The sequence below is a fragment of the Xanthomarina sp. F1114 genome, from assembly GCF_026410255.1.
Lineage (GTDB): Bacteria > Bacteroidota > Bacteroidia > Flavobacteriales > Flavobacteriaceae > Xanthomarina.
The window spans coordinates 115,344-208,304 of sequence record NZ_JAPMLL010000006.1; the positions used below are offsets into that span (position 1 = coordinate 115,344).

Consider the following 92,961-nt stretch of genomic DNA (forward strand, 5'->3'; position numbering starts at 1 on the left):
CAAACCATTGTATTTATTTAATCTTATTTTTACTTACCACACAAGTTAGTTTAGCTCAAATTACAGACAAGGTTTTACCGGATAAGGAAAAAAGAGAACTTGTTGAAAAGAAAGGTAAAATAACAGAAATAAACAAAGATACTCGTGAAGTTACCATTATGGGTTCTACAGGAGAATTACATACTGTTACTGCTGGAGAAGAGGTTAAACGGTTTAACGATATTGAAGTTGGAGACGATGTTACTTTTAGTTTTTACAAATACATAAAAGCTGAATTTCGTGATCCAACTGAGGAAGAATTAAAGAACCCTCTGGTAGTTGTAACTGAAAAGGATAAAGCCGATCTAGAAAGGAAACCCGGGGCAGTTTTAGGCGCTATTGTTCAAGCCGTAGTTACTATTCAAGTAATTAATTTACCATTTATGTATGTAAATATTGAAGGCCCAAACGGGAATTTCACTTCCATACAAATGGAAGATAAAGAATTAATTAAGAAACTGCATGTAGGTCAGGTTGTAGTTTTAACTTATGCAGAAGCTATGGCTCTAAGTTTAGAAAAAGTTGATTAATTTAAATCTAAAAATAGTAGCAACGCCAATTTCTTTATTTAGGAAATTGGCGTTTTATATTTCTTATTAATTCTTCTAGTCCGTTTAGTTTAAGTTCGTAAACAGTTTCTAGCATGTCTCCTAATTTTCCATTTGGAAAACCTTTATTGTGATACCAAACCACATAATATTCGGGTAAATCTATGAGATAACGATCTTTATATTTACCAAATGGCATTTTGGTATGTGCCAATTTTATAAGAAATTCTTTATCTGGTTGCAATAAGCTCATAGCTTAATTTACTTCAATAATCTTTAAATCTTGATATTTAACCAGGTACACGGTATCGTTATAATATCCGCCTAAAAACTTATTTTTATAAGCAAACTTATTTTCAACGTATTCTGTTAAAGGTGCTTCATTTACCGATGAGATTAAATCTTCCGAAGTTACTAAACGCAAAACTACATCCATGGTTAAATCGAAACCCCGAACAGCAATCTTATTTGGTGTTATTCCATAAAGTTTCTCATAAGCTTTTACGAAAGAGTTATTATCGTCTTCGTTATATGATTTTGCTATGGTAGGAAAATGAAATTCAAGATTAGACAAGTGATAATTTGAAACCTCATCGTTTTCAAAAGCAGCATTCATATTAGTTGTAATCAAGATAATGTTCTTCTCCTTACTTTTCATAGAATTTAATTTACTAGTAACATTAGAAATAAACCCAGGATTATCCGATTCTAAAAACACCACATTATTTCCAGTCTGTAATTTACTGGTAATATCAGCATCCAAAACATAAAAAGCATCTTCACCCTTTTTATTTTTTCTTGAAAATATTTGAGGAGCAGAAGGAAATTTACTTTTTAAATTATTATTTACTTTGGTGTGCTTTTCATCAGAAATAATAATTACATTGTTTTTTGTACTATCCTTCTTAACATAATTTACCGCTTTATCATAAAGCAAAGATTCTGACGGTCTAGATTGGAATACATTTTCTGAAAGCACCACTTTTTTAGTAATTGGCGATACTACAGGAACGTTAAATGGTTTTAATTGCGTAGCAACCTTTTCAATATTGTTAGAAACTAATGGTCCAATTACAGCATCTACATCATTAAAAGTATTAGTCTTTAGAATATCCATGACTTCACTTAAAGAGTTTCTAGTATCGTACACATCAACCTTTAAGGAAACACCTAATTTTTTAAGTGAATCTAATGCCATTAAAGATCCAGAATAAAAATCTAAGGACATCCCTAAATAAGGATTGGTAACCACTTCTTTTTTAGCATCTTGAATGGAATCTGCATTAACCTTATTAAGCTGGAAAGGCAACATAAATACCAGATGCTTGGTGTTGTAGTTATTTATATGTTTTGTTAAATCTGTACCTTTTAATTCTGTATTAGAATTCTCTTCAAGTGTAGCATTGTGCGGTACTTTTAAAATCATCCCTACTTTTAATCCTGATTCTTTAAGTTCTGGATTTAAAGCTTCCAATTGTTCTTGCTCAAGACCCAATTTTACTTTTAATCTATAAAACCCTTCTTTTGGTAAAACTGTATAATAAGAATAGGCGTCGTCAATTGGTTTTTCTTCTTTTATTCCAATATTTGGCACCTTAATTATATCTCCCACATTTAAAACCTCTTCCATATCAGGATTTAGTTCTTCTAATTGCTCTACAGTAATACCGTATTTATAGGCTATTCGCCATTTCCCTTCTTTTGGTAATACCGCATAGCTTTTGGTTGCAGTTTCTGGTTCTGTTACTTGTAAAACCTTTTTATAAACTGGAATTTTTAACATATCTCCTTTTCTTAGGTTATTAGCATAAAGAAAAGTGTTGTGCTTTTTTAATTCGTCTTGAGTAACATCAAATTCTTTAGAAAGGCTGTAAAGGGTTTCTTTACGTTTAACTTTATGTTCTTTAAAACCAATTAACTCTTTTTCAATACTAGCTTGTGGCGCTGGATTATAGCCTTTGGATTTGGGAATTATAATCACTGAATTAGGTTTAATTCCTTTTTTGGCATCTGGGTTTAAACTGTAAATATCGCTTGAAGAGACATGGTACAATTTTGCAATACTTTCAACAGATTCTCCTTTTTTTACTTTATGTGTTTTAAAGCCTTGTGCTTGCGTTGAACCACAACCAAACATTAAAACTAAAGATAAAATGTATATTATTTTTTTCATATTCACTTCCCGTGAAAACGGAAATCTTTTTAATTAAACTTTTGAGTTTCTTTGAAACTGCCAATAAGTATACCCAAAAAAAAACAAACATATTAACTCTTAATCATGAGACCCCTTTTTTCAAAGGGATTTGTTTATTCCCATTCGATAGTTGCTGGCGGTTTTGAGCTTATATCATACACTACTCTATTAACGCCTTTTACTTTATTTATTATATCGTTTGATGTTTTTTGTAAAAATTCGTAAGGTAAATTTACCCAATCGGCTGTCATTCCATCTGTACTTTCTACGGCTCTAAGTGCTACACATTTTTCGTATGTACGTTCATCTCCCATAACTCCAACGCTATTAACTGGTAAGAGTATAGCTCCTGCTTGCCAAACTTTATCGTACAAATTCCATTCCTTTAAACCGTTTATAAAAACAGCATCAACTTCTTGCAAAATACGAACTTTTTCGGGAGTAATATCTCCCAAAATACGAATAGCTAATCCTGGTCCTGGAAATGGATGACGGCCTAAAAGGTTTTTATCCATATCCATAGAAGCTCCAACACGACGAACCTCATCTTTAAATAAAGCTTTAAGAGGTTCTACAATTTTGAGTTTCATAAAATCCGGTAAACCACCTACATTATGGTGACTTTTAATGGTTGCACTTGGACCACCAGTGGCTGAAACACTTTCTATAATATCTGGATAGATAGTTCCTTGAGCTAACCACTTTACATCTGTAATTTCATGAGCTTCATCATCAAAAACTTCAATAAACACACGACCAATAGCTTTACGTTTTTCTTCCGGATCACTTAAGCCTGCAAGTGCCTCTAAAAAGCGACTTGAAGCATCAACACCCTTTACATTAAGCCCCATATCTTTATATTGTTCCAGAACATCTGTAAATTCATTTTTTCGTAATAAACCATTATTCACAAAAATACAATACAGGTTTTTGCCAATTGCTTTGTGTAATAACATGGCAGCTACAGAAGAATCAACTCCTCCAGAAAGTCCAAGCACGACTCTATCGTTTCCTATTTTATTTTGTAAATCTTCTACAGTTTCTTCTACAAAAGATTGTGGTGTCCAATCTTGCTCAACTTTGGCAATATTTACTAAAAAGTTCTCTAGTAATTGTTTCCCATCTGTTGAATGATATACTTCTGGATGAAACTGAATAGCGTAAGTATCTTCGCCTTCAATTTTGTATGCAGCATTATGTACATCGTGCGTACTTGCCAATAAAACACCGTTTGTTGGTAGACTTTTGATAGTATCACTATGACTCATCCATACTTGACTTCCTACTTGTAAGTTTTCAAAGAAAGCTTCGTCAGGTTTTATATAAGACAGCTTAGCACGGCCATATTCTCTGGTATTTGAAGGAGCTACTTCGCCTCCAGAAAAATGAGCCAGATATTGAGCTCCATAACAAACAGCCAATAAAGGTTTTTTAGCTCTAATTTGAGATAGATCTGGATGAAGTACATTTTCTGCTCTTACAGAATTTGGACTTCCCGATAGAATAACTGCTTTGTATTCATCAACCTCTTTAGGGATTTTGTTGTATGGATAAATCTCACAATAAATGTTGAGTTCTCTCACGCGACGTGCAATAAGTTGTGTGTATTGCGAGCCGAAATCTAAAATAAGTACTTTGTTGTGTTGCATGCGCAAAAATAACAATTGATTTTTGATTAACTATTTATGAGTTAGACTTTTTTGTCTTGAACTCCTAAATGCCTTTTAAACACAGAAAAATATGCATTATTTTTTTTCTAATAAGTTTAAAAAACACTTTTAATTCATAGACTCTAAAATCTTTTGAATATCATTTTCTGTGGTATCTGGGTTGATAAAGCAGAAACGAGAAACCGTTTCAAAAGTATCACCATTTTTCCATTTAGTTGGGGTTACTAAAGCAAAACCTTTTTCATGATTTTCGTAAGTCCAATGCGTATAATCTTCCGGTTTCCATCCAATTCTTCTATATAAAACACATGATAAACTTGGCTCTCTTACTAGTTCTACATTCGGATTCTCTTCAATTAATCTACCAGCAATCTGTGCTAATTCAATACCTCTTTCTACAGATTTTTTGTATTGATCTGTACCATGGGTTGCCAATGAAAACCATAATGGTAAACCTCGAACACGACGTGTTAACTGGAGTTGATAATCGGTTGGATTAAATCCGTGAGCACCTTCGTCTTTAAATATATCTAAATAAGAACCTTGTTGAGAATGGGCATTTTTAGCCAATTCCGGATCTTTATAAATAACGGCTCCACAATCGTATGGAGAGAACATCCATTTATGCGGATCTATAGTAATACTGTCTGCTCTTTCAATACCATTAAACAAATGTCTTACAGAGTCGGCTGCTAAAGCTCCTCCTCCGTAGGCTGCATCTACATGAAACCAAATATTTTCTTTCTCACAAACTTCAGCAATTCCTTCTAAATCGTCAATAATACCTGCATTGGTTGTTCCACCAGTGGCAACAACTGCAAATAGACGTTTACGTTGGTGAAAATTTAATTTATCGATTGTTTTTCTAAGGTCTTCTCCCGTTAATTCTTCTTCAGAGTCTACTAATAAAATATCCACATCCGCCACTTTTGCCATAGCTTTAATAGAAGAATGTGCTCCAATTGAAGTAATAATTAAACCTTTTTCTCTTTTATAAGTGTCGTCTTCTCTCCAGTGTTCTCTTGCAGTAACAATGGCAGATAAATTAGCTGCTGTTCCTCCACTGGTAAACACTCCAAAAGCTCCTGCCGGCATACCTGTTAAAGATACAATCCACGACATGGCTTCGTTTTCGCAGAAAATTCCACCAGCACCTTCCATCCAATATGCGCCATGAATACTAGAAGCAGAAGTAACCAAATCGAACATTACAGCAGCACGGGTTGGAGCAGCTGGCACAAAGGCCAAATTTCTAGGATGATCTACTGGAACATTAGCTTTTGACAAATGATCCTTCCATAAGTTGAAGGCATATTCTCCTCCTATCCCATTTTCGGTAACGGTTTCGCCAACAAGGGCTTTAAGTTCTTCGTATTTTTTTGGTTTTCCTATAGGATGCTCGGTAGCTGAAATTCTACCAATAGCGAATTTCATGACATCTAAGGTCATTTCTATTAGGTCAATATCTATTTTATGCATGGATTTACTCTAAATTTAATATTAAAAACTCTTGGTTTAGAGGTTGCAAATTTAACATTAACTGTTGAATAAATTGGTCTCCATATTCTAAATAAAACTCAGAAAAATTTGCCTGTCTTTCCTGAAGGCTTTTATTTGGGAATAATTCGTTTTGAAGTGAGGTTACACGACCTAAAACCTCTTTTAGTTTTCTCTTTTGAGCTTTTAGCAATCTCTTTTCAAGATTTTCAAGACCTTTAATCTGTTTTCTTTCTTGTGCTGACACGGCTCCAAGAAAAGATTTATCCGTTTTTTTTGCCAATTCGTACAAGTCTTCAAACTGTTTTTCCAAGAAGGATTTCTGATTTGAAAAATCGATTTCAATTTCTGAACGTTCTCTACTTACTTTTTCGAGTAAAGCGTCTTGTTTTAAAAATAAATCAGTTATCGGCAATTCTAACTTTTTAAGTTTACTCTGTTGTTTTTTAGAAACTAACACGGCTGAATTCCGAAGTAATAACACAGGAAAAGCTACGTTTTGCGTTTCAAAATTAGATTTTAGTTGAAACCAATAAGCTAGTTCGCCTCCTCCACCGATATAACAAAGGTTTGGAAGAATAACTTCTTGATATAAAGGTCTTAAAATAACATTGGGACTAAAGCGTTCCGGCGCTTCATTTAAGTGTTTTATTAACTCATTCTTGTTCCAGGTTATATTAGTATTTAAAACCTTGTATAAATCATCTTCAAAAACTATTCGTTCTCTCAAGTTTTCTTTTAAATAGAATAAGTTTATCTCTCGCGGATTAACTTGTATTTTATAGTTTGTAGATAAGTTGTTTAACTTTTCGGAAGTTTCAGTAACCTTTTTAAAGGATGTTTGATTGAGTAATTCATCCTTAGCATAAGGAAGAAATAGACGTTTTAGATCTTTGTCATTTCCGTCAAGAATAACCAAGCCTGTATCGGCAAAAAGTTCATTCACCAAAAACCTAGTCGCTTCTGTTAAGTTATTGTGATTGGTATAAGCCTTTTCAAAAAGTTTTTTTAAAGTTGCTGCATTTTTACCTGTATTTAACTGCGAAGCAAATAAATCTGACACTTGTTGTAAACCAGCCAAATCTAATTCTCCAACCGCTCCAGAAGCTTTTTTATTCCATCGGATTTTTTTGCCCTCAAAATTGAAAAAATTAATTTCCTCAAAATCATGGTCCTCTGTCGCCATCCAATAAATAGGCACAAAATCTTCCTTAGGATATGTTTTTTTAAGCTCTTTACAGAGATTAATGGTCGAAATAATTTTATAGAAAAAATACAAAGGTCCAGTAAACAAATTTAATTGATGCCCCGTTGTTATTGTAAAGGTATTGCCCTTCAAAAGTCCATTTATATTAGCTTCTGTTTTACTGGAAGTTTCAACATGTTTGTATTGTGTTTTTAAACTGTTGACTAAAACCCTTCTGGAATTTTCTGAAAACTGAGATTTTTTTTCGGCTATTTGGGTTTGAAAATTTTTAAGGTTTGGAAACTTATTATAAAAAGGTTTTAAAGTATCTTTTTCTTCTAAATAATCACAGATTAGACTAGAAAAATAGTTGGTGTCTTTAAAGGAAATACAGTCTGTTGGCATAGTAAAGCTTTGCAGTTTTAAAACGTAAAGATACGGCTTCTAGTCTTAAAATTAACTTAAAATATAGACTGTAAAACCTTGAAAACCAATAATACATTTCTTCAAAACTGAAGAAATGTATTGAATAACTAATTAAAAAAACTATATTTAATAAACTTTATTCCGGAACCATGAGTATTATATTTTTAATTTATTTCTTAGCTTTTCTGAGTGTCATAAAAAAAAGTCAAAAACTAGCCTATTTGCTTTTTGGAATAGCTACTATTTCAAGTATTCTTATGTTTTTATATCATAGTGATTCAACATTAAATCTAAGTTTTTAATATGATGAAAACATTAAAATATGCCAATAGTTTATCCATTTTAATTGTTTGTAGTATTCTAATTGGTGCTTTATACTTTTAATTTGGATTACATGAAGATCCTTGCCCTTTATGCTTACTTCAACGTTTAGCAATGTTTGGGGTTATTTTCGGCTTGTCGCTTAACATCTATTTTGGCTTTAAACCTCAACATTTTGCTGTTGTAATTATAGCTGCTATCATAGGGTGTATGTTTTCCATGAGACAGGTTTTACTCCATATATGTCCGGATCCGGGTAATCTTGGATACGGCACACCAATATTCGGTTTTCATTTATATACATGGGGTGTTTTTATTTTTGGAGCAAGTATCTTAGGATCTGCTATATTTTTATTTTTTAGCAATTCGTTTAAAAAGATGAAAAATGTGATTCTTCCATTCGAAAAATACACCTTTTATTTAGCTACAGCCATCTTATTGATTAACGTTGTAGCAACTTTTTTTGAATGTCAACTAGGACCTTGTTGTGAAAACGGACCCTGTGTTTAAAGAAAATCCAATTTTTGTAAATAACTAGACCTATTAGGTCGTTTATTTACAGTTTTCACTCTTAAAACTACTTATAAATTTTGAGCAAGAAAGATTGCTTATCTTTACTAAAAAATATATTTTCATGTTAGGATTAAAATTAGCTACAGACCCACGTTGGGTTAATATTGCAGAAGCGAATTTAGAAGAAATACTTACAGATCATGCCTGGTGCGAACAGAAAGCAGCAACCAATGCTATAACCATAATTACACTTAATTCTGAATATCCGGATTTGGTAACCGAATTATTAGCTCTAGCAAAAGAAGAGTTAGAACATTTTGAGATGGTACATGATATTATAAAACAAAGAGGGTATACCCTTGGAAGAGAACGCAAAGACAGCTACGTAAATGAGCTTTATAAATTTATGAATAAAGGTGGAAGCCGGGTTCAAGCTATGGTAGACAGGCTCTTATTTTCTGCCATGATTGAAGCTAGAAGCTGCGAACGTTTTAAACTTTTATCTCAAAACATTAAAGATCCTGAATTAGCTAAGTTTTATCATGAATTAATGATTAGCGAGGCTGGACATTATACACTCTTTATTGGTTTTGCCAGAAAGTACGGAAAAGAAGTAGATGTAGATAAACGTTGGAAAGAACTTATTGACTTTGAAGCTGAAGTGATTCAACGATATGGAAAACAAGAAACCATACATGGGTAATAAATAATAGATGCTTTTGAGGGGCAAAAAACCTCAAAAGCATCTACTTTTTTTAAGCTGTTTTTTCCCGAAGATTTAATTATTCTATAGACAACACTAAAAAACGTTTATGTCAGTAATCAAAACAGATTTTCTTGAACTTGTTAAAAACAGAAAATGGCGTGCTTTAAAGCGTTCCTTGAATAATTTAGATGCCTTAGATACTGCACATCTAATTGAAATTGTATCTAAAAATGATAAAATAATATTTTTTAGATTATTATCTAGAAGTCAAACTAAGGCTGTTTTTAAACTGCTTCCTCACTCCGAGCAAGAGGCCATTATCGATGGGTTAACAGAGAATTTTCAAAAACTATCTCGGGTACTTAACGATATTAACCCAGATGATAGAACGGCATTTTTTGAAGAATTGCCAGGAGATATTGCACAACGTCTTATTGAAAGGTTATCTCCCGAAGAACAAAAAATTACCGTTCAGCTTTTAAGTTATCCTAAAGATAGTATTGGACGACTAATGACTCCAGAATTTGTTGCAATAAAAGAAGGGTTTACAGTAGCTCAAGCTTTTGAGCATATTAGAAAACACGGAAAAGATTCTGAAACATTAAATGTTATATATATTATAGATAATGATTGGAAATTAATTGACGATATATCTATAAAAGAATTAATCTTAGCATCTCCAGATCAACTTATAGAAGAGTTAATTGATCATAAATTCACCTTTTTAAATGCCATGGACGACCAAGAAATGGCGATTCCAGTTTTTAAGGATTACGATCGCGTAGCATTACCGGTTTTAAGCCAAGAAGGTGTGCTTTTAGGGATTGTCACTTTCGACGATATTATGGATGTTGTTGAAGAAGAATCTACAGAAGACTTTCATAAATTTGGTTCTATTCAAAATGCGGGTATTAATCCTCTAAAAGAACGTATTTTCAATTTATACAAAAACCGAATCATGTGGTTAGTGCTTTTGGTTTTTATGAATATTTTCTCGGGAGCTGCCCTGTCTAATTTTGAAGATGTTATTCAATCTACGGTCTCTCTAGTATTCTTTTTACCCTTATTAATTGATAGTGGTGGTAACGCAGGTTCTCAATCGGCAACCCTTATGATTAGATATCTAGCTTTAGGCAAAGTGCAAATAAGCGATTGGTATAAATTAATTGGAAGAGAAGTTTTGGTTTCCTTTCTATTAGGAGTTACTATGGCTGCCAGTATTGCTGCTGTTGCAAGTTTTAGAGCCCCAGACATTATAGCTGTAGTTTCTATTGCAATGGTTTTAAATGTCATGTTAGGAAGTTTAATTGGACTATTATTACCTTTTATCTTTACAAAATTAAAAGTTGACCCAGCTACAGCTAGTGCGCCTTTAGTAACCTCTCTTTCGGATATTTGTGGTGTACTGATTTATTTTTCTATTGCCTCAAAGTATTTTGGGTTTTAATAAAAAACAAACATGAGTAATAAATCAAATACAATTAACTGATATGAATGAGATAATTATGAAGTTACAACCTCAGCATACAAATCAAAATCGGCTGCCTCTGTGACTTTTACTGTTGCAAACTCACCCGTTTTTAAATACGTTTTAGTAGCATCAATAAGCACCTCGTTATCTACATCTGGAGAATCAAATTCTGTACGTCCAATAAAATACTCGCCTTCTTTTCTATCGATAACCACTTTAAAGGTTTGTCCAATTTTAGCTTGATTGAGTTCCCAGGAAATCTGAGATTGAATTTCCATAATCTGGTTGGCTCGATCTTGTTTAACATCTTCTGGTACATCGTCTTCCAAATTATATGCATGTGTGTTTTCTTCATGGCTATAAGTAAAACAACCCAAACGCTCAAAACGCATGTCTGAAACCCATTGCTTCAATTCTTCAAAGTCTGCTTCTGTTTCTCCTGGATACCCAACAATTAACGTGGTTCTTATAGTCATTTCTGGAACTACTTGTCTAAACTCCTTCAGCAACTTGGTAGTTTTTTCCTTGGTGGTTCCACGACGCATACTTTTTAAAATATGATCTGAAATATGTTGTAAAGGAATATCTAAATAGTTACAAACTTTAGGTTCACGATTCATTACATCCAAAACATCCATTGGGAATCCTGTAGGGAAGGCATAGTGCAAACGAATCCACTCTACACCGTCTACTTTTACTAAAGCTTCAAGTAATTCAGCGAGGTTTCGTTTTTTGTATAAATCAAGTCCGTAATAGGTTAAATCCTGGGCAATAAGAATTAATTCCTTTACTCCGTTAGCGGCTAGTTTTTCAGCTTCAATTACAATCTCTTCAATTGGTGTCGATCTGTGTTTACCACGCATAATTGGAATGGCACAGAAACTACAAGGTCTGTCGCAACCTTCAGCAATTTTTAAATACGCATAGTTTTTAGGCGTTGTTGTTAAACGTTCGCCTATTAATTCATGTTTATAATCTGCACCAAGAGCTTTTAATAAACCTGGCAATTCTGTAGTACCAAAGTATTGATCTACATTCGGGATTTCTTTCTGTAAATCTGGTTTGTAACGCTCGCTTAAACAGCCAGTAACAAAAACTTTATCGACATCACCATCTTCCTTTTTCTGCATAAAATTAAGAATGGTATTAATACTCTCTTCCTTGGCGTTATTAATAAAACCACAAGTATTAATTACAACAATATTTCCTTCCTCTTCATGTACAACCTCTTTCCCACTGGCTTTTAGCTGTCCCATTAACACCTCACTATCGTAAACATTTTTACTACAGCCTAGTGTTACTACATTGATTTTGTTCTTTTTAAGCGACTTCGTTCTCATCTTATTATTTTGGACTGCAAATATAAGCTTCTTTTTAGAGTTAAAGAGTTAATAACACATTTTAAAAATTGAAGTTTAATCTTCCATTATTAGCGAGTAATTTCTATATTAGCTAGCCTTAATTCTAATTAAACCTACTTTGAAACATACACTCTTTTTCCTTTCCATATTTTTATTTGTATTTAGCTGTTCTAAAGATAGTACAGACGATTCTAACGATTCAATTACATGTCATTTTCCAATAAATATTTCAGTCGGTACAATTACTACAAATTCAGCTATAATAAATTGGATAGGAAATAACTCTAATTCTTATGAAATTGAATATGGAATTTCAGGTTTTACTCGAGGACAAGGAACAACCATTTCTACTTCAGGATTAGGTTACGAATTTACTGATCTTTCACAAGCCACATCATATGATGTTTATCTGACAACAAAATGTAGTGACACAAATTTTAGCGATGTTATAGGTCCTGTCGTATTTGTTACAGAAACAGCATGCCAGAAACCAACTTCCCTTAATCTGGATACAATTGATTTATGTAGTATTTCTTTATATTGGGATTCAAATGGAGAATCGGATTTCAAAGTTGAATATGGAGTAACAGGTTTTAACTTGGGGACTGGTAGAGTAATAAATACAACAGATAATTTTACAACCATTGACACATATCTTCAAGCAGGAACTACCTATGATATATATGTTAGAGCTAATTGTGGATCAGATGGTTTTAGTGCGTATTCTGACCCTTTAGTTGTAACTACAGTTTCTCAAGATTTAACTGGGTCTTATCATGTTATAGTCACAAGAGATAATGGAATTGTGACTGATCAAGGTATTGAAACCATTACATTAATTTCTCCTAATTATTACAAGACCCAAACAACTGGACATTGGCCCATTGGATACTATAACACCGACCAAGGTTTTAATTTTGAAAATTCATGTGGAGAAATTATAATTCCTGATCAACAATTATTTCAAGGTGCTTCTACAGATACGGTTTATAGCTTATATGGGTATGTTATGGCAAATGGCGATTTTGTGGTAGAGTATGAAATAGACACCTACGACTACTTAGTATATTCTGCATATTATGAAAAGCAGTAATTTATTACTTAAAGAAAGAATCTACAAATTCATATTTATTAAATACCTGAAGATCTTCAATACCTTCTCCTACTCCAATATATTTTACAGGAATTTGAAACTGATCTGAAATACCAATTACTACACCTCCTTTAGCAGTTCCGTCTAATTTAGTTACAGCAAGTGAGGTTACTTCGGTTGCAGCCGTAAATTGTTTTGCTTGTTCAAATGCATTTTGTCCGGTAGAACCATCCAAAACTAATAGTACATCGTGAGGCGCATTTGGAATTACTTTTTGCATAACGCGTTTTACCTTTGTTAGCTCGTTCATTAGGTTCACCTTATTGTGTAAACGTCCAGCTGTATCGATAATAATAACATCTGCATTTTGCTTAACACCAGATTGAACAGCATCGAAAGCTACAGAGGCTGGATCGCTTCCCATAGCTTGTTTTATCATAGGAACTTCAACACGATCTGCCCAAACTTGAAGTTGATCGATTGCTGCTGCTCTAAAAGTATCTGCAGCTCCAAGAACCACATTTAAGCCTTGTTTTTTAAACTGATAAGCCAACTTTCCAATAGTAGTTGTTTTTCCCACTCCATTGACTCCAACCACCATTAAAACGTAAGGTGTTTTGTTACCTTCGGCATTAGTTGGCATTTCTGGAATAGTATATTCGGTAGCTTCTCCAGAATTGGTTTCGCTTAATAAACCAGCAATTTCTTCGCGAAGAATTTTATTTAATTCGTCTGTACCCAGATATTTGTCTTCTTGTACACGAGCTTCAATACGTTTAATGACTTTTAAGGTAGTATTTACACCAACATCACTAGTAACTAGGATTTCTTCAAGATTATCTAAAACCTCATCATCGACTTTAGACTTTCCAGCAACTGCTTTACTTAACTTATTAAAGAAATTGGTTTTAGATTTTTCTAAACCTTTATCTAGCGTTTCCTTTTTTTCGGAAGAAAATATTTTTTTAAAAAAACTCATTTTATTTCAGTTCAATAATATTAGATGAAACAAAAGCCTTGCCTAACTAGTTTAGCTGAACATTTGTCATTTTTATAGCTGTAAATATAAAACAAAAGCTGCTCTCTAAAATAGAAAGCAGCTTAAATATTGTACAACAAGTTTGAGTTAGTGTTTAGATAACCACTCGTTTACTTGTTCTGGTGCCATAATTGATTCAACAAACATGTAAGCTCCTGTTTTAGGAGATTTCACCATTTTAATAGCTTTTGTTAATCTTTTAGACCCTGTTTGTAACGATGCAACTGATTTCTTTGCCATGTTTAATGCTTTTTAAAACTTATAAATAAGTTTTTAATTTATACTATTTGACGTTTTTAATTTTAAAAACCTCTAATTTGAACGATTTGAGTTTTACTAGCGTAAATCTCTAATTTGAATGATTTGAGTTTTACTAGCGTAAATCTCTAATTTGAACGATTTGAGTTTTACTAGCGTAAATCTCTAATTATTTAATTTCTTTATGAACAGTCATTTTCTTCAAGATAGGATTGAATTTTTTAATTTCCATTCTATCCGGAGTGTTCTTTTTATTCTTAGTAGTAATGTATCTAGAAGTTCCTGGTTGTCCAGATTCTTTATGCTCTGTGCACTCTAAAATTACTTGTATTCTGTTACCTTTCTTTGCCATTGTAAAAATATATTAATTTTTAATCTCCTCGAAGGAAGAGATCTCAACCTTATAGGCTATTATTTATAAAACCCTTTAGATTTAGCTTCTTTAAGTGCAGCTGCGATACCAATTTTATTGATAGTCTTTAACGCTGAAGTAGAAACTTTTAAAGTTACCCATTTATCTTCTTCTGGAAGATAAAAACGTTTTTTAATAAGATTTGCATCAAATTTACGCTTTGTTTTATTCATTGCGTGAGACACGTTGTTTCCAACCATCGCTTTCTTTCCAGTAAGTTCACAAACTCTTGACATTTCTTCTAACTTTAAATATTGTTATTTTATTCTGTTTACAAAAAAATCATTAATTGATTATTTTAAACAGGCTGCAAATTTAGTAAAACTTTATAATATCAACAAACTAAAATTGTTACTTTTTTAAAATTTCTTTTTCAAGCATTTCAAAAGCTTTGTTTACCGCTTTCCTAATTACTTTAGTTCGATGGTTTCCTAAATTAAATTCTTCCGAAAAAACTCTATCCTTTGTAGCAATAGCAATGAATACAGTTCCAACCTCAGCATCTGAATCTCCTTTATCCGGTCCCGCATTCCCCGTAGTTGCAATGGCATAATCCGTTTGAAAAATTTCTAAAACATTTTTAGCCATAGCTTCTGCAACGGGAGCACTTATCACAGAATGCTCATTAATAAGTTCTTCTGAAACTTTTAAAACATTAATTTTAGATTGTGTAGCATAACTTACAATACTTCCTTTAAAATAATTAGAAGCTCCAGGAATTTTTGTGAGCGATTCTGCAATTTTCCCTCCAGTGCAACTTTCGGCTGTAGCAACAGTTAATCCTAAACGAGTTAATTGATTACTAATAACAGCTTCGATAGAATCTTCTGATTCAAAACTTACAAAGATATCCTCTAATTGAGGTAATAACTTATTTATTTGGTTTTGCATTTCGGTTTCTACCAAATTTCTGTCAGTATTCTTAGCCGATAAACGCAAACGCACTCTTCCCAATCCAGGTAAATATGCTAATTTTATAAAACTTGGCAAGTTATCTTCCCAAGTTTCAATTCTTTCGGCTAAAGAACTTTCGCCTAAACCATAAGTTAAAATAGTAGTATGCTTAATATATGGGAATTTATAGGTTTCCCTTAATTTAGGAATTACCAGGTTTTCCATTAAAGCTTTCATTTCGAAAGGAACTCCTGGTAATGAAATAAATATTTTGCCGTTTTGTTCCAACCACATACCTGGAGCGCTACCATTAACATTCATTAAAACCTGAGCCTTAGAAGGCACCAAAGCCTGATCTATGTTTACTTGAGACAAGGGTTGTTTGATGTGGTTTTCCCAAAGATATTGGATGTTTTTTAAAACAGCATCGCTCTGTACTAAAGTATCCTGAAAGTACTCGGCAATGGTTTTTTTAGTAATATCATCCTTTGTAGGCCCTAATCCTCCAGTAATAATAATTATTTCAGCATTATTCTCAGCCTCTTTTAAAGCTTTTAGAATATGTGCTCTATCGTCTTGAATGGATTCAATTTGATATACTGAAACTCCAATATTATTAAGGGCTTTACTAATAAAAGCTGAATTGGTATCTACAATCTGACCGATTAGGATTTCGTCTCCTATAGTAATTATTTCTGCTTGCATTACAGATTAAAGTCTGCTTTTAATTCTTGAGAGGCATTATCTACAGCTGTTAATACTATGTTTAACTTTTCTGAAATATCTAAGCCTGTTTTTTCAAATTTTCCCCAATCCTGAACTTCTATTAAGTCTTGAAGCACTCCAAGCTCGAATAAATCTACAGTTGGTTTCATTTTATGTGCTGCTTGATAAGCTGTGTAATAGTCTTTGTTTGCAACCGCATTTTTTAAGTTTTCCGCATCTTCTGGAACTTCTCCTAAAAATGCTTCGGCCAATGCTTTTACAAAATCTTCATCCCCATCGGCTAATTCGCGTACACGGTATAATTTATAATGTATTTCCATTTATTTTACTGTTATTGAAAACATTTGTTTGTTTTCTATAAATCCCCCCAATTTATCATCAGTATTTACTCTTCCAACTCCTGCTGGCGTTCCCGTAAAGATAATGTCTCCAATCTTTAAAGTGAAATATTTTGACACATATTCTATCAACTCATCTATTTTCCAGAGCATGTGACTTGTATTTCCTGTTTGAACAACTTTTCCATTTTTTTCTAATGAAAAATTAATATCATCTAGATTTCCTAACTCAGATTTTGGCAACCAATCTCCAATTACAGCAGCTCCATCAAAAGCTTTGGCCTTTTCCCAAGGCAATCCTTTTTCTTTCAGCTTTGCTTGCAAATCTCTTGCTGTAAAATCTATTCCTAGGCCTATTTCGTCGTAATATTTATGGGCAAATTTTTTATCGATATACTTCCCTACTTTTGTGATTTTTACCAAAATCTCGACTTCATGATGAACATCTTTAGAAAAATCTGGTATAAAAAAAGGTTGTTTCTTTAACAGGATGGCCGTATCTGGTTTTAAAAATACCACGGGATCTGTTGGTTTTTCGTTTTCCAACTCCTTTATATGATCCGTATAATTTCTACCTATACAAATAAGCTTCATTCTAATCTAGTTTATTATTGAAAGATCTTAGCTTAATAGATGTCAGCACTTTTTTTGTATACAAAGGAAAGTCGGCATTTAACAACCATCCAAAATAGCCTGGCTCTGTTTCTAAAACATCTACTACACGTTTCCCTTTATGCTTTCCGAAAGAAAAACATTCTTCTCCTTCTTTATTATAAACAAGGAAGCCCGCAAAATCGGCAAACTTTTTACGAGAACTAAATTCTGCTAAAAACTTTGTGTCGTTTTCTAAATCGTCATATTTAGCTATTTGAGCTTTCAATACTTCATAAGTAGCAAAGGTATCGGCTTCTGCACTATGGGCATCATCCAGATTTTTATCGCAATAAAATTTATAAGCAGCCACAAGCGTTCTTTGTTCCATTTTATGAAAAATAGTCTGAACATCTACAGACATCCTGTTTTTCATATCAAAATCAATATCAGCACGAAGCATTTCTTCTGCCAATACAGGAATATCAAATCTATTTGAATTAAATCCACCCAAATCTGAATCTTTAATCATATTATAGATCTCTTTGGCCAAATCTTTAAACGTGGGTTTATCTGCCACATCTGCATCTGTAATTCCGTGAATTTTTGTAACCTCTGCAGGAATAGGAATTGTAGGGTTTACTATACGAGTATAGCGTTCTTCTTTGCCATCTGGATATACTTTTAGAATGGATATTTCTACAATTCGGTCTTTAGAAATATTAATTCCAGTAGTTTCCAAATCGAAAAAACAGATGGGTTTTGTAAGATTAAGTTGCATGTAAATTAATTTTGGACAAAGGTAGTTAGAAATACTAAAACTATAAACCTATTCTTAAAATTTGAATTGTTGTTGGAATATCCGAAATTTACATAACAAAAATTGCTAAGTTTTATGAAAAAAAAGCCTTCAGATTCTATCGAATTTTCCTGTGGAATAAAAATGAAAAACCGGTTTATGCTGGCACCACTTACCAATCAGCAAAGTCATGAAAACGGTCAGTTATCTGATGATGAATATAATTGGCTCACTATGCGCGCTCAAGGTGGTTTTGGTTTAGTTATGACCTGCGCTTCGCATGTTCAAGAAATTGGAAAAGGCTTTCCTGGACAGTTAGGCATCTTCGCTGATGACTTAATAGACGGGCATAAAAAACTAGTTTCAAAAATAAAATCTCAAAATAGTGTAGCTGTGATACAGTTGCACCATGCGGGTATGCGCTCGCCTTTTGAGGTGATTAAACAAAAAGCGGTGTGTGCATCTGATAACGAAAAGCATCATGCCAGGGCTTTAACATTAGAAGAAGTGAAACAACTTAAAGAGGATTTTATCCAAGCCGCTATTCGCGCTCAAAAATGTGGATATGATGGTGTTGAAGTTCATGGTGCCCATGGTTATATTTTAACTCAGTTTTTAAGTAGCGATATCAATAAACGTACCGATGAATATGGTGGTTCTTTGAAAAACCGATCACGTTTACTTTTTGAAATTGTTGAAGGCATTAGTAAGGCTTGTGGCAAAACATTCTTACTTGGAGTACGCCTTTCTCCAGAACGCTTTGGAATGAAGCTCTCGGAAATAAAAACAGTTAGTCAACAACTGATTGATGAGAACCATATTGATTTTTTAGATCTATCTCTTTGGGATTGTTTTAAACCGGCTGAAGATTATTCGGATAGTAAAAAAACATTATTAGAACAGGTAACCGATTTAAATTTTAAAAACGTAAAACTTACTGTTGCAGGAAAAATTAGAACTGGAGAAGATGTACAAAAAGTATTAGACGCTGGAGTTGACTTTGTATCTATTGGACGCTCCGGAATTTTACATCACGACTTTCCGAAACGTGTAATTGATAACCCAAACTTTATACCTATTGAGAACCCTGTTTCCGTTGCTTATCTAAAAAATGAAGGTTTAAGTGATATTTTTATTGATTATATGCGACGCTGGGAAGGCTTTGTAGCTGATAATTAAAATATAATTGACAGGCATTAAGATTCTTTCCTCTCTCAAAATAAAAAAAGCACAATCCTAAAATTGTGCTTTTGCTTTATATTAATGAGATTAGCTACGCTAAGTCTTCTAGATCTCTTTTTTAAAAAGTATTTGTTTAGATTTCTCTATTCGAATCCCAAGCCTCTAGATAATCTTTCACGGCTTTTACAAATTGTCCACCTAAAGCACCGTTTACAACACGGTGATCGTAAGAATGTGATAGGAACATTTTATAACGGATGCCAATAAAATCGCCTTCAGGAGTTTCAACAACAGCAGGAACTTTTCTAATAGCTCCAAGTGCTAAAATACCTACTTGTGGTTGATTTATAATTGGGGTTCCCATAATACTGCCAAAAGTTCCCACGTTGGTAACTGTATAAGTACCTCCTTGAATATCGTCTGGTTTTAATTGGTTTAATCTGGCTCTGTTAGCTAAATCGTTAACCTTTTTGGTCATTCCAACTAAATTAAGTTGGTCGGCATCTTTAATTACAGGAACAATTAAGTTTCCATCTCCTAAAGCTGCAGCCATACCTAAGTTGATATGTTTTTTCTTTACAATAGTATCTCCTTGAAGGGAAATATTCATCATTGGGAAGTCGCGTAAGGCTTTTGCAATGGCTTCCATAAAGATTGGCGTAAAGGTTAAGTTTTCTCCTTCACGTTTTGCAAAGCCATCTTTAACTTTCTTTCTCCAATTCCAGATTTTTGTTACATCTGCTTCAATAAAACTCTGTACGTGTGCTGAAGTTTGAACAGATTCTACCATGTGATGTGCAATAATTTTGCCCATTCTGGTCATTTCTATAATTTCGTCTTCTCCACTAGCCACAACAGGTGTTGCTGCAGGTTTTTCAGGAGCAGCTTTTGGTGCTTCTGTCGCTTTCGAAGGCTGTTGCTTTGCAGCAGATCCTCTAGACTCTAAATGAGCCAGAATATCGTTTTTAGTAACACGACCATCTTTTCCTGAACCAGAAAGAGTATCTAATTCTTCTTGAGAAATACCTTCTTTCTTAGCTATATTTTTAACTAAAGGCGAATAGAATCTATCTTCTGTAGAGCTAACAGCTGCCACCGTTTCTTTTGCAGTTTCTACTGTTTGTGCTACTTGAGATACAGCTTCTGGTTTAGCCGCTTCTTCTTTTGGAGCAGCAGTAACATCACCAGATTCTTGACCTTCGGTTTCGATAATTGCAATAACTTGTCCTACTTGGACCACGTCGTCTACATCGAATAATTTTTCAACTAAAACGCCATCGACCTCACTAGGTACTTCGCTATCAACTTTATCTGTTGCAATTTCAAGAACTGCTTCGTCTGCTTCAATCGTATCTCCTACTTCCTTTAACCAAGAAGTAATGGTTGCTTCTGCAACGCTTTCGCCCATTTTTGGGAGTTTCAATTCAAATTTTGCCATATCTGTAATGGAAAGGTGTTTTTTTAAATTATGACTGCAAAATTAATGAAAATTCATCTAATCTATTACAGTTTCTTTAATTAATTATTTATCGCTAGTTGTTTAAGAGTAATTGCTTTTGACAACATGGGATTACAAAAGGCATCAAGATTTTTTCTTTCTCTTTTATAATTAAATACCTTTTCTAAGGTAAAAAGTGATTGTTTTGAAAATAACATCGTTTTAGAGAGACTCTACAACGACTTCTTACTCTCTATTATTCTTTAAAGTGAATAACCTCTCCTCTACTTTTAGAGCTATTACTTCCTAGAATAACTTGAGATGTATTTAATAGAAATTTAAAGGAGCTAGGATGTTTTATTTCATTTTTAGACACAAGGCTAATAGCCTTCTTAAAGCCCAAATAATCTGTGTCTAAAATATACTCAACATTAGGAGTATAGCTTGATATAACAGGCTGCAACTCCATGTTTCTTTTTAATGTAGCTTGAAGTTGTGGATTATTTTTATTAGAAATTAAAACATAATCCTTAACTGTAAAAGAAGATTCCTCTCCTTTAGGATAAAAAACAGATACCACTTTAATACCAATCCATATTAAAATATTAAAGAGCCAATTAGGTTTAAAGTGCTTTTTAAAGAACAATTGCATAGCGCCATTAAATCTTTTGGCATAGGTTTTATCTTTTAGAGTACTTTCACCTTTAAAATGAATAACCGAAGTTTCTGGATTATAATAGTTTTCGTAACCCGCTTTTAACACTTTATAAGATAAATCGATGTCTTCACCATACATAAAATAGTTTTCATCTAATCCTCCTACTTCGTTGTAAATATCTTTTTTAATAATCATAAAAGCACCGACTAACATGGGTACTTTTCCCGTTTGATTAGGACTTAAATGATGAGCGTAATAGGGCTTTGAATAACCCAATAATTTCTTAATAGAGACCATAGGGGTTGGTAAGTTTCTTTTACTCTCTGGCAAAAACTCTCCTTTGCCATCAATTAATTTACAACCTAAAATTCCTAAATCTGGAGTAACATCAGCAAATTTTAGAAGAATCTCAAAGGTGTCTTCTGCAACAACCGTATCTGGATTTAAAATACATAGGTATTCTCCTTGAGCTTCTTTTATTCCCAAATTATTTCCTGTAGAAAACCCATCGTTAGAATTGTTTTCAATAAGTTTTATTTTCGGGAATAACTGTTTTACCATTTGACAACTATCATCAGGAGAGTCGTTATCAATCACTATAATTTCAGCATCAATATTTGTTATTGCCGCTTCCACACTTCTTAGACAAAGTTCCAAAAAATTGCGCACATTATAGTTTAATATGATAACTGAAAGCTTCAAAAGTAAGTAATCAAGATTTTAATGACGCCTCAAAAGGAATGCGGTTAATAATGCTTCGTCCAAGGGTAATTTCATCTGTATATTCTAATTCGTTTCCAACCGATATCCCTCGAGCAATGGTTGAAGTAGTTATATTATAATCTTGAATTTGTTTATAAATATAGAAGTTTGTAGTATCTCCTTCCATAGTGGAACCTAATGCGAAAATAAGTTCATTAACTATTCCTTGTTTTACTTTTTCTACCAAAGGCTGAATGTTCAAGTCGTTAGGACCAATGCCGTCCATAGGCGAAATCTTCCCTCCTAAAACGTGATATAATCCCTTAAAAGAACTGGTGTTTTCTATGGCCATAACATCGCGGATATCTTCTACCACACATATAACCTCGTTAGTTCTATGTGGATTGGCGCAAATTTCACAAATCTCGTTATCACTTATATTATTGCAGCTTTTACAGAACTTTATATCTACTCTCATAGATTCCAAGGCTTTAGCCAACTGAAGTGTTTGATCTTCAGGTTGTCTTAGCAAATGCAATACTAAACGCAAAGCTGTACGCTTACCTATTCCGGGTAGCTGCGACATCTCATTGACTGCCTTTTCTAAAAGTTTTGATGAAAATTCCATGGCTGCGAATTTACTACTTAGAGTCAAATTACACTAATTTTACATGATTCTTTTTAAAACAAAAAGCTTCTTAAATAAAAAATTGGAATTTGGCGCATAATACGCGTAATTTGACCCCTTGAAACAGATATTCTTATGACTCCAACTCAAATAATCCTACTCATCATTTCTTATTTTGGTGTATTGGTTTTAATCTCCTATTTCACAGGAAAAAAATCTGGAAATGATGCTTTTTTTAAAGGGAATAAGCAATCGCCATGGTATTTAGTAGCTTTTGGGATGATTGGCGCATCGCTTTCTGGGGTAACTTTTATTTCTGTTCCTGGATGGGTTGAAGCCTCCCAGTTTAGTTATATGCAAGTGGTTCTAGGATACGTTGTTGGATATTTGGTTATAGGAACTATCCTACTTCCTTTATACTACAAACTAAACTTAACTTCAATTTACACCTATCTAGAAGAACGCTTTGGAGACTACTCTTATAAAACCGGAGCTTTATTTTTTATAATTTCAAGAGTTGTTGGAGCTAGCTTTAGATTGTTTTTGGTTGCAAATGTTTTACAAGTTATCCTTTTTGATGAAATTGGTATTGCTTTTTGGCAAACAGTTATTATTACTGTTTTACTTATTTGGCTATACACCTTTAAATCTGGAATAAAAACCATTGTTTGGACAGATACACTACAAACACTCTTTATGCTTATTGCTGTTGGAGTTACCATCTATTTTGTAAGTGATGAATTAGGTCTAACAAGTGGAAATGTCTTAAGTTATGTGTTGGATAGCGATTTATCGAAAACCTTCTTTTTCGACGATTTTAAATCTAGTGATTACTTTTGGAAACAGTTTATTTCTGGTGCTTTTATTGCTATTGTTATGACAGGTTTAGACCAAGATATGATGCAAAAAAACTTAACCTGTAAAACCTTAAAAGATGCTCAAAAAAACATGTTTTGGTTTACTATAGTTCTAACAATTGTAAATTTTATCTTTTTAAGTTTAGGCTTATTACTAACAGTTTATGCAGAGCAAAACGGTATAGATGCTCATAAAGACGAATTATTTCCATTATTAGCTAAAAACTATTTAGGAACCGGGGTTTTTATATTTTTCTTGCTGGGGTTAATAGCTGCTGCATATAGTAGCGCCGATAGTGCTTTAACTGCACTAACAACATCTTTTAGCATAGATATTTTAAATATTGAAAAGAAACTAGACGAAAAAGCACAAGTTGCCAAAAGAAAACAAATTCACGTGCTTTTCTCCATTATTTTAATTCTCGTGATTGTTTCGTTTAAGTATGTTATTAAAGACGAAAGTGTTATTGCAAAACTCTTTGTTTTTGCAGGCTATACTTATGGTCCTTTATTAGGTTTATATGCTTTTGGACTATTTACTAAATGGCAAGTTAAGGATAAAATTGTTCCTATAATTGCAATCCTTTCACCTATACTATCTTATGTGATAAGCGTATTAAGTGCAAAATACCTTAATTTTGAATTTGGATTCTTTATCTTAATCTTAAACGGGTTATTGACTTTCTTAGGATTATTAATGATTAAGAAAAAAGCTTAAGTATTAGGTTGCCTATTACCCAACCAATAAAAGGAGCTCAAAGAGCTATCCCTTGTACTTCTTAAACTTCAGCTTATATTTAATACTGGTTTGTAGACAGTAAGACTAAGGTGCAAGCTACTTCAAAATCAATATTATTCATTTTTAAAATATTATAGAATTCTGAATTTTCTGTTCCCGGATTAAAAATAACACGTTTAGGCTTTAAGGACAAAATATAATCATAATAAGTCACTTGGTTTTTAGGGTTTAAATAAAGCGTAACTGTATGTATATTTTTATATGGCATTAAGTCTGTATCAATTGCTACGCCCTCAATAGATCCTTGTTTTAAGCCAATAGCAACAACCTGATAACCGGATTGCTTTAATCTGCTAACTGCTATATTGGAATATCTCTCTGCTTTTAAAGAAGCTCCAAGCACTAATGTTTTCTTATTCATCTGTTAAACTGTGTTAAGTACTGTTAAAAAAAGTAACAATACTCAAAAATAGACGTCTATTAGGTAAATACAAAATTTGAATTCTTAAAATCATCTTTTTATATATTTAATAGCCTACATAATAGTTGATGGTTAGTGTTAAGTTTGGCTATTAAATTAAGAAAACCCAAAGTTTAAAACTTTGGGTTTTTGACTTTTGATCTGTTAAATGATAGTTAAATACAGGTTTAAATAAAATAAAACCAACTTTTCTACGTCTTTAATATAAGTGATAAGTAACTATAAACATTTTTATAGTTAGTGTTAGTTAAAATTGGTTAGTTAAAAAGCCCGAAACAAATTTGTTTCGGGCTTTTTTGTTTTTATTAGTTATCTTAGGTACAGTTCTTATTCTCTAATTAAACAAGTAATTTGGTAAACAGAACAAAATTTAAAACAATTACTTAAAACACTTATTATAAATATTTTAATTTTTACGCGTTATAACTTTATTCAATTATTTAAATTCCTAATGTTATTAAGCCCTTTACTTTATGATAAGTCAAAGAAGCTTTGATACATTCTTTTAATTCTGCTTCTGGAAGTTTTTGGTTTAATTGAAAAATAATTGCTCGTTTTCCTTCATATTGAAATTTGTGATTAAAAACCAATCTAAAGGTATCTACTAATTTACTTGAGCAGTGAAAATACATAGCATATTGGTCTGGCGTTTTTTCTTTCCAATCTATTCGAAAGGTGCTACCATTTTTAGTAACAAAACTTGGTTCTCCCCATTTTAAGGTTTCTTCCAGTTTGGTAATTCCTTCAGTTTCTTCTGCTGTTTCAATAATAAATTCTCGTAGAAACTGCATTTTATCTCGAACATTGTCGGGATAATTTGAAAAAACTTCTTCTACTCTAGAGTCTGTTATTACTTCAAACTTTTTTAGCTGCATCTTATTTCTGAATCAATCTTTAATAACAACAGGTTTATCAAAGTTTCAGTTCCTATTACCCTATTTATTAATTCCTTTTAAATAGGATTTTTTTTACCATTTTATTATTACAGACCCCCAAGTAAACCCACTACCAAAAGCAGCAAGTACTACTGTATCGCCTTCTTTTATTTTGCCTTCTTCCCAAGCTTCTGTTAAAGCAATTGGAATGGAAGCAGCAGTTGTATTTCCGTATTTTTGAATATTATTAAACACTTGATCGTTTGTCAATTTAAATTTACTTTGAATAAATTGAGCAATTCGTAAATTGGCTTGATGGGGAATCAACATGTCAATATCCTCAACTTTAAGTTCGTTTTTCTTTAAACCTTCATTAATAACTTCACTAAAACGAACGACCGCATTTTTAAACACAAACTGTCCATTCATATAAGGGAAGTAACTTTCGTCTTCCGGATTATTATCAGCAATAATATCTGTTACCCAGCGCGTTCCCATTCCTGGCGCTTTTACTACCAATTCTTCGGCATATTCACCTTGAGAATGTAAATGAGTAGATAGAATTCCCTTAGAATTATCTTCTTCTCTGGTTAAAATTGCCGCTCCTGCTCCATCTCCAAATATAACCGAAACACCTCTACCTCTATCTGTTTTATCCAATCCATGGGAATGCAATTCACTACCAATAACAAGTATCGTTTTATACATTCCTGTTTTTATAAAATTATCGGCTACAGATAAAGCATATACAAACCCAGAGCACTGATTACGAACATCGAGAGCTCCAACCGTTTTTATATCTAATTCTTTTTGGATAAAAACACCTGGACCAGGAAAGTAATAATCTGGACTTAAAGTGGCAAAAACAATAAAATCAATTTCATCTTTATCTATTCCCGCACGTTCTATAGCAACTTTGGCTGCTTTTAAACCCATAACAGACGTTGTATCTTCCGATCCTGGTTTTACCCAACGTCTTTCTTTTATCCCAGTACGTTCCTGAATCCAAGCATCGTTAGTATCCATCATTTTAGACAAGTCGTCGTTGGTTACCACATTATCAGGAACATATTTTCCTAAACCAATAATTTTAGAATTATACATAAATCAGTATTTTTAGTCGTTTAATCAGACTCGCAATTTAATCATTAAAAATAGCATTCTAATAATTTTTATTTCTTTAAATATGAATTTGCTTTGGTGTAATCATATTTTTCAGCAAGGTCTCAATAAATTTAGCTTAAGATTTAACTGGTATTTTACTCATAGCGTATTCTGAAATAGCAGTTATAGATAAAGATGGATTAACTCCGGGATTAGCCGAAATCATCGAGCCATCGCAGACCAACATGTTTTTATAACCAAACACCTTACCGTTTTTATCAATTACTCCTTTTGAATCATCTTCAGCCATAACGGCTCCACCCAAAATATGAGCTGTTGTGGGTGTTCCTAATAAAGCATCGGTAAAATTAGCATACGGAATCCCATTCACTTTTTTTGCTACTTTTTTCCCTAATTCCATAGCTTCAGGAATAAAAGCGCTTGGTTTTGGCCCAGATTCTTTTACAGTTTTCATTTTGGTAAACTTGCCTAATTTAATTTGTAGCGTACTATCCAAAGTTTGCATAAACAAAAGAATGGTTGTTCTCTGCGCATATTTTCTTGAAAAAATGGTTTTAAAAAATCGTATTGGCTGTTTAAAAAAGAGACCAATAATTCCAAATAGTCTAAAGATCGCGAATTTATTATGAATTGTTGGCATGGTTAAAGCTTTAGAAAAACTCGAACCTTCACCATATCTAACGGGTTCCAAATGACTGTTTTTATCTGTATGTAAAATAGAACCAATGGCAATCCCTTTGGAGTAATCTTTCGGGTTTTTATCTGTAGAAGTTACCAATAACAAGGATTCATTATTGGTACGGATGTTTTTTCCAACAGCAGCAGACAAGTTAGGCAAAGTAGTTTCTTTTAACTTCAATAATAAAGGGACCGTTCCCATTACGCCTCCAGAAAAAATAATACCTTTGGTTGTAATACTTGTTTTATTCTTTTTACCAATACTGGATTTATAATCTATTTTATAACCTTCTGAACCATCTTTACTTTTTAAAACAGAGACATTAAAAACTTCTTTTTCGGCAATTATTTCAGCACCTAATTGTTGTGCTAAATACAAATAGTTCTTGTCTAAGGTATTTTTAGCATTATATTTACACCCCGTCATACAAGCACCACAAAATACGCAGCCTGTTCTATCCGGACCTTTTCCATTAAAATAAGGATCTGCCACTTTCTTACCAGCTTCTCCAAAATATACGGCCACTTTAGTTGCTTCAAAATGAGCTTCTTTTCCAATATCTTTAGCTAAATCTTTTATCAGTAAATCAGATTCATATAATTTCGGATTTGTGGCTGCTCCCAGCATTTTATATGCCGTATTGTAAAAAGGCTTTAATTCGTTTTCCCAATCATTTAGATTAGCCCAACTTCCAGTGTTAAAAAAATCCTTTTTAGGAACTGGCAAAGTATTGGCATAAGTCAAAGAGCCTCCTCCAACACCAACACCAGAGAGTACCGTAACGTGATTTAAAAAGGTCATTTTAAAAAACCCATGTAGATGTACTTTTGGCTCCCAAAGCCATTTTTTCAGGTTCCAATTTGTTTTCGGAAAATCTTTGTCTTGAAACCATTTTCCCTTTTCAATAACTAGGACTTTATAACCTTTTTCAGAAAGTCTTAAAGCAGATACAGACCCTCCAAAACCACTTCCTATAATAACATAATCGTAATCTAATTTCACATTGGAATATTTTAAAAACTAAATATACAATAATACCTCTACCTCTTTTAGATGTGAGAATAAGAAATCGAAAAATTAACAATCTAAAATTGCCAATCGTTAATCATCGTGTCAGTTTGTCACTTTTTAACACTTGGCATTTTTGTTGACTTAGTAAAATCATTAGAAATAAACATATTATTAATAAGATTCCTTTCTTGGAAGGAATGATAAATAAATTAAATTATGACAAAAGGAAATATTAATGTTTCGGTAGAAAATATCTTCCCATTAATTAAAAAATTCCTGTATAGCGATCACGAAATCTTTTTACGTGAGTTAATTAGTAACGCTACAGATGCCACTTTAAAGCTGAAACATTTAACAAGTATTGGCGAAGCTTCGGTTGAATATGGTAATCCGAAAATTGAAATTAAAATCGATAAAGAAGGTAAAAAACTTCATATAATCGATCAAGGTTTAGGAATGACAGCTGATGAAGTTGAAAAATACATCAACCAGATTGCATTTTCTGGCGCAGAAGAATTTCTAGACAAATATAAAGATTCTGGAAAAGACTCTGGAATTATCGGTCATTTTGGTCTTGGTTTTTACTCAGCTTTTATGGTTGCAGAAAAAGTAGAAATTATAACCAAATCTTTTAAAGATGAACCGGCAGCGCATTGGACATGCGACGGAAGTCCTGAGTTTACTTTAGAAGCTCATGATAAAACGGATAGAGGAACAGAAATAATTCTTCATATAGCTGAAGATTCTACAGAGTTTTTAGAAGAAGCAAGAATTAACGAATTGCTTATTAAGTATAACAAATTTATGCCTATTCCAATTAAATTTGGAACTAAAGAAGTAAACGATCCAGATTTTACACCTAAAACAACTAAAGACAAAGACGGCAAGGAAACTACAGAGCCGCATAAACAAATAATGGTTGATAATATTATTAATAATCCAAATCCAGCTTGGACCAAACAGCCAACAGAATTAAAAGAGGAGGATTATAATGGTTTCTATAGAGAATTGTACCCAATGCAATTTGAAGAACCTTTATTTCATATTCATTTAAATGTTGATTATCCGTTTAATTTAACAGGAATCTTGTATTTCCCGAAGATGACAAACGATTTGAATCTTCAGAAGGACAAAATTCAGTTATACCAAAATCAGGTTTATGTAACCGATAATGTAGAAGGTATTGTTCCAGAATTTTTAACCATGTTACGTGGTGTTATTGATTCGCCAGACATTCCACTAAACGTATCTCGTTCTTATTTACAAGCTGATGGTGCTGTTAAAAAGATTTCATCTTATATCACCAGAAAAGTTGCAGATAAATTAAAATCTTTATTCAATGAAAACAGAGAAGATTTTGAAGCAAAATGGAACGATATTAAAATAGTAATTGAGTATGGAATGCTTTCAGAAGATAAATTCTTTGAAAAAGCAGATGCTTTTGCTTTATATCCAACAGTTGATGGAACCTATTATACCTATGAGGAGCTTTTTAATAAAATAAAAGCTAATCAGACAGATAAAGACGGAAAATTAGTAATTCTTTATGCTTCAAATGAAGATTCTCAACACAGTTATATAGAAGCTGCTAAAGCTAAAGGTTACGAGGTTTTATTATTAGACTCTCCAATTATAAGCCATTTAATGCAGAAATTAGAGTCTACTAAAGAGAATATTACGTTTGCCAGAGTTGATGCAGATCATGTAGATAATTTAATTAAGAAAGAAGACACTAAGATTTCTAAATTAACTGAAGAACAACAAACAGAATTGGAAACACTTTTAAAAGAAGTAATTCCTGCTGAAAAGTTCTCTGTACAATTAGAAACTATGGATAGTTCTTCTACTCCGTTTATGATTACCCAACCAGAGTTTATGCGTAGAATGAAAGAAATGCAACAAACTGGTGGTGGAGGTATGTTTGGAATGGGTAATATGCCAGACATGTATAACTTGGTCGTAAATACAAATTCAGATTTAGTTAGTGAAATTTTAGCTACTAAAACCAAGAAAAAACAAGAACGTTTAATTACGCAGAGTTTAGATTTAGCCAGATTGTCTCAAGGACTTCTAAAAGGTGAAGAACTAACTAATTTTATTAAACGTAGTTACGAAATGATAAAGTAAAAACCACCTCTATTTCTTTTTAAAGAAAAAATAGAGATTATTACTAGTCTATACCATAAAAACCACTTCTTAATTGAAGTGGTTTTTTTATTACTATTAAGAAGCTATTTTTCTAAAACTCTAATATCATTATTCATTAAAATACAAAAAAACAGCTGTCGCAGAAAAAGCCATTGCTCTACAAACGAAAACAATGACTTTTGTAACTAATAGAAACTAGTTTAAATCGCTATTAGATTCTAAAACAGAAATAGTAGCCTTTGGATCTATTCGATAAATCATTTCACGTACAGTTTCTAATTTCTTAGTGTTTTTTGTTAATAATATTAGCTTACCATTAGTATCATAATGTATTAGTTTTAAAACATGGTCCGTGCATTTTTTATTTTCTAAAATAGACTCTTGAATTAATAAACTTTTAGACGAAAACACTAATAGTGTCATATTTTTCATTGCTTTATTAATAAAGTATTCTATGGTTTTACTAATAGCCACAATGGCAATTACACTATAAGCTGCCATAGTAAAATCTTCAAAAACAAAAACTCCCAAAAAGATAACAATTCCATCTATAACTAATATTAACTGGCTATAAGGTAATTTTATTTTTGTTGCCAAAATTCTAACTAAAATATCATTCCCTCCTGTGGTAGCACCAGCTTTCATAACAATAAAAACCGACAAGCCAATAATTACTCCCCCAAATACGGAGGACACAAGAACATCTTCAATAAAAATCTTATTTCGTAATAAAGTTGAAAACACATCAATATAAAAAGACACCAAAATCATAGAAAATGCTGTTTTTAAACCTGTTTTCACCCCTAAAACTTTAGTTCCCCATAAAAGCAAAGGAATATTTATCATTAGTGCTAAAAGACCAATAGATAGTCCTGTCAATTTATTAAGAACAATACTTAAACCAAGAATTCCTCCAGGCACAATATTATGTGGAATAATAAAAATAACATATGTAATAGCTAATAAAGCAGAGCCTGCAAAAACCCAGGTATAGCTTTTAAGTTCTTTAAGTAGGATGTCTTTTTTTAATATGATGGTGAATCTGTTTTTCATGATATAAGGCAAAAAAAATCCCTTTGATTAAATAGGAATCAAAGGGATTTAAAATTATAATATAAACTTATTTTACTCTCTTTGATATATAGGATTCCACTTACACATATGTTTATGCGTTAAGTTTAAAATATTACGGACATTCATTATCTTAAATAGATTCATTCTTTAATGTATTAAATAAAAAAAGCGTTCTAACTTTATAGTAGAACGCTTTTAAATTTTGTTTAAATATATGGTACGTTCTAGCCTTTGGAAAATTTCCAATTCATCTTACAAATACTATGTACGCGGTTTTTTCTCATATTGAAGGTACAAAACTATAATTATTTTTTAAGCTGCATCACAAATCTGTCATTTTTTTTAAAATTCTTTTTGAAGTACTTTTTTTAATAAACATATATTTTTAAACTGAAAATAATCTTTCGAGAAATTAATTCATTTAAAATTCGTCTATCTTTGTTGGAAATATATCAGCATGTCATTTAAAGACTTACAACTAATCGATCCTCTATTAAAAGCTATTGAAGAGCAAGGTTATAATACGCCTACTCAAGTTCAGCAAAAAACCATACCTTTTGTATTAGCAAAAAAAGATGTTATTACCTCAGCTCAAACTGGAACTGGAAAAACAGCTGCTTTTGCTTTGCCAATTTTGCAAATGCTTTCTAAAAACCAAGATTCCGTAAAACGAGGAAAAACTATAAAAGCATTAGTAGTAAGTCCTACCAGAGAATTAGCCTTGCAAATAGGAAATAACTTTAAAGCTTATGGACGACATACTAATTTACGTACAACGGTTGTTTTTGGAGGAGCTCCTGTAGAACCGCAAATAGACGTTTTAACCAAAGGTGTAGATATTTTAGTTGCTACTCCTGGGCGTTTAATCGATTTACAAAAACAAGAAGTTATTAATCTTGATCAGGTAGAAATATTGGTTTTAGACGAAGCAGATTTAATGCTAGACATGGGGTTTATAGACAATGTTAAACATATAGTTAGCTTATGTCCTGAAAAAAAACAAATTTTATTGTTTTCTGCCACCATGCCTTTTAAGGTAGAACAATTGGCTAATACTATATTAAAAAGTCCAGAACGCATAGAAGTTTCTGCAGCTTTATCTGATTCTAATAACATAGGGCAAGTTTTATATTATGTACCAAAACGCAATAAAATTGAACTGTGTTTACATCTATTAAGAAACGAAATAAAAGGGAGTATTCTAATTTTTAGACGCACTAAATTTGGAGTTGATAAATTAGAAAAAACTTTAATAAAGAATGGTTATCAGGTGGAAACGCTTCATGGCGACAAATCTCAAACCGATAGACAAACTGCTTTAAAAAAGTTTAAAAGCGGACAAGTAAATATTCTTATTGCTACAGACGTTGCTGCTCGAGGCATTGATATTAACGAATTAGATGCTGTAATTAATTTCGATTTACCAAACATTCCGGAAACCTATGTTCATAGAATTGGTAGAACTGGGCGTGCTGGAAATTCAGGGATGTCTTACTCTTTTTGTAGCGCAGATGAGAAAGCCTATGTGCAAAGCATTCAACAGTTGCTACAAATTCAGATTCCTGTAGAAGAAAACCACCCATATCCTTTAGATCCTGCAGCAAAAGCAATTATTCATAAATCTAAACAAACAGGAAGCAAACATAAAAAAGGAAGGAAGAGTGCAGCTTCCAAAAAGAAGAAAAAACGTTGGTATTAATTTATACCAAACTATCAAGTCATTTTATTTAGAACCATTTATTTCAATAAGAAATAAATCTCTTAACACAGACATTCAATTTTAGAGTATTTTAATCTTTTAAACAATTCATTTTGTGTTAGAATCTGTATCTTTAAAGTATAATTTATACCACCACTTTAATTTATGTGTAGACAAGCTGTCTTACTTTTATTTTTATTTTCGTCGGTTATAGGTTTTTCTCAAACCAGAATCATCGATTCTCAAACCAAATATCCTGTTTCTTACGCTACAATTTCATTTGGTAATGGTCAAGGTTTTTTTGCAGACGATGAAGGTGTCTTTGTCTTCACCAAAAAAATATACCCAGATATAGACTCCTTATTTATATCTGCTTTAGGCTTTAAAGATTTAAATATTTCTTCTAAAAACTTACCAAAAACGCTTGAATTAACTCCTTTTATAGACGAGTTGGATGAAGTAGTTGTACGTGCTAAATTAGATAGAAAATATAAAGAAGAAAGTATCGAACCTTATTTGGATGACGATTATTATAAGTGTTGGCTTCCAACTATAGAATCTGAAATAGCTGTATATTTTAAAAATTCAGATCCAAAATTGAAAAAACTTTCTGAAATTCATTTTCCCATTGCATTAGAATCTGTAGATTGGAAGAAAAGGCATAAATCGAATGCTGATAAGAAACCTTTTTCAACATTATTTAAAGTGAATATCTATCAAAATGAAAATGGCTTTCCGGGAAAACCTTTACTCTACCAAAACATTGTATTTAATGCTACAGAAAAAGATGGAGACGAATATACTCTAGATGTATCTGCTTATGATATTTTAATTCCAAAGTCTGGCTTATTTGTGTCACTTCAAGTCTTAGGTTATGCAGATGACGCAGGAAAATTATTGCCAAATAAAAAGTACAAAGAGATTAAAAGCAGAGGACAAACAGTAAAGATTCCAACCAATTTTAGACCTTTACTTCCTTTTACTGACGAAATATCAGAAAGTAAAACTTTTATTAAACGTGTGTTTTTACACAGAAACCAATGGATTCAATTTAAAAAAGGCAATATTAACGATTCTAGTTTATTAAAAGCTGGATTAAACAATTACGGAATGGGAATAACATTTAAAGTATATAAAGATGAATAATCCGTGGCATTTATACCTCATGGCAGCCATTTATATATTCGCTGGAATCATGCATTTTATTAAACCTAAAATGTATATGCGTATCATGCCAAAATATTTACCAAACCATAAGTTATTGGTTTTGTTGAGTGGAGTTGCTGAAATTGTTTTAGGTTTCGGATTACTTTTTAATCAAACTAGAAATCTTGCTATTTATGGAATTATAGCCATGTTAATTGTGTTCTTATTAGTTCATTTTTATATGCTTTCAAGTAAAAAAGCAGGTGCTGGTATTCCTAAATGGGTTTTACTTATGCGACTTCCTCTTCAATTTGTACTTATGGCTTGGGCCTATTATTATTTGTAGTTTGTTTTTAATTCTAAAAAAAACGAACTTCGTAAACATCAAAAAACAACACATACTCATGAAAACTTCTTTTAAATATTTACTCACTTTTCTTTTTCTTTTAAGCGCATCAATTTCTTTTTCGCAGGAAAAAGCCATTCCTGTTTTCGAGAATGGTGAAGCTCAAATAGTACCAGAATTTAGCGAACCTAAAGCGTGGATAAGACACGATTTATGGGTTGAAACAGAATTCGATACAGATGGAGATAATAAGTTAGACCGGATGCATGTTTCAGTAACCAGACCTCCACAAACAGATTCTGAAAATTTAAAACTTCCTGTTATTTATGTAACCAGTCCTTATTTTGCTGGCGTAGCTGAAAATGTAGACGGTTTATTTTGGGATGTCAAGCATGAGCTTGGAGAAGCGGCTAAAGAGCGTACTCATGTTGAAGTTAAACGTAGAGGAGTAAGACCTGTCATTTCAAATTCACACATTTTAAAATGGGTGCCCCGAGGCTATATCGTGGTTCACTCCTCATCTCCAGGAACAGGACTTTCAGATGGTTCACCTACGGTTGGAGGCGATAACGAGTCTCTAGCCCCTAAAGCTGTAGTCGACTGGTTATGCGGTCGAGCAAAAGGTTATACTGAAAGAGAGGGTAACGAAGAAGTAAAAGCCTATTGGTCTACTGGAAAAGTAGGAATGACAGGAACTTCATACAACGGAACACTACCCCTTGCTGCTGCTACAACAGGAGTTGAAGGTTTGGAAGCCATTATTCCTATTGCTCCAAACACCTCTTATTATCATTATTATAGATCGAATGGTTTAGTTAGATCGCCAGGAGGATATTTAGGTGAAGATATTGATGTATTATACGATTTTATCCATAGTGGAGACGAATCCAAACGCGCATACAGCAATCGTGTTGTAAGAGATACTGAAATGAAAAATAGTTTGGATAGAATTACTGGAGATTATAACGATTTCTGGGCTGGCCGGGATTATTTAAATGATATGGAACCAATGAAAGCCGCACTATTAATGGCTCATGGTTTTAACGATTGGAATGTAATGCCCGAACACAGTTATAGAATTTACGAAGCTGCCAAAAAACAAGGTATTCCGTCGCAAATTTATTATCATCAAAACGGACATGGTGGTCCACCTCCAATAACTATGATGAATAGATGGTTTACGCATTATTTGCATGGTATTGATAATGGTGTAGAGAATGATGCTAAGGCTTGGATTGTAAGAGAAAATGATAGTCCACAAGAACCTACAGCGTATAAAGAATATCCAAATCCGGACGCCTCACCAGTTACTTTCCATCTTCAAAAAGAGGGTTTAAAAACCGGAGTACTAATTAATGAGAAATCTAAAAAACAAGGCAAAGAAACTTTGGTGGACGACCATAATATTTCTGGAGAGGGTTTAGCTCAAGCCGAAAGCTCTAAAAACCGTTTGCTGTATGTAACACCAACTCTATCTGAAGATGTTCATATTTCTGGATTGGCAAATATAACAGTAAATATTGCAAGTAGTAAACCGGCAGCAAACTTATCGGTTTGGTTGGTGTCTTTACCATGGAATGGGGAAAAAGATGCAAAAATTACAGATAATATTATTACACGTGGTTGGGCAGATCCTCAAAACTATAAATCCTTGACTGAAAGCGAACCTTTAAAACCAGGAAAATTCTATAGTATGACTTTCGATTTACAACCAGACGATCAAATAATCCCTAAAGGACAACAAATAGGTTTGATGATTTTTTCCAGTGACAATCAATACACGATACTTCCAAAACCAGGAACAGAGTTAACCATAGACTTAGATAAAACATCTTTAAGTTTACCGATTGTTGGTGGCGAGAAAGCTATAGAAAAGGCCTTTAAATAGAATTAAAAAAACTCACGATATTGCATCACTCTAAAATCCAAGGTATTAAACTTTGGATTTTTTTGTTTGAGTTGTTTGTATAAAGGCATACTTCCAACCGCTCTGTTGGCAGCACCCGAAGGGGCAGTTAGGGATACGGTTTTTATGATTCTTTTGTCATCCCGACATGAGTTTTGCGATTGAGGATTCTCATCATTACAATTACTTGTCTTAGATTCTTCTCTTTGCCTGTCTTGAGCTAAGTCGAAAGGCTCAGAATAATACAACTCAAATTGATGAATTCTTGGAACCTCATTAGAAACCAATTCCAATTTTAAATGATATTCTTTGAGATGTCTTCTGAAAAAATATTCAGGTCCATTTTTACTATTTCCACCTGTAAACAATAAGGTATCTATATTTGTAAATTCTTTTAAGTACCCAATTAAATCTCTATAAACAACATTCTGCATTCCTAAATCTGAAGCATCCATTTTCTCACGTTCAGCACTTTCAACCATATCGCAAATGCCAATACCTCTCTCAATTAGGAATTGTTTTCGTTGTTGAATAGCTTCCTCTGTGGTTTCATACTTTAAATTCAGATCAAACAATTCATCTAGAATTTTCCATAATTGTCCGTCGCTACTTCCATAACAAAAATCGACATCTACAGGTTTTAAATTGCCTGTAGTGAATCTTGGAGGTGGTAACGTACCAACAATTAATTTTGTAGCATGCTCAGGAATAAAGGGTTTGTATGGATGGTAATGTTTGAACATATATCTATTGATTTATAAGCTTAATTTTTGTATTTTAATCCAACATAAAAATTAAGTTTAATTTATAAAAAAACCACTTTCCTGTCTACCGACAGGCAGGCGTGGGAAGTAAAACATGGGAAAAGGAGATAAAAAAACCAAAAAAGGAAAAATTCAAAGAGGTTCTTATGGGGTTAGACGTCCACGAATAAAAAAACGACCACGTCTTGAGGATAAATTAGATCCTAATAAAAAAGTGAAACCTAAATCTTAAATTCTCTAGCCATTTTTCTACCAAAGGCATAAGCGCCAACAACAGCTAAAACTACAATACAAATATTTGCAAAAACATAGAGGGTGTACAAAAAGACATCCTCTTTAGAATTGATACAAAATGTATCTGTAATACAGGTTTCTAAAGGGTCTTGATACATTTGAAGCAATAAAAAACTCACCACAAATAGCACTAAAATTGACACCAAAATATACTGAGGTGTTTTATTTCTTGGCTTTTTACCTGTTGGTTTAAAAGCATTTCTTTGGTCTTCTGTACGTTTATTATCTTGTAAAGACCAAAGTGTTTTCTTTGGAGAGTTGTCCATGAAATCTATAATTTTCTAAATTAAAACCTTTAATATCGTCTAATGTTTTGGCATTGGTATCAATAATATAACGAGTCATTAATCCTCTTGCCAATTTAGCGTAAATACCAATGGTTTTATATTCGCCATTTTTAAGCTCTTTAAAATCGATGTCAATAACTGGAACTTTTAAAGTTTTAGTATCTATGGCTTTAAAATATTCGTTACTAGCTAAGTTTAAAAAAAACTCGTTGTCTTCCAATTCGTCGTTTAAGGCTTTGGTAACTTTCTTTTTCCAGAATTCATAAAGGTTTTTATTTTTCCCAACAGGAAGTTTTGTTCCCATTTCTAATCTGTAAGCTTGCATTAAATCTAAGGGCTTTAAAACACCATAAAGTCCTGAAAGAATTCTAACTGTATCTTGAAGTTTATCTAATTTCTTAACATCTAAAGAGTAGACATCTAAGCCTCTGTAAACATCTCCATTAAAAGTGTAAATGGCTGGCCGGGCATTCTCTTTTGTAAAAGGTAGTTGCCAATCTTGATTGCGTTCGTAATTTAAATGGGCTAAATTATCTGAAATATTCATGAGTTTCGATAAACTCTTGGCCGATTTCTTTTTTAGCACTTTTTGGATGCGTTCAGAATCTGATAAAAACTGAGATTCAGAAGATTTTGTGGTTGGCAATTTAGATTCAAAATCGAGGGATTTTGCAGGTGATAAAACAAGCTTCATAGGCATTTCCTGCAAAAGCAGGAATCTCTTTAAAGATTAATAAATAACTTCAATTAAGGAAATAAAAATTAGCTTTTTAGTCCTTTAATACAGATTCAAAGTTACGGATAAAACCATAAAATAACGAATTCAAAATGTTATAATGAAGCTAAAAATATATGGTTTATCAATAGTAAAAGAAACTATTTATTCAAGCACTAAATTAGTATCTCCAGAGACTAAAGCTACATGACAACAATCTGCTGTCACTTTATAATCACTACTTATAACTTCAATGTCATTAATAAACCCTTTAAACTGAATGTCTATCACTTGATTTAATTGTACTTGTCCATCAGAAATCATAGGATACTGACCTGACTCTTGATGATACACAAAGGCATCTGGGTGAATTTGCATGGTTAAATCCTCTCCATTTTCAATGTTAGTAACTTCAAAAGAATCTAAAGCAACTGGTTCCTGATTTTGATCTTTTATTCTTACATCTATGGATACAATATTATGTGTGCAAATTGCTTCTTCGCATTCATCGGCTGGGTTATCATCATCACTTTTACATGAAATAAAGAACATGGTTAAAATTGAAAGCGCAATGAATGCAAATGATTTGTTGGGAAATTTCATAAGATTTGGTTTTTAAAAAATGTAGATAATAAAATTTAGTTTTAATATTGATCATAAATCCATTCACCATTTTCATCGTATGCCAAATTCCAAGTTTGATAAGCTTCTTCTTGAGTAGGTTCTAAAATTGGGGTTGCATAATAATCATCATTTGGATAATCGTATCTATTAGAAGTTTTTCTATATTCTGTAAAGTTGTTTTTAGATAGAGATCTATTGAATGTTTCCTCAAACATTTGAAGTTTTCTAAATGGGTTTTCAGCAGTATCGTAACCACTGAAATATTGCGTTTCTTTCTTTGAAAAAATTGTATATGTATCTAAAGTACCTTTTCCAGAATAAATGGTTACAATACTATCTAAATTATCATTGGTATAATACAGAGTTGATTCTTTAAAATAACGAACTGACCAATCTCCAATAGTTGAGACTCTATTTGAGGTTTTAACAAACGACATTAATTTCCCATTACTATACGTGTAGTTTGTGGTGTCTCTTTCAGGATAATCATATTCTTGAAACCTAATATTCCTGACCATTCTATTATTTGCATCAAACTCAATAATTCTTTCGTTTTCTCGAACTGAAAGTCCATTAAAGGGGACAGCTTTTTTTTCAAGATGTACTTTATTATTAGTATAGGTTAAATCTGTATAAAGAGAATCGTGCAAATAGCCACCACCTCCACTGCCAGAGCCAAGATATAGTATATCGCCATTTCGTTTAGTAATTCTGTTAGAATCATCATACTCAAATGAAATTATATTACTATAATTCAAAAATGTAGACAAATGGGTGTTATATTGTGCATAAAATCCGTGATAACTCTCTATATAAAAATTATCATCAGGTTGTTCAATAACCTGTTCGCCTGAGTCATCATCATGACTACAACTAAAATTTGTTATTAAGGAGATGCATATAGCTAAGTAGAAAAGGGTGTTTTTCATTATATTGTAGGTTTAAGTTATTGCAATATATATATAACAAAATTATTCAGATTTTTTTTATCTTTTTGTTGAAAGAAATATTATCCATCCCTACGTAAAATAACTGTTTTTTTCATTTTCCCTAAAACAAATTCTGTATTATTTTATAGAACTTCCTCAAAATTTTCTAATTCTTTCCCTAACTGGCTTCCAACAATTTAATCTATTCTGAATACTCTTTCAATAAAGCTCTATAATTCTTCAAAATTTCAGAACGGCTTACAAACCCTACAAAATGACCTTCTTTATCTATAACAGGAAGTTGCCATACATCTGCTTCATCAAACATTTTTATAACCTTCATTACAGAATCTGTAGGAAAGACAGTAAATGCTGGACTTATTGCTAATTGACCTATATTAATTCCTTCTGTAGGTTTTTTATTTAATAAAAACGGTCTTAGCTGGGCTCTGTTAATAATACCCCAGAATTTATTTTCTTGATCTAGAACAGCCATACTGTTCTTATCGCTTTGTTTAAACTTATATAAAATTTCGTCTAAATTATCTGCGGTTTTAATAATAGATGAATTTCTTTCCAGACAATCAAAAAGAGAAATATGAGATAATATGTTTTGATCTTGTCTAGTTGTAAAAATTTCACCCTTATTGGCCAAAGTGCTAAATGCAGGATTAATTGGAGAGAAAAATTTATTGATAATAAAAGAGATAACAGAAACAATCATTAAAGGTATAAATAGATCGTATCCACTACTACATTCTGCAATTAAAAAAATGGCTGTTAACGGTGCGTACATAGAACCAGACATTACCCCAGCCATACCAACTAACATTAAATTAGTTACCGGAACATTATCCATACCCATTAAAGTTAAAACGTAGCCAAACAAATACCCTAATAAACCACCGGCTACTAGAGATGGCGCAAAATTACCTCCTGTTCCTCCAGAATTTAAAGTAATACTTGTAGCAAATGCTTTTAACAAAACAGCTAGTGTTAAAAACGCAAGAACTATCCACTGAGACTGACCAAAATAAGAAAATAAGCTATTTTGAAATAGACTATTTATTCCTCCCTGATCTAAAATTTTAATATTAAAATATCCTTCTCCAAAAAGTGGAGGAAAAATAACGCATAAAATAGATAATAATGTTCCTCCAACAATAGCTTTTAGTAAATATCTATTTTTAAATTTACTAAAAAACTGATGTGTTTTTTGACCAACTAAAATAAAATACCGAGCATATAATCCAGTTATTATTCCTAAAACAATATAAAATAAAACATTAAAGTGATCAAAAACCTCTCTTGCCGGTAAGTTAAATAAAACGTGTTCATTTAAAATTATTTTTGACAATAAGCTTCCGCATATTGCCGCAATAACCAAGGGAATAAAGTCTGTAAAAACTAACCCAGCAAGTATAATCTCAAATGCAAACATCACGGCTGCAATAGGTGCATTAAAAGCTGCTGCAATTCCTCCTGCTGCTCCTGCTGCCAATAGAAGTGTTCTTTCTTTAAAACCTAACCGATACCGTTGTGCGTAATTTGACCCTATGGCAGAACCTGTTACTGCTATGGGGGTTTCTAAGCCTGCAGAACCTCCAAATCCTACTGTAACGGCACTTTGAAGTACTAAAGAGTACATTTTACTAGGCTTAATTTTACTCTCGTTTTTAGAAATTGTCTTTAACACAAAAGACATTTCCTTCTCTTCATCAGATTTAAAAAAGAATTTCACTATTAAGGCGGTAAACACAATTCCTAATAACGGAAAAATAGCATAAATAACTAGTCGCTGATTAAAAGGAAGATCATGACTTATAAAACTTTGAATGTGGTGTACGCTTACTTTAAGAATAACTCCCGCCATTCCAGCACTTAAGCCAACTAAAATCCCTGAGAGAATAAGAAACTGAGATCTGCTTACTCTACTGCTTACCCACAACAGAAGAATTTCTATATAATTAAATTTCCTGAATGGATAATTAATAAAATCTTTATTGAAGCGTAAAAAGTTACTGTAAAGCTTATTAATCTTATTGATTAATTCTGTAATCCCTTTTTTCAAAACTGAATAGATTTATTGATAGTTTTCATGCATCAATTAGTCTTAATTTAATAATAAAACCAATAATAGATTTTAATATGAAATATAATCTTTTAAAAAAACAAACATTCTATTGTCCTCAAAACATATTCCTAAAAAGTATTTAGAAAGACACCTAGAAAAGCGGTTCTCATTATTTTAGCAGTCAATTAGCTCAAGTCTTGATGTTTCACATAATGCTGCCATTTCTCAATACATAACTGCATATCTTCTGGGATTTCAGAATCGAAACTCATAAATTCTCCGGTTCTTGGATGTGTAAACCCTAAAGTTTTTGCATGAAGCGCTTGTCTAGGTAAAACTTTAAAGCAATTATCTACAAACTGTTTGTATTTAGTAAAGGTAGTTCCCTTTAATATTCTTTCGCCTCCATAACGTTCGTCGTTAAACAAAGTATGACCAATATGTTTCATATGAACACGTATTTGGTGTGTACGTCCAGTTTCTAATTTACAAGACACTAAAGTAACATACCCCAGGCGCTCAAGCACTTTATAATGCGTTACTGCTGGCTTACCTTTATCCTCGTCATCACCAAAAAAGACCGTATTTTGTAATCTGTTTTTTGGATGACGACCTATATTTCCTTCTATTGTTCCTTCTTCTTCCTCCATGTTTCCCCAAACAATTGCCACATACTCACGCTTGCTCGTTTTATCGAAAAACTGTTTAGCTAAATGTGTCATGGCTTCCTCGTTTTTAGCAACTACTAAAAGACCACTCGTGTCTTTATCTATTCTGTGCACTAATCCTGGGCGGTTACTGGAGTTGTTTGGCAGATTATCAAAATGATAAATTAGAGCATTAATTAAGGTTCCTGAGTAATTTCCATGTCCTGGATGCACAACCATACCTGGTTCTTTATTAACAACTAATAAGTCGTCATCCTCATAGACAATATTTAAAGGAATATTCTCTGGAGTTAATAAATTTTCGTAAGGTGGGTGTTCGAAAAGCACGCGAATCACATCAAAAGGTTTTACCTTATAATTAGATTTTACAGGCTCATCATTCACATGAATATTACCACTTTTTGCAGCTGCCTGAATTTTATTTCGTGTAGCATTTACAATAAAATTCATTAAATATTTGTCTATTCTAAGAGGCTGCTGACCTTTATCTGCAGTAAAGCTATAATGCTCATATAATTCATCGTCACTTTCCTGCTCTGGCGTATAATCTGTCATTTTATTCTGAAGTTGGTCTAGTACCATTACCTAAAACCAAATCGATTTTAGACGTTTTTGGAAGCATATCTCCCGGTTGGATTTTTTCTCCCTGAAAGCTCATGTCTAAAACCATGTCTTTGGCAATATTGTCTTTATAGGTCAGTTTACCTACTTTAAAACCTAAGGCTTCCAAGGTTGGCTTTGCTTGTCTATACGTGCGTTCTTTTAAATCTGGAACTAATACATTTCTATATCCGGAAGGATTAAGTGTTAAATATATTTTTCGATTTTCCTTGACTTTTTCGCCAGCAATTGGATCTTGTTCAATAACCGAATACTTTGGATAATCTGGATTATAATTAGAAGAATCTAAAATTTCCATTACTAAACGATTTTCATTTAGTTGCATTTCAGCTACTTCTATCGATTTCCCTTTTAATTCGGGAACCGTTTCAAATTCACCATGATTAGTAGACACCTTTAACCATTTTAACATTATAAACGTCAAAATGAAAATGGCTACAAAAGCCAAAACAATTTGCTTTAAAAATGTTTTACTTTTAAGAAATTTTATAAGACTCATTTAAATTTATTTAAACAACAAAGATATAAAAACAGAACTGTTTTTTCTTTTGCTTTTATTGTGATATTTTAGCTTAACTAATAATCCTCTGGTTTTATTGTAAATTTAGTTAATAATTAAAGAGATTCCCATTTTCATGGGAAATACATATGAAAAAAAATATCGCCATTATTATGGGAGGTTTCTCTAGCGAATATGAAATCTCCATAAAAAGCGGAAACGTTGTTTACCAAACACTTAACAAAGACAAATATGCCATTTATCGCATTCATATTTTTGAAAAAAAGTGGGTTTATGTAGATAACCAAGACAAAGAATTTCCTGTAGATAAAAACGATTTTTCTATATCTGCAAATAATAAAAAAATTAATTTTCATTGCGTTTTTAATGCCATTCACGGTACTCCGGGAGAAGATGGTTTTATGCAAGCTTACTTTAAGCTTTTAAATATTCCTCATACAAGTTGCGATATGTATCAAGCAGCACTCACTTTTAATAAACGCGATTGTTTAAGTGTTTTAAAACCCTTTGGAATAAAAACTGCCGAAAGCTTTTATGTTAATTTAGGAGACGAAATAAACTCGCAAGCTATAGTTAAAAAGGTTGGGTTACCCTGTTTTGTTAAAGCAAATAAAGCTGGAAGTAGTTTCGGGATTACCAAAGTATATAAAATTGAAGAGATGCAAGATGCCATTGAGGTGGCATTTAAAGAAGATGATGAAATAATTATTGAATCTTATTTAGACGGCACAGAAGTTTCTGTGGGCGTAATAAAATATAAAGGTGAAACCAAAGTCTTACCAATAACAGAAATTGTTAGTGACAACGATTTTTTTGATTATAAAGCGAAGTATTTAGGCGAGTCTAAAGAAATTACCCCAGCAAGAATTAGTGATGACATGGCTCATAAAGTAAGTGAAATTGCGAAACAGGTTTATGATATTTTAAAAATGACAGGCTTTAGCCGAAGTGAATTTATTTTCAAAGATGGAGAACCTCATTTATTAGAAATGAATACAGTTCCTGGATTAACTAAAGCAAGCATTTTACCTCAACAGGCTGCTGCTGCTGGAATTAGCTTGGAAGAGTTGTTTGAGAATGCTATTGAAGAAAGTCTAAAATAATAATTGATTATATTTACTGTTAATTAAAAAAGACTCACACTTTCCTGTTTGCCGACACAGACAGGCTTAGAAAACAAATATGAAAAGAGCACTATTTCCAGGATCTTTCGATCCATTAACTCTAGGCCATTTCGACATTATTAGTCGTGGCGTACCACTTTTTGACGAAGTTGTAGTTGCCATTGGTATTAATGCCGATAAAAATTACATGTTTACATTAGAAGAACGTAAAAAATTTATTGAAGAAGCTTTTAAAAACGAGCCAAAAGTAAAAGTAGTTACCTATAAGGGAATGACTATAGACTTTTGTAAGGAAATAAAGGCCGACTTTATATTGCGAGGTTTAAGAAACCCCGCAGATTTCGAGTTTGAAAAAGCCATTGCTCACACCAATAGAAGACTATCTAAAATTGAAACCGTATTCTTGTTAACTGCTGCAAAAACTTCTTATATAAGCTCTAGTATTGTTCGCGATGTTATTAGAAACAAAGGAGATTATAAAGTTTTAGTTCCTGATAGCGTACGTATAAAATAACAAACTTAATTTCTCGTGAATACGATTAGATAGTTTATTATTTTTTTAGGGTTGACCAGAATTATTATCTAAAAATAGATTATAATTCCTCTCACTGTAAAACTAATTACAATTTATATTCAGAAAGTGGTTTCGGAAAATCTTCAGGATTTGCAGCTAAATGGTATCTTGGATCGTCAATATCTTCTACAATAACCTCTTTAAACTTAGGACTAGCTTTATACATCAAGATTTTACAATCTTCACTTAAGTGTTTAAGTTTTATGGTTTTTCCTTCAGCCTCATACTTTTCAACTATATTAAAAATAGCTTCTAAAGCAGAATGATCACTAACTCGTGATTCTACAAAATCTATAACTACGTGATCAGGATCGTTTTTAGGATCAAATTTTTCATTAAAAGCCGTAATACTTCCAAAGAATAAAGGTCCCCATATTTCATAAACTTTGGTACCATCTTCTTTTATACGTTTTCTAGCACGAATGCGTTTGGCGTTTTCCCAAGCAAATGCTAAAGCTGAAATAATTACACCAACAAAAACCGCAATTGCTAAATCGAAAATAACTGTTACTGCCGAAACTATTATTAAAACAACAGCATCCGATTTAGGGATTTTTTTAATAATTCTAAAACTAGACCATGCAAAAGTTTCAATTACCATCATAAACATAACCCCCACTAGTGCTGCAATTGGCACTTGTTCTATTAGTTTATCTGTAAAAAGTATAAAGGTTAATAAAGTTAATGCCATAACTATTCCAGACAAACGACCACGCCCTCCTGCATTTATATTAATTACCGTTTGCCCAATCATACCACAACCTCCTGTTCCTCCAAAAAGTCCAGACATAATGTTTCCAGCTCCCTGCGCAATACATTCACGGTCCCCATCTCCTCTAGTTTCTGTTAATTCATCCACTAAATTCATGGTCATTAGAGATTCTATTAATCCTACAGAAGCAGCTAAAAATGCATAAGGCAAAATAAATTTAAGAGTATCTAAATTAATAGGAAGATTTTGCCACAGCTCTAAATTAGGTGTAGGAAGTTCTCCTTTTAAGCCTGTTCCTCCTCCTTCAATAATATAAGATCCAACGGTAGAAACGTCCAAGTTAAACCAAATTGCAATAAATGTTGTTACTAAAATAGCTGTTAAGGCAGCAGGAATTTTTTTAGTCAATTTTGGTAAAACAGTCATAATTGCCATAGTTAGAAACACCAATCCAAGCATCATAAAAAGTTCTGAGCCCTGCATGAATGTGCTTACATATTCTTTTACCCCATCGCTTGAAACGACTAAAGATTTATGTGAAAACATTTTTACCTGTGCCCAAAAAATCACAATAGCTAGACCGTTAACAAAACCAAGCATAACTGGATGAGGAATTAAGCGTACAAAGCGTCCCAGCTTAAAAACACCAGCTAAAACTTGAATAAGCCCCATTAAAATAACGCAGGCCATCAAGTAAAAGAACCCCATATTGTCAACTGGTTGATCAAATAACATCCCTTTGGTATGTCCATCTGCAATCATGGTAACAAAAATAACGGCTACTGCTCCAGCTGCTCCAGAAATTAATCCAGGTCTTCCCCCAAAAATTGCAGCAATCAGTCCAACAATAAAAGCTCCAGAAAGTGCCATTAGTGGATCTATTTGCGCAACAAAAGCAAATGCAACCACTTCTGGAATCATTGCTAACGATACGGTAATACCACTTAAAATATCATTTTTAGGATTGTTAGTGAATTTCTGAAAAAATTGAGTCATCGTTCTTTTTTTAAGGCTGCAAAAATAGACTTAATATAGATAAACACAAGGCTATATTATTTTTAATTGATTAGTTTTATACTTTAAACCTTTTATTATGAATAAAACAACTGCTTTTTTCCTTATTTATTTGTCTTTCAATTTTTTAGTATCTCAGACTTCTCAAGAGTTTGTTACAAATTTTGAAAAAAGTGGAGGAACTGAAACTGAAACCTATCAAGAAGTAATAAGTTATTTTGAAAATTTAAGTCATGTTTATCCTCAAATATCAATTCAAGAAATGGGAAAAACAGATTCTGGGAAACCTTTACATATAGTAACCTACAATCCGGATAAACAATTTGACTTTTCAGAAATAAGAAAAAATAAACGCATTTTATTAATCAACAATGGTATTCATCCAGGTGAAACAGATGGTATTGATGCCACTATGCTACTTTACAGAGATTTAGTTCAAGGAAAAGTTAAAGCTCCTAAAAATACGGTTTTAGTTACAATTCCTATTTATAATGTTGGCGGTAGCTTAAACAGAAATACGGGATCCAGAGCCAATCAAAATGGTCCAAAAGAATATGGATTTAGAGGAAATGCCAGGAATTACGATTTAAACAGAGATTTTATAAAATGCGACACCAAAAATGCTAAGAGTTTTACTGAAATTTTTCATTTGGTACAACCCGATGTGTTTATTGATAATCATGTTAGCAATGGGGCAGATTACCAATATACATTAACCCATCTATTTACGCAACACAATAAGCTAAACGGCAATTTAGGCTTGTTTTTAAACCAAGAAATGATGCCAGCTTTAGAAAATAAATTAGCTCAAAAAGATTGGGATATCACACCTTATGTCAATGTGTTTAATCAGGTGCCCGAGATTGGTTTTAGTCAGTTTATGGATTATCCAAGATACTCAACAGGTTACACGGCTTTATGGAGTGTGTTGGGTATGATGGTAGAAACTCACATGTTAAAACCATATAAGCAACGTGTAGAAGGCACCTACGAACTTATGATAAGTATGATTGAAGTTATAGAAGATAATTACAACAGGATTGCTTTATTAAGAGAGGACTCCGCTTCTAATTTTAAAGTAGGCACAAAGTATCCTTTAGATTGGGTTATTGACGAATCGAAATCTACTACATTAAACTTTAAAGGTTTTGAAGGTGAAATGATAACCAGTGATGTTACTGGCTCTCAACGTTTAAAATACAATAGAAATAAGCCCTTTACCAAAGAAGTTGAATATGAAAACTACTTTAAACCTAGTGTTGAAGTAACAGTTCCAAAAGCTTATATAATTCCCCAAGGTTGGCACGATGTCATTGATTTACTTAAACTAAATAAAGTAGAAATGACTCGTTTTGAAAAAGATACAAGTGTTACTGTTTCTGCTTATAAAATAGCTACTTTTGAAACCAGAAAAAATCCTTACGAAGGTCATTACCAACATTATAGTACAAGCATTACATCTTCAACAGAAGCTGTCCGTTTTAGAAAAGGGGATTATTTTGTAACAACAAATCAACCTGCTAAACGCTATTTATTAGAAACCTTAGAACCTCAAGCTCCAGACTCCTTTTTTAACTGGAATTTTTTCGACATGATTTTACAACAAAAAGAAGGTTTTTCTCCTTATGTTTTCGAAGATACAGCTAAAAATATGTTGGACAGTAATGCTGAATTAAAGGCTGAATTTTTAAAGAAAAAAGAAAGCGATAAAGATTTTAATACCAATTGGTATGCTCAATTAAACTGGCTTTACCAACGTTCTAATCACGCTGAAAAAGCTTATATGCAATACCCTATTTATCGATTAAATTAATTAGAAAAAAAATAATTTTTCAATTATAAATTCGATTACATTTACACAAAAATTATTCATATTGTATGAAACCACAAGACATTGAAAATATTGAATTACAATATCTTACTTTAGACGATTATCAAGAATTAAAAGGCGCCATGCAACAAGCATACACGTCTATGCCTGATTTATTTTGGAGAGAAGATCAAATAAAAACTCTGATTGATAAATTTCCAGAAGGACAGGTAGTTATTAAAATTAATAACCAAATTGCTGGTTGTGCACTTTCAATAATTGTGGATTACGATAGTATTGATGATATTCATACCTATGATGATATTACTGGAAATTACACCTTCAACACACATGATGCAGATAAAGGCGACGCCCTTTACGGAATAGATGTTTTTATAAAACCTGAATTTCGTGGTCTGCGCTTAGGAAGACGTTTATATGATTATAGAAAAGAAGTTTGCGAAAAACTAAACTTAAGAGGCATTGCTTTTGGAGGAAGAATACCAAATTTCCATAAGTATTCTAAAGAAATGACTCCCAAAGAGTATATCGATAAGGTTAAAAGAAAAGAAATTCACGATCCTGTTTTAAATTTTCAGATTTCTAACGATTTTCATCCTGTGCGTATTTTAAAAGGATATTTAGAAGGTGATAATGCTTCGGGAGAATACGCGGTTCTATTGGAATGGGATAATATATATTATGAAAAACCTTCAAAAAAAGCAGCTACTAAAAAGAAAGTTGTTCGTTTAGGTCTTATCCAATGGCAAATGCGTTTGTATAAAGATTTGGAAGAGTTGATGCAACAAGCAGAGTATTTTATTGATTCTGTTTCTGCGTATAGATCGGACTTTGCCTTATTTCCAGAGTTTTTCAATGCGCCGTTAATGGCCGAAAACAATCATTTATCAGAATCTGAAGCTATTAGAGAATTAGCCAAACACACAGAATCTATTGTTCAAAAATTTTCTGAATTGGCCATTTCGTACAACATCAATATTATTACTGGAAGTATGCCGGAAGTAAAAAATGATTTGCTGTATAACACCGGTTATTTATGTAAACGTGATGGTACTGTAGAGCGATATGAGAAACTTCACATAACTCCAGATGAAGCCAAAGTTTGGGGAATGCAAGGTGGTTCAGAATTAAAGACATTTGATACAGATTGTGGTAAAATTGGAGTTTTAATTTGTTACGATTCTGAATTTCCAGAATTAAGCCGGCTTTTAGCCGATGAAGGCATGGATATTTTATTTGTTCCTTTTTTAACAGACACTCAAAACGGTTACTCTAGAGTGAGACATTGTGCGCAAGCCAGAGCTATAGAAAACGAATGTTATGTTGCCATTGCCGGAAGTGTTGGTAATTTACCTAAAGTGAATAATATGGACATTCAATATGCGCAATCTATGGTTTTTACTCCTTGCGATTTTTCGTTTCCTGCAAACGGAATTAAAGCCGAGGCCACTCCAAATACAGAAATGATTTTAATTGCAGATGTAGATATAGATCTACTTAGAGAGCTAAACCAACATGGAAGCGTTAAAAACTTAAGAGATAGACGAACAGACCTTTTTGAATTGCGTAAAAAATAATTTCACCACTTGTAAAAGCTATTAAAAAATAATCTAAATTTGTTTAAAATATATATCGCGATTTCGCAGTAAATGAATAAATACATTGTTGTCAATCAACCTGAAAAATGGCATTTTTCGATTGAGAATATTACAGTAATTTCTTCCCAAGAATATCTTACTAACCCACAATTTTCCTTATTAAAAAACGCACGTATTTTTAATCTTTGCAAAGATTACTCGTACCAATCTAAAGGTTATTATGTGTCGCTTTTAGCTGAAGCCAGAGGACATTTAGCCATCCCAACTGTAAAAAATATTGTAGATTTAAAGGCTTTAAAACTAGTTCGCATTGTTTCTGATGAGTTTGATGATGTCATCCAACAGAGCTTAAAAAACATCAAATCTCAAGAGTTTACTTTGAGTATTTATTTTGGACAAAATGTGGCTCATAAATACAAGGAATTAAGCGCACTGTTTTACAGACATTTTCAAGTGCCTTTTTTAAGAGTCAAATTCAACCATACAACCAAATGGAATGTACAAAACATTCGAGCTATTTCTGAGTCTGAAATCCCAATAGAACACATGGAGAGTGTGCATGAATTTGCCAATCAGTACTTTTCAAAAAAACGTTATGATACACCTAAATTGACCAAATCGGATTTTGATTTAGCTATTTTAGTAAACCCTAACGACCCTGCTCCTCCAAGTAACCCAAAGGCTCTAAAAAAGTTTGTGGACATGGCTGAAAAAATGAATATTTATGCTGAAATAATTGAGCCGAAAGACTTGTCTCGTCTGTCTTCGTTTGATGCCTTATTTATTCGTCAGAGTACCGAGGTTAACAACGAAGCCTATGCCTTCGCAAGAAAAGCACAACAAGACGGCATTGCAATTATAGATTATCCGGATGCCATTTTAAAATGCTGTAATAAGGTTTATATGGCCGAAGCTCTTAATAATGCCAATATTGCAACCCCAAAAACGGTTATCGTTCATAAAAACAATAAAAATGATGTTCTAGAGCAAATTGGTTTACCATGTGTTTTAAAAGCTCCAGATTCTACCTTTTCTTTTGGTGTGAAAAAAGCCAAAAATAAAGAAGAATACCAAAGTTTGGTTTCTGGTATGTTAAAAGAATCTGATTTAATTATTGCACAGGAATTTTGCCCTTCAGATTACGATTGGCGTATTGGAATTATAGACGACAAACCATTCTTTGCCTGTAAGTATTATATGGCAAAAGGTCATTGGCAAATATATAATTGGAACGCCAAGAAAAAAGACGATCAAGACGGAAATGCAGATTGCTTAGCTATAGAAGAGGTGCCAAAACCAATACTAGATATGGCCTTAAAATCTGCTAAATTAATGGGAAAAGGACTTTATGGTATAGACATAAAAGTAGTGAACAACAAACCCTTGGTAATTGAGATTAACGATAACCCAAATATTGACTTTGGTGTAGAAGATGCCTATTATGGAGATTTTGTCTATACCGAAATTCTAACAGCTCTAAAAAACAGACTGACGTAACATGAGTAAAAAATATCATTTATTTGAAGTTTATGGCATTGAGTTGGAATATATGCTGGTTTTTAAGAAAAACTTTAAAGCAGCTCCAATAGTTGACAAATTATTAAGCAAAAAGGCTGGAAAACTAACTTCTGATGTTGAAAATGGAGACATTGCTTGGAGCAACGAATTGGTGGCTCATGTGGTAGAATTAAAAACCAATGGTCCAACTAATAATCTAGACTATTTATCGGAACAGTTTCATAAAAACATTCTTGAAATAAATTCACTTTTAAACCCTTTAGAATCGTATTTATTACCAACTGCAGCGCATCCTTTATTAAATCCGTTAAAAGACACCGAACTTTGGAAACACAGTTATAGTGATGTTTACGAGTTATATAATCGTATTTTTGATTGTCGTGGACATGGTTGGAGCAACGTACAAAGTACACATATCAATCTGCCGTTTTTCGACGATAGAGAATTTGAAAAACTCCATGCGGCTATTAGAATTATTTTACCACTAATACCAGGATTATGTGCAGGCTCTCCCATTCTGGAAGGAAAAAACACAGGCTTTAAAGATGCTCGTTTAGAATATTATAAAACAAATCAAAAAGAAATTCCTGAACTTACTGGCCTAGTAATTCCTGAGCGTGTTTTTAGTAAAGTTGATTATTATGCAACCATTTTCGAACCCATTAAAAAGGCCATTAGCCCTTTCGACACTAAAAATATATTAGATCATCATTTTTTAAATTCTAGGGGAGCCATTGCACGTTTTGACAGAAATGCTATTGAAATAAGATTGGTAGACATCCAAGAATGTCCAAAAGCAGATATAGCTATTTGCGTGCTTATTATAGAGGTCTTAAAGCTTTTAGTTTATAAAAAACTAGCGACACTTCCAGAACAAAAAAAATGGCCAAAAGAGGAACTTTACGAGATTTTTAATCCCATTATTAAAGAGGCAGAAAATTATACTATTTCTAACGTGGAATATTTAAACTTGTTTCAAGTAGAAGAACCAATCTCTGTTAAAAACCTTTGGAAACATCTCTATGCCTTGACTAAAGAAAATATTCATGAATCGCATCAAGAAACTCTTGAATCTATTTTAAACCAAGGCACTTTGTCTACAAGAATTTTAAAAGCCGTTGCAGAAAACTATTATGAAACTAACATTAAAAACATTTATAATCATTTAGCCGATTGTTTGCAGGAAAACAAGCTATTCTTGCCATGAAACTTGTTCTAACTTGTGAACATGCTGGAAATAAAATCCCTAAAAATTATGTTTCGTATTTTAAAAATCAACAAGTCATTTTAGAAACTCACAGAGGTTTGGATTTGGGAGCTTTAGACATTTTTGAATCTCTAAAATCACTTTCAGATTATTCTCATTACAGCAAAACCAGTCGCTTATTAATAGAACTTAACAGATCGTTACATCACAAAAACTTGTTTTCAGAATTTTCCAAAGAAATTTCAATAGAAGAAAAAGAAAAACTTATTCATACCTATTATTCTACTTATAGAACTAAGGTTGAAAATAAAATCAAGGAATTCATTAATGCTGGAGAAACAGTTTTACATATTTCTATACATTCCTTTACTCCTCTATTAAATGGTGAAATTAGGAATTGTGATATGGGTTTACTTTTTGATTCCAGGAGAATTTCAGAAAAACATTTCAGTAAAAATTATAAAAAACTAATGTTGAAGATAAATCCAAATTATAACATTCGATATAATTACCCATATCTTGGAAAGGCTGATGGTTTTACCACTTATTTAAGAAAGCAATTCCTTGAAAATTATATTGGAATCGAATTAGAGATTAATCAGAAGTTTTCGGAAAATAATCTGATGGACTCCCAATTAAAACAAGATGTCTTTACAGTTTTGGAATCTTATTCTACTGGAAAACTGAAATAAGTTTTTGGAAAAGGTTCATTCCTTAAAGTAAAATGCCACCATTCTTTTGGGTAATTTCTAAATCCATGTTTGGCCATGATACGTTGTAAAAGTTGTCTGTTAGCTTTTTGTTCTTCGTTCAGGTTTTGATATGCAACCCAGGAAGATTCTCCAAAAAAATCGTACGGACTTCCCATATCCAAAGGGTCGTGAGTGTCGGCATCTATAATAGTTAAATCTACCGTACTTCCTCTACTATGACCCGATTTTGAAGCAATATAACCTTCTTTAAATAAATGTCTTTTTTTAACATCCGGATAAAATTGCTGTTTCATTAAAGTGTCGTCTAGTTTCCTGGCCCATTTAATAAAATGGTTTACAGCTTCTTGCGGTCTGTAAGCATCATAAACTTTTAAACAGAGATTTTGAAGCAATAATTCTTCTTGAACCTTCTTTAAACCTTCAGCTGTTGCTTTGGTAACAATTAATTTATTACTGTGATACCCAGCAATGGTATCTCCCACAAAATTATTTGTAGAATAATAGCGTAATTCTACTTCTAGATCAGGAATTAGAGTTTGCGCATAGACAAACCCATCAGGCAAGCTTTTTTTATCTTGTTTAAATGAAACGAGTATAAAAAAAAGAGAAACGAATATAGTAGTTTTTATTTTCATAGACTTTGGCTAATTTAGAGAAAAAATAAATGATGGATTTGTTTTCTTCAGAAAAAAGCCATTTTAGGTTTCCCCAAGCAGAACTTATTTACTTTCCGCAGTTTTATAAACACAGGCATGCTAATGTATTATTTGAAAACTTATTAAAGCAAATTACCTGGCAACAAGATAGTATTAGCATTTTTGGAAAAACACATAAACAACCTAGACTTACAGCTCTATATGGCGAAACTGACACCCCTTACTCCTACTCTGGCATAAAAATGAATCCACACCCATTTAATAATTTACTTTTAAATATAAAACAAGAGGTTGAACTAATTTCAAAACACAGTTTTAATTCTGTACTAGTAAATTTATATAGAAATGGCAATGATAGTAACGGATGGCATGCAGATAATGAAAAAGAATTGGGTTTAAATCCTGTCATTGCATCGGTTAGTCTAGGAGCTACACGTAAATTTAAATTTAAACACAGAACGTTAAAAAGCGAAAAACATCAACTAGAATTAGAACATGGGAGCTTATTAATAATGACAGGTGAAATGCAACATTATTGGCTGCATCAAGTTCCAAAAACTAAGAAAGATATTGGAAAACGAATTAACTTAACTTTTCGATTTATTTCATAAAAAAAACCGAGGTCCCTCAACCTCGGTTTAATTTTATTTGCATCTTTATTATGTAGTTAGATTTAGGGTCGCTAGTATCAACAACATAATGCAAACATTAATTAATTAATCCATCGAACTAAAAAGTAATATTTTAGTACACTCAAATGTAAAATTATAATTGAATATCAACGTTTAAAAGTCAATAATTTCGATGAAATACATATAATTTTAACATTTACAGACAAAATACCACATTAATCCGACGAAATACGTATGTTTTCTTACATTTTCATTTCTAAAAATTATGAGTTTATCAAGTAATTTTAAACTAATTTTACGTTATAGTAGTTTATATCTTTACAAATTGATTTTAACAAACAATAAGTATTCATGAAATTGAAGTGTCTTTCTATTTTACTATTTTTTAGTTCTAATGTTATTATTTCTCAAGAAACTAATTTTATTTCAGAAGAGATATCTATTAATCAATATGTAGATGGCATCTTACTTAGCCCTAAGGAAAATAATGATAAATCTCTAATCATAATTATTGGAGATTCTGGTCCTACAGATCGAAACGGAAATCAGAATTTTCAAAAAAATAATGTTTTAAAAAAATTAGCCGAAAATCTTTCAAATAAGGGTATTGCCACTTATAGATACGATAAACGAATAGTAAAACAAATTAGAAAAGGACGTATCAGCAAAACTATCAGTTTCGACGATTTTATTAGCGATGCTGTTTCAGTTGTAGATTATTTTATTGAAAAAAACAGCTTCAAAAACATCTATATTCTTGGTCATGGTCAGGGAAGTCTAGTTGGTATCTTAGCTTCTAAAGAGCATGTTACCGGATTTATTTCTATTGGAGGCTCGGCAAAACCTATAGATGAAGTTATTCTAGACCAAGTGAAGCAAACCGTTCCTGGACTTTTGGACGAATCTCAAGTTGCATTTCAAAAGCTTAAAGAAGGTAAAACAACCACAGCCTATCCTTCTGCCCTAGAGTCTATATTCAATGTTGATAATCAGTCATTTATGCGTAGCTGGATGCAATACAATCCGCAAGAGCAGATTGCTAAACTACCAATACCTACACTTATAATAAATGGTACTAAAGATTTACAAGTATCTACAGAAGAGGCTCAACTTTTAAAAGAAGCAACAAAACATGGCAGCTTATTAATAATAAAAAACATGAATCATGTTATGTTTCCTATTCTTGGAGACGATCTAGAAAATTCTAAATCTTATAACGAATCTTTTAGAACCATAAGCCCTAAGTTAATCCCTGCCATTATAGAGTTTGTAAAATAGATAATTTCCAAAATGAATAAAAAAAAGAAAAGCACCCTAGAGCGGATGCTTTTCTTAACTAACCAACCAAAAATATGAAATACTACCTTTTTTAAAAGTAACCACACTCTCTAAAAAGTTTATGTGTAGTATCAATTTACAATAGTTAGTTCAATCTCCGTGCCAAACTCTATTTTGTGGTTAAATTATTTATACATATCTTTATAATATCATTTTGATATCATTTTGATATCATTTTGAATTAATATAACTAAATTTATCCACATGAAAGAAGAAAAAATTATCATCCCAGCAAATGGTTACCTCATGCTCTTTGTATTTTTACTATTATTTTTTGGAGGCATTACGGCAATAGTAATAACAAAGAATCCTTGGTTTACCTTTGCCATAGTAGCAGCCTTATTTATTTCCTTGGGCTTTATAATGGTGCAACCTAACAATTCCAGAGTTCTCTTGCTTTTTGGAAAATACGTAGGAAGCATAAAAAAGAACGGTTTGTATTGGACCAACCCCTTGTATACAAAAAAGAAAATCTCACTTCGTGCCAGTAATTTTGACAGCGAACGTTTAAAAGTAAACGACAAACTTGGAAACCCGGTTATGATTAGTACCATCTTAGTCTGGAGAGTTCAAAACACCTACAAAGCTGCTTTTGATGTAGATAACTATGAGAATTTTGTACGTGTACAAACAGATGCTGCCGTAAGAAAGCTTGCTAGTATGTATCCATACGACAATTTTGCAGACGAAGGTCTTGCCGAAGACATTACACTTCGTTCCAGTGTAAATGAGGTAAGCGAAGCTTTAGAAAAAGAAATTGATGAGAGACTATCCATTGCTGGTATTGAAGTTTTAGAAGCAAGAATTGGCTATTTAGCTTATGCTCAAGAAATTGCTAATGCCATGCTGAAAAGACAGCAAGCTACTGCCATTGTTGCAGCTAGACATAAAATTGTGGAAGGTGCTGTAAGTATGGTAGAAATGGCCCTTAGCGAACTAAGTAAAAAACAAATTATCGATTTGGACGACGAACGTAAAGCTGCTATGGTTAGTAATCTAATGGTTATATTGTGTGGCGATAAAGATGCTTCGCCAATAGTTAATGCCGGAACTTTAAATCATTAAATAACTCTAAAATGAAAGAATATAAAGTTATTTCCTGGAAAATGGGATTAAGCAAAAACGACGAACGCTTAGAAGATACACTCAATCAACACGCCATGTCTGGCTGGAAAGTGATTCATATAGCAGAAAACTCTGCAAGAATAGTATTTGAACGAGATAAAAACAGATAATTAAATTATAGATTATGAAACAAATTTTAATATTTCTAGCTCTATTTTTTGGTATGTTGGTAGTAGCACAAGATAACATTAGATCAGAAGAAGTTCTAATAATGAATGACAGTGTTAAGCTTCCAGGAACTTTATCTTATAACAAAAATTTAAAAAGTCAACCTTTAGTAATCTTTGTCCATGGATCAGGAAATGTTGATAGAAATGGAAATCAAACTGGAGTAAACATCAATGGGAATTATATTAAACAATTATCTGATAGTTTAAACAGCAAAGAAATCGCCTTTTACAGATACGATAAACGAACCTCTACCGAAGAAAACATGAAATTTGTAATGACAGATTTAAATTTTGATCGTTTTGTAGATGATGCCAAACTTGCAGTTGAAAAGTTTAAAGATGATGACCGTTTTAGTAGCATAACATTAATTGGTCATAGTCAAGGTTCTTTAGTGGCTATGTTAGCCGCACAAAAAAATGTAGACAAATATGTCTCCCTTGCAGGAATTAGTGAAGATATGGGTGAATTTATTATAAACAGCTATAAATTGTATAGCGAAGAAATGGGCAATATGGCTAAAGAACAAATAAACGAACTTAAAGAAACTGGAACCATAGAAACAGTAAACCCTGCTCTAGCACATTTGTTTAGCAAACCGAATCAGCCTTTTTTTATAACATGGATGGCCTATAATCCATCAGAAGAAATTAAAAAACTAGATATTCCAATTCTTATTATTAATGGTACTAAAGATATTCAAGTGAAAGTTGACGAAGCCAAAAAGCTTCATAAAGCCAAGCCTGATTCAGAATTAGTTATTATTGATAATATGAATCATGTTTTAAAAGACATAGACATAGATGAAAATAACATGAAATCCTACTATTCTCCAGACTACCCATTATCTAAAGAATTAATAAATACACTTGAAGTTTTTATAAAAAAATAATATGTCGAAAAAGAAAGCCTTTGCATTACGAATTAATGAAGAGATGCTCAAAGCCATTGAAAAGTGGGCTTCAGACGAATTTAGGAGTACCAATGGACAAATTGAATGGATTTTAGCCCAGCAACTCAAAGAACACAAAAGAGAACCAAAAAAAAAGGATAAAAAGTGACTTTAAGAAGGTCACTTTTTTTTACCCATTAATTTTGGTATTTTGCAACCACAAAAAACCAAACCTTAATGGAAAACCAACCCATATTTACCAACGATGCTATTGTTTTTGGCTTACTTATGCTAGCCTTGGGTTTTGTATTTTATACAGAATCTAAAAAAACCGGATTTTGGTCTGTATTCTATAAATACATTCCAGGCTTACTAATGTGCTATTTAATACCAGCCATTTTTAATTCTCTCAATCTCATATCTGCAGATGTTTCTCAAACTTATTTTATTGCAAGCCGATATCTATTACCTGCATCTTTAGTGCTATTAACCATAAGTATTGATTTAAAAGCTATTTTTAATTTAGGTTGGAAAGCTTTGGTCATGTTTTTTACAGGAACTATTGGAATTGTAATTGGAGGACCAATAGCTATTCTAATTATTTCTAGCTTTTCACCCGAAACCGTTGGAGGTGCTGGATTCGATGCCACTTGGCGTGGACTTGCAACATTAGCAGGAAGCTGGATTGGTGGCGGAGCCAACCAAGCAGCTATGCTAGAAATTTACGAATTTAACCAAGAACTATATGGAGGTATGGTTTTAGTAGATATTGTAGTAGCAAATATTTGGATGGCTGTAATATTATTAGGAATTGGAAAACGTAAGAAAATTGATGCTTGGTTAAAAGCTGATAATACAGCCATAGACGAATTACAACAAAAAGTACAGAATTTTAGCGATAAAATTACACGTATTCCTTCCTTAACCGACTATATGATTATTTTAATGTTTGCTTTTACTGCAGTAGGAATAGCTCATTTTGGGTCGGAAATAATTTCAACATATTTAACCGAAAACTTTGACGCAGTTAGCAACCCAAAAAGTGCTTTATCTTCCTTTGGGAGTAGTTTTTTCTGGTTAATTTCTATAGCTACACTTATTGGTATTTTATTATCTTTTACAAAAGCCAAAAATTACGAAGGGGCTGGCGCGAGTAAAATTGGAAGCGTCTTTATTTACATTTTAGTTGCAACCATAGGAATGAAAATGGATTTAGGTAAAATTTTCGAAAACCCTGGTCTTATTTTAATTGGTTTAGTTTGGATGGCAATCCATGCTGGCTTACTAATTCTTGTAGCTAAACTAATAAAAGCACCTTACTTTTTCCTTGCCGTTGGAAGTCAAGCCAATGTAGGTGGTGCTGCTTCAGCTCCCGTTGTAGCTGCTGCTTTTCACCCATCCCTTGCTACCGTAGGAGCTCTTTTAGCTGTCTTTGGTTATGTGGTTGGAACCTATGGCGCCATACTTTGTGCAGAGCTGATGAAAATAGCTGCTGGAGGTTAGTATTTAAAAAATAATTATATGATATTTGCGCTCCAAAACTATAAAACCCCTATGAAAAAATTATTTGTTTTATCTGCTTTACTATTTATCGTTTCTTGTGCAAAAGACCCTGATTTAATAGTTAAAGGTCAGGTAAAAGGCTTGAAAAAAGGAACTGTATATCTTGAAAAAGAAAGAGATTCTGCTTTAGTAATTGTCGATTCTATGCAGTTAAATAACTCTTCGGATTTTGAGTTAAAAAGTGAATTGGAGTCTCCTGAAGCTTTTTATTTACGTTTAGACAAAAATAACAGTAATGACACAGACACAAGAATTATGTTTTTTGCGGATAAAGGCGTTACTCAAGTAAACACCACATTAAAACACTTTGTTTCCGATGCTGTAATTACTGGTTCTGAACAACAAAAACTTTACGAAGAATTCCTAAAAGTAAAAAACAGATATAATAATAAAAAGTTAGATTTAATTAAAGAGAGTCTTGAAGCTAAAATGGAAAAAGACTCCGCAAAAATTATCTCTACAGACAAAGCCTTTGTAAGTTTAGTTAAAAGCAGATATTTATATACTGTTAATTTTGCTGTTACAAATAAAGACAGTGAGATTGCTCCATACCTAGCTTTAACAGAAATCTCGGATGCTCAAACTAAATGGTTAGACACTATAAACAACTCTTTAACTCCAAAAGTTAAAGCTTCTAAATACGGAAAAGACTTAGATGTTTATCTTAAAGAAAGAAAATCATATTAGAACTTATCGAATTTTAATATAAAAAACGGAATTAAATAAAAGTTAATTCCGTTTTTTTTATACGCTTCACTTCAGTAATTCGTTATTTTGTAAAGCTATATTTTGTATAAATGATTTTAAAAAACCTCATCTTAAAAAAGTGGGCAAAGAGATTTGCCTATAGTCTTTTAATAATTATCGGTCTCTTGCTAGGCTTTTATGCCAGTATTTATTTTGGACTTTGGGGAGAAGTTCCTTCAGCTAAAAAATTAGCAAACCTTAAGCAAAGTCAAGCTACACAAGTATTAGACACTAATAAAGACCTGATAGGAAAATTTTATATTTACGACAGACAGTCCATAACTTATACAGATTTTCCGCAACATTTAATTGATGCCTTAGTTGCCACAGAAGACACAAGGTTTTACGAACATAATGGCATAGACAACACAAGTTTATTAAGAGTTTTTTTTAAAACCATTTTATTATCCGATGCCTCTTCTGGTGGAGGAAGTACCATCACTTTACAATTAGCCAAAAATTTATACGGGAGAAAAGATTATGGCTTCTTGAGCATTGTTGTAAATAAATTGAGAGAAAGCATAGTTGCACGACGTATTGAAGATGTTTACTCAAAAAAAGAAATACTGACATTATATTTAAATACGGTTCCATTTCCTGATAACACTTACGGTATTGAAAGTGCTTCGTTAAAATTCTTTAACACAAAAACCAGGCTTTTAAATCTATCGCAATCTGCAACACTTGTTGGTTCACTAAAAGCTAATACCGGTTATAATCCAAGACTTTATCCTGAAAGATCTCAGCAACGTAGAGATCTTGTTATAAGTTTAATGAAAAACCAAGGAGTCATTTCAGAACAAGAAGCTGAAGAAGTCATAAACAAAGATATTGAATTAGATTATCAACATTACGATCCAAATCAAGGTTTAGCTCCATATTTTAGAGCTAGAATAAAAATACAGTTGGATTCCATTCTTCAAGAAAAGAAATACAAAAACCCTGATGGCGATAGCTATAACGTATATCATGATGGGCTGAAAGTATATACCACTTTAGACAACACCATACAACGCTATGCCGAAGAAGCTATGCAAAAACATATGGCTAGCTTGCAACAACAGTTTGAAAAAGCCTATGGACAAAATGCGCCTTGGTTAAAAAATAAACCAGCATTTATTGCAGCTAAAAAAAGATTGAAAAAATACAGAGATTTAAAAAAGCAAGGACTATCTGAGCAAGCAATTGAAGACAGCCTAAAAAAAACACAGGAAACAAAATTATTCTCATGGGAAGAGTCTAATATAGAACAAATTTCAACTTTAGATAGTTTAGAGTATTATTCAAAATTTCTTAATGCGGGCTTGTTAGCTTTAGACCCAACTAATGGCGGGATAAAGGCTTATGTTGGAGGTATTGATTACAGGTATTTTCAATACGATCATGTATCTCAAAGCAAACGCCAGGTTGGCTCTACCTTTAAACCTATTGTGTATACAACTGCTTTGGAAAATGGAATGGACCCCTGCTCCTACTTTTCTATAAAAGAAGTTACTTATACAGATGTAGATAACTGGACACCTAAAAATTCATCAGAAGTTGAAGATAAAGAATTAAATTATTCTTTGGAATATGCCTTAAGTCGATCCGTAAATACCATCTCAGTTAAAATTATACAAGAAGCAGGAGTAGCTAAAGTAATTGAACTAGCTAAAGCTATGGGAATTAAGAGTGAAATTGAAAAAGTACCTTCTATTGCTTTAGGAACTTCCAACTTAACTTTAATAGAATTAACAACAGCTTACACGTCTTATATTAATAATAGCATACCCTCAAAACCTGTATTCATAACTAAAATTGAAGACAAAAACGGAAATACAATTGCCTCTTATGAAGATTTAAATCCGAAGAACCCAAAACAAAAGGCCGCTTTTAGTGATGACACGAGACAAATTATGCTAGAACTTCTAAAAGAAACTGTTAATAACGGAACGGCTAGCAGATTGCGCTCTACCTATAACTTAAAAAATGAAATAGCAGGAAAAACAGGAACTACACAGGATAATAAAGATGGATGGTTTGTTGGTATTATGCCAAACCTTGTAACCGTTACCTGGGTTGGAAACGATAATCAGCAAATAGGTTTTAGCAATACCAGAATTGGCCAAGGTGCTAATTCTGCATTACCTATGTTTGCTAAATTTTTACAGAAACTCAATAAGGATTCGTCTTATAATAACATAACTCAAGCCACCTTTGAAAAACCTTCAGATCAAGTATTAAACGCTCTAGATTGTGATCTTACCAAAAAAGACGGTTTCTTCAAGCAACTCTTTGGAAAAGATAAAACTGAAGAAAAATTTAAAAAGAAGAAAAAGAAAGGCTTTTTCTCATGGTTAAAAAAAGATAAGGATTCGATTTAAATAAGTTCTACGCTGTACGGACAGATTCCAAGAAAATGGTATTTATTATTGTACAGAAAATATTTATTATTGTGCGGACAGGTCGAGACCTGTCCCTAACCCAAATTAACATCTTTAAAACAAAAAAGTCCAGTATATCTACTGAACTTTTTTTGAGCCGATGGAGGGACTCGAACCCACGACCTGCTGATTACAAATCAGCTGCTCTAGCCAGCTGAGCTACATCGGCGAAACAGGATGCAAATATAATCGGGAAAATATAATTTGCAAATGTTTTTTAATGTTTTTATCCTAGTTTATTAATTTTTTCAACTAAAGTTCTTCCTTTGTCTTCAAGTTCCTTGTTAATAGCTTTGAAATGTGCTTTTTTATCTTCCACACCTCTAGCATTTACCTTAGCTATTAATTCGTCAAAAGTAACAATAGCTTCATCAATAATAGCCTCACTCTTTTTATTGTCTTTACTTTTGTTTGCGTATTCCCAAACGTAAACCGCTTCAATAATATCTCCTAAAACGTAATTGATATCTTTTTTTAAATCCCTTTTATTAGCCATGATCTTGTTTTTAAAAATTTTGACAAAAGTAGTTAATTTAATTGTAATCTCTACACTTCATACTCATCTTAGTTAGAAAGAAAATTATACATAAACCTCCAAGGCTTTGGTATTTTTAGAAGAAATTTCAAATTGTTCAATACTTGCCGGTATCAGCAAGGTTTCTCCTTGAACAATTACTTCGGTTATAGATTCTGTTTTAATACATAATTCTCCTTCTAAACACATATATATAATAAAGGAATCGTAGTTATTTTCTTTTTTAAGAGTCTGATTAAGTTCTATATAATTAGTAGTAAAATAAGGACAACTAACCACTCTATTAGATGCGTTAGGTGTTTTATTATAATCAATCCTAAAATCATTAGGTAGATTAAAATCGAAAGCATCCATAGCTAAATCAATATGTAATCCCCGTTTGTTTCCGTTAGAGTCTACACGATCCCAGTCGTAAACACGATAAGTTATATCGCTTGTTTGTTGAATTTCAGCTAGCAAAACTCCAGCACCAATAGAATGTATTAGTCCACCTTCAATAAAGTAAGCATCTCCTGTTTTTACTTTATCAAAATTTAAAATCTCTGTTAGTGTATTGCTATTAAGATGCTTTAAGTACTTTTCTGAAGTCATTTTTTGATTAAACCCTACCATCAAATTTGCTCCTGAATCAGCTTGCATCACATACCACATCTCAGTTTTTCCAAAAGAATTATGTCGTTTCGCAGCAATATCATCATTTGGATGCAATTGGATAGATAAATCTTCTTTGGCGTCTATAAACTTAATAAGTAAAGGAAAAGTGTTTCCAAACTTCTTAAAATTTTTCTTACCAATTAAGTCTTCCTTATAAGTACTTAATAATTGCTTTAAAGATTTTCCTTCTAAGTTTCCATTGGCAACAATAGACGTATCCCCTTCTACATCACTAATTTCCCAGCTTTCACCCATATTTGGTAAATTACTGTTTTTATTAAGCACGGTTTTTAGTTTTTCTCCACCCCAGATTTTCTCTTTTAAGATGGGATGAAATTTAATAGGATACAAATTGATTTTCATATATTTTTTAAACAAACCCACAAGCTTAAACCAAACTTGGGGGTTGATGATTTGTTTATTTTAATCTCCAGAATAACTTACAAAGTTACGAGGTGTCTCGTAAAGTGTAATTTCTAATTCTAAATCTGATTTTAGACGTGGTTTTATTTTTTTATAAATAACCACAACAATATTTTCGGCTGTTGGATTAAGGTCTTTAAATTCTTCAACCTCAAGATTCAAGTTTTTATGATCGAAAGCATCTTCCACCTCTTCTTTTATTAGGTCTTTTAAAACTTTCATATCTATAACAAAACCTGTTTCTTTATCTATTTTGCCAGTAACACTAACTATAATTTCATAATTGTGGCCATGAAAATTAGGATTGTTACATTTTCCGAAAACAGCATGGTTCTTCTCGTCGCTCCAGTCTTTTCTATACAATCTATGAGCAGCGTTAAAGTGTCCTTTCCTATTAACAGTTACCTTCATTTTTTAGTTATATTAATATGGTCGTAAAATTTATCGAATATAATTTTAAACCATTCTGTGTAAATTTCCGGTTGGACTTTCATGTCTTTTTTAACATCCTCTAAAGGCATCCATTTCCAGTTTGAAACTTCGTCTGGATTAATATTTGGACTATCATTATAATATCCAATCATTATATGGTCGAATTCGTGTTCTGTCAAACCATTATCAAAAGGAGCTTTATATATAAACGAGATGGATTCTTCTAAAGAGGTTACAAAGCCCATTTCTTCTTGTAATCTACGTTTTCCTGCCTGAATATTAGATTCTCCGTCTCTTTGATGACTGCAACAAGTGTTGGCCCATAAGTCTGGAGAATGGTATTTATGTGAAGCTCTTTGCTGTAACATCAATTCATTTTTGTCGTTAAAAACAAAAACCGAAAAAGCACGATGTAGCAAACCTTTTTCATGAGCTTCTAATTTTGGCATAAGCCCAATTGGCTTATCCTTTTCATTTACTAAAATTACTTGTTCTTCAATCATATTGTAAAAATAACATTCAAAAGTTTAAAAATACGCCAAACTTTTCACAAAATTAAAAACCCGCGTAAACTATCATTTATTTTGCGTTTAATAATAGTATCTTTGCAACCCATTTGCAAGAAATATATGAGTTTTATAACAGAGATTAACAGACGAAGAACTTTTGGAATTATTGCCCATCCCGATGCCGGTAAAACCACACTTACAGAAAAATTATTATTGTTTGGTGGCGCCATCCAAGAAGCTGGGGCTGTAAAAAGCAATAAAATAAAGAAAGGAGCTACTAGTGATTTTATGGAAATTGAGCGTCAACGTGGAATTTCGGTAGCTACTTCGGTATTAGCTTTCGAGTATGAAGGAATAAAAATAAATATTCTGGATACACCTGGGCACAAGGATTTTGCCGAAGACACTTTTAGAACGCTAACTGCTGTAGATAGTGTAATTGTTGTTGTAGACGTTGCAAAAGGGGTTGAGGAGCAAACGGAAAAGTTAGTTGAAGTTTGTAGAATGCGAAATATTCCTATGATTGTGTTTATTAATAAACTGGATCGTGAAGGAAAGGATGCTTTTGATTTACTGGATGAAGTAGAACAAAAACTTGGATTAAGTGTAGTACCCATGAGTTTCCCTATAGGAATGGGTTACGATTTTAAAGGTATTTATAATCTTTGGGAAAAAAACATCAACCTTTTTAGCGGAAGTAGTAGAAAGAATATAGAAGAAACTATAGAGATTTCAAATTTAGAATCTGAAGAAATAGATAATCTAATTGGAAAAGAAGCAGCAGAAACTCTCCGTGAAGAAGTAGAACTTGTAGAAGGTATATATCCTAAATTTGACAGAGACGATTATTTGAATGGAAAACAACAGCCAGTCTTTTTTGGGTCTGCTTTAAATAATTTTGGGGTTAGAGAACTATTGGATTGCTTTATAGAAATAGCACCAAAACCAAGACCTAAACAAAGTGAAGAAAGGTTAGTAAAACCAGAAGAAAAAGACTTCACTGGATTTGTTTTTAAAATTCATGCTAATATGGATCCAAATCATCGCGACCGTTTAGCATTTATTAAAATTGTTTCAGGATTGTTTGAACGCAATAAACCTTATTTACACGTTAGAAATAATAAAAAAATGAAGTTTTCTAGTCCCAATGCTTTCTTTGCTGAAAAGAAAGAAATTGTGGATATCTCTTATCCAGGAGATATTGTTGGAATACATGATACCGGAAACTTTAAAATTGGAGATACCTTAACACAAGGCGAAATTATAAATTATAAAGGGGTTCCAAGCTTTAGTCCAGAACACTTTAGATATATTAACAACGCAGATCCATTAAAATCTAAACAACTTTATAAAGGAATTGATCAATTAATGGACGAAGGAGTTGCACAGCTATTTACTTTAGAACTAAATGGAAGAAAAGTAATTGGAACTGTTGGCGCTTTACAATATGAGGTTATCCAATACAGATTGGAACACGAGTATGGCGCAAAATGTACTTACGAGAACTTAAATGTCCATAAAGCTTGTTGGGTTGAGGCAAAAGATCCAAAAAGTGATGAGTACATCGAATTTTTAAGAGTAAAACAACGCTATTTGGCAAAAGACAAGCAAGATCAGTTAGTGTTTTTAGCAGATTCACCTTTTTCATTACAAATGACACAGCAGAAATATCCTAATATTATATTTCATTTTACTTCAGAATTCTAAAATTTATACCATAAATAGAATTTTTGTTGCTGTTTTACTAATAATGTTAATAACCTTTTAATAATTAGGCTTTAAGATCTCTTTCTTAATTTAATTATTAGATATTTTTATAGTTTCAATATAAACATGTCTTTTTTAAAGTTGCTATATTTAAATGAAGCACATTTGTAAAATATTTATTTTTTATTTTTTAGGAATTTTTTTGGGTTTTTCTCAAGACAACTTCAACTCCCATGTTGTAGTAAAAGGTGATAATGTATATAGAATTTCTCTCAAGTACAATGTAAGCATGAATGCTATTTACGAGCATAACCCAGGGTCAGAAAATGTTATTACAATTGGTCAAACTTTAAAAATTCCAACTTCAACAACGTCCTCTCAAAACTCACAAATTAACAATAAAGATGAATATTTAGTAGTTAAAGGGGATACAAAATATGGTTTATCTAAGCGTTATAATATAACTATTAGGCAGTTAGAAACAGAAAACCCTCAAATTATTAATGGTCTTCAAGCTGGTCATAGATTAAAGCTTCCACAACTAAGCGATAAACAACAATCCAATACTTATTTAGTAAAAAAAGGAGACACAAAGTGGAGTTTATCTAAAAGGTTTGGAATGTCTATTGCAGAATTTGAAGAAATTAACCCTAATACTGTTCCTGTTTTAAAATCTGGAGATCTTATAAGTACTTCCAATAATAACTCTGCAACAGTTATTAATCAATCTGTAGCTACTACGGATAGTAAAAACCCAGAAGAGCCGCAAAGTATTCCACCTAGCAGCAATGCAGAAAGTACAAGCGAGTTTATTGATTATACTATAAAACCAAAAGAAACCCTTTATGGTTTGTCAAAAAAAGCAGGGATGTCAATTAATGAATTTCTTAAATTAAACCCCCAACTTGAAGAATCTGTTTTAGTAGGTACTATTATTAAAATGCCTAATATTGATGGCATTAGCAGTCTTCCAAGTGAGAAAAAACCTAAACTAGTTACCTCTTCTCCCAAACGAAATATTTCTACCCAAATAATTTGGAAAGATAACACAGACATAGCTAATAATAATTTCTCTTCTGTTGAGAGCTACAAAATAGGTATGCAAATGGCTATTGATTCAATTAAAAAGCTAATTCCAAATATCAAACTTGATTTAACCGATTATTCTAACTCTTATACTTCTAACCAGTCTAGTAGCTCCAGTTTAAATTCGCATTTTATTATAACTCCTTTTAGTTTGAAAACAGAAGATAAAGAACAACTAGATTATTTAAGTATTTCAACATTTAATAATGGAGAAGAAAAAACCATCAATTACAAAGGCTTAGTAGACGAGTCTGAAATGCAAAAGAGTATCATTAAATATTTAAATAAAGAAGAAGCTAATACCATTCTTATTTACGATAAAGACAAGGACGACACAAAAGAATTTGTAGAAAGCCAAATTGCAAATTTAAAAACAACACGTGTCAATAGAAAAGGTGTATTTAAAAGTCAAGAATTAATAGACCATTTAAATTCCAACATCAAAAACTATGTTATTATTGAAAGCTCTAGAGATGGAGTTTTCTTAAGCGCTACAAATATTTTACTAAAACAGTTAGCAAATTATAATATTGAACTTGTCGTATTAAATCCAAAATATATTCCTGAAGAAAATAAGGTTTCAAGTAAAAGATTCCGTATTCTTAAACTAATATATCCTTCTTGTTTTTCATCAGAATTTTACAGAGACAAGAAAAGTTTATTAAATAATTATTTTGAAAATACCAGTCAAAATGTTAGTAACGATATTGCTTTCGGGTTTGGCATGATGTATAATGCACTGTTTCAAATTTATTATAGTGAAGATGATAGTTTTAGAAAAAACTCTTCAAATGTCTTTGGGATTCCCCTTCATTTCGACGAGAAAAACGAACAATTTAGTAATAAAACCGTTTTTATTTATCGTTATGACGAAAAATCTGACACTTATCTACTTGAAACTTACTGATAATTAACAATTTAGTAGTTAAACCTACAAATAGTAGATTTTTTTTACCGTTTGTCTATAAAATTTAACTTTTTATCGTAAATTTAGTTTTTATATTATCAATCAAAAATTGAATCATATCGTGAATATGCAAACATATCATGATGTTATACTCCGAAACCAATGACCAACCCCAAAATATTTTTTGTTGTTTTCGTATATGCTCTTTTAGGAAATATTTTATTTTCCTATGCTCAATGTCCAACTATTTCTGATTCTACCCAATCCTTTTGTGATTTAGATTCAATTTTAGTTTCAGATTTACAAGCCATCGATAATGGAGGTGGCATAGTTTGGTATGATACAGCTACTTCTGTTACTCCACTTAGTGGATCTACTTCTCTTATTAATAATGAAGATTATTTTGCAGACGATAACTCCGGCAGCTGTGGTTCTAGGGAACGTGTTGTAGTTAATATTGTGGGACCACCAGCAGGTTTAAATTTTCAAGGTGTTTGTGTAGAGGATCCAAGCGACGCAACTATTTCAGATCTTATAGTTTTTGGTCATGATGTGCAGTGGTATTTAACACCAACAGGTGGAACTGTTTTAAACCCTTCTTCAATTCTAATAGACAATACAATTTATTATGCAGATCAATCTATTCTTGGATCAGGCTGTAGAACATCAAGGTTATCTGTTTATGTTAATGTGGGAATTGTTCCTTCTCCTACGGGGAACGCTTTGCAACGTTTTTGTGTCATCACAGGCTCCATTCCTCCTACCGTAGCAGATTTGGATCCTAATGGAAATACTATTCATTGGTATTCTTCTGCTTCATCGGCTACTCCATTAGATCCTGATATTCCTTTAATAAATGGACAAAGTTATTTTGCAACAACATTAGATCCGCCCTGTGAAAGTTCTAGTAGATTGGAGGTAACTGTTGAGCTGGTAAATCAAAGTTCCCCAGGTAGCGATTCTACACTTGACCTCTGTGAGGGAGACACCAACAGCTATAATCTATTTAATAGTTTAGGTGGAACTCCTGAAGCTGGAGGTTTTTGGTCTCCAGCACTTAATAGTGGAACCGGAGTTTTCGACCCAACAGTCGACTCGCCAGGAACATATACTTATACAATTCCAAGTCCTGACCCTATATGTAGCGATGCTTCGGCTTCGGTAACAGTATCGTTTTTCGTTTCTCCCGACGCTGGTACCAATGGCAGTCTTGAAATTTGTGAAGGTGATACAAATACATACGAACTTTTTAACAGTCTTGGTGGTACTCCTGAAACTGGTGGTTCTTGGTCGCCTGCTCTTAATAGTGGTACCGACCTTTTTGATCCAGCCATTGATCCACCAGGAATATATACATATACAATCCCAAGCTCTAATCCTGCTTGTAACGATGCGTCTGCCTCTGTAACAGTTTCTTTTATTCTTCTTCCTGATGCTGGTACTGATGGCAGTCTTGAAATTTGTGAAGATGATATAAATACCTTCGATCTTTTTAATAGTCTAGGAGGAACCCCGGAAACTGGTGGCTCCTGGTCGCCCGCTCTTAATAGTGGAACCGGAGTTTTCGATCCAACTATCGACTCGCCAGGAACATATACATATACAGTTTCTAGTCCAAATCCTGCTTGTAACGATGCCTCGGCTACGGTTACAGTTTCGTTAATTGTACCTCCAGATGCAGGAATTAATGGTAATCTAGAGATTTGTGAAGACGATACAAATACCTATGACTTGTTTGATAGTCTAGGTGGAACTCCTGAAGCAGGTGGCTCCTGGTCGCCCGCTCTTAATAGTGGTACAGGAGTTTTCGATCCAGCAATCGATTCTCCTGGAACTTATACGTATACAATTTCAAGCTCTAATCCTGCTTGTAACGATGCATCTGCCTCTGTAATAGTCGATTTCATTCCAACTCCTGACGCAGGTACTAATGGTAATTTAGACATTTGCGAAAATGATACAAGTACTTACGACCTGTTTAATATTTTAGGAGGAACTCCGGAAACTGGAGGCTCTTGGTCTCCTACTCTTAATAGCGGAACCGGAGTTTTTGATCCAACAGTAGATTCAGCTGGGACCTACACCTATACAATTCCAAGTATTGATCCGGCTTGTAATGATGCTTCAGCAACAGTAATTGTTTCCTTTATTATACCTCCCGATGCTGGTGCCAATGGAAATCTTGAGATTTGTGATAATGATACAAACATCTTCGACTTGTTTGATAGTTTAGGAGGAACTCCTGAAACCGGTGGTTCCTGGACGCCTACACTTAATAGCGGAACAGGAATTTTCGATCCAACAATCGATTCACCTGGAACATATACGTATACAATTACGAGCTCTAATCCTGCTTGTAACGACGCTTCGGCCTCAGTAATAGTCGATTTCATTCCAACTCCTGATGCAGGAACTAATGGTAATTTAGAAATTTGTGAAGCCGATGTAAATAGCTACGACTTGTTTAATATGCTAGGAGGAACACCAGAAACTGGAGGTTCTTGGTCTCCAGCACTTGATAGTGGTACAGGAGTTTTTAATCCAACAGTAGATTCAGCCGGAACTTATACCTATACAATTGTTAGCAGCAACCCAATCTGTAGCGATTCTTCTGCGTCTGTAACGGTATCTTTTATTTTACCTCCTGACGCTGGTACAAATGGCATTCTTGAAATTTGTGAAAATGATACAAACACTTACAACCTATTAAACAGTCTAGGAGGAACTCCAGACTCTAATGGTACATGGTCTCCGGTACTTAATAGTGGCTCAGGAATTTTTAATCCCAATATAGATTTACCAGGAATCTACACTTATACGGTTAATCAACCTGAATGTGGTTTAACAGATTCTTCTCAAGTAACTATATCTATTTCAGAGTTACCCGACCTAACAAGTTTAGAGTTAACCCTTAATAATATCTGTGAAGGTGAAGAACTATTAGTGAGTATTATTAATGCAAGTTCTCTAATTGATGGTAATTATTTAATTACTTATAATGTTTCTGGAGTTGACAACTTTGTTAATTCAGTATTGGTAGAAATTATAGATGGAGAAGGCAATTTTATAATTTCAGCAATTGCATTAACTATTCCCGGAGAGTATAATTTAACAATTACTGGTTTTATTTCTGAATCTACTAACTGCGGTGGAGATACTTCTCTAGTTATTCCATTGGAATTCGAAGTCTATGAAAGTATAACACCTGTTTTAATAGATGAAGGAAATATATTTTGTGAAACCGATGAGCCAACTATTGAAGATTTATCAGACAATATTAGTAATAGTAATAATATTACCTGGTATGACACTAATGGAAATATAATTACATCCAGCACATCGTTAATTGATGGAACAACTTATTATGGGTCTATTATGTCCATCCAAAATTGTCCAACTTTAAATGAATTAGCTGTTACTGTACAGTTAATAGTTTGTGAAGAAGATATGATAATACCTGATGGATTCTCTCCAAACGGAGATACAATAAACGATACATTTCATATTAACGGATTAAACGAATTATATCCAAACTTTAAATTGACTATTTATAACCGATATGGTAACAAACTTTACCGTGGGGATATAAACACACCGGAATGGGATGGAACATCAAATACTGACTCAAGTTTTGGAAACTCAACTGTTCCTGTTGGTGTATATTTCTATATTCTAGAATTTAATGATGGTAATCGAGAACCAATTCAAGGTCGTCTATACTTAAACATGTAATGCAAATGCTAGGTAAAAGTAACATATTAATCATTTTGGTATTTCTAATAGGAAGTGTCTTTACTAGCTACGGTCAGCAGGACCCTAATTATACACAGTATATGTATAACATGAGTATTATTAACCCAGGATATGCTACTAATAACAACGAGCAAATAAATTTTGGTTTACTATATAGATCTCAATGGGTTGGAGCCGTTGGTGCGCCCTCCACAGGTACGTTCTTCGCTCATTCAACCATAACTGACAGGTTAGAAGGTGGTATCTCAGTTTTTCACGATCAGATTGGCGATGTTGTTAAAGACACCAACCTATTTGTTGATATTGCCTACGTAATTCCTGTAAGTCCTAATTCAAACTTATCTTTTGGACTTAAAGCCGGAGTTTCATTTTATTCTACAAATTTTAATGATTTCGTCTATTCAGACGCCATACCAGATCCAACATTTGCAGAAAATATTAATCGAACTTTTCCAAATATAGGACTTGGAGCATTCTATTTTTCAAATAATTATTACCTAGGGTTCTCAATACCTAGTCTTTTAAAATCTAAATATATTGATGATAGTAATGGTATATATACAAGTGGTAGCGAAGAATTACATATGTACCTAACTGGAGGGTATGTTTTCAATTTAAATGAAAACCTAAAACTAAAACCTGCTTTTATGGCTATTGGTGTAAATGGAGCTCCTGTATCCTTTGATCTAACAGCAAATATGTTAATTAATAATTTTGTTGAGTTTGGTCTTGGATATAGATTTGGTGATGGAATTAGTGGATTAGCAAATTTTAAAGTTTCACCTGCTATTAGAATAGGATATGCATACGACTATACTATTTCTAATTTAGGCAATTATAATTCCGGTACACATGAAATAATCTTGTTATTAAACCTTTCTAAGTTTAGTAGTGGTTACGATAAATCACCAAGGTTCTTTTAAACTATTTATTATGAGGATATTAAAAATATTTTTTCTCTTATTAATTTTCTGCCAAGTAGCACATTCGCAAAATTCAAAACTAAAGAAAGCGAATAAGCTGTTTGCAGATCGTGCCTATGTGCAAGCAGCAGAGCTATATGAGGAGTTAGACATACCTGACAGTTTACTAGTTAACCTAGCCGATGCCTACTACTATAACTCCATTATGGACAAGGCAGTAATTAACTATGCTAAAGCTATATCTTCTCAATCTTTTGACTCTAATAGTATTTATTTTAAATATGCTCAAGCACTTTACGGAACAAAAAATGTACGTAAAGCAGATTCAATAATGTCCATTTACAACGGAAAAAACCTTAATACCCCTACTTTTATTAGTAAAGTTAATTTAGCAAATCCTTTTATTTACGATTTAAAACTAATTACTGAAGGTTCTCAATCTGGAGATTTTGGTATCACATATTTTGGAGAAAAGGTAGCGTTTTCTTCTTTACGAAACACAGATAATAGAACTTATGAATGGAACGACAAACCTTATTTAGATTTATACTCAGCAACCTTTGAAGATAGAGGTGCATTAATAGATATTATTCCATTTAATAAAGATGTAAATTCTAAAAGTCATGAAAGTAATGCCATCATAACTCAAGATGGGCAAACCATGTATTTTTCTAGAACTAGCTTAAAAAGAGTAAAAATTGGAGAACAAAAAATAGCTACCGTAAGGTTGTTTAAAGCAGAGCTAGTTGAAAATGAGTGGTCCAATATAGAAGAACTACCGTTTTCAAGCGAACTATATTCTATTCAACATCCCAGTCTAAATAGCGACAATACAAAGCTCTATTTTTCTAGCGATATGCCAGGAGGCAAAGGATCTTTTGATATATATTATGTAGATATTAATGACGATGGCTACGGAAACCCTATTAACTTAGGAGACGCAATTAACACTCCACATTTAGAACAGTTCCCATTTATATCGGATACTGGCAGTCTATACTTTGCCTCAAATGGATTACAAGGTCTGGGTGGATTAGACATTTTTATGTGCGAATACAACAATGAAAAATGGAGCTCTCCTTTAAATCTTGGAAGCACTATTAATAGCAGTTTAGACGACTTTGCATTTATAGTAAATTCAAATGATAACACAGGATTTTTATCTTCTAATAAAGAAGGAATGGATAAGTTATACTATTTTAAAAGAGCAGAAAATAGCAGGAAACTTATTGTTGAAGGAATTGTAAAAGACAAAAACTCGAAAGAGTTACTACCAGGAACCATGGTAACTCTATTTGATGAGAATAATAAGGTTATAGATTCTGTTCAAGTAAAAGAAGATGGAAAGTACTCATTTAAAGTCCGTCCGTTTAGTACGTTTAAAATTGAAGGTTATAGACCGTTTTATATTCCAAATACTGTAGGCTTTGAAACGGAAGATTCTGGAAAGATTGAACTAAATATCGAATTAGAACTTGAGTCGTACGACGATGCAGAAGAGATAGTAGTAGAAAAAGAAGATGGTTACGTATATATTGAATTAGAAAATATTTATTTCGATCTGGATAAATGGGATATTAAACCAAATGCAGGAAAAACACTGGATGTACTTGTAAATTTAATGAAAAAATATCCTCGAATGGAAGTTCTACTTGGTGCGCATACCGATAACCGAAGTACTTTTGAATACAATATGGTGTTATCTGAAAACAGAGCAAAATCAGCTATGAATTATATACTATCTAAAGGAATAGAATCCAATAGATTAACTTCTAAAGGATACGGAGAAAGTCAGTTATTAGTTGATTGCGGCGAAAATTGTACAGAAGAAGAACACTCTATCAATAGACGTTGCGAGTTTATTATTGTAAAATAATAGCGTGTCAATTCCATTTTGTTTTGCATTAGATATTCATTCTAATGGGTTCAAATAGTTTTGATGTTTATCCAGTTTTCACTATATTTAAGTATGTTTTAATTTTATAGCTAGTTACATTTAATTTAGAATCATAACCCCAAAAAATGATCTACTTATGGAAACGAAAATCCCAAATGTTTTTAGTAATGCAGACATTACTGTAACATACAATCCTAAAACCTGCATTCATGCAGAGCGGTGTTCAAGAGAACTATCAAGTGTTTTTAGAAACTCAATAATCCCTTGGATAGATTTAGATGCTGCTCCAACCAGACAAATTATTAATCAGATTAATAAATGTCCGTCTGGAGCCTTGTCTTTTAATTCAAATCAGAAGAAAGCGTGTTAAAGACCTATTATTTACTCCAAATTAGTTTCCTGTTATAGCTTTAAATCGTAATTTTATTTTTTAATAAAAATTGGCATTTAAAACATGAAACTAAAATTACTTTTATTCCTTTTCACCCTTACTTTATCATCAACACTTGTTGCCCAGGAAACCGTTGGTCTCTTGCAGCATGAAGTTGGCTCCTACGATGGTTACACTTTATTTACACCTGAAAAAAGCGATTTTGTGTATCTAATAAACAATTGTGGACAGGTTATAAACACCTGGGAATTTACAGATAAACCTGCCTTGACCTGTTACCTTCTGGATAATGGAAACCTACTAAGAGCAGGTAAACCTAATCTTGAAATTAGAGATTGGGATAATAATTTAGTATGGCAATATAATTTGAGACCGCTTGGGTTAAGACAACATCATGATATTGAACCTCTACCAAATGGAAATATTTTATGTTTAGTAAAAGATGTTGTTACTGAAGCCGAACAGATTAGTTTAGGAAAAAATCCTGCTCTATTAAATGGTGATTTAAAATCTGAAAAACTAGTAGAAATTGAACCTGTTGGAACCAATGATATGAACATTGTTTGGGAATGGCGTTTTCTAGATCATATTATTCAAGATTTCGACATTAATGCTCCTAATTATGGAGATGTTGCTGCACATCCTGAATTAATGGATTTTAATTATTCAGATTACAATATGAATCACTCAGACTGGTTACACATGAATAGTGTAGCTTATAACGCAGATTTACAACATATTGTTCTTTCAGCAAAAAGCACAGGAGAAATATATGTTATTGACCATAGTACAACAACAGCAGAAGCCGCTGGACATAGCGGTGGAAACTCTGGAAAAGGAGGAGATTTTATTTGGCGCTGGGGAAATCCAGAAGCCTATAGACAAGGAACGCCAGCAGATAGGAAACTCTTTGAACAACACGACGCTAAATGGATAACAAATGGTTATGTAAACGAAGGCAAAATTTCAGTATTTAATAACGATCAGGGAGGAGACCAGACTCATAGCTCTATCCATATTGTATCACCACAGTTAGATGTTAATAATAATTACGAAATGGAAAACGGAGCGTTTCTACCTACTGATTATTACTGGTCTTGGAGTGGAGAGGTTCAAGGAGACACTGTTATTGGACTAAAAAAATGTGGCGTTCAAGCACTTCCAAATGGAAATATGATTCTTTGTGAAACTTCAAAAGGAAGACTAACCGAAGTAAATTTAGATGGAGATATTGTTTGGGTTTACAGAAACCCGGCTGGTTCTGAAATCCATAATCAGTATTCAACAAACTTAGAAATTCTAGGTGATAACAGTATTTTTAGAGGTGAAAAATATCCAAAAGACCATATAGCATTCACGGGAAGAAATCTTACTCCAGGAGATATTATTGAAGATATAAATGCAAACTCTGAAGAGTGTATTACAAACTTATCTACTCCAGCGCTAGAAACTCAATTAACAATAGGTATTAACAACCCTGTTTCTAATAAAAGATTACAGTTTCACAGTACATTAGAAAACACAAATCTGATTATTTATGATCTTAGAGGAAAGGTTATAAGTAAACTTAATAACTTCAATGGAAATAATTTGAAAGTATCTCAATTGAACGCTGGTTTATATTTTCTTAAGATTGAAAAAGAAGGAAAACAACAGGTTCTTAAAGTAGTTATAGAGTAATATTAAAACCTACAAATAAAAAAATCCCGTTGAAACATGTTTCAACGGGATTTTTTATGCTTTAAAAAGCTGATTAAGCTTCACCAGTTGGTCCGAAATTTAAAGGAATTGGTGGTTGTTCATAATCTTTAATTTCTCCGTGCGCACCTTCAAATTTATTAACATTATCACTTAATGCCTTTAATAAACGTTTAGCGTGTTGGGGTGTTAAAATAATTCTAGATTTAACCTTACTTTTTGGGGTTCCTGGCATGATGCTAACAAAATCGATAACAAATTCTGAAACAGAATGATTGATTATAGCTAAGTTAGAATAAGTTCCTTCCGCTACTTTCTCGTCTAATTCGATATTTATTTGCCCAGGTTTCTTTTGATTTTTCTCGTCTGACATGATATATGTTTAGTTTTAAACAAAGAATCCTGCAATAGCAGGATTCTTTTAATTATTAATTATTATATGAATGCACAATAATTAGTTAAAATTAACCTCTTGTTTTGCTTGCATCATTTCATCGAATTCTTCTTTAGAACCAACTATAATGCTATCGTATCTTCTCATACCTGTTCCTGCTGGAATTCTATGACCTACAATTACATTTTCTTTTAGTCCTTCTAGATGATCTACTTTACCATTTACAGCTGCCTCGTTAAGTACTTTTGTAGTTTCCTGGAAGGAAGCTGCAGAGATAAACGACTTAGTTTGTAATGAAGCTCTAGTAATACCTTGTAAGATTGGAGTAGCCGTTGCCGGTTGTGCATCTCTTGCTTCAACTAGTTTTTTATCCTCTCTTCTTAAGATTGAATTCTCATCTCTTAAATCGCGAAGTGAAACTATCTGCCCAGCTTTTAAAGTTGCAGAATCTCCTGCATCTTCAACCACCTTCATTCCAAATACATCATCATTTTCTTCTATGAAATCAGATTTATGAACTAATTGATCTTCTAAGAATGTGGTATCTCCAGAATCTATAATTCTAACCTTACGCATCATTTGTCTTACAACAACTTCAAAATGCTTATCGTTAATCTTCACACCTTGTAAACGGTAAACTTCTTGAACTTCGTTCACTAAGTACTGTTGTACAGCAGAAGGTCCTTTAATATTCAAGATATCGTTTGGCGTAATTGAACCATCAGAAAGTGGCATTCCAGCTTTTACGAAATCATTTTCTTGTACAAGAATTTGACTAGATAACTTAACTAGATACTTTTTAACATCGCCCAATTTAGATTCAACAATAATCTCACGATTACCTCTCTTAATTTTTCCGAAAGAAACCACACCATCAATAGCACTAACTACTGCTGGGTTAGATGGGTTACGTGCTTCAAACAGTTCCGTTACACGTGGTAAACCTCCTGTAATATCTCCAGATTTTGCAGATTTACGAGGAATTTTAACTAACACTTTACCAACTTTAATTTTATCGCCGTCATCAGTCATAATGTGCGCACCAACTGGTAAGTTGTAAGAACGGATAGTTTCTCCCTTAGAATTTTCGATAATAAGAGTAGGAATTAACTTTTTATTTCTAGACTCAGAAATTACTTTCTCCTGGAAACCTGTTTGCTCATCAATTTCTACTTGATAAGTAACACCTTGTTCGATATTCTCATAACGAACTTTTCCTGCAAATTCAGAAATAATTACACCGTTATATGGATCCCAAGAACAAACAACATCTCCTTTTTTAACTTCAGCTCCACTTTCTATTGTGATAGCAGATCCGTAAGGAATATTATTAGTACTTAAAACAATGCCAGTTTTCTTATCAACGAGTTTTAATTCAGATGTACGAGAAATAACAATATCTACTGGTTCCCCTTGGCTATTTTCACCTTTTACAGTTTTTAACTCGTCTATTTCAGCAATACCATCAAACTTAACAGTTAATTTATTTACTTCTGAAATGTTACCTGCAATACCACCCACGTGGAAGGTACGTAATGTTAACTGTGTACCAGGCTCTCCAATAGATTGTGCTGCTACAACTCCTACGGCTTCACCTAGTTGTACCATTTTATTGGTAGCTAGATTACGTCCGTAACATTTTGTACAAATACCTTTTTTAGCTTCACATGTTAATGGAGATCTTACTTCTACAGACTCAATTGGAGAGACGCCAATTAATTTAGCTTTTTTCTCGTCTATTAAGTCTCCTGCAGATACTAATAACTCGTCTGTTAATGGATTATAAACATCATTTAAAGAAATTCTACCAACAACTCTATCCGCTAAAGATTCAACAATTTCATCATTTTTCTTTAATGGTGTTACTTCTACTCCTCTTAGAGTACCACAATCTTCGCTATTTACAATAACATCTTGCGACACGTCTACTAAACGACGAGTTAAATAACCAGCATCTGCTGTTTTTAATGCGGTATCGGCAAGACCTTTACGCGCACCGTGAGTTGAGATAAAGTATTCTAAAATTGAAAGACCTTCCTTAAAGTTAGAAAGAATTGGGTTTTCAATAATTTCTCCTCCACCTGCAGTAGATTTTTTAGGTTTTGCCATTAATCCACGCATTCCAGTTAACTGACGAATCTGTTCTTTAGATCCACGAGCTCCGGAATCAAGCATCATATATACCGAGTTAAATCCTTGTTGGTCTTCGCGAATACGCTTCATAGACAACTCTGTCAATTCAGCATTCGTAGATGTCCAAATATCAATAACTTGGTTATAACGTTCGTTGTTGGTAATAAGACCCATATTATAATTGGCCATAATACCATCAACTTGCTTGTTAGCAGACCCAATAAGATCTTGCTTTTCTGGTGGAATAATAATATCTCCTAAACTAAATGATAAACCACCTTTAAAGGCAAAGTTATATCCTAAGCTTTTAATTTCATCTAAGAAGTCTGCCGTTTCTGGCACAGAAGTTACTTCTAAAATCTTACCGATAATGCTTCTTAAAGATTTTTTGGTAAGTACTTCGTTTACATATCCGGCAGAATGAGGTACATGTAAATTAAATAATACACGACCAACTGTAGTTGGAATTACTTGTAATGATAATTCTCCTTCTTCGTTAAAATCGTATGTTCTAACTTTAATAGAAGCATTTAATTCCACACGTTTTTCGTTATATGCAATAACTACTTCCTCTGGAGAATAGAAAGTTAAACCTTCTCCTTTTATTTGAACATCCTTTGTAGACTTACGTTCTTTGGTCATATAATATAAACCAAGAACCATATCTTGAGAAGGAACAGCAACTGGCGAACCATTTGCCGGGTTCAAAATATTATGAGAAGCTAACATTAATAGTTGAGTCTCTAAAATAGCTTCTGGCCCTAATGGTAAGTGAACAGCCATTTGATCCCCATCAAAATCGGCGTTAAATGCCGTAGTTGCTAGAGGATGTAACTGAATAGCTTTACCTTCAATTAATTTAGGTTGGAATGCTTGAATACCCAGTCTGTGTAAAGTAGGAGCACGGTTTAAAAGAACTGGATGTCCTTTTAAAACATTCTCTAAAATATCCCAAACTACAGGCTCTCTTCTATCTATAATTTTCTTTGCAGATTTTACTGTTTTTACAATTCCTCTTTCAATTAGTTTTCTAATTACGAAAGGCTTGTAAAGCTCAGCTGCCATATTTTTAGGCAGTCCACATTCAAATAATTTTAATTCTGGTCCAACAACAATTACCGAACGAGCAGAATAATCTACACGTTTACCTAGTAAGTTTTGACGGAAACGACCTTGTTTACCTTTTAATGAATCTGATAAAGATTTTAATGGTCTGTTAGAATCCGTTTTAACAGCAGATGATTTACGTGTATTATCGAATAACGAATCTACAGATTCCTGTAACATACGTTTTTCGTTACGTAAAATAACTTCTGGTGCTTTTATTTCAACAAGTCTTTTAAGACGGTTGTTTCTAATAATTACACGACGATATAAATCGTTTAAATCTGAAGTTGCAAAACGACCTCCATCTAGTGGTACTAAAGGACGTAATTCTGGTGGAATAATTGGAATAACCTTCATAATCATCCATTCTGGACGATTTTCTCTGTTTTCGTTCGATTCACGTAAAGCTTCAACAACTTGAAGTCTTTTTAAAGCTTCTGTTTTACGTTGTTTAGACGTTTCTGTATTTGCTTTATGGCGTAATTCAAATGATAAGGCATCTAAATCAATTCTTGCCAATAAATCGATTAAACATTCAGCTCCCATTTTAGCAATAAACTTATTAGGGTCTGAATCGTCTAAATATTGATTTTCTTTAGGAAGTGTTTCAAGAATATTTAAATATTCTTCCTCTGTTAAGAAATCCATTTTCTGTACAGGTTCTCCTTCTGCGTTATTAGCAATACCTGATTGAATTACTACATAGCGTTCGTAGTAAATAATCATATCTAATTTCTTAGATGGTAAGCCTAAAAGGTAACCTATTTTGTTTGGTAAAGAACGGAAATACCAGATATGAGCAACAGGAACAACCAAATTGATATGTCCTACTCTATCTCTACGTACTTTCTTTTCTGTTACTTCAACACCACAACGGTCGCAAATAATACCTTTGTAGCGAATTCTTTTATATTTTCCACAAGCACATTCGTAATCCTTTACAGGACCAAAAATACGCTCACAAAATAAACCATCTCTTTCTGGTTTATGTGTTCGATAATTGATAGTTTCTGGTTTAAGAACTTCGCCACGAGATTCTGCTAAAATAGACTCTGGAGATGCTAAACCAATTGAGATTTTATTAAATCTCTGTACTGTATTCTTATCTTGTTTTCTTGCCATTTTCTTTTAGTATTCAGTCTCAGCCTCAGTATTTAATTTAATAAAATATAAACTAAATACTGCGACTGCATACTATTTTTTTATTCCTCTAATCTAATGTCTAGTCCTAGACCTTTCAATTCGTGCATAAGTACGTTGAAAGATTCTGGTAATCCAGGTTCTGGCATTGGTTCTCCCTTAACTATACTTTCGTAAGTTTTAGCTCTACCAATAACATCATCAGATTTAACGGTCAATATTTCTCTTAACGTTGCAGATGCTCCATAGGCTTCAAGAGCCCAAACTTCCATCTCTCCAAAACGCTGACCACCAAATTGTGCTTTACCACCAAGAGGTTGTTGAGTAATTAAAGAGTACGGTCCAATAGAACGTGCGTGCATCTTGTCGTCTACCATATGTCCTAATTTCAACATATAGATAACTCCAACAGTTGCAGGTTGGTCAAAACGATCTCCTGTTCCACCATCGTATAGATAGGTATGTCCATATCTTGGAATTCCGGCTTCATCTGTTAATTCGTTGATTTGATCCAATTCTGCACCATCAAAAATAGGTGTTGCATACGTACGTCCTAGTTTTTGTCCAGCCCATCCAAGAACAGTTTCATATATCTGACCAATGTTCATACGAGAAGGTACACCAAGCGGGTTTAATACAATATCCACTGGAGTTCCATCTTCTAAGAAAGGCATATCTTCATGACGTACAATTCTAGCAATAATACCTTTATTACCGTGACGTCCTGCCATTTTATCTCCCACTTTAAGTTTACGCTTTTTAGCTATATAAACTTTAGCAAGTTTGATAATTCCAGCTGGTAATTCGTCTCCTACAGAGATAGTAAACTTCTCACGACGTAAAGAACCTTGTAAGTCGTTTTCTTTAATCTTGTAGTTGTGAATTAAATCGGCAACCAATTTATTAGTAGCATCGTCTGTAGTCCAAGTACCGCTAGTTAAATGGGTATAATCGTCTACAGAGTTTAACATTTTAAGTGTATATTTCTTACCTTTTGGTAATACTTCTTCACCTAAATCGTTAAAAATACCTTGAGCTGTTTTACCTCCAACAATAGCAAAAAGTTTTTCAACTAAGACATCTTGTAAATCGTCAAATTTCTTATCGTAAATACCTTCTAATTGTAAGATATCTTCTTTGTCTTTTGCACGCTTGCGTTTATCTTTAACCGCACGAGCAAAAAGCTTTTTATCGATAACTACACCATGTAATGATGGAGAAGCTTTTAACGATGCATCTTTTACATCTCCAGCTTTATCACCAAAAATAGCACGTAATAATTTCTCTTCAGGAGTTGGATCACTTTCACCTTTTGGTGTAATTTTTCCAATAAGAATATCTCCAGGTTTTACTTCAGCTCCAATTCTTATCATTCCATTTTCGTCAAGGTCTTTTGTTGCCTCTTCAGAAACGTTTGGAATATCGTTTGTAAGCTCTTCGTTACCTAATTTAGTATCTCTTACTTCAAGAGAGTACTCATCTATATGTATAGACGTAAAAATATCTTCTCTTACAACTCTTTCTGAAATTACAATAGCATCCTCAAAATTATACCCTTTCCAAGGCATAAAGGCTACTTTCATATTAATTCCAAGAGCTAATTCTCCTTTTTGAGTAGCATATCCTTCGCAAAGAACTTGACCTTTAGTTACTTTATCACCTTTTTCAACGATAGGTTTTAGGTTGATAGAAGTTCCTTGGTTTGTTTTTCTAAACTTAATAAGCGGATATGTTTTAGTATCGCTATCAAAACTAACTTTTGCTTCGTCTTCAGTTCTATCATATTTGATAGTAATTTCTCTAGAATCTACATATTCAACAACGCCACTTCCTTCGGCATTAATTAATACACGAGAATCTGAAGCTACTTGTCTTTCTAATCCTGTTCCAACAATAGGAGCTTGCGGACGTAATAAAGGAACTGCTTGACGCATCATGTTAGATCCCATTAAGGCTCTATTCGCATCATCATGTTCCAAGAAAGGAATTAAAGACGCAGAAATAGAAGCAATTTGGTTTGGCGCTACATCGGTATAATGGATATCTTTAGGTTCTACTACCGGGAAATCTCCTTCCATTCTAGCAATAACCTTATCAATTTTAATTTTACCCGCATCGTCTACTTCAATAGTTGCCTGAGCAATCATTTGGTCTTCTTCTTCCTCTGCACTTAAATAAATTGGTTCTCCTTTAATATCTACTACACCATCTTCTACTTTTCTATACGGAGTTTCGATGAATCCCATAGCATTTACTTTAGCAAATACTGATAGAGAAGAAATAAGACCAATATTTGGTCCCTCAGGAGTTTCAATTGGACAAAGTCTTCCGTAGTGTGTATAGTGAACATCACGTACTTCGAAACCAGCTCTTTCACGAGATAATCCTCCTGGTCCTAAGGCAGATAAACGACGCTTATGCGTAATTTCGGCCAAAGGATTGGTTTGATCCATAAATTGAGATAACTGGTTTGTACCAAAGAATGAATTAATTACAGACGATAAAGTCTTCGCATTAATTAAATCTATTGGAGTAAAAACTTCGTTATCACGTACATTCATACGTTCGCGAATAGTACGTGCCATACGTGCTAAACCAACTCCAAATTGTTGAGATAATTGTTCTCCTACTGTACGTACACGACGGTTAGATAAGTGATCAATATCATCAATCTCCGCTTTAGAATTGATAAGCTCGATTAAATATTTTATAATAGTAATGATATCTTCTTTGGTAAGCACTTGCTTATCCATCCCAATATCAAGACCTAATTTTTTATTCATTCTATAACGACCTACTTCTCCTAAAGAGTAACGTTGGTCCGAAAAGAATAATTTATCAATAATACCACGCGCAGTTTCTTCATCTGGCGGCTCAGCATTACGTAATTGTCTATAGATATGTTCAACAGCTTCTTTTTCAGAGTTTGTTGGATCTTTTTGTAAGGTATTATGAATTATAGCATAATCTCCTTGTTGTGCACTTTCTTTATGTAAAAGAATAGTTTTTACACTTGTCTCAAGGATTTCCTCAATATTATCTTTATCAAGAACGGTATCACGATCTAAAACAATCTCGTTACGTTCAATAGATACAACTTCTCCTGTATCCTCATCCACAAAATCTTCATGCCATGTGTTAAGTACACGGGCTGCCAATTTACGACCTAATACTTTTTTCAATCCCGCTTTAGAAACTTTAATTTCTTCTGCAAGATCAAATATTTCAAGAATATCTTTATCACGCTCAAAACCAATAGCTCTAAATAAAGTAGTTACAGGTAATTTTTTCTTACGATCGATATAGGCATACATTACCGAGTTGATATCCGTAGCAAATTCTATCCAAGAACCTTTAAACGGTATAACTCTAGCTGAGTATAATTTAGTTCCATTAGCATGGAAAGATTGTCCAAAAAACACACCAGGAGAACGGTGTAATTGAGAAACAACAACACGCTCTGCACCGTTAATACAGAAAGTACCAGAAGGTGTCATGTAAGGAATAGTACCTAAATACACATCTTGAACTATGGTTTCGAAATCTTCATGTTCAGGGTCTGTACAGTACAGTTTTAATCTAGCTTTTAGCGGAACGCTATATGTAAGTCCTCTTTCAATACATTCTTCAATGCTATATCTAGGTGGATCGATAAAGTAATCTAAGAATTCTAAAACGAATTGATTACGTGTGTCGGTTATTGGGAAGTTTTCCATGAAGGTATTATAAAGACCTTCATTACCTCTTTCTTCTGATTTCGTTTCTAACTGGAAAAAATCCTGGAAGGATTTAATCTGAATATCCATAAAGTCTGGATATTCTGTTCTATTTACAATAGACGAGAAGTTTAATCTTTCAGCTTGTGTTACTAACATCAATGGACGAAATTTTGATTAAAAAAAATGTTTGATTATAGCCTACTGGCTATATACGACAAATGGTCTAGGTCCAAGAGAGCGTTCTCCAGACCTAAACCTTTGTTACTTTTAAGTGATAAGCTTACTTAAGCTCAACCTCTGCTCCAGCTTCTTCTAATTGAGCTTTTAAAGCTTCTGCTTCGTCTTTAGCAACACCTTCTTTTACAGGGCTAGGTGCACCGTCAACTAATTCTTTAGCTTCTTTTAATCCTAAACCAGTTAATTCTTTAACTAATTTTACAACTGCTAATTTAGAACCACCAGCCGCTTTAAGGATTACATCAAATTCAGTTTGCTCTTCAGCAGCGTCTCCACCACCAGCAGCAGGTCCAGCCATAGCTACAGCAGCAGCTGCAGGCTCAATACCATACTCATCTTTTAATATAGTTGCTAATTCGTTTACTTCTTTTACTGTTAAGTTAACTAATTGTTCTGCGAAATCTTTTAAATCTGCCATTTTTCTATCGTTTTAATAAATTTTAATAATAATATAATTGTAATTAAGTGCGTACACGTTTTGATTATCCTTCTTTTTCGGATAAAGTTTTAATAATACCTGCTAGTTTACCTCCACTAGATTTAAGTGCCGAAACAACGTTTTTAGCTGGAGATTGTAATAAGCCAATAATGTCTCCAATAACTTCTTCTTTAGACTTAATGTTAACTAAAGATTCTAGTTGATCGTCGCCAATATAAATTGCTTCCTCAATAAACGCTCCTTTTAAAAGAGGTCTATCTGATTTCTTACGGAAAGTTTCAATAATTTTAGCTGGAGCATTACCTGTTTCAGAATACATAACTGAAGTGTTTCCTTTTAATGTAGAAGGAAGGTCTCCAAAGTCCTTATCTGATGCTTCCATTGCTTTTGCAAGCAAGGTATTTTTAACCACTGCTAATGTTACATCTGCTTTAAAGCAAGCACGACGTAAATTTGTAGTACTAACTGCGTTTAATCCTGAAATATCTGCTAAATAGATATTTGTATTATCAGCTAGTTCTGCAGTTAAGTCTTTGATTACTTGTGATTTTTCTTCTCTTGTCATAATAAAAGTTTTAAACTACTTAACCGATCTTTGGATCAACAGCTAAACTTGGGCTCATTGTAGAAGACATAAAAATGCTCTTTACATAAACTCCTTTTGCTGCAGTTGGTTTTAGTTTGATTAATGTTTGTAATAATTCGTTTGCGTTATCCACAATTTTATCAGCACTAAAAGATGCTTTTCCAATTGAGGCATGAACAATACCTGTTTTATCAACTTTAAAGTCGATTTTACCAGCTTTTACATCGCTCACTGCTTTTGCTACGTCCATAGTTACAGTACCTGTCTTTGGGTTAGGCATTAAACCACGAGGACCTAATACGCGCCCTAAAGGACCTAATTTACCCATTACGCTTGGCATAGTTACAATAACATCTACATCTGTCCAACCACCTTTAATTTTATTAAGGTACTCATCTAAACCTACGTAGTCTGCTCCTGCTTCTTTTGCTTCTGCTTCTTTATCTGGAGTAACTAATGCTAAAACTTTTACATCTTTACCAGTTCCATGTGGTAATGTTACTACACCTCTTACCATTTGATTTGCTTTTCTAGGATCTACTCCTAAACGAACTGCGATATCTACAGATGCATCAAATTTGGTATTGGTTATCTCTTTTACTAATGCTGATGCTTCAGTAACAGAATAAAGTTTTCCTTTTTCTATTTTTGCTAAAGCTTCTTTTTGTTTTCTTGTTAATCTTGCCATTTCTAAAATTTTATAGATTAATTAGGGGCTTCGCCACCTTTTACAGTTATACCCATTGATCTTGCAGTACCCGCAACCATTTTCATGGCAGCATCGACAGTAAATGCGTTTAAATCCGGCATTTTGTCTTCTGCAATGGCTCTAACTTGATCCCAAGAAACTTTTGCAACTTTCTTAATATGTGGCTCTCCTGAACCTTTTTTTGCTTTGGCCGCTTCTAATAATTGTACAGCTGCAGGTGGTGTTTTGATTACAAAGTCGAATGATTTGTCTTTGAAAACCGAAATCACAACTGGTAATACTTTACCAGGTTTATCCTGTGTTCTAGCATTAAACTGCTTACAGAACTCCATGATATTCACTCCAGCGGCACCTAAAGCGGGTCCAACCGGTGGCGACGGATTCGCTGCACCTCCCCTAACTTGTAGTTTAACTACTTTACTTAACTCTTTTGCCATTTTTACTAATTTAGTTTTTTTGCAATACTTATTTTTAGAAGCTTAAGATTGCCTTTTTATATATGTAACAATTATTATACTTTTTCTACTTGCATATAACTTAACTCTAATGGGGTTTTTCTTCCAAAAATCTTAACCATTACTTCAAGCTTACGCTTTTCTTCATTTATTTTTTCAATAGTTCCATCGAAACCGTTGAAAGGTCCATCAATTACTTTAACAGTTTCTCCAATATTAAATGGAATTGCAACGTTTGCATCTGCATCTACTGTTAACTCATCTACTTTACCTAACATTCTGTTTACTTCAGACTGTCTTAATGGCACTGGATCTCCTCCTTTTGTTTCACCTAAAAATCCAATAACATTAGTTACAGATTTTATAATATGTGGAATCTCGCCAGTTAAATTGGCTTTCACCATAATGTAACCAGGAAAATAAACTTTTTCTTTATTTATTTTCTTTCCGTTACGAATTTGTACTACTTTTTCGGTTGGAACTAAAACTTGGTCAACATAATCTTCTAAGCCCAATCGAGCGATTTCCGTTTCTATGTAAGCTTTAATTTTATTTTCTTGACCACTTACAGCACGAACAACATACCATTTCTTTTCACTCCCTTCAGACATAAAATCTATTTTTAACTTATCAAATTAAAATAAAAACCAACTACTTTGCTAAATACGGTGTCTACACCCCATATTGCTAATGAAAACACAATAGAAAAAACAGCTACAAGAACTGTTAAACTTTGCGCTTCTGCCATTGTAGGCCAAGTGACATTGTTTTTTAACTCACCGAATGATTCTTTAATATAAGTAATAATTCCTGCCATTTTAATATTGTTATTTAACGGTTTAAGAGGTTTTCCTTGCAGACAAACTTCTCGTCTCGTATTTTTTGCACGGGTTGAGAGACTCGAACTCACGACACCTGGTTTTGGAGACCAGTGCTCTACCAACTGAGCTAAACCCGTATAAAAGAAGTGCTTATTTTACACAAACTAACTTCTTTTAAATTTTATAATCTTCTCAATTTAAGTAATTACTAACTATACGTTAGTATAACCGAAAACAAGAAAACCTTTTAAATACAAGTCAAGGTATTCCATTATAGAATACCTTAACTTTTATATTTATTAAACTTTAATTAGTCTAAAATTTCAGTTACCTGACCAGCTCCAACTGTTCTTCCTCCTTCACGGATAGCGAAACGAAGACCAACATTCATTGCAATTGGTTGGATTAATTCAACTGTAATAGTTAAGTTATCTCCAGGCATTACCATTTCTACTCCATCAGGAAGCGCAATGTTTCCAGTTACGTCAGTTGTACGTACGTAGAACTGTGGACGGTAGTTGTTATGGAATGGAGTGTGACGTCCACCTTCTTCTTTTTTCAAGATATAAACCTCAGCTTTAAATTTAGAGTGTGGTGTTACAGAACCAGGCTTAACAATTACCATACCTCTAGAGATTTGAGTTTTATCAATACCTCTTAATAAGATACCAGCGTTATCACCAGCTTCACCTCTATCTAATATTTGACGGAACATTTCGATTCCTGTAATAGTAGAAGTTAATTTTTCTGCACCCATACCAATAATCTCTACTGGATCTCCAGTGTTAGCTACACCAGTTTCGATACGACCTGTTGCAACAGTTCCACGACCAGTAATAGAGAATACATCTTCAATAGGCATTAAGAAAGGCTTATCCATATCACGAACAGGCTCTTCAATCCAAGCATCTACTTCTTCCATTAATTTAAGAAGAGCATCAACCCATTTTTGTTCACCGTTAAGTGCACCTAAAGCAGATCCTTGAACTACAGGTCCATTATCTCCATCGTACTCATAGAAAGATAATAACTCACGGATTTCCATTTCTACTAATTCTAATAATTCTGGATCATCAACCAAGTCAACTTTGTTCATGAATACAACAATTCTAGGAATACCTACTTGGCGACCTAAAAGAATGTGCTCACGAGTTTGTGGCATTGGACCATCGGTTGCAGCAACCACAAGGATAGCTCCATCCATTTGAGCAGCACCAGTAACCATGTTCTTTACGTAATCCGCGTGACCAGGACAGTCAACGTGAGCGTAATGGCGGTTAAGTGTTGCATATTCTACGTGTGAAGTATTAATAGTAATACCTCTTTCTTTTTCTTCTGGAGCATTATCAATTTGATCAAATGATCTTGCTTCTGAATAACCTGCATCAGCTAATACTTTTGTAATAGCTGCAGTCGTGGTTGTTTTTCCGTGATCTACGTGTCCAATTGTACCAATATTTAAGTGTGGTTTTGAACGATCGAAAGTTGCCTTTGCCATGTTTTAAATAATTTAATCTTAGTTATATAATAATATTAGTGTATTCTAATTTAATCTAGCTTCTAAAAGAGCCAATGACGAGAATTGAACTCGTGACCTCTTCCTTACCAAGGAAACGCTCTACCCCTGAGCTACACCGGCTTTTCATTTACGATTGCCGATATCTGATTTACAATTTTAAAACCGCAAATCATAGCCCGTAAACTATAGAGCGAGAGACCGGGTTCGAACCGGCGACATTCAGCTTGGAAGGCTGACGCTCTACCAACTGAGCTACTCTCGCATTTATCAAATATTCTAATACTAATTAGAATAAATGAAAGGTTTTCAATATTTCAAAAATCTTCATATTTATTCTGGATTGGTGACCCAACCCAAAGAATTTTTAAACGCAGTTTTGCAAAAGCACGCTTTTGATAACTTCTTATTCAAAATTCTTTGTGGGGAGAGCAGGATTCGAACCTGCGAAGACGTAGTCAGCAGATTTACAGTCTGCCCTCGTTGGCCGCTTGAGTATCTCCCCAAAATTTCAATTTTTTTAATGAACTTTCTCAAAACACTTGATTATTTTGAGACTTCTACTTCCGAAGAAGTTTTTAGAGCCGATGGAGGGACTCGAACCCACGACCTGCTGATTACAAATCAGCTGCTCTAGCCAGCTGAGCTACATCGGCTTTTAAACCTTTTTCAACAAAAAAAAA

General features: G+C 33.0%; 82 protein-coding genes, 6 tRNA genes and 1 pseudogene (1 of these 89 cut by a window edge). 37 read left to right on the forward strand and 52 right to left on the reverse strand.

Annotated features, from left to right (window positions below; all coding sequences use genetic code 11):
• Positions 1-569: the 3' portion of a hypothetical protein gene (locus tag OS188_RS06405; protein ID WP_267148001.1), read on the forward strand. It extends 13 nt beyond the left edge of the window; 569 of the gene's 582 nt are visible here — the last part of the coding sequence; its start codon lies off the left edge, out of view; it ends in the stop codon at positions 567-569.
• A gap of 34 nt (positions 570-603) precedes the next feature.
• On the opposite strand, the gene OS188_RS06410 is transcribed toward OS188_RS06405, so the two are convergent.
• The 5 genes from OS188_RS06410 to bshC form a co-directional block, all read right to left on the reverse strand.
• Positions 604-840, reverse strand: a complete 237-nt coding sequence (locus tag OS188_RS06410; protein WP_416236516.1) for a DUF3820 family protein — start codon at positions 838-840, stop codon at positions 604-606.
• Positions 841-843: 3 nt separating this feature from the next.
• Positions 844-2,760: a LysM peptidoglycan-binding domain-containing protein gene (locus OS188_RS06415; RefSeq protein WP_267148002.1), complete on the reverse strand. Its 1,917-nt coding sequence runs from the start codon at positions 2,758-2,760 to the stop codon at positions 844-846.
• A gap of 134 nt (positions 2,761-2,894) precedes the next feature.
• Positions 2,895-4,430: a glutamine-hydrolyzing GMP synthase gene (gene guaA, locus OS188_RS06420; RefSeq protein ID WP_267148003.1), complete on the reverse strand. Its 1,536-nt coding sequence runs from the start codon at positions 4,428-4,430 to the stop codon at positions 2,895-2,897.
• Between the two features lie 129 nt (positions 4,431-4,559).
• Complete coding sequence (locus OS188_RS06425) at positions 4,560-5,930, reverse strand: pyridoxal phosphate-dependent decarboxylase family protein (RefSeq protein WP_267148004.1); 1,371 nt, start codon at positions 5,928-5,930, stop codon at positions 4,560-4,562.
• A 4-nt stretch (positions 5,931-5,934) separates the two neighbouring features.
• On the reverse strand, positions 5,935-7,539 hold the full coding sequence (bshC, locus tag OS188_RS06430) for a bacillithiol biosynthesis cysteine-adding enzyme BshC (protein WP_267148005.1): 1,605 nt from the start codon (positions 7,537-7,539) through the stop codon (positions 5,935-5,937).
• 170 nt (positions 7,540-7,709) lie between these two features.
• Between bshC and OS188_RS14805 the strand changes: the two genes are divergently transcribed.
• From OS188_RS14805 to mgtE, 4 genes and pseudogenes are all read left to right on the forward strand, one after another.
• Positions 7,710-7,862 (forward strand): DUF5993 family protein, encoded by a 153-nt coding sequence (locus OS188_RS14805; RefSeq protein ID WP_416236517.1) that lies wholly within the window; start codon positions 7,710-7,712, stop codon positions 7,860-7,862.
• Positions 7,863-7,962: 100 nt separating this feature from the next.
• Positions 7,963-8,391, forward strand: a pseudogene (locus OS188_RS06435) (disulfide bond formation protein B); the annotation flags it as partial.
• 124 nt (positions 8,392-8,515) lie between these two features.
• On the forward strand, positions 8,516-9,097 hold the full coding sequence (locus OS188_RS06440; protein ID WP_267148006.1) for a MiaE family protein: 582 nt from the start codon (positions 8,516-8,518) through the stop codon (positions 9,095-9,097).
• Positions 9,098-9,206: 109 nt separating this feature from the next.
• A complete protein-coding gene (gene mgtE, locus OS188_RS06445; RefSeq protein WP_267148007.1) occupies positions 9,207-10,547 on the forward strand; it encodes a magnesium transporter in 1,341 nt (446 codons plus the stop codon).
• A gap of 56 nt (positions 10,548-10,603) precedes the next feature.
• Here the strand turns inward: mgtE and rimO are convergent, their stop codons facing one another.
• Positions 10,604-11,911 (reverse strand): 30S ribosomal protein S12 methylthiotransferase RimO, encoded by a 1,308-nt coding sequence (gene rimO, locus OS188_RS06450; RefSeq protein WP_267148008.1) that lies wholly within the window; start codon positions 11,909-11,911, stop codon positions 10,604-10,606.
• A gap of 139 nt (positions 11,912-12,050) precedes the next feature.
• On the opposite strand from rimO, the gene OS188_RS06455 reads away from it, so the two are divergent.
• Positions 12,051-13,025, forward strand: a complete 975-nt coding sequence (locus OS188_RS06455) for a fibronectin type III domain-containing protein (protein ID WP_267148009.1) — start codon at positions 12,051-12,053, stop codon at positions 13,023-13,025.
• A gap of 4 nt (positions 13,026-13,029) precedes the next feature.
• Here the strand turns inward: OS188_RS06455 and ftsY are convergent, their stop codons facing one another.
• The 8 genes from ftsY to OS188_RS06495 form a co-directional block, all read right to left on the reverse strand.
• Positions 13,030-14,004 (reverse strand): signal recognition particle-docking protein FtsY, encoded by a 975-nt coding sequence (ftsY, locus tag OS188_RS06460; RefSeq protein WP_267148010.1) that lies wholly within the window; start codon positions 14,002-14,004, stop codon positions 13,030-13,032.
• Positions 14,005-14,151: 147 nt separating this feature from the next.
• On the reverse strand, positions 14,152-14,304 hold the full coding sequence (locus OS188_RS06465; protein ID WP_267148011.1) for a DUF4295 domain-containing protein: 153 nt from the start codon (positions 14,302-14,304) through the stop codon (positions 14,152-14,154).
• A gap of 187 nt (positions 14,305-14,491) precedes the next feature.
• A complete protein-coding gene (gene rpmG / locus OS188_RS06470) occupies positions 14,492-14,674 on the reverse strand; it encodes a 50S ribosomal protein L33 (protein ID WP_109307876.1) in 183 nt (60 codons plus the stop codon).
• A 59-nt stretch (positions 14,675-14,733) separates the two neighbouring features.
• Positions 14,734-14,970, reverse strand: coding sequence for a 50S ribosomal protein L28 (gene rpmB, locus OS188_RS06475; protein WP_267148012.1), 237 nt, complete (start codon positions 14,968-14,970; stop codon positions 14,734-14,736).
• Between the two features lie 115 nt (positions 14,971-15,085).
• Positions 15,086-16,333 carry a competence/damage-inducible protein A gene (locus OS188_RS06480; RefSeq protein ID WP_267148013.1) on the reverse strand — a complete coding sequence of 416 codons (1,248 nt, stop codon included), beginning with the start codon at positions 16,331-16,333 and terminating at the stop codon, positions 15,086-15,088.
• Positions 16,333-16,674 (reverse strand): Hpt domain-containing protein, encoded by a 342-nt coding sequence (locus OS188_RS06485; protein ID WP_267148014.1) that lies wholly within the window; start codon positions 16,672-16,674, stop codon positions 16,333-16,335. The genes OS188_RS06480 and OS188_RS06485 overlap by 1 nt, the downstream gene beginning before the upstream one ends.
• A complete protein-coding gene (locus OS188_RS06490) occupies positions 16,675-17,286 on the reverse strand; it encodes a fumarylacetoacetate hydrolase family protein (RefSeq protein ID WP_267148015.1) in 612 nt (203 codons plus the stop codon).
• A 1-nt stretch (position 17,287) separates the two neighbouring features.
• A complete protein-coding gene (locus OS188_RS06495) occupies positions 17,288-18,064 on the reverse strand; it encodes a 3'-5' exonuclease (RefSeq protein WP_267148016.1) in 777 nt (258 codons plus the stop codon).
• 114 nt (positions 18,065-18,178) lie between these two features.
• On the opposite strand from OS188_RS06495, the gene OS188_RS06500 reads away from it, so the two are divergent.
• Positions 18,179-19,261, forward strand: a complete 1,083-nt coding sequence (locus OS188_RS06500; RefSeq protein ID WP_267148017.1) for an NADH:flavin oxidoreductase — start codon at positions 18,179-18,181, stop codon at positions 19,259-19,261.
• Positions 19,262-19,397: 136 nt separating this feature from the next.
• Here OS188_RS06500 and OS188_RS06505 read toward each other — a convergent pair whose 3' ends face one another.
• The 3 genes from OS188_RS06505 to recR all read right to left on the reverse strand — a co-directional run bounded on the left by OS188_RS06505 (position 19,398) and on the right by recR (position 22,690).
• Positions 19,398-20,702, reverse strand: coding sequence for a dihydrolipoamide acetyltransferase family protein (locus OS188_RS06505; protein WP_267148018.1), 1,305 nt, complete (start codon positions 20,700-20,702; stop codon positions 19,398-19,400).
• A 256-nt stretch (positions 20,703-20,958) separates the two neighbouring features.
• Entirely contained in the window at positions 20,959-22,062 is a 1,104-nt protein-coding gene (locus OS188_RS06510) for a glycosyltransferase family 2 protein (RefSeq protein WP_267148019.1), read from the reverse strand.
• 10 nt (positions 22,063-22,072) lie between these two features.
• Positions 22,073-22,690, reverse strand: a complete 618-nt coding sequence (recR, locus tag OS188_RS06515; protein WP_267148020.1) for a recombination mediator RecR — start codon at positions 22,688-22,690, stop codon at positions 22,073-22,075.
• A 135-nt stretch (positions 22,691-22,825) separates the two neighbouring features.
• Here recR and OS188_RS06520 point away from each other — a divergent pair, with 135 nt between their 5' ends.
• Positions 22,826-24,265 (forward strand): sodium:solute symporter, encoded by a 1,440-nt coding sequence (locus OS188_RS06520; protein WP_267148021.1) that lies wholly within the window; start codon positions 22,826-22,828, stop codon positions 24,263-24,265.
• 79 nt (positions 24,266-24,344) lie between these two features.
• Here the strand turns inward: OS188_RS06520 and OS188_RS06525 are convergent, their stop codons facing one another.
• The 4 genes from OS188_RS06525 to OS188_RS06540 form a co-directional block, all read right to left on the reverse strand.
• On the reverse strand, positions 24,345-24,707 hold the full coding sequence (locus tag OS188_RS06525) for a CoA-binding protein (RefSeq protein WP_267148022.1): 363 nt from the start codon (positions 24,705-24,707) through the stop codon (positions 24,345-24,347).
• Between the two features lie 500 nt (positions 24,708-25,207).
• Positions 25,208-25,642, reverse strand: coding sequence for a DUF1801 domain-containing protein (locus OS188_RS06530; RefSeq protein ID WP_267148023.1), 435 nt, complete (start codon positions 25,640-25,642; stop codon positions 25,208-25,210).
• Positions 25,643-25,735: 93 nt separating this feature from the next.
• Positions 25,736-26,746 carry a 3-oxoacyl-ACP synthase III family protein gene (locus OS188_RS06535; protein ID WP_267148024.1) on the reverse strand — a complete coding sequence of 337 codons (1,011 nt, stop codon included), beginning with the start codon at positions 26,744-26,746 and terminating at the stop codon, positions 25,736-25,738.
• 136 nt (positions 26,747-26,882) lie between these two features.
• A complete protein-coding gene (locus OS188_RS06540; protein WP_267148025.1) occupies positions 26,883-28,448 on the reverse strand; it encodes a GMC oxidoreductase in 1,566 nt (521 codons plus the stop codon).
• Between the two features lie 225 nt (positions 28,449-28,673).
• On the opposite strand from OS188_RS06540, the gene htpG reads away from it, so the two are divergent.
• The gene (gene htpG / locus OS188_RS06545; protein ID WP_267148026.1) at positions 28,674-30,584 is read left to right on the forward strand and encodes a molecular chaperone HtpG; all 1,911 of its coding nucleotides are present in this window, start codon (positions 28,674-28,676) and stop codon (positions 30,582-30,584) included.
• Between the two features lie 216 nt (positions 30,585-30,800).
• Here the strand turns inward: htpG and OS188_RS06550 are convergent, their stop codons facing one another.
• Positions 30,801-31,658, reverse strand: coding sequence for a YitT family protein (locus tag OS188_RS06550; protein ID WP_267148027.1), 858 nt, complete (start codon positions 31,656-31,658; stop codon positions 30,801-30,803).
• A gap of 478 nt (positions 31,659-32,136) precedes the next feature.
• On the opposite strand from OS188_RS06550, the gene OS188_RS06555 reads away from it, so the two are divergent.
• The 4 genes from OS188_RS06555 to OS188_RS06570 all read left to right on the forward strand — a co-directional run bounded on the left by OS188_RS06555 (position 32,137) and on the right by OS188_RS06570 (position 36,758).
• Complete coding sequence (locus tag OS188_RS06555; protein WP_267148028.1) at positions 32,137-33,378, forward strand: DEAD/DEAH box helicase; 1,242 nt, start codon at positions 32,137-32,139, stop codon at positions 33,376-33,378.
• A gap of 165 nt (positions 33,379-33,543) precedes the next feature.
• Positions 33,544-34,524: a peptidase associated/transthyretin-like domain-containing protein gene (locus OS188_RS06560; RefSeq protein WP_267148029.1), complete on the forward strand. Its 981-nt coding sequence runs from the start codon at positions 33,544-33,546 to the stop codon at positions 34,522-34,524.
• Positions 34,517-34,870, forward strand: a complete 354-nt coding sequence (locus OS188_RS06565; RefSeq protein WP_267148030.1) for a DoxX family protein — start codon at positions 34,517-34,519, stop codon at positions 34,868-34,870. The genes OS188_RS06560 and OS188_RS06565 overlap by 8 nt, the downstream gene beginning before the upstream one ends.
• A 58-nt stretch (positions 34,871-34,928) precedes the next feature.
• A complete protein-coding gene (locus OS188_RS06570; protein WP_267148031.1) occupies positions 34,929-36,758 on the forward strand; it encodes a Xaa-Pro dipeptidyl-peptidase in 1,830 nt (609 codons plus the stop codon).
• A gap of 2 nt (positions 36,759-36,760) precedes the next feature.
• Here the strand turns inward: OS188_RS06570 and OS188_RS06575 are convergent, their stop codons facing one another.
• The gene (locus tag OS188_RS06575) at positions 36,761-37,519 is read right to left on the reverse strand and encodes a uracil-DNA glycosylase family protein (protein WP_267148032.1); all 759 of its coding nucleotides are present in this window, start codon (positions 37,517-37,519) and stop codon (positions 36,761-36,763) included.
• Positions 37,520-37,634: 115 nt separating this feature from the next.
• Between OS188_RS06575 and OS188_RS06580 the strand changes: the two genes are divergently transcribed.
• Entirely contained in the window at positions 37,635-37,772 is a 138-nt protein-coding gene (locus OS188_RS06580; RefSeq protein WP_267148033.1) for a 30S ribosomal protein THX, read from the forward strand.
• Here the strand turns inward: OS188_RS06580 and OS188_RS06585 are convergent.
• The 7 genes from OS188_RS06585 to OS188_RS06615 form a co-directional block, all read right to left on the reverse strand.
• Complete coding sequence (locus OS188_RS06585; protein WP_267148034.1) at positions 37,762-38,100, reverse strand: hypothetical protein; 339 nt, start codon at positions 38,098-38,100, stop codon at positions 37,762-37,764. The two genes, OS188_RS06580 and OS188_RS06585, sit on opposite strands and share 11 nt — an antisense overlap.
• The gene (gene yaaA, locus OS188_RS06590; protein WP_267148035.1) at positions 38,057-38,815 is read right to left on the reverse strand and encodes a peroxide stress protein YaaA; all 759 of its coding nucleotides are present in this window, start codon (positions 38,813-38,815) and stop codon (positions 38,057-38,059) included. The genes OS188_RS06585 and yaaA overlap by 44 nt, the downstream gene beginning before the upstream one ends.
• A 186-nt stretch (positions 38,816-39,001) precedes the next feature.
• Positions 39,002-39,439, reverse strand: a complete 438-nt coding sequence (locus tag OS188_RS06595) for a hypothetical protein (protein ID WP_267148036.1) — start codon at positions 39,437-39,439, stop codon at positions 39,002-39,004.
• Between the two features lie 41 nt (positions 39,440-39,480).
• Positions 39,481-40,389 carry a hypothetical protein gene (locus OS188_RS06600; RefSeq protein WP_267148037.1) on the reverse strand — a complete coding sequence of 303 codons (909 nt, stop codon included), beginning with the start codon at positions 40,387-40,389 and terminating at the stop codon, positions 39,481-39,483.
• A gap of 202 nt (positions 40,390-40,591) precedes the next feature.
• Complete coding sequence (locus OS188_RS06605) at positions 40,592-42,460, reverse strand: chloride channel protein (protein ID WP_267148038.1); 1,869 nt, start codon at positions 42,458-42,460, stop codon at positions 40,592-40,594.
• A gap of 188 nt (positions 42,461-42,648) precedes the next feature.
• A complete protein-coding gene (locus OS188_RS06610) occupies positions 42,649-43,686 on the reverse strand; it encodes an RluA family pseudouridine synthase (protein WP_267148084.1) in 1,038 nt (345 codons plus the stop codon).
• Position 43,687: 1 nt separating this feature from the next.
• Positions 43,688-44,251, reverse strand: a complete 564-nt coding sequence (locus OS188_RS06615; protein ID WP_267148039.1) for a PASTA domain-containing protein — start codon at positions 44,249-44,251, stop codon at positions 43,688-43,690.
• 149 nt (positions 44,252-44,400) lie between these two features.
• Between OS188_RS06615 and OS188_RS06620 the strand changes: the two genes are divergently transcribed.
• On the forward strand, positions 44,401-45,375 hold the full coding sequence (locus OS188_RS06620; RefSeq protein ID WP_267148040.1) for a D-alanine--D-alanine ligase: 975 nt from the start codon (positions 44,401-44,403) through the stop codon (positions 45,373-45,375).
• Between the two features lie 79 nt (positions 45,376-45,454).
• Positions 45,455-45,910 carry a pantetheine-phosphate adenylyltransferase gene (gene coaD / locus OS188_RS06625; protein WP_267148041.1) on the forward strand — a complete coding sequence of 152 codons (456 nt, stop codon included), beginning with the start codon at positions 45,455-45,457 and terminating at the stop codon, positions 45,908-45,910.
• A gap of 106 nt (positions 45,911-46,016) precedes the next feature.
• Here the strand turns inward: coaD and OS188_RS06630 are convergent, their stop codons facing one another.
• Entirely contained in the window at positions 46,017-47,678 is a 1,662-nt protein-coding gene (locus OS188_RS06630) for a SulP family inorganic anion transporter (RefSeq protein WP_267148042.1), read from the reverse strand.
• A gap of 97 nt (positions 47,679-47,775) precedes the next feature.
• Between OS188_RS06630 and OS188_RS06635 the strand changes: the two genes are divergently transcribed.
• From OS188_RS06635 to OS188_RS06655, 5 genes are all read left to right on the forward strand, one after another.
• Entirely contained in the window at positions 47,776-49,509 is a 1,734-nt protein-coding gene (locus tag OS188_RS06635; RefSeq protein WP_267148043.1) for a M14 family metallopeptidase, read from the forward strand.
• A gap of 65 nt (positions 49,510-49,574) precedes the next feature.
• On the forward strand, positions 49,575-51,104 hold the full coding sequence (locus tag OS188_RS06640) for a carbon-nitrogen hydrolase family protein (RefSeq protein WP_267148044.1): 1,530 nt from the start codon (positions 49,575-49,577) through the stop codon (positions 51,102-51,104).
• 72 nt (positions 51,105-51,176) lie between these two features.
• Positions 51,177-52,622 (forward strand): RimK family ATP-grasp domain-containing protein, encoded by a 1,446-nt coding sequence (locus OS188_RS06645; RefSeq protein WP_267148045.1) that lies wholly within the window; start codon positions 51,177-51,179, stop codon positions 52,620-52,622.
• Position 52,623: 1 nt separating this feature from the next.
• Positions 52,624-53,850: a glutamate-cysteine ligase family protein gene (locus OS188_RS06650; protein WP_267148046.1), complete on the forward strand. Its 1,227-nt coding sequence runs from the start codon at positions 52,624-52,626 to the stop codon at positions 53,848-53,850.
• Positions 53,847-54,542: an N-formylglutamate amidohydrolase gene (locus tag OS188_RS06655; RefSeq protein ID WP_267148047.1), complete on the forward strand. Its 696-nt coding sequence runs from the start codon at positions 53,847-53,849 to the stop codon at positions 54,540-54,542. Before OS188_RS06650 ends, OS188_RS06655 begins: the two co-directional genes overlap by 4 nt.
• On the opposite strand, the gene OS188_RS06660 is transcribed toward OS188_RS06655, so the two are convergent.
• Positions 54,518-55,198, reverse strand: coding sequence for a M15 family metallopeptidase (locus tag OS188_RS06660; protein WP_267148048.1), 681 nt, complete (start codon positions 55,196-55,198; stop codon positions 54,518-54,520). The two genes, OS188_RS06655 and OS188_RS06660, sit on opposite strands and share 25 nt — an antisense overlap.
• A gap of 29 nt (positions 55,199-55,227) precedes the next feature.
• Between OS188_RS06660 and OS188_RS06665 the strand changes: the two genes are divergently transcribed.
• The 9 genes from OS188_RS06665 (at position 55,228) to OS188_RS06705 (ending at position 64,047) form a co-directional block, all read left to right on the forward strand.
• Positions 55,228-55,830, forward strand: a complete 603-nt coding sequence (locus OS188_RS06665) for an alpha-ketoglutarate-dependent dioxygenase AlkB family protein (RefSeq protein ID WP_267148049.1) — start codon at positions 55,228-55,230, stop codon at positions 55,828-55,830.
• A 372-nt stretch (positions 55,831-56,202) separates the two neighbouring features.
• Positions 56,203-57,129: an alpha/beta hydrolase gene (locus tag OS188_RS06670; protein ID WP_267148050.1), complete on the forward strand. Its 927-nt coding sequence runs from the start codon at positions 56,203-56,205 to the stop codon at positions 57,127-57,129.
• Between the two features lie 264 nt (positions 57,130-57,393).
• Positions 57,394-58,254, forward strand: coding sequence for an SPFH domain-containing protein (locus OS188_RS06675; RefSeq protein WP_267148051.1), 861 nt, complete (start codon positions 57,394-57,396; stop codon positions 58,252-58,254).
• Between the two features lie 11 nt (positions 58,255-58,265).
• Positions 58,266-58,424 carry a DUF4177 domain-containing protein gene (locus tag OS188_RS06680; RefSeq protein WP_267148052.1) on the forward strand — a complete coding sequence of 53 codons (159 nt, stop codon included), beginning with the start codon at positions 58,266-58,268 and terminating at the stop codon, positions 58,422-58,424.
• 14 nt (positions 58,425-58,438) lie between these two features.
• A complete protein-coding gene (locus OS188_RS06685) occupies positions 58,439-59,374 on the forward strand; it encodes an alpha/beta hydrolase (protein ID WP_267148053.1) in 936 nt (311 codons plus the stop codon).
• Between the two features lies 1 nt (position 59,375).
• On the forward strand, positions 59,376-59,543 hold the full coding sequence (locus OS188_RS06690) for a type II toxin-antitoxin system antitoxin (RefSeq protein ID WP_267148054.1): 168 nt from the start codon (positions 59,376-59,378) through the stop codon (positions 59,541-59,543).
• 68 nt (positions 59,544-59,611) lie between these two features.
• Entirely contained in the window at positions 59,612-60,877 is a 1,266-nt protein-coding gene (locus tag OS188_RS06695) for a DUF819 family protein (RefSeq protein WP_267148055.1), read from the forward strand.
• Positions 60,878-60,928: 51 nt separating this feature from the next.
• Positions 60,929-61,624 (forward strand): DUF4369 domain-containing protein, encoded by a 696-nt coding sequence (locus OS188_RS06700; protein WP_267148056.1) that lies wholly within the window; start codon positions 60,929-60,931, stop codon positions 61,622-61,624.
• A 110-nt stretch (positions 61,625-61,734) separates the two neighbouring features.
• Positions 61,735-64,047: a transglycosylase domain-containing protein gene (locus tag OS188_RS06705; RefSeq protein ID WP_267148057.1), complete on the forward strand. Its 2,313-nt coding sequence runs from the start codon at positions 61,735-61,737 to the stop codon at positions 64,045-64,047.
• Positions 64,048-64,202: 155 nt separating this feature from the next.
• Here OS188_RS06705 and OS188_RS06710 read toward each other — a convergent pair.
• The 5 genes from OS188_RS06710 to idi form a co-directional block, all read right to left on the reverse strand.
• Positions 64,203-64,276 (reverse strand) — tRNA-Thr (locus tag OS188_RS06710).
• 57 nt (positions 64,277-64,333) lie between these two features.
• Positions 64,334-64,603, reverse strand: a complete 270-nt coding sequence (locus OS188_RS06715; protein ID WP_267148058.1) for a hypothetical protein — start codon at positions 64,601-64,603, stop codon at positions 64,334-64,336.
• A gap of 84 nt (positions 64,604-64,687) precedes the next feature.
• A complete protein-coding gene (locus tag OS188_RS06720) occupies positions 64,688-65,659 on the reverse strand; it encodes a type I phosphomannose isomerase catalytic subunit (protein ID WP_267148059.1) in 972 nt (323 codons plus the stop codon).
• Positions 65,660-65,719: 60 nt separating this feature from the next.
• Positions 65,720-66,130: a 6-pyruvoyl trahydropterin synthase family protein gene (locus tag OS188_RS06725; protein ID WP_267148060.1), complete on the reverse strand. Its 411-nt coding sequence runs from the start codon at positions 66,128-66,130 to the stop codon at positions 65,720-65,722.
• Positions 66,127-66,654 carry an isopentenyl-diphosphate Delta-isomerase gene (gene idi, locus OS188_RS06730; protein WP_267148061.1) on the reverse strand — a complete coding sequence of 176 codons (528 nt, stop codon included), beginning with the start codon at positions 66,652-66,654 and terminating at the stop codon, positions 66,127-66,129. The genes OS188_RS06725 and idi overlap by 4 nt, the downstream gene beginning before the upstream one ends.
• A gap of 126 nt (positions 66,655-66,780) precedes the next feature.
• Between idi and OS188_RS06735 the strand changes: the two genes are divergently transcribed.
• From OS188_RS06735 to OS188_RS06765, 7 genes are all read left to right on the forward strand, one after another.
• Positions 66,781-68,367 carry a peptide chain release factor 3 gene (locus OS188_RS06735; RefSeq protein ID WP_267148062.1) on the forward strand — a complete coding sequence of 529 codons (1,587 nt, stop codon included), beginning with the start codon at positions 66,781-66,783 and terminating at the stop codon, positions 68,365-68,367.
• Positions 68,368-68,521: 154 nt separating this feature from the next.
• On the forward strand, positions 68,522-70,360 hold the full coding sequence (locus OS188_RS06740; protein WP_267148063.1) for a LysM peptidoglycan-binding domain-containing protein: 1,839 nt from the start codon (positions 68,522-68,524) through the stop codon (positions 70,358-70,360).
• Between the two features lie 162 nt (positions 70,361-70,522).
• Positions 70,523-74,092 (forward strand): T9SS type B sorting domain-containing protein, encoded by a 3,570-nt coding sequence (locus tag OS188_RS06745; protein ID WP_267148064.1) that lies wholly within the window; start codon positions 70,523-70,525, stop codon positions 74,090-74,092.
• A gap of 5 nt (positions 74,093-74,097) precedes the next feature.
• Positions 74,098-75,036 carry a PorP/SprF family type IX secretion system membrane protein gene (locus tag OS188_RS06750; RefSeq protein WP_323370450.1) on the forward strand — a complete coding sequence of 313 codons (939 nt, stop codon included), beginning with the start codon at positions 74,098-74,100 and terminating at the stop codon, positions 75,034-75,036.
• Between the two features lie 10 nt (positions 75,037-75,046).
• On the forward strand, positions 75,047-76,912 hold the full coding sequence (locus OS188_RS06755; RefSeq protein ID WP_267148066.1) for an OmpA family protein: 1,866 nt from the start codon (positions 75,047-75,049) through the stop codon (positions 76,910-76,912).
• Between the two features lie 157 nt (positions 76,913-77,069).
• Positions 77,070-77,303, forward strand: coding sequence for a (4Fe-4S)-binding protein (locus tag OS188_RS06760; protein WP_267148067.1), 234 nt, complete (start codon positions 77,070-77,072; stop codon positions 77,301-77,303).
• Between the two features lie 84 nt (positions 77,304-77,387).
• A complete protein-coding gene (locus OS188_RS06765) occupies positions 77,388-79,004 on the forward strand; it encodes an arylsulfotransferase family protein (protein WP_267148068.1) in 1,617 nt (538 codons plus the stop codon).
• 73 nt (positions 79,005-79,077) lie between these two features.
• Here the strand turns inward: OS188_RS06765 and OS188_RS06770 are convergent, their stop codons facing one another.
• From OS188_RS06770 to OS188_RS06840, 15 genes are all read right to left on the reverse strand, one after another.
• Entirely contained in the window at positions 79,078-79,395 is a 318-nt protein-coding gene (locus OS188_RS06770; RefSeq protein WP_267148069.1) for a DUF3467 domain-containing protein, read from the reverse strand.
• A gap of 81 nt (positions 79,396-79,476) precedes the next feature.
• On the reverse strand, positions 79,477-83,778 hold the full coding sequence (gene rpoC / locus OS188_RS06775; RefSeq protein ID WP_267148070.1) for a DNA-directed RNA polymerase subunit beta': 4,302 nt from the start codon (positions 83,776-83,778) through the stop codon (positions 79,477-79,479).
• An 80-nt stretch (positions 83,779-83,858) separates the two neighbouring features.
• Positions 83,859-87,671: a DNA-directed RNA polymerase subunit beta gene (rpoB, locus tag OS188_RS06780; protein WP_267148071.1), complete on the reverse strand. Its 3,813-nt coding sequence runs from the start codon at positions 87,669-87,671 to the stop codon at positions 83,859-83,861.
• 124 nt (positions 87,672-87,795) lie between these two features.
• A complete protein-coding gene (gene rplL / locus OS188_RS06785; protein WP_267148072.1) occupies positions 87,796-88,170 on the reverse strand; it encodes a 50S ribosomal protein L7/L12 in 375 nt (124 codons plus the stop codon).
• A 64-nt stretch (positions 88,171-88,234) separates the two neighbouring features.
• Positions 88,235-88,756: a 50S ribosomal protein L10 gene (gene rplJ, locus OS188_RS06790; protein WP_267148073.1), complete on the reverse strand. Its 522-nt coding sequence runs from the start codon at positions 88,754-88,756 to the stop codon at positions 88,235-88,237.
• A 19-nt stretch (positions 88,757-88,775) separates the two neighbouring features.
• Positions 88,776-89,465 carry a 50S ribosomal protein L1 gene (gene rplA / locus OS188_RS06795; RefSeq protein ID WP_267148074.1) on the reverse strand — a complete coding sequence of 230 codons (690 nt, stop codon included), beginning with the start codon at positions 89,463-89,465 and terminating at the stop codon, positions 88,776-88,778.
• 17 nt (positions 89,466-89,482) lie between these two features.
• A complete protein-coding gene (rplK, locus tag OS188_RS06800; RefSeq protein ID WP_267148075.1) occupies positions 89,483-89,923 on the reverse strand; it encodes a 50S ribosomal protein L11 in 441 nt (146 codons plus the stop codon).
• Positions 89,924-89,997: 74 nt separating this feature from the next.
• Complete coding sequence (gene nusG / locus OS188_RS06805) at positions 89,998-90,552, reverse strand: transcription termination/antitermination protein NusG (RefSeq protein ID WP_267148076.1); 555 nt, start codon at positions 90,550-90,552, stop codon at positions 89,998-90,000.
• A gap of 11 nt (positions 90,553-90,563) precedes the next feature.
• Entirely contained in the window at positions 90,564-90,758 is a 195-nt protein-coding gene (secE, locus tag OS188_RS06810; protein ID WP_267148077.1) for a preprotein translocase subunit SecE, read from the reverse strand.
• A gap of 68 nt (positions 90,759-90,826) precedes the next feature.
• Positions 90,827-90,899, reverse strand: a tRNA-Trp gene (locus tag OS188_RS06815).
• A gap of 173 nt (positions 90,900-91,072) precedes the next feature.
• Entirely contained in the window at positions 91,073-92,260 is a 1,188-nt protein-coding gene (gene tuf, locus OS188_RS06820) for an elongation factor Tu (protein WP_267148078.1), read from the reverse strand.
• 69 nt (positions 92,261-92,329) lie between these two features.
• Positions 92,330-92,401, reverse strand: a tRNA-Thr gene (locus OS188_RS06825).
• A gap of 69 nt (positions 92,402-92,470) precedes the next feature.
• Positions 92,471-92,543 (reverse strand) — tRNA-Gly (locus OS188_RS06830).
• A gap of 158 nt (positions 92,544-92,701) precedes the next feature.
• A tRNA-Tyr gene (locus OS188_RS06835) sits at positions 92,702-92,783 on the reverse strand.
• A gap of 77 nt (positions 92,784-92,860) precedes the next feature.
• A tRNA-Thr gene (locus OS188_RS06840) sits at positions 92,861-92,934 on the reverse strand.
• Between the last annotated feature and the right edge of the window lie 27 nt (positions 92,935-92,961).

Coding starts and splice junctions, on each gene's coding strand:
- OS188_RS06410 (WP_416236516.1), bottom strand. CDS start 840: ATGAGCTTATTGCAACCAGATAAAGAATTTCTTATAAAATTGGCACAT.
- OS188_RS06415 (WP_267148002.1), bottom strand. CDS start 2,760: ATGAAAAAAATAATATACATTTTATCTTTAGTTTTAATGTTTGGTTGT.
- guaA (WP_267148003.1), bottom strand. CDS start 4,430: ATGCAACACAACAAAGTACTTATTTTAGATTTCGGCTCGCAATACACA.
- OS188_RS06425 (WP_267148004.1), bottom strand. CDS start 5,930: ATGCATAAAATAGATATTGACCTAATAGAAATGACCTTAGATGTCATG.
- bshC (WP_267148005.1), bottom strand. CDS start 7,539: ATGCCAACAGACTGTATTTCCTTTAAAGACACCAACTATTTTTCTAGT.
- OS188_RS14805 (WP_416236517.1), top strand. CDS start 7,710: ATGAGTATTATATTTTTAATTTATTTCTTAGCTTTTCTGAGTGTCATA.
- OS188_RS06440 (WP_267148006.1), top strand. CDS start 8,516: ATGTTAGGATTAAAATTAGCTACAGACCCACGTTGGGTTAATATTGCA.
- mgtE (WP_267148007.1), top strand. CDS start 9,207: ATGTCAGTAATCAAAACAGATTTTCTTGAACTTGTTAAAAACAGAAAA.
- rimO (WP_267148008.1), bottom strand. CDS start 11,911: ATGAGAACGAAGTCGCTTAAAAAGAACAAAATCAATGTAGTAACACTA.
- ftsY (WP_267148010.1), bottom strand. CDS start 14,004: ATGAGTTTTTTTAAAAAAATATTTTCTTCCGAAAAAAAGGAAACGCTA.
- OS188_RS06465 (WP_267148011.1), bottom strand. CDS start 14,304: ATGGCAAAGAAATCAGTTGCATCGTTACAAACAGGGTCTAAAAGATTA.
- rpmG (WP_109307876.1), bottom strand. CDS start 14,674: ATGGCAAAGAAAGGTAACAGAATACAAGTAATTTTAGAGTGCACAGAG.
- rpmB (WP_267148012.1), bottom strand. CDS start 14,970: ATGTCAAGAGTTTGTGAACTTACTGGAAAGAAAGCGATGGTTGGAAAC.
- OS188_RS06480 (WP_267148013.1), bottom strand. CDS start 16,333: ATGCAAGCAGAAATAATTACTATAGGAGACGAAATCCTAATCGGTCAG.
- OS188_RS06485 (WP_267148014.1), bottom strand. CDS start 16,674: ATGGAAATACATTATAAATTATACCGTGTACGCGAATTAGCCGATGGG.
- OS188_RS06490 (WP_267148015.1), bottom strand. CDS start 17,286: ATGAAGCTTATTTGTATAGGTAGAAATTATACGGATCATATAAAGGAG.
- OS188_RS06495 (WP_267148016.1), bottom strand. CDS start 18,064: ATGCAACTTAATCTTACAAAACCCATCTGTTTTTTCGATTTGGAAACT.
- OS188_RS06500 (WP_267148017.1), top strand. CDS start 18,179: ATGAAAAAAAAGCCTTCAGATTCTATCGAATTTTCCTGTGGAATAAAA.
- OS188_RS06505 (WP_267148018.1), bottom strand. CDS start 20,702: ATGGCAAAATTTGAATTGAAACTCCCAAAAATGGGCGAAAGCGTTGCA.
- recR (WP_267148020.1), bottom strand. CDS start 22,690: ATGGAATTTTCATCAAAACTTTTAGAAAAGGCAGTCAATGAGATGTCG.
- OS188_RS06520 (WP_267148021.1), top strand. CDS start 22,826: ATGACTCCAACTCAAATAATCCTACTCATCATTTCTTATTTTGGTGTA.
- OS188_RS06525 (WP_267148022.1), bottom strand. CDS start 24,707: ATGAATAAGAAAACATTAGTGCTTGGAGCTTCTTTAAAAGCAGAGAGA.
- OS188_RS06530 (WP_267148023.1), bottom strand. CDS start 25,642: ATGCAGCTAAAAAAGTTTGAAGTAATAACAGACTCTAGAGTAGAAGAA.
- OS188_RS06535 (WP_267148024.1), bottom strand. CDS start 26,746: ATGTATAATTCTAAAATTATTGGTTTAGGAAAATATGTTCCTGATAAT.
- htpG (WP_267148026.1), top strand. CDS start 28,674: ATGACAAAAGGAAATATTAATGTTTCGGTAGAAAATATCTTCCCATTA.
- OS188_RS06550 (WP_267148027.1), bottom strand. CDS start 31,658: ATGAAAAACAGATTCACCATCATATTAAAAAAAGACATCCTACTTAAA.
- OS188_RS06555 (WP_267148028.1), top strand. CDS start 32,137: ATGTCATTTAAAGACTTACAACTAATCGATCCTCTATTAAAAGCTATT.
- OS188_RS06560 (WP_267148029.1), top strand. CDS start 33,544: ATGTGTAGACAAGCTGTCTTACTTTTATTTTTATTTTCGTCGGTTATA.
- OS188_RS06565 (WP_267148030.1), top strand. CDS start 34,517: ATGAATAATCCGTGGCATTTATACCTCATGGCAGCCATTTATATATTC.
- OS188_RS06570 (WP_267148031.1), top strand. CDS start 34,929: ATGAAAACTTCTTTTAAATATTTACTCACTTTTCTTTTTCTTTTAAGC.
- OS188_RS06575 (WP_267148032.1), bottom strand. CDS start 37,519: ATGTTCAAACATTACCATCCATACAAACCCTTTATTCCTGAGCATGCT.
- OS188_RS06580 (WP_267148033.1), top strand. CDS start 37,635: ATGGGAAAAGGAGATAAAAAAACCAAAAAAGGAAAAATTCAAAGAGGT.
- OS188_RS06585 (WP_267148034.1), bottom strand. CDS start 38,100: ATGGACAACTCTCCAAAGAAAACACTTTGGTCTTTACAAGATAATAAA.
- yaaA (WP_267148035.1), bottom strand. CDS start 38,815: ATGAAGCTTGTTTTATCACCTGCAAAATCCCTCGATTTTGAATCTAAA.
- OS188_RS06595 (WP_267148036.1), bottom strand. CDS start 39,439: ATGAAATTTCCCAACAAATCATTTGCATTCATTGCGCTTTCAATTTTA.
- OS188_RS06600 (WP_267148037.1), bottom strand. CDS start 40,389: ATGAAAAACACCCTTTTCTACTTAGCTATATGCATCTCCTTAATAACA.
- OS188_RS06610 (WP_267148084.1), bottom strand. CDS start 43,686: ATGACAGATTATACGCCAGAGCAGGAAAGTGACGATGAATTATATGAG.
- OS188_RS06615 (WP_267148039.1), bottom strand. CDS start 44,251: ATGAGTCTTATAAAATTTCTTAAAAGTAAAACATTTTTAAAGCAAATT.
- OS188_RS06620 (WP_267148040.1), top strand. CDS start 44,401: ATGAAAAAAAATATCGCCATTATTATGGGAGGTTTCTCTAGCGAATAT.
- coaD (WP_267148041.1), top strand. CDS start 45,455: ATGAAAAGAGCACTATTTCCAGGATCTTTCGATCCATTAACTCTAGGC.
- OS188_RS06630 (WP_267148042.1), bottom strand. CDS start 47,678: ATGACTCAATTTTTTCAGAAATTCACTAACAATCCTAAAAATGATATT.
- OS188_RS06635 (WP_267148043.1), top strand. CDS start 47,776: ATGAATAAAACAACTGCTTTTTTCCTTATTTATTTGTCTTTCAATTTT.
- OS188_RS06640 (WP_267148044.1), top strand. CDS start 49,575: ATGAAACCACAAGACATTGAAAATATTGAATTACAATATCTTACTTTA.
- OS188_RS06645 (WP_267148045.1), top strand. CDS start 51,177: ATGAATAAATACATTGTTGTCAATCAACCTGAAAAATGGCATTTTTCG.
- OS188_RS06650 (WP_267148046.1), top strand. CDS start 52,624: ATGAGTAAAAAATATCATTTATTTGAAGTTTATGGCATTGAGTTGGAA.
- OS188_RS06655 (WP_267148047.1), top strand. CDS start 53,847: ATGAAACTTGTTCTAACTTGTGAACATGCTGGAAATAAAATCCCTAAA.
- OS188_RS06660 (WP_267148048.1), bottom strand. CDS start 55,198: ATGAAAATAAAAACTACTATATTCGTTTCTCTTTTTTTTATACTCGTT.
- OS188_RS06665 (WP_267148049.1), top strand. CDS start 55,228: ATGATGGATTTGTTTTCTTCAGAAAAAAGCCATTTTAGGTTTCCCCAA.
- OS188_RS06670 (WP_267148050.1), top strand. CDS start 56,203: ATGAAATTGAAGTGTCTTTCTATTTTACTATTTTTTAGTTCTAATGTT.
- OS188_RS06675 (WP_267148051.1), top strand. CDS start 57,394: ATGAAAGAAGAAAAAATTATCATCCCAGCAAATGGTTACCTCATGCTC.
- OS188_RS06680 (WP_267148052.1), top strand. CDS start 58,266: ATGAAAGAATATAAAGTTATTTCCTGGAAAATGGGATTAAGCAAAAAC.
- OS188_RS06685 (WP_267148053.1), top strand. CDS start 58,439: ATGAAACAAATTTTAATATTTCTAGCTCTATTTTTTGGTATGTTGGTA.
- OS188_RS06690 (WP_267148054.1), top strand. CDS start 59,376: ATGTCGAAAAAGAAAGCCTTTGCATTACGAATTAATGAAGAGATGCTC.
- OS188_RS06695 (WP_267148055.1), top strand. CDS start 59,612: ATGGAAAACCAACCCATATTTACCAACGATGCTATTGTTTTTGGCTTA.
- OS188_RS06700 (WP_267148056.1), top strand. CDS start 60,929: ATGAAAAAATTATTTGTTTTATCTGCTTTACTATTTATCGTTTCTTGT.
- OS188_RS06705 (WP_267148057.1), top strand. CDS start 61,735: ATGATTTTAAAAAACCTCATCTTAAAAAAGTGGGCAAAGAGATTTGCC.
- OS188_RS06715 (WP_267148058.1), bottom strand. CDS start 64,603: ATGGCTAATAAAAGGGATTTAAAAAAAGATATCAATTACGTTTTAGGA.
- OS188_RS06720 (WP_267148059.1), bottom strand. CDS start 65,659: ATGAAAATCAATTTGTATCCTATTAAATTTCATCCCATCTTAAAAGAG.
- OS188_RS06725 (WP_267148060.1), bottom strand. CDS start 66,130: ATGAAGGTAACTGTTAATAGGAAAGGACACTTTAACGCTGCTCATAGA.
- idi (WP_267148061.1), bottom strand. CDS start 66,654: ATGATTGAAGAACAAGTAATTTTAGTAAATGAAAAGGATAAGCCAATT.
- OS188_RS06735 (WP_267148062.1), top strand. CDS start 66,781: ATGAGTTTTATAACAGAGATTAACAGACGAAGAACTTTTGGAATTATT.
- OS188_RS06740 (WP_267148063.1), top strand. CDS start 68,522: ATGAAGCACATTTGTAAAATATTTATTTTTTATTTTTTAGGAATTTTT.
- OS188_RS06745 (WP_267148064.1), top strand. CDS start 70,523: ATGACCAACCCCAAAATATTTTTTGTTGTTTTCGTATATGCTCTTTTA.
- OS188_RS06750 (WP_323370450.1), top strand. CDS start 74,098: ATGCTAGGTAAAAGTAACATATTAATCATTTTGGTATTTCTAATAGGA.
- OS188_RS06755 (WP_267148066.1), top strand. CDS start 75,047: ATGAGGATATTAAAAATATTTTTTCTCTTATTAATTTTCTGCCAAGTA.
- OS188_RS06760 (WP_267148067.1), top strand. CDS start 77,070: ATGGAAACGAAAATCCCAAATGTTTTTAGTAATGCAGACATTACTGTA.
- OS188_RS06765 (WP_267148068.1), top strand. CDS start 77,388: ATGAAACTAAAATTACTTTTATTCCTTTTCACCCTTACTTTATCATCA.
- OS188_RS06770 (WP_267148069.1), bottom strand. CDS start 79,395: ATGTCAGACGAGAAAAATCAAAAGAAACCTGGGCAAATAAATATCGAA.
- rpoC (WP_267148070.1), bottom strand. CDS start 83,778: ATGGCAAGAAAACAAGATAAGAATACAGTACAGAGATTTAATAAAATC.
- rpoB (WP_267148071.1), bottom strand. CDS start 87,671: ATGTTAGTAACACAAGCTGAAAGATTAAACTTCTCGTCTATTGTAAAT.
- rplL (WP_267148072.1), bottom strand. CDS start 88,170: ATGGCAGATTTAAAAGATTTCGCAGAACAATTAGTTAACTTAACAGTA.
- rplJ (WP_267148073.1), bottom strand. CDS start 88,756: ATGACAAGAGAAGAAAAATCACAAGTAATCAAAGACTTAACTGCAGAA.
- rplA (WP_267148074.1), bottom strand. CDS start 89,465: ATGGCAAGATTAACAAGAAAACAAAAAGAAGCTTTAGCAAAAATAGAA.
- rplK (WP_267148075.1), bottom strand. CDS start 89,923: ATGGCAAAAGAGTTAAGTAAAGTAGTTAAACTACAAGTTAGGGGAGGT.
- nusG (WP_267148076.1), bottom strand. CDS start 90,552: ATGTCTGAAGGGAGTGAAAAGAAATGGTATGTTGTTCGTGCTGTAAGT.
- secE (WP_267148077.1), bottom strand. CDS start 90,758: ATGGCAGGAATTATTACTTATATTAAAGAATCATTCGGTGAGTTAAAA.
- tuf (WP_267148078.1), bottom strand. CDS start 92,260: ATGGCAAAGGCAACTTTCGATCGTTCAAAACCACACTTAAATATTGGT.